The following is a 90,191-nucleotide window of genomic DNA, read 5'->3' on the forward strand; positions in this document are numbered from 1 at the left end:
GCCTCCACACGACGCAACGTCAGCGCTTTGTCGAGACGCCCCCTCACCCGGATTGCTTCGCAATCCGACCTCTCCCCGCAAGCGGGGAGAGGTGACGACACGCCCTCCCCTCAGTTGCAGGCAAAAACGTGCTCGAACTGATCGTCATCTCCACCCTCAATGGCGTTCTGTACGGAATGCTGCTGTTTCTGATGGCGAGCGGGCTCACCGTCATCTTCAGCATGCTCGGCGTGCTGAACTTCGCCCATGCCAGCTTCTATATGCTGGGCGCCTTCTTCGGATTTCAGATCAGCCGCTGGTTCGGCTATTGGCCGGCGCTGCTGATCGCTCCGCTGCTCGCCGGCGCGATCGGCGCCGCGGTCGAACGCTACGGCCTGCGCCGCGTTCACAAGAACGGCCACGTCGCCGAGCTGCTGTTCACCTTCGGCCTCGCCTTCGCGATCGAGGAAATGGTGTCGATCATCTGGGGCAAGGTGCCGGTCGACTACCGCGTCCCCGCGCTGCTTGACTTCCCGGCCTTCACGATCTTCTCGACCAATTACCCGGCCTACAAGATGTTCATGCTGGCGGTGTCGGTGGTGATCTTCGTCGGCCTGCTGGTGGCGCTGAAGAAGACGCGGATCGGCCTGATCGTCCAGGCCGCGCTGACCCACCCGCACATGGTGGCGCATCTCGGCCACAACGTCGAACGCATCTTCATGCTGGTGTTCGGCGTCGGCACCGCCCTCGCCGCAGTCGCCGGCGTCATCGCCGGCCCGTCGCTGGTGACGCAGTCGAACATGGCGGCGCTGCTCGGGCCGATCCTGTTCGTCGTCGTCGTGGTCGGCGGCCTCGGCTCGCTGCCCGGCGCCTTCATCGCCTCACTGCTGATCGGCCTGGTGCAGACTTTCGCCGTGTCGATCAACGGCTCGCTCGCTTCGGTGTTCGGACCGCTCGGTCCCGACCTGGCGCAATCCTGGCTCAGCGACATCTGGAACGTGACGATCGCGCAGATCGCGCCGATCATTCCGTATCTGCTGCTGGTGCTGATCCTGATCTTTCGGCCGATGGGGCTGTTGGGAACTCGCGAAACATGACCGACCTCGCTGCTCGCGTGGCGCCGCCACGGCCGGCCGTGTCCGACCGGCTGAAATTCTACGGGACCTGGATCGGCGCCGCGCTGATCCTGCTGGTGCTGCCGCAGGTGTTCTCCTCGGGCGGCTCGCTGACGACCTTCAGCCTGGTCGGCATCTCGATCATCTTTGCGCTGTCGTACAACATCCTGCTCGGCCAGACCGGCATGCTGTCGTTCGGCCACGCGGTGTATTACGGCCTCGGCGGCTTTCTGGCGATCCACACCATCAACTTCCTCGGCTTCAACAAGTGGGCGATCCCGCTGCCGCTGGTGCCGTTGATCGGCGGCCTCGCCGGGTTGTTCTTCGCCGCCCTGATCGGCTGGGTGATGACCCAGCGCTCCGGCACCGCGTTCGCGATGATCTCGCTCGGCCTCGCCGAGCTGGTCGCCTCCTCGGCCCTGATCCTGCGCACCTTCTTCGGTGGCGAGGCCGGCATCTCGGCCAACCGCGCCAAGCTGTTCAAAGTGTTCGGACTGTCGTTCGGCCCGCAGATCCAGATCTATTACATGATTGCGGCCTGGACCCTGATCGCCATGATCGCGATGTACGCGCTGACCCGGACCCCGCTCGGCCGGATGTGCAACGCGGTGCGCGACAATCCCGAGCGCGTGCAGTTCGTCGGCTACGATCCGCACGTCGTGCGCTATCTGGCTTTCTGCTTCTCCGGCTTCTTCGCCGGCATTGCCGGGGCGCTGGCGGCGATCAATTTCGAGATCGCGAACTCCGCCTATCTCGGCGCGGTGCAGTCCGGCACCGTGCTGTTCGCCGCCTATATCGGTGGCATCGGCTTCTTCATCGGCCCGATCGTCGGCGCGATCTTCGTCACCGTGCTGTCGCTGGTGCTGAGCGATCTGACCCAGGTCTGGCAGCTGTATTTCGGCCTGTTCTTCATCGCCGTGGTGGTGTTCGCGCCCGGCGGCATCACCGGCCTCTTGATGATGCACCGGCCACTGGTCCGCGCCGGCATGCTAACGCGGATGCTGCCGAGCTATCTGATGGCTGCTTTGCCGACGCTTGCGCTGTGCACCGGCCTGATGCTGATGATCGAGACCATCGTGCACTACACCGTCAATCCGCACGAGGATCCCAACCGGGTCGCGTTCGGCGTTCCGTTCAACGCCGCCAGCCCGCTGACCTGGGCCGCCTCGGCCGCGCTGATCATCGTCGGCTTCATTCTGGCGCGGCTGGCGTGGAAGCGCGTTGCCGAGAGCTGGGACACCACGCTCACCGCCGCCCGCGCCAAGGTGCACGCCGCATGACCCCCGCCATCGCACTCACCAACGTCGAAAAGAGCTTCGGCATCACCAAGGTGATCCAGAACGTGACGCTGTCGGTCGCGCAGGGCGAGCGCCACGCGCTGATCGGCCCGAACGGTGCCGGCAAGTCGACCACTTTCAACCTGATCAGCGGCTACATGAAGCCGACCTCGGGCAGCATCCTGCTGCGCGGCGAGGAGATCGCCGGGCTGCGGCCGTTCCAGATCAACCGCCGCGGCCTGTCGCGCTCGTTCCAGGTCACCAACGTGTTCGCCAACATGACGGTGTGGGAAAATCTGCGCTGCGCCGTGCTGTGGGCGACCGGGCACCGCTACGCCTTCTGGAAGAACGTCGACAATCTGCCGGAGGTGCGCGAGCGCACCGCGCAGATCCTCGAGGACATCCACCTGACCTCGCGCCGCGATATCCCGGCCGGCCTCTTGACCTACGCCGAGCAGCGCGCGCTGGAGATCGGCATCACCATCGCGGGCGGCGCCGACGTCATTCTGCTCGACGAGCCGACCGCCGGCATGAGTAACGCCGAGACTGAGCGGGCGGTGGCGCTGATCCGCCGGCTGACGGAGGGCCGCACGCTGCTGATCGTCGAGCACGACATGAGCGTGGTGTTCGGCCTCGCCGATCGCATCTCCGTGCTGGTCTACGGCCAGGTGATCGCCTCCGGCACGCCGGAGGAAATCCGCGGCAATCCCAAGGTCAAGGAAGCCTATCTCGGCGAGGAAGCGGCCTGATGCTCGAGATCAAGGATCTGCACGCGTATTACGGCAAGAGCCACATCCTGCAGGGCGTCGACATGCAGATCGGCGCCGGCGAAGTGGTCAGCCTGCTCGGCCGCAACGGCGTCGGCCGCTCCACCACCGTCAAGGCGGTGATGGGCGAAGTGGCGCCGCACGGCACCATCCTGTTCAAGGGCAAGAACATCGCCGGGCTGCCGAGCTACAAGATCGCGCATCTCGGCCTGGGCTACGTGCCGGAGCATCGCGACATCTTCCCCGGCCTCACCGTGCGCCAGAACCTGATGCTCGGCGTCAAGAACCCGCGCAATCCCGGCAAGTGGCGGCTGGACGACATGCTGGACATGTTCTCCAATCTCAAGGCGCGTGCCGACACCCCGGCTGGCGTGCTGTCCGGCGGCGAGAAGCAGATGCTGACGATCTGCCGGACGCTGATGGGCGATCCCGAACTGGTGATGATCGACGAGCCGACCGAAGGCCTGGCGCCGCTGATCGTGCAGCAGGTCGGCGACCTGATCGCCGAAATCGCCCGTCGCGGCGTCGCCATTCTGCTGGTCGAGCAGAAGCTGTCGATCGCGATGAGAATCTCGCACCGGCTCTACGTGATGGGCCACGGCAAGATCGTGTTCGAGGGCACCCCAGACGACCTCAAGAGCAACGCCGCCGTCCGCAAGGAATGGCTCGAGGTCTGAGCCGCCGACGACAGTCACCACGGCCACGCGCGATCTGCTCGCGAGTTCGCGCTTGACTTCGAGCGCGCTCTAACCTGTAGCAACAGGGCGTCGTGACGGACAGAGCAGGCCATGAAGATCGGAGATCTCGCCAGGCGGACCGGACTGACGGCTCATACGCTGCGTTATTACGAGCGCATCGGGCTGTTGCCGCGCGCCTCGCGCGATTCATCAGGCCAGCGTAACTACGACGCGTCGATCCTGGTCTGGATCGAATTTCTCGGTCGCCTCAAGACCACCGGGATGCCGATCCGGGACATGCTGCGCTACGCCAAACTCCGCGCCCGCGGCGCTGCCACCGAGGATGCCCGCCGCGTCCTGCTGCAGCAGCACCGGGCCAAGGTGCAGGCGCATGTCGCCGAACTGAAGGCCTGTCTGACCGTCCTCGACACCAAGATCGCCGGCTATGCGGCCGGCGCCAGCAAGGTGGAGGTGGACGATGACGCAACAGCTATCCGACCCGCAGGAAAGATTCGAGCGCGGCCTGCGCGCGCTCGCGGCAATTGACGGCGAGGCCGGCCAAAAGGTGGTCGACGCTTTGGCTGATATCGCGCCGGACTTCGCCAGGTACCTGATCGAGTTTCCCTTTGGCGACATCTACAGCCGCCCCGGCCTCGACCTACGCGCCAGAGAGATTGCAACCATCGCCGCGCTGACCGCGATGGGCAACGCCGCGCCACAACTCAAAGTCCACATCGAGGCTGGCCTCAATGTCGGGCTGAGCCGCGATGAGGTCACCGAGATCATCATGCAGATGGCGGTCTATGCCGGCTTTCCGGCAGCGCTGAACGGCCTGTTCGCCGCCAAGGACGTCTTCGCGACCCGCGCGCCCTAAGCCGATCGCGACGCTTCCGTCTGCCGCAAGCGCTCCGTCAGAGTGTTGCCGGTCGGCGCAGTTGCAGGGCGCGGCGGGGAGCTCCCTCCGCTTTCCTGAACCGATCTTTCCGGACTAGGATACGGGGAACGCCAGCCGCGCCTTGCGCCGATCGTGAGCCTGAATGCTGCCAGCACCATTGACGCGAATCACCGACTGGTTTCGCGCCTATGCGGACAATCCCGATCCTCTCGCCGGGACCGGCAATCTCGTTGCCCTCGTGCTCGCCGGCAACGGACCGTTCTATCCCCTGTACGTGGCGTATGTGGCCGGCGTCGGCGGGATGCCGTGGCTGCTGCTGACGCTCCTGTCGGCGCCGTTTTTCTTCGCAGTGCCGGCTCTCGCCCGCATGCATTCGCGCCTCGGGCGCGTGGCGCTGTCGCTGTTCGCCACCGGCAACACCGTGTTCTGCACCTGGCTGCTCGGTGAGGCCTCCGGCATCGAATTGTTTCTGCTGCCCTGCGCGATGCTGGCGAGCGTGCTGTTCCGGCCGAGCGAGCGGCTGCTGATGCTGCCGCTCGCCGGATTGCCTGTCGTGGCCTACCTTTTTCTCCACGGCCGCTACGGTGCGCCGCCGCACCTCTACCAGGCGAGCGAATATGCCGGGCTGCTGTCGATGAATGCCTTCAGCGCCGCCATGATTTCGACCTTCATCGGCATCGTGGTGTCGCGGCTCTACGCCGATCCGGCCAGCCGTTCCTAGGCCGCTCCCTCTTCGGCCGACGCAGAAGCTTCGCGCCACGTTCTGCCTTATCGCTGCCGCGGCCGGCATGCTATCGGGGCGCCGGGTCGATCCGGAATCGTTCGGTCGGCCGCTGCTTCAGGGACATCGATGGCGAGCGCCGAGCGAGACGACGATAAGATGGGCCGGTCCGGATCACCGCACTTTGCCGGAAATGCCAGGCGCAGTGCGGGGCACTGGTTCGACACCCTGGCGGTCCTGATCGTTGTGGCAGTAGCGATCGGCATCGCCGGCATGATGCTGGCAGCCTATTATCGGGCGCCCGATCTGCTGTGGCGCGCGTTCTACCACGACCGCAACTCGCACTACAGTTTCGGCCTCGACCTCGCTCTGGCGATCCGCAATCTCGATCCGGCGTGGTTCTTCAGCGAGCTCGAGAAAGCCAAGGTCTGGCCGCCGTTCCACGGGCTGGTGCTCAGCGCCGTACTGCTGGTCGGCGGGCCCGACCATCGCCTCGCCATCGTGCCGAGCCTGATCGGCTGGGTCGCCACCATCGCGTTTGTCTGGCTGATCGCTCGCCGGCTCGTCACCGACCGGATCGAAGGCGTCTTCGCGGCGGCGATCGCCACCATCCTCACTGCCGCCAGCCCCGCATTCCGGCTGATCAGCGCCGACGTCATGCTCGAAGGACTTGGAGCCGGCCTCTCGGCCGCGGCGCTGTGGGCCTATTTGCGCGCCTTCGCCCAGCCCGCCAACGCCGCGCGGTGGCGGCTGGTCGCGGTGCTGCTGACGGCGCTGTTCTTCCACAAAGGCAACTACTGGGGGCTGCTGCTGGTGGCGATGGCGATCGCCTTCGCCTCCGAGCATCGCGACGGCAGCTTCCGGCTGGCGCGAGCGCTCGGCCGGATCAAGGTCGGCGACCTGATCATCAGCGTCGTGCGCCAACCGCTGCTGATCCTCGCGGCGCTGATCGCTATCCTGATCGGCGCCATCTACGCCCGCGGCCCGACCGCGATGGAGCTGTTCGGCAAATCGGTCTCGCTGTATCCGCCGGAGAACCTGACCACCTTGGCTTATGCGCTGGTGTTCCTGTGGTGGTCTCTGCTGTGGTGGCGCAACAAGGCGGCGATCGACGCGGCGCTCGGCGTGCCGGGACGCGCGCTGCTGTACTGGCACCTGACCCCGATCGCCATCTCGTTCCTGCTGCCGCACCGGCTGTCGCGCTTCCTGTGGTTCGTCGGTCCAGCCAACAATCCCGATCCCAACGCGACGCTGTGGACGAGCGCCCAGTTCTATTGGCAGGTGTTCGCGGACAGCTTCCACCCCACGCCCGCGATGGCAGTGCCGGTCGCGGCATTGGCGCTGATCGGCCTGCTCGGTATTCCACGGCTCGCGCCTGGCGCCCGGGTCGTCTTTCTGTTCGCGATCGTCGCCTGGATCAGCGTGGTGATTCATCCGCAGCATCAGGGACGTTTCATGTCTACCTGGGTGTTTGCGGTGTGGATCTGCGCCGGCATCGGCGCTGCCTTGCTGCTGCGTCGGCTGCGTGGCGCATTGTCGCCTTGGGTGCGGGGCATCGTGGCGGCTGCCGCGGTCGCGTCATTGCTCGCCGTTACCATCGGCCGCCCGATACCAGGCGCCGCTTATGGGGCGGCGATCCATCCAACCGACGGGCCGACCGATCTCGATCTGGTCAGGCCCTATCTGCCGGAGCTCGACGGCGCCCGCGAAGTCGCCGTGTTCGCCACCTTCGGCGCCAGCAAGCTGTTCGCCTGGGTGATCCGCGAGCGCTGCCGCTGCAACCGCCTGGTCGACGATCCCTACATCGACAACCAGCCCTCACGCGAGGACGTCCAAAAGCTGATGGCCGAGCGGATCGCACAATCCACCGCCGACGTCATCGTGATCATCGACGCGCCGGACAGCCGCTATTCGCTACCTTGGGCCGGCTGGGAGTATCCGCGGATGGTCGGCATCGTCGACGCCATGGCAGAGCAGACACGTTATAAGCGAACTGCCACCTATGACCTCCCCGATCAGCAGGGCCGCGCCACGATCTGGCGGCGCTGATAATTATCCTTGCTGCATCGCACCACGGCAAACTGTGACATGCGGCAACAGGTCGCCTCGGCCGGCGTCGCGCGATCACCAGAGGTGGCCGGCTTGCGTCCAGTATCTTTCCCCAGGCTAAAATAGTCGAATATCATCAGCCATTCGGCTGATATAAGGTTCGAAAGGCGGATCAACCGCCGGATAAGGCGCGCAAAGCGCCGGGAGCATGACAGCGCGTTCACGGAAATGCGTGACGCCGATGCTCGGGGAGGAAGCAGGTTTGGAACACGCGTTAGAAGTACGCAATGTGTCCCTGCGTTTCGGCGGCGTCCGCGCGCTGAGCGAGGTGAGCTTCGCCGTCAACGACGGCGAGCTGTTTTCCATCATTGGCCCGAACGGCGCCGGCAAGACCTCGATCGTCAACTGCATCTCCGGCCGCTACCGGCCGACCGAAGGCCAGCTGTTCTATCACGGCCGCGATATCACCGCGCTGAAGCCGAACGCACGCGCCCCGCTCGGCATCGGCCGTACCTTCCAAAATCTCGCGCTGTTCCACCATATGAGCGTGCTCGACAACATCATGGTCGGGCGCCACCACCTGCTCAAAAACAACTTCCTCACCGGCGCGCTGTACTGGCTCGGCGCGCGGCGCGAGGAGCTGGAGCATCGCCGCAAAGTCGAGGAGATCATCGACTTTCTCGATTTGCAGTCGGTGCGCAAGGCGACCGCCGGCACCCTCTCCTACGGCCTGCGCAAGCGCGTCGAACTCGCCCGTGCGATGGCGCTGGAGCCGAAGCTGATCCTGCTCGACGAGCCGATGGCCGGCATGAACTTCGAAGAGAAGGAGGACATGGCCCGCTACATCGTCGATCTCAACGAAGAGTTCGGCATGACCGTGGTGATGATCGAGCACGACATGGGCGTGGTGATGGACATCTCAAACCGCGTCGTGGTGCTGGATTTCGGCCGCAAGATCGCCGAGGGCGAGCCGGCCGCGGTGCTGGCCGATCCGCACGTCAAGCGCGCCTATCTCGGCGAAGAGGATGAGGTGTTGACCGATCCGGACGACGCGCCGGATCATCCCGCTGCGGAGCGCGTCGCATGATGGACTACGCCGGCCGCGCCGCGGCAGCCGACACCTTCCCCAAGCTGCTGCGGCTCAATGCGCGCGAATTCGGCAGCGCCATTGCGTTGCGCGAGAAGGATCTCGGGCTGTGGCGCGAGTTCACATGGGCGGACTATCAGGCCCGCGTGCATGATTTCGCGCTCGGCATGATCGAACTCGGCCTCGGCAAAGGCGACGTCATCGGCATCATCGGCGACAACCGCCCCGACTGGGTGGCGGCCGAGATCGCCGCCCACGCGATCGGCGCGCTGAGCCTCGGGCTCTATCGCGACGTGCTCGACGAGGAAGCCGCGTATCTGCTGACTTACGGCGAGGCCCGGCTGGTATTCGCCGAGGACGAGGAGCAGGTCGATAAATTGCTGGCGCTCGCCGAGCGCGTGCCGAACCTGCAGCACATCGTCTATTCCGACCCGCGCGGGATGCGCAAATACGACGACCCGCGTCTGTTACCGGCCGACACGCTGGCCGCAATGGGGCGCGCCCGCGCGGCGCGCGAAGCCGGGCTGTACGATCGCCTCGTCGATGCGACGCGCGGCGAAGACGTCGCGATCCTGTGCACCACGTCGGGCACCACCTCGCATCCCAAGCTGGCGATGCTGGCGGCCGGCCGTGTGCTGAAACATTGCGCCACTTACTTGTCGTTCGATCCCAAGGGGCCGGACGACGAATACGTCTCGGTGCTGCCGCTGCCGTGGATCATGGAGCAGGTCTACGCGCTGGGAAAAGGGCTGCTGTGCCGGATGAAGGTCAACTTCGTCGAAGAGCCCGACACGCTGATGAACGATTTTCGCGAGATCGCGCCGACCTTCGTGCTGTTCGCGCCGCGGGTGTGGGAAGGCATTGCGGCCGACGTGCGCGCGCGGGTGATGGACGCGTCGCCGCTGAAGCAGCGGCTGTACGACACCGGCATGAAAGCAGGCCTCGCCGCGCTCGAGCAGGGCAAGCATTCGGCCTTCGCCGACGCCGTGCTGTTCCGCGCGCTGCGCGACCGGCTCGGCTTCACGCGGCTGCGCTCGGCCGCGACCGGCGGCTCCGCACTCGGCCCGGACACCTTCCGATTCTTCCGCGCCATGGGCGTGCCGCTGCGCACGCTGTACGGCCAAACCGAACTGCTCGGCGCCTACACGCTGCACCAACCGGACGCCGTCGATCCGGATACGACCGGCGTGCCGATGGGCCAGGAAATCGAGATCAAGGTGCTGAACCCCGACGTGCAGGGCATCGGCGAAATCGTGGTGCGCCACCCCAACATGTATCTCGGTTACTACAAGAACGAGGAAGCCTCCGCCGCCGACATGAAGGACGGCTGGATGCACTCCGGCGACGCCGGCTATTTCAACGCCGCCGGCCAGCTCGTGGTGATCGACCGCATCAAGGACCTCGCCGAGCTGTCGCACGGCGAGCGGTTCTCGCCGCAATATATCGAGAACAAACTGAAATTTTCGCCCTACGTCGCCGAGGCCGTCGTGCTCGGCGCCGGCCGCGACCACCTCGCCGCGATGATCTGCATCCGCTATTCGATCATCTCCAAATGGGCCGAGAAGAAGCGCATCGCCTTCACCACCTATTCGGACCTGTCGTCGCGCCCGGAGGTCTACGAGCTGCTGCGCGGCGAAGTCGAAACGGTGAATTCGACCCTGCCCCCGGCCCAGCGCATCAGCCGCTTCCTGTTGCTCTACAAGGAACTCGACGCCGACGACGGCGAACTCACCCGCACCCGCAAGGTGCGCCGCTCGGTGATCAACGACAAATACGCCGACATCATCGACGGCATCTACGGCGGCAAGGCCGACATCCCGGTCGATACGACGATCAAGTTTCAGGACGGGACCACGCAGCGGATCCGGACGACGTTGAAGGTCGTGGATCTGGGCAGCGGCGCTACGCATGCGGAGGCGGCGGAATGAGCTATTCGCTTGGCTTCAAGCATCATTGGCATTCAGCAAAGCTTGGCCGCGTTGAAGCGCCCCCTCACCCGGATCATCGCGTCGCGATGATCCGACCTCTCCCCGCACGCGGGGAGAGGTGCACGGTGCGCGCGGCGATGTCGAAGCAGACAAGCGAGCGGCACCCTAACCTCTCCCCGCTTGCGGGGAGAGGTCGGATCGCGTCAGCGATCCGGGTGAGGGGGCGCCTCCCCGAGCACAGCGGCAAGACTTTCAAGAACGCCTTCGATGTTCCGCAGAACGTCGTCGTTCCAATACCGCAAAACGCAATAGTTGTGCTCACGCAGCCATTGATCGCGAACCGCATCGGGGAGGCTGTCGGCGTGCTGTCCGCCGTCGACCTCAACAATCAGGCGGCGCTCCCGGCACAGAAAGTCCACCGTGTAGGGGCCGATCGGCTCCTGCCGCACGAACTTGAAGCCGAGCAAGGATCGCGACCGCAGTCGCTGCCACAACTCGTTCTCAGCCTCTGTCGCGTTTCGTCGCAACCGACGGGCTCGATCTGTCTGCTTCTCTCTGGCTTCGCGCATGTCGAGACGCCCCCTCACCCGGCGCTACGCGCCGACCTCTCCCCGCACGCGGGGAGAGGTTATCACGTCGTGGCCGCCACATGAACTCGCATCTCCTGATCCAGCTCCTCGTCAACGGTCTCGTCGTCGGCACGCTGTATGGCGTCGTCGCGATGAGTTTCGTGCTGATCTACAAGGCGACGCAGGTCGTCAATTTTGCGCAGGGCGAATTGTTGCTAATCGGCGCCTGGGTCTGCTGGGCGCTGCTCGCCAAATACCAAATCCCGTTCTATCTGGGCATGCCGATCACACTCGTCTTCATGTTCATCTTCGGCATCGCGATCCAGATCGTGGTGCTGCGGCCGATGATCGGTGAGCCAATCATTTCGGTGATCATGGTGACGATCGCGCTGTCGACCGTGTTTCAGGCGGCGCTGAAGTGGATCTTCGGCGTCAACCCGCAGCCGTTCCCGCAGATTTTCACCACCCAATCGGTGTCGTTCGCCGGCTTCCAGCTGCAGACCGTCTATGTGATGAGCCTCGTCGTGTCGGTGGCGATGATGATCGGCATGGCATGGTTCTTCAAAGTGTCGAAATACGGCTTGGCGATGCGCGCCACCGCGTTCAACCAGCAGGTGGCGCAGTCGCTCGGGATTTCGGTGAAGAGCGTGTTCGCGATGGCCTGGGCGATCTCCGCCACCGTCTCAGCGGTCGCCGGCGTGGTCGTCGCCGTGGTCAACGGCGTGTCGTCCGGGCTATCGGCCTACGGCATCAAGGTGTTTCCGGCGGCGATCCTCGGCGGCCTCGATTCGATCGGCGGCGCCGTGCTCGGCGGCATCATCATCGGCCTTCTCGAAAACATCGCCCAGTATGTCGACAGCGAATATCTGCACTGGGGCAATCTCTACGAAATCGCGCCGTTCTACGTGCTGATCATCATCCTGATGATCAAGCCCTACGGCCTGTTCGGCACCAAGGACATCGAGCGGATCTAGGCATGATCGCGGAAAAGTGGACACCGGTTTTCCGGAACGATCATGCCCAACGAGAGAAATGGCGCATGACGATGACTTCACCCCAGAAAGAGTGTCGATAGCGCCATGGCGAATGCTTCTTTGATTCCGGCCGGCGATTTCCGCTCGTCCTACGCCGCCGACACCACGATCTTCCCGACCAGGACCAGCCGCAATATGGCGATCCTCGGAGTGGTGCTGATCGCTTTCGCGCCGCTGGTGCTGTCGGGCTACTGGCTCAGCATCCTGATCCAGATCGGCATCTTCGGCATTGCGGCGCTCGGGCTGAACATCCTGGTGGGCTTCACCGGCCAGATCTCGATCGGCCATGCCGCCTTCTTCCTACTCGGCGCCTACACCTCGGCCTATCTCAACAACAACCTGCCGATCCCGGTGTTCTTCACCATCCCGCTCGCCGGCGTAGTGGCGGCGCTGGTCGGGCTGGTGTTCGGCCTGCCGGCGGCGCGGCTGAAAGGTCTGTACCTGGTCATTGCCACGCTGGCGGCGCAATATATCCTGATCGACTTTTTCTCGCGCGCCGAGTGGTTCTCCGGTGGCTCGGTGCCGGCGTCGGCCAATCCGTTCTCGCTGTTCGGCTGGGTGCTGCGCGGCGACAAGCAATATTTCTACGTCGTGCTGGCCTATCTGCTGGTCAGCTACATCCTGGTCACCAACCTGATGCGCACCCGCGACGGCCGCGCGCTGGTGGCGGTGCGGGACCATTATCTCTCGGCCGAGATCATGGGCATCAACCTCACCAAATATCGCACGCTGTCGTTCGGCCTCGCGGCGTTCTTCGCAGGCATCGCCGGCGCGCTGTACGCGCACTACCAGCTCGTCGTCTCCAACGAGGGCTTCGGCATCGAGCGCTCGATCCTGTTTCTGGCGATGATCATCATCGGCGGCATCGGCTCGATCTCGGGCACGCTGATGGGCACCGCCTTCGTGGTGCTGCTGCCGGAGGCGATGGAGTGGATCAGCATGGAGCTGAAGGGCAGCGCGATCGACCGCGCGCTGCTGCTCAACAACAACCTCACCTTCCTGCGCGAGATCGCAATCGGCCTGATCATCATCGCCTTTTTGGTGTTCGAGCCGGACGGCCTCGCGCACCGCTGGCGGCAGATCAAGGCCTATTGGAAACTCTACCCGTTCTCGCATTGAGCGGGCCGACGAGGGACGCAACGACTTCAATAACAAGACACTGGAGGAGAACACCGATGACGATGAAATCCCTTCTGAGCACGGCCGCGATAGCGCTGGTGATCGCCGGTGCGTCGGCAACCGCGCAGGCGCAGATCGCGATCGGCCACCTCGCCGATTACTCCGGCGGCACGTCCGACGTCGGCACGCCCTACGGCCAAGCCGTTGCCGACACCTTCGCCTACGTCAACAAAAACGGCGGCGTCGCTGGCAAACAGCTCAACGTCGACACCAACGACTACGGCTATCAGGTGCCGCGCGCGATCGCGCTGTACAAGAAGTGGTCGGGCGGCGACAAGGTCGCGGCGATCATGGGCTGGGGCACCGCCGACACCGAAGCGCTGACCGGCTTCCTCGCCAACGACAAGATCCCCGATCTGTCCGGCTCCTACGCGGCAGCGCTGACCGATCCGGAAGGCACCAGCGGCAAGGCCAAGCCGGCGCCGTACAACTTCTTCTACGGCCCGTCCTATTCCGACGCGCTGCGCGCCGAGCTGATGTGGGCGGCGGAAGACTGGAAGGCCAAGGGCAAGCCCGGCGCGCCGAAATTCGTCCACATGGGCGCCAACCATCCTTATCCCAACGCGCCCAAGGCCGCTGGCGAGGCCATGGCCAAGGAGCTCGGCTTCGAGGTGCTGCCGCCGCTGGTGTTCGCGCTGGCGCCGGGCGACTACTCGGCGCAGTGCCTGTCGCTGAAGAGCTCGGGCGCCAACTACGCGTATCTCGGCAACACCGCGGCGTCGAACATCTCGGTGATGAAGGCCTGCAAGGCGGCCGGCGTCGACGTGCAGTTCATGAGCAACGTCTGGGGCATGGACGAGAACGCCGCCAAGACCGCCGGCGACGCCGCCGACGGCGTGATCTTCCCGCTGCGCACCGCGGTCGCCTGGGGTGGCAGCGCGCCCGGCATGAAGATCGTCGAGGAAGTCTCGAAAGCGTCCGATCCGTCCGGCAACGTCTATCGCCCGGTGCATTACGTCGCCGCGGTGTGCTCGGCGCTGTACATGAAGGAAGCGATCGAATGGGCCGCCAAGAACGGCGGCGCCACCGGCGAGAACGTCCGCAAGGGCTTCTACCAGAAGAAGGACTGGGTGCCGGCCGGCATGGACGGCGTCTGCAATCCGTCGACCTGGACCGACAAGGACCACCGCGGCACCACCAAGGTCGACCTGTATCGCGCCAAAGTCTCCGGCGCGACCGACGGCGACCTCAAGGACCTGATCGCCAAGGGCACCATCAAGCTCGAAAAGGTCAAGACGGTGGATCTGCCGCGCAAGCCGGAATGGCTGGGCTGGTAGCTGACGGCGCGGCAGCGGCTCGCGCCGCAGCTCTGCAACTCTAGGAAATGTGCGCCGCGTCTGATTTGAGCCGCGGCGCCTCAACACAAACAACCGTCATCCCCCGCGAAAGCGGGGGACCCAGTATGCCGCAGCGTCAACGTTGAAGAACGAACGCTCTGCAATACTGGGTCGCCCGCTTTCGCGGGCGATGACGGGAGAAGATGGGGCGACGCTCTGCCTCACGTCAGCGCTAGGACCGACCATGACCGAAGCCGCCGCACTCGATCGACCGAAGCCGGGCGCGGGCGCCCCCGCCCCGCTGCTCAGCGTCCGCAATATCGAAGTCGTCTATGACGACGTCATCCTGGTGCTACGCGGCCTAAGCCTCGAGGTGCCGCAAGGGGCAATCGTCGCGCTGCTCGGGGCCAACGGCGCCGGCAAGTCGACGACACTGAAGGCGATCTCGGGCCTCTTGAAGACCGAAGACGGCGAAGTCACGCGCGGCGAGATCGTATTCGATGGCGAGCGGATCGATGGCACCGATCCGGACAAGATCGTCCGCCGCGGCATCTTCCAGGTGATGGAGGGCCGCCGCATCGTCTCCGACATGACGTCGCTGGAGAATTTGCGGCTCGGTGCCTTCACGCGGAGTGACCGCGAGGTCGGCCGCGACATCGAGATGGTCTACAACTACTTCCCGCGGCTGAAAGAGCGCACCGGCCTCGCCGGCTATCTGTCGGGCGGCGAGCAGCAGATGCTGGCGATCGGCCGCGCGCTGATGGCCCGGCCGAAGATGATCCTGATGGACGAACCGTCGATGGGTCTGTCGCCGCTGCTGGTCAAGGAAGTGTTCGCGATCATCAAGCAGATCAACCGCGACCTCGGCGTCACCATTCTGCTGGTCGAGCAGAACGCCCGAGCGGCGCTGTCGGTCGCGAGCCACGGCTACATCATGGAGCAAGGCAAGGTCGTGCTCGATGGCACCGCCGACGAGCTGCGCGACAACGAGGACGTCAAGGAATTCTACCTCGGCGGCGCCGGCGATCAGCGCAAGAGCTTCAAGAACCTGAAGAGCTTCAAGCGGCGCAAACGGTGGCTGTAGCGGCGCCACGCCGCGGGACGCCGAGACGCGGCTGATCGCGCGCTATCCTCCACCGGCGCGCGTCGCGAGATATTTCTCGATATCCTCGATCAGCAGCGCCGTGGTCTGCGGCTGCACGAGCCGTTGCTTGATACGCTCGACCAGCGCACCGCGCCTGCCATTCGTCAAGGTCTCGGATACCGCGCCGAGCACCGCATCCGGCTCGCACGACGCCACATAGCTGATGTCGTCGCCGAGCAATTCGCGCGACCATGGATGATCGCGCAGTACAAGAGGCGCCCCGGCGAGGCCAGCCTCGATCGCCGAATGCCCGGGAAAATCCTCGCCGAGTTCGAGATATACCGAACAGCTCTGCATCGCCGAACGGATGATGTCGGAGCCGGGCTGCAGATACGGCAGGAAACGAACCTTGTCGGACGCCGCTGCCTTGCATTTCGCGTAGTAAGCCCGGTCGCGATAGCCGCCGATGAAGATCAGCGGCACGTCGAGATCGTGCAGCGCCTCGATCGCCTGCAGCTGCTGCTTGGCCTCGTCGAGCACCCCGACCCAGAGCACGAAGCGGCCGACGCCGTAGGCGGAGCGAAACAGATCGTCCGGCACCGGTCGAGCGAACGCGGCGCTGATGCCCGGCGGCACCACCACGATCTTGTCGTGCGCGACGTGGAACAGGCTCTTGCACAGTTCGGCTTCGGCCTCCGTGCGCAGCACGATCACATCCGCCAGATCGAAATGTTCCTGCACAACGGGCAGCGATCCGGCCGACGGATTGAAGAAGTTGTAGTTCGGAATCAGAATGATCGGCTTGCCCTGCTCCCGTACATTGCGCAGCAGGATCTGCCCGCCGCCGACCGCTGAGAAATGCACGATGGCGTCGTAGTATCGCAACGGTCGCGACGCATGACCGTAAAAATCGGCGCGTACGCCGTTCTCGTTCATGTACTCGGCGAGTTGCAGAAACTCGGTCTCGCCTCCACCCGGAGCCAGGAAGGCATGATGATAGGTGGTCAACAATAACCGCATCTGTTCATTCCGTTGCTGCGCGTGGAGGTTAGCCAGCTTTCCGGCCCACTGCCAAGAGACCGATTGACGATATATGGCAAAAAAGCCTAAGAGTTGCTGCGACTTCAACCTCATCGTCGGCGGCTCGGGCTTGCCCCGTATCCGGTGTTGGGTAGCCCGTGAGTTTCGCTGTCGTCTCCGAGCGCTGCCGGCTCCGGGATCTCCGACGCCGACAAGCGGGTTCTTCGGCGAGTGACGGCGTACGAACCGGACGGAACATGGCGAAACCTAAATACAAGGGTATCATCCTGGCCGGGGGACGGGGAACGCGGCTGTTTCCGGCAACAATCTCGATCAGCAAGCAGCTCATCCCGCTGTACGACAAGCCGATGGTTTACTATCCGTTATCGACGCTGATGCTGGCGGGCATCCGCGAGGTGATGATCATCTCGACGCCGAGCGCGCTGCCGCTGTACCAGGAATTGCTCGGCGACGGTCATCAGATCGGCATGGAATTCGAGTATGCGGTGCAGGCCGAAGCGCGCGGCCTCGCCGAGGCTTTCATCATCGGCGAAAAATTCATCGGCCGTGCCAATGCGGCGCTGGCGCTCGGCGACAACGTGTTCCACGGCTCGGGCGTCGGCGACGGCATCCGCAAGGCCGCGGCCCGCGAGCGCGGAGCATCGGTATTTGCATATTGGGTGCACGATCCAGAGCGCTACGGCGTGGTCGAGTTCGACGACGACGGCAAGTCGATCTCGATCGAGGAGAAGCCCGAGAAACCCAAGAGCAACTACGCCGTCACTGGGCTGTACTTTTATGACAACGATGTGGTCGAGATCGCCAAGGGCGTGAGACCGTCGGAACGTGGCGAGCTCGAAATCACCGCGGTCAACAACATCTATCTCGCCAATGGCGCGCTGAACGTCGAAAAGCTCGGCCGCGGCGATGCCTGGCTCGACACCGGGACTCACGACACGCTGCTCGAGGCGAGCCACTTCGTCCAGACCATCGAGAAGCGGCAGGGCCAGAAGATCGCCTGCATCGAGGAGATCGCCTGGCGGATGGGCTTCATCGACGATGAAGAATTGGAGCAATTGGCGCATCCGCTGATCGCCAGCGGCTACGGCAAATACATTCTGAATCTGCTCCGGCATTGAGAGCGGCCAGCGCTCGCCCGCAGTTCCGCGACGATCCATGCCGCAGACTCACAGGCGCGCGTCCTTGCCCATGCCCGTCACCATGAACGTCCTGCACGCCTACAAGGTCTACCGTCCGGACGTCGATGGCGGCGTTCCCGAGGTGATCGCCAAGCTGACGGGAGCCGACGCCACCGGCGACCGAGCGGAGATCCTGGTTGCGCGCGATCGCGGCCTGCCGCGCCGCTATGTGCTGGGTGGAACTCCGGTCCGCGCGGTCGGCTCATTCGGCCAGATCTCCTCGATGCCGATCGCGCCCGGCTTTCCATTCGCGCTGCGCCAAGCGGCGTCGCGGTTCGACGTCCTGGCGCTGCATCATCCATTTCCACTGAACGACCTCGGGGTCGCGTTCGGGATTCCCGATGACGTCGCGGTCGTGGTGCACTGGCACGCCGACATCGTCGGCCGCGGTGCAGTGATGCCGCTGGTGGCACCGCTGATCCGCCGTACTCTCGATCGCGCCGACCGGATCATTGTCGCGCATCAATCGATCTTCGACGGATCGAGTTTCCTGCAACCCTATGTGTCCAAATGCGTGACCATCCCGTTCGGGGTCGATACCAGCGAATGGACCAATATCGATGACGCCTTGCAACGGCGGATCGCGGACCTGAAACGTGACCATCCGCGCCTGATCGTGGCGATGGGCCGGCTGGTTCCATACAAGGGGTTTTCGGTGCTGCTGCAGGCCTTGCAGCAGATCGATGGCGAAGTGGTGATCATCGGCGAAGGTGCTGAACGCGACAATCTCCAGCGCCTCGCCGAGCAGCTCGGCGTCGCCGATCGGCTGCGGCTTCCCGGCTTCCTGCCGCGCGACGAGGTCAAGGCCTATTTCCATGCCGCCAGGCTGTTCACGCTGCCATCGGTGACGGTCGCGGAAGCGTTCGGCCTGGTCCAGATCGAAGCCATGGCGGTCGGGCTTCCCATCGTGAATACCGCGCTGCCGACCGCTGTGCCGACCATCGCACGCGACGGGCTTGAAGGGCTGACGGTGCCGGTCAACGACGCTCCGCGGCTGGCCGCTGCGATCAACCGTCTGCTCGACGATCCGGTCCTTGCCGGCGCTTTGGGCGACGCCGGGCGGCGGCGCGTCGCGGCCGAATACGAGCAGTCCGTATTCCGGGCGAACGTTCGGCAAGTCTATGAAAATGCGGTGGAATCGAGGCGAAGCCGAGCACCCGGCGGGGAAACTAGGACTTGACTTGAGACAGTCAAAACGGACATTGAGGTCCGACAGGCCTCAGCATGCCGCCGGGCACGGGCCTTTTCGAGCGGCCATGTTCCGGCTCAGCTCCAATCCCTCGCGCGGGCACCGATGACCGATTCCCTTTCCAGCGCCGCAGCGCCGATCCCGAGCGCGCCGAAGCCCTCCAGGCATCTGCAGCGCGGCTTCACGCTGAAGCAATATCTCGATCTGATCGTGACCCTCGCGCACAAAGAGGTGAAGGTCAGGTACAAGAACAACGTGCTCGGCTATCTGTGGTCGATCGCCAACCCGCTCGCCTCGGCGATGGTGTTCTACTTCGCACTGCAAGTGATCATGCGGTCGAATGTCGAGAACTACGTGGTGTTCCTGACGATCGGCCTCTTCGCCTGGCAGTGGTTCAGCAACTATCTGATGGGCGCCTGCGGTATCTTTCTGGCGAACGGCAGCCTGATCAAGAAGTCTGTGTTCCCGCGTTTCGTGCTGCCGATCGCGCTCAACCTGCAGGACACTTTCCACTACGTGATGTCCGTGCCGGTGACGCTCGGGTTCCTGCTCGCCTACAGCCTGCCGGTCGGATGGGATATCATCCCCGGAATGATGCTGATCATTCCGGCGCAGTTTCTGCTGCTGCTGGGGCTCGGGCTGGCGATTTCCTCCGCCAACCTGTTCTTCCGCGACATGGAGCGAATTCTCGCGATCGGACTGAACATGATGTTCTATCTGTCGCCGGTGATTTATCCGATCGACCGCGTGCCCGACCAATATCGGCCGCTGCTGCACCTCAATCCGATGACGCCCCTGATCGAGGGTTGGCGCGCGTTGTTCATGAAGGGCATCATCGACTGGCACAATATCGGACTGGCTTACGTCTACGGTGCGATCGCCATGGTGATCGGCGTGTTCGTTTATCGCCGGCTAGTCCACCGTTTCGCCGAAGTCATCTAGGTCGAACGCCATGAGCATCGCGATCAAGTTCGAGCACGTCAGCAAGAGTTTTTCCGATCATACGTTTCTGACCGGCGGGCTGAAGAACTACATCCTGAACGGATTTCAGGCGTCAAAGTACAATCGTAGCCATCTCGTCCTCGACGACATCTCGTTCGAGATCGAACGCGGCTCGACCACCGGCTTCGTCGGCCGCAACGGCGCCGGCAAGAGCACCCTGCTCGGCCTGATCGCCGGCGTGATGAAACCGAACAGCGGCCAGGTGACCGTCAACGGCCGCGTCTCCTCGCTGCTCGAGCTCGGCGCCGGATTCCATCCCGACCTGTCCGGCCGCGAGAACATCGAGCTGTACGGCGTCGTGCTCGGCTTCTCCCGCCGTGACATCCGCAAGCGGCTCGACAGCATCATCGACTTCGCCGAACTCGCCGAGCACATCGACACGCCGATCCGGTTCTATTCGAGCGGCATGCTGGCCCGGCTCGGCTTCGCCGTGGTGTCGCAGCTCGATCCGGAGATTCTGCTGGTCGACGAAGTGCTCGCGGTCGGTGACTACAAATTTCAGGCCAAGTGCGGCGAGGTGATGAAGCGGTTCCGTGCCGATGGTGGCACCATCGTGCTGGTGTCGCACTCCGCCGGTGACGTCACCACGCTGTGCGATCGGGCGCACTTCATCGAGAACCACCGCATCGTGTTCTCCGGCAAGCCGACCGAGGTGATGGCGAAATATCAGCCCGACGTGCCGCTGCCGACCGCGGTGCCGCCGGCGGCCTGATCGCCGATCACGGCGAGCATCGCGTCGAGCCGGGCATCCCAGGTGTTGGCGCGTAGCGCCGGGTGATCCAGCGGTAGCGGCCGGCGCCCGGCGTCCAGCGCGGCCTGAATTTCCGCCGTAAAGGCCTCGGCACCGGATGCGATCCGGTGCAGGCCGGCACATTCCGCCAGCGCCGGCAGCGGCGTCGCCACCACGCTCAGACCGGCCGCGAGATACTCGAAGAACTTCATCGGAAACATCGCGCGGGTGTAGTCGTTGATGAGTTGCGGCAGCAGCGCGACCTCGCAGCCACGCAAATAGCCGGGCAGTTCCGCATAGGCGCGCCAGCCGATAAAGTGGACGTTCGGCCGCTGCTTCAGTGCAGCGATCTCTTCGCTATGTTGGCCCTCGCGCTCGTCGCCGATGAAGACGAGATGCCAGTCTGGCCGCGCGGCGGCCACCTGGCCGATCAGGCCGAAATCGATTTTGAAATCGGACAACGCCCCCACATAGATCATCCGCGGTGACGGGATCGCGGCAAGATCCGGCGGCAGCGGCCCCGGCTCGCGCGCCCGCGCGAAATGCCCGATATCGGCGACGTTGCCGAAGTAGCGCGTGCGCTCGCCGCTGATCGGTGCGCAGCGGTCATACAGCGCCCGGCTGGTGACGAACACATGGTCGGCGCGGGCCAGCAACTGCGCCTCGGCGCGGTCATAGGCGTCGTGATCGACACCCGGAATTGCGCCGAGATCATCGACGGAGTGATACACCAGCGCGGCGGGATCGAGCGCGGCGACCAGCGGCATCATGTAGGGATGATAGGTCCACAGCAGCGGGCGCGCGCCGCCGCGCCGCCGCAGCCAGCGCAGGATGCGACTCTGCAGCTGCCAGCGATTGAACTCGCCGACCAGCGCGTAGCGATGCCCGAGCGGAATCGTCAGCGGCGACAGCACCCAGACGTTCTCCGCGACCTCGCGGATCGGCGCCAGCCCGCTGCGCAGCCGTGCCGCCATCCGGCCGAGATCGAGCGCGTTGAGGCCCGGCCGGCGAATGCCGACGCTCTCGACATAAAGCACGCGAAAGCCGCGCGCGCCGAGCCGGCTCGCGGTGTGCTGCTTGTTGGTCCAGTAACGGTCCTTCCAGTCCGCGGTGGACAGCATCACCACGTCGCGGGGCGTCATCGCGCGCGTTCCAGGATGTCCGCGATGGCGATCGCGGCGCGGCCGTCGCCATAGGGATTTGCGCCGACCGGCAGCCGGCCGGCCTCGCCGCTCAGCCGGAACGCAGCTCGGGTCACGATCAGGTCTTCGTCGGCGCCGACCAGTTCGGCGACGCCCGCCTCGATCCCTTCCGGCCGCTCGGTGGTTCGCCGCAGCACCAGCACCGGCACGCCGAACGACGGCGCCTCCTCCTGGATGCCGCCGGAATCCGACAGCACCAGCGTGGCGCGCGACAGCAGGTAGATCAGATCGTCATAGGCGACCGGCTCGCACAGCGCGACGTTGCCGAGCCCACTGAGCAGCGGCATCACCTGCGCGCGGACGTTCGGATTGAGGTGCACCGGGAACACGATCAGGCAATCCGGATGCTGCCTGGCGATCCGCGCCACTGCCCGACAAATCGCGGAGAGGTCGTCGCCGAAATTCTCGCGGCGGTGGCAGGTGACGACCACCAGGCGGCGGCCGTCGGCGCCGAACGCCTTCACCGGCGCGGAAATCCGGTCGAGCCCCCCAGGCGCGGCGAGCCGAGCCTGCAGCAGATGCAACGCGTCGACGATCGTATTCCCGGTCAAATGAATAGACGCCTCGGCGATGCCCTCGCGGCGCAGCGCGCCGCGGGCGCGTTCGGTCGGCGCGAAATGCAATTCGGCGAGCGAGCCGACCATGCGGCGGTTGATCTCTTCCGGAAATGGATTGTAGCGGTCGCCGGAGCGCAGGCCGGCCTCGACATGGGCGACGGGAAGCCGCGCGTAGTAGGCTGCCAGCGCCGCCGCAAACGCCGTGGTGGTGTCGCCCTGCACCACCACGCGGTCGGGCCTAGTCCGCACGATCGCTTCCGCCAGCGCCGTCAGCAGCGCGGCGGTCAGGCCCGGCAGCGTCTGATTGGGCTGCATGACTCCGAGGTCGAGGTCGGTGGCGAGGTCGAAACTCGCCAGCGCCTGATCCAGCATCTCGCGGTGTTGCCCGGTCGAGCAGACGATGGTCGAAAACGCGTGCGGCCGCCGGTTCAGTTCTGCAACCACGGGCGCCAGCTTGATGCACTCAGGCCGGGTGCCGAACACCACCATGACGCGCTCAGCCATGGTCGGCCGCCGCCTCGATGCGTCCGCGCCAACCGACCGCCAGCGGCAGGCCGGCCGCATTGCCCTGCGACACCGCGAAGGCATCGCGTGACGCGTCGTAGTCGATCGCCGTAGCCGACTTGGCGCGCATGAAGTCGAGGCAGGTCTCCTCGTTGACAAACAAGGTCGCCTCGCCGGCGCATTCGGCGGCAATGAAGTCGAGAAAGGCGGCATGGACCGCGACGCGGTCGGCCTCGCTGGCCCAGCCATAGGCGTAGCGCGGCGAGAACGGGTGATCGAGATAGCCGAAGAACTGGCCGAACGCCTTGGCCTGCCGGAACGCCTGCTTGTAGATCCGGATCGGATCGTCGCCGGCGAGCAGGCAGTCGCCGTGTAGCATGCAGGCTTGGCTGTGCGAGACGAAGCCGGCGGGGCCGAACGGCGCCGCGCCGCCGCGCGCCATCAGATACTCCGGATCATTGGCGATGATGCCGCCGACGAAGCCGTCATAGCCGGCGCGCGCCAGCGCGGCCGGCACATAGGTCGGGTTCTGGTGAAACGGCGACACCGCGTAGCGCACCGTGAGCCCCCGCACCCGGCTCTCCAGCCAGGCCTTGGAGTCGCGGGCCTCGCGCTCGGCGGCCTCGGCGGAGCCGCCCCAGTTCGGCGCATGCGTCACCGAATGCGACAGGATCGAGCCGCCAGCGAGATCGAGGTCGGCGAGCAGAGCGAGATGCTCGGCGGTGTCCGGCTGATCGGTCTTGATCGCGACCGACAGCGGCAGGCCGCGGTCGCGATACAGTTCGAACAGCGGCCGCGACGAGGCGATATCCTCATCGCAGTCGAGCCGCATCGTCAGCGCGGCCGTGACGCCGTGTGGGATGTCCCGCAGATATGGCCGGCACGGCAGCTCCGCCGCGCGATAATCGGCGACGAAGCGCTCGATGATCGCCCAATCGGCGCCGTCGACCGGACCGACCGGCCGCGCGAACCACAGCACCGATGAATGCGGCAGATCGCGCAGCGTGATCACCGCGCCAGCGGGCGCGTCCGGCCCGATCCGCAGTTCGCCGACCACGCCGGCATCGACCGGGCGCGCGGAGACGGCGATCGACCATGCGTCGTCGCCGATGCCGATCCGGCCGTAGCCGAGATTGTTCCATTCGTTGGTGAAGTCGAACCGGCACAGCGAGCGCTGCCGCAGCGGCGAGCCCGCGCCGAGTCCTTGATCCGCATAGACGATCTGTCCGGCGCTCTCGGAGAGGCCATAGGTCGGTGCAGGCTCGCACGCCGCGGCCACCGCGGCGCGCTGGTCGAGCGTATCGACGGCGACGCCCGCGAGGCTGGCGATGCGCGGGCCGATAGCGCCGAGCAGCACCAGCTTCGCCGGTCGGCGCAGCAGCTTCTCGATCCAGCCCGCGTCCTGCTCGCGCGGCGCGACGACCACGACTACCGCCGGCGGGCGCGATGCGGCGGCGATGTCGTCGAGCAGCCGAACCTGGCCCGGCGTGAACGAACGCTCGAAGGCGCGCAGCACGACCTCGCGCGCACAGGCGTCGTCCGATCGGTCGATGATAGCGATCATGCTCAGGCCGCCGCTATACGGCCGCTTCCGGCACGAAGTGCCGGAACTTGCCGCGCCAGCCTTGCAGCTTCAGCTCGCTCGGCGCGATGAACTCGATACCGGTCGCGTCGCCCCACCAGCCGCTCAGCCGGCCGCGGATGCCTTCGACGTCGGCGCCGTCTTCGGGCACAATGCGGAACACCGGCTTGCCGTCGCGCATCACGATCTGGAACTCCTTGATGCCGCCGACGCGGTCGAGCACGTCCTGGACGTAGTGGGTCGGCAACTGACGGCCAGCGATCTGAATGACGTCGTGCACGCGGCCCATCAGTTCGTGGATGAAGAAGCCGTTTGCGGTCTCGCTCAGCACCGCGAGATCGCCGGTGCGGTAGCGGATCAGCGGCATCAGCCGGTTCTTCAGCGTGGTGATCATCAGTTCGCCGCGGCTGGCGCCGGGCACGTCCTCGAGCTCGGCACCGCCTTCGACCGGCGTCACTTCCGGCCAGCACAAAGGATCGAACACATCGAGCGCCGAACGATCCGGATCGGTCTGGTAGGCGACGACGCCGGCTTCGGCGAGGCCGTAGCGATCGATCACCTTGCAGCGAAGCGCGCGCGCGATGGTCTCGCGCTGCTTCTTCTCCAGCAGTTCGCCCGAGGATTCGAAGATGCTGAACGCCTTGCCGCTGCCGTGCCGCGCCTCGACGTGCAGCGCGAGCTGATAGATCGTCGACGGATGGCCGTGCACCAGATGCGGCCGGATCGACCGGATCTTCTGCCAGATTGTTTCGAGCTCATCCGGCTCAAAGGTCGAGAAGAAGATGTTGTAGCGGTTCATCGCGAAGCACTTGAAGTCTTCGCGCAGCTTCGCCTTCCACGGAATCGCGTCGGGAAACTTGCTGGCGAAATGCAGCTCCGACCGCATGTGGTGATTGCCGATGCGCGCCCGCGCGTAGCGCACCACCGCCGAAGTCCAGTCGGCGCCGTCCTGATCGTAATAGATGTGCGCCGAGGGACCGGTGGAGCCGCCGGTCTTGGCGTCGAACTTCTTGAAATTGGCGTGGTCGCTGCGTAGCAGCCGCTCACCCTCGGCGCGGATGATGTCCTTGGTCAGATGCGGGATATCCATCCAGTATTTCGGATCGCGCACGAGATTCTCGGGATCGAACCGGATGTTGCTGAACAGGTCACGGTAATACGGAACGTTGGCGGCAGCGAACCGCACCATGTCGACCGCGGCGGCCCAGGAATGGGCGCGGCGCTGAGCGAACGGCAGCGCCATCTCGGCGGCGAACAGCCGGCGCTTCGAGCGGATATCGCGGCCTTCGAGACGTTCGGCGATCGGATAGGCCACCAGACCGGCGGCCAGACCCTTCATGCCGTTGACGACTAAACGAAGCATCTCGACCCCATCTCGCATCTTGCGGCCGCAGATCCGGCCGGCGGGGCTGCGCGAGACGCGACGAGCCCGAAACAACGGGAACAGCCGGTCCGGCCGCAGCGGGACTGATTACACCTGATGGCCGAACGAGGCAATCAAGCCTCCGCCTGCGGCCGGAACAGCTAGCCGCCGACGACCCGGCGGTAGACATCGACCAGCGTCGCGGTGACGGCCGACCAGGAAAAATTGTTCAGAATATGGGATTGCAGTTCGCGGCCCCGAGCGGCGGCCAGCGCGGCATCGATCCCGCGACGGATATCCGCCGGATCGTCGTGGCGGACATATTGCGCGAGATCGCCGAAATAATCGCGCGTCGATCCCTCCGAGGTGACCACCAGCGGCGCGCCGGCGGCGGCCGCCTCCAGCGCGGCCAGGCCCGGCGTCTCCAGGGTCGACGGCAGCACGAACGCCGAACATGCCGCATAGGCCGAGGCCAGCAGCGGATCGCCATGATCGAGCGGGCCGAGATAGCGCAACCGGTCGCCGCCTTCGGCCAGCATCTGGCGGCCATAATCCGGTTCCCGGATGTGCCCGATCACCACCACCGGCAAATCGTGGCCCGCCATCGCGCGCAGCAGGCCGAGCTGGTTCTTGCGCGCCTCGACATTGCCGACATTCAGCACGAACGGCCCCTCGATGCCGAAGCGCTCGCGGAACAGCGCCGGATCGTGCGGCCCGGCGAAGCGCGGCTCGACGCCGTTCATCACCGCGGTGAAGCGTTCGCGCGGCAGCGAGAACACCCGCGCGAGCGTTTCCGACTCGGTGTTGGAATTGGTGATGACGAGATCGGCGAGCGACAGCTGCGCGCGGATCTCGTCCATCGGATAGCGATGCGCCGTCTCCTCGGTGATCCACAGCGACGAGGTGATCACCAGCGGCAGGCCACGGCTCTTGGCATAGCCGCAGAACTGGATTGAGCCGCCGAGGCAGCCGAAGAAATGCACCAGCGACACCCGGTCGAAAGCCGGCTTCCAGATGTCGTGCAGCACCACCTCGACGCCGAGCGCCGGCAGATGCTCGGCGTATTTGAGCAGCTGAATCTCGCCGCCGCCCGGCGTGGCGAAGGCCCAGGGATAGGTGTTGAACAGAACCCGCATCGGCCGGCATCTCCCATCGACACATCGCGCGCGGCGGTCGCGCGTGCTAGTCGGCAATTCTCTCGAGACAGACTTGCAGCCGCTCGCGCCACGGCTTCGGCGCGATGCCGAAGGCGCCTTCCAGCCGGCCGCACGACAATTGCGAATTGGCGGGCCGTTTCGCCGGAGTCGGATACTCTGAGGTGGTAATCGGGATAACCGACTGCGGCACACGGCGGCCGGCGCGGGCGGCCTCGGCGAAGATCGCCTGCGCGAAGCCGAACCAGCTCACCGCGCCGCTGCCCGCATAGTGAGACACCCCCGCGTGCCGGGCGCCGGCCTGGACCTGCGCCACGATCGCAAGACACGTCTCGGCGATGTCGGCCGCGTAGGTCGGATTGCCGATCTGATCGTCGACCACGCGCACCTCGTCGCGTTCGCGGCCGAGCCGCAGCATGGTGCGGACGAAATTCTGGCCCTGCTCGTAATACACCCAGGCGGTGCGCAGCACGATCGCTTGCGGATACTGCTGCATTACCAGCCGCTCGCCTTCCGCCTTCGAGGCGCCATAGACGCCGAGCGGCGCCAGGGGATGATCCTCGCGATAGGGCTCGTGCGCGCTGCCGTCGAACACATAGTCGGTGGACAGATGCACGAACGGCAGGCCGCGCTGCGCGCAAATCTTCGCCATCCCCCCCGGCGCCTGGGCGTTCAGTGCGAACGCAGCATCACGTTCGGTCTCGGCCTTGTCGACCGCCGTATAGGCGGCCGCGTTGACGACCGCAGTGGCGCCGATCCTGGTTACGGCATCGACCAGTGCCGCCTCATCGAGCACGTCGACGTCGGCGCGGCCGAGCGCCTGCAGCGCGACGCCGCGCGCGTCCGCCTCGCGCACCAGTGCGGTCGCGACCTGACCGCTACGGCCGAACACCAGCACCGTCATCGCGCGCTTCGCCCGGATGTGACCGACAGCACGCGCGGATCAGGCCGCGCCGTGCAGCAGCGGCTTCCACCACCATTCGTTGGCGAGATACCAATCGACGGTCGCCTCGATGCCGGAGTCGAAATCATGTTCGGCTTTCCACCCCAGTTCGGTTTCGATCTTGGTCGCGTCGATGGCGTAGCGGAAATCGTGGCCGGCGCGATCGACCACGAATTCGATCAGCGACGCGTAGCCGCCAACCGGCGCATCGGCCGTCTTGGCGTCGAGCAGCGCGCAGATCCGCTTGACCAGGTCGATGTTGCGCCGCTCGTTGCGGCCGCCGATGTTGTACTGCTCGCCGAGCCGGCCGCGGCTGACGACGAGCCACAGCGCCTGGGCGTGATCTTCGACATACAGCCAGTCGCGAATATTGAGGCCCTGGCCGAACACCGGCAGCGACTGCCGCGCCAGCGCCCGCGTGATGGTGCGACCTACCAGCTTTTCCGGATATTGATACGGGCCGTAATTGTTCGAGCAGTTCGAGATCAGGGCCGGAAAGCCGTAGGTGTGAAACCACGCCCGGACCAGATGATCCGACGCCGCCTTCGACGCCGAATAGGGCGAGTTCGGCGCATAGGGCGTGGTCTCGACGAAGGCACCGATGTCGCCGAGCGTGCCGTACACCTCGTCGGTGGAGACGTGGAGAAACCGGAACTGATCGCGCGCCTCTCCGCTCAACCCGTCACGATACCCGCGGGCGGCTTCGAGCAGCCGGAAGGTGCCGACGATATTGGTATCGATGAAGTCGCCGGCGCCGCGGATCGAGCGATCGACGTGGGACTCCGCGGCGAGATGCATGATGTGCGTCGGCCTGGTCTGCTGCAGCAGCTCGTCCAAGAGCGCGCGATCGCCGATATCGCCTTGAACGAACCGATAGCGCGGATTGTCCTTAATCGTCTTCAGCGACTGCAGATTGCCGGCATATGTCAGCTTGTCGAGATTGACGATCTGCGCATCGGTGCGCCCGATCAGATATCGGCACACCGCGGACCCGATGAAGCCGGCGCCACCCGTCACTAAGACCGTCGTCATTCAGCGTCCACCCGCACTTGCTTCGCTCTCGCACGCGCCGGCGCGCCCGTCGAAAACGATCTGAAATCAATAGGTTGATTCGAGCAAAGGGAACCTTCCTTCGCCGTTTTCGTCGCTGGCGTTCTAGTTGGAATTCCGGTCCGCTTCAAGCGCGGCAGGCAGGCTGGTGCCGGGCGGCAAATGGTTGCAATGCCGGGTCCGGCGTGTGATCTGTTGCCGATGCCGATCACCCCATCGAACTCCGACGCAACTTCGCCACGCGTATTTGTCATCGCGCGCGACATTCAGCGCAACGACGCGGTTGGAAACTTCTGTGAACAGGTCGGCATGCTGCTGCGGCGCGCCGGCTTCGACGCCGTGCTGGCAGCCGAGAACTGCCATCCCGACGACCGCGCGCGGATCCAGCCGATGCCGGCGGCGCTGGCGGAGATCGCGCCGGAAGATACCATCATCTTCCAGTTCTCGACCGAGGACCCGGCCTTCCCGGCAGTCGCGGCGCTGCCCAATCCGAAGATCGTGTTCTACCAGAACATCACGCCGGAGCGGTTCTTTCGCGGCACCGACGAGCGCACCGCCGATCTGGTCAAGCAGGGGCTGGCGCAGCGCGGGCTGTGCGGCCGGTTCGACGTCATCATGGCCAATTCGCGCGCCACCGCGGCTGCGCTGATCGAGGATCTCCCCGCGGATCAGGCGGCCGGAATCGACGTCGAGCAGATCGTCCCCTGCCCGCCGGTGATCGGCGTCGAGCGCTGGGACAACATCGCAGCACCTGACGCACCGGCCGGATCGGACGGACGGCTGGTGCTGTTCGTCGGCCGGCTGGTGCCACACAAGGGCATCGACGACCTGATCGCCGGCTTCGCGCATCTGGCACGCAGCGACCAGGAGGTGCGTCTCGCCATCGTCGGCGGGCCGTCGCAGTCGGACTACGCGCTCGGGCTCAAGCAACGAGTCGGAGACCTCGATCCCGCCATTGGTAGCCGCATCGCCTTTCATCACGACATCGGCGAAGACGACCTGAAGCGGCTGTATCAGCAGGCGACGGTATGCGCCTCGATGAGCCGGCACGAAGGCTTTGGCGTCCCGCTGCTCGACGCGATGTTCTTCGGCAAGCCACTGGTGATCCGCGCCGAGCCGGGCATGATCGAGACCGCGGGCGATGCGGCGATCGTCGTCACCAATCCGACGCCGCAGGCGACGGCGGCGGCCTTAGACGCGGCGCTGAATGACCGGCAGGTCGGCGCCGATCTGGCAGCCGGGCGCGTGCGGCAGCTCGAGAAGCTAAGGGCGGCTGCGGACGGGCGCAGAATCATCGAGGCGATCGCCAAGGCGCGGACAATCTGGCGTGCCCGGACCAAAGCATAGGCTGGCCGCCGAGCTCACTTGAGCGGCGAGAAAGTCTGCTCCTCACAGCGATCGACGATTGCTGAGAACCGCCACGACACCAGCTTGGCGTCGCGATAGAAAAGCGCGTAGGTCGAACGCGTCGGACCGGGCGTCGCGCTGCGTAGACAGATGATCCAGGGCGCGACGGTCACCGGATTGGCTTCGATCGGGCCGCCGAGTTCGAGCGGCTCGGCAAGCTTGGCCTCGGCGGCGACCTTCCTGATTCCTTCGGCGGCGGCCGTGAGGCTCGGCGCCTGCCCGGCGGTTTCCGGCAGGGCCTCGAGGATCGACGAGCACGACATCAGCAGCACGGCAAGCGTCATCGCCGACGCGCTCCGCGCCATCAGTTCGCCCGCGCGATTAATGGTCGGTTGGTGCCGAATGGTGGATCTCCCTGGCTGTCCCCTAGATCAAATCGCCAACGGGATCAAAGCGGGGCCGGCCAACACCGGCGCTCCCCGAACTCACCCGCAGACGGCGCCGGACAGGCGTTATACGCCGAACCGGCGCAATTCCGTCGCGGCGGGACCAAATATCACTCAGCCGTCGCCGGCTTAGAGACCGAGCACCCGACGCGGCGGGTGCTCGGGCGCACGGCCCCGGCCTATTCGGTCAGATCGTCTGGTTGTAGGCGCCGACCTCCGGATGCTGGCGCAACACTACATTCACGGCCTCGAACATCTCGTGCATCCGGGCTTCCGACACCGGGCTCTCGACCACGACCACGAGCTCCGGCTTGTTCGACGAAGCGCGGACCAGGCCCCAGCTGCCGTCCGCACAGGTAACGCGCACGCCGTTGACGGTGACGAGATCGCGGATCGGTTGGCCGGCGACCTCGTCGCCATTCGCCTGGGCGGCTTCGAAATGCTTCACCACCGCGTCGATCACGCCGTACTTCTTCTCGTCGTCGCAATGCGGCGACATCGTCGGCGACGACCACGTCTTCGGCAACGCGTTCTTCAGGTCCGACATCGATTTGCCGGGCGCGTGGTCGAGCATCTCGCAGATCGCGATCGCCGACACCAGACCGTCGTCATAGCCGCGGCCGGGCGGCGTGTTGAAGAAGAAGTGGCCGGACTTCTCGAAGCCGGCCAGCGCCTTCAGCTCGTTAGTGCGGCGCTTCATGTAGGAGTGGCCGGTCTTCCAATATTCGGTCTTGGCGCCCTGCGCCTGCAGCACCGGATCGGTGTGAAACAGACCGGTCGACTTGACGTCGACGACGAACTGCGCGTCCGGAGTCGTCGCCGACATGTCGCGCGCCAGCATCACGCCGACCTTGTCGGCGAAGATCTCCTCGCCGGTGTCGTCGACGACGCCGCAGCGATCACCGTCGCCGTCGAAGCCGAAACCGAGATCGGCCTTGTGCTGCAGCACCGCGTCGCGGATCGCGTGCAGCATCTCCATGTCTTCCGGATTTGGATTGTATTTCGGGAAGGTGTGATCGAGCTCGGTGTCGAGCGGGATCACTTCGCAGCCGATCGCTTCCATCACCTGGGGCGCAAATGCGCCCGCCGTGCCGTTGCCGCAGGCGACCACGACCTTCAGCTTGCGCTTCAGCCGTACGCGCTCGGTGAGGTCCGCAATATAGCGCGCCGGATAATTCTCGTGAAAGACGTAGGAGCCAGCGCCGCTGGCGAACCGGGCACCGAGTACGATCTCCTTCAGCCGGCTCATCTCGTCGGGGCCGAAGGTCAGCGGCCGGTTGGCGCCCATTTTGACGCCTGTCCAGCCATTGTCGTTGTGCGAGGCGGTCACCATCGCGACGCACGGCACGTCGAGGTCGAACTGAGCGAAATACGCCATCGGCGTGACCGCAAGCCCGATGTCGTGTACCTTGCAGCCCGCCGCCATCAAGCCGCCGATCAGCGCGTATTTGATCGAGGCCGAGTAGCCGCGGAAATCATGGCCGGTGACGATCTCCTGCGGCCGGCCCATCTCCGCGATCAGGGTGCCGAGCCCCATTCCGAGCGCCTGCACGCCCATCAGGTTGATCTCTTTGCCGAACAGCCAGCGCGCGTCGTATTCGCGGAAGCCCGTCGGCTTCACCATCGGTTCGGATTCGTAGGCGTAGGTGTTGGGCTGCAGAAACGGCTTCGGCTTCGGGAACATCGGCGTACTACTCACACACACACACAACTGAAAGACACGATTCGCGTTTGGAAACCCGTGAGGCCGGCCGTCAGGCCCTCTGGTAATCATCCTCGATGCGAATGATGTCATCCTCGCCCAGATAGCTGCCGGTCTGAACCTCGATCAGTTCAAGCGGGATCTTGCCCGGGTTCTCGAGCCGATGGGTCGCGCCGATCGGGATATAGATCGACTCGTTCTCGTGCACGATCTTGACGAGTTCGTTGACGGTGACCAGCGCGGTGCCGCGCACCACGATCCAATGCTCGGAGCGGTGATGATGCTTCTGCAGCGACAGCCTGCCGCCGGCTTTGACGACGATCCGCTTCACCTGGTGGCGATCGCCGGTATTGAGCGACTCGTAGCTGCCCCAAGGGCGATGCACCCGCAGATGCTGCTGGGTCACTTCCGGCGCCACGGCCTTGAGCTTGGCAACCAGCCGCTTCAGGCCATTGGCGTCCTTCTGGCGCGACACCAGGATCGCGTCCATGGTCGCGACGACGACCAGATCGTCGACGCCCTCGAGCGCCACCAGCGCCTTGTCCGACGTCACGTTGCAGTTGCGGCTGTCCTCGAACACAACGGTGCCCTGAGCGGCGTTGCCATGCTCGTCCTTGTCCGACAGCTCCCAGACCGCATGCCACGAGCCGACATCCGACCAGCCGCAATCGACCGGCACGACGGCGGCGCGCGAGGTCTTTTCCATCACCGCATAGTCGACCGAAATCGCCTTGGCCCGGCCGAACGTCTCCGGCGCCAGCGTGAGGAATCCGAGATCGCGACCGGCCTCGGTCACCGCCTCGGTGATGCTGTCGATGCTGTCGGGATCGTGCTCCCGATATTCGTCCAGAAGCGAAGTCGCGCGGAACATGAAGTTGCCGCTGTTCCAGAGGTAGCCCTGCTCAACATAGGCGGCGGCGGTCTGAGCATCCGGCTTTTCGACGAACTTCCCGACCCTGAATACGCCGCCGGTGATCTGCTCGCCCGGACAGATATAACCGTATTCGCTGGCCGGCCGCTCCGGCTTGACGCCGAAGGTCACGATGAACCCTTGGTCGGCCGCAACCTTGCCGGCGCGGCACGCTTCTACAAAGCCGCGCGTGTCCCGGACCACATGATCCGCCGCCAGCGCCAGAACGACCGCATCCGGATCGCGCTGATGGGCGAGGACCGTTCCGGCGGCGATCGCCGGGCCGGAGTCGCGACGGGCCGGCTCCAGCAGAATGTCCGCTTCGATGCCGAGCTCACTGAGCTGCTCCAATACGATGAAGCGATAGCCGGCATTGGTCATCACGATCGGCCGGCCGAACAGCGCCGGATCGGATACGCGCAGCAGCGTCTCCTGGAAGGTGGATCGCTTTCCGAACAGCGGCAAGAACTGCTTCGGACGGACCTCGCGGGAGGCCGGCCACAGCCGCGTCCCGGCGCCGCCGCACATGATCAGGGGAATGATACGGTTGTCCATCGAGTCCTCGTTGATCGACGATAGCCTCGGCAGCGGGACGGTTGCAAGAACGGCAGGACCGCCGATCTCGTCTCCCCGGCCCCGGCCGGCGTGTTCGGCATGGGATTATCCAACGAGCGATTGGTTTGCTCATCGGCAGCAGGGTGTCAATCCTCAAACACCGGACAGGAAGTTTATCGGGGCGAAGACTGCGCCCCAACGGCGCCGGCCCGGGATCGCGCTCGGGGCCGTTCTGCCTCATGGGAGACCAGACGTCGTGACTTTGTCACGTTCGAGTTGCTCAGAAAAATGGCAATGACACGAAGCTCGACCGACGAACGTGCGCTCCCCCGTGACATCGGGGTTGAGTGTAGCACGCGTCACACGCCTCTCTATCAAGAGGTTTGACGCAACTAATACCGTTCAAGTACAGATGATGGGAGCAATATGACATCCCGTTTGGGATACTCGATCTCAGGCGGCCACTCCGCGATAATTGTTTCTCGATCGTTGCGGACCTACCAACCTCGTGTTCGTTCGGACTGTTGCGTATGAAGAACGCCGATTTGTCGAGGCTGCTTCAAACTTTCATCGATAACCATTTCGGTTATGTTTCGGATCGAGCCGAGTACATCTCGACCCTCTCGCAGATCAAGACTCCCCGGGCCGCCCGGCTGGTCGCGCACTACCTTCCGCAGTTCTATCCGATCCCGGAAAACAACGAATGGTGGGGCCACGGCTTCACCGAGTGGACCAACGTCACGCGCGCTGTGCCGCAATTCGTCGGGCATTATCAGCCACGACTGCCGGCCGATCTCGGGTTTTACGATCTGCGGCTCCCCGAAGTGCAGGAGCAGCAGGCCGCAATGGCCAAGCACGCCGGGCTCTCGGCGTTCTGTTTCTATTTCTATTGGTTCAGCGGCAGGACCTTGCTCGAGGCGCCACTCAAGAGCTTCGTCGAGAACGACAACATCGATTTCGAGTTCTGCCTGTGCTGGGCTAACGACGACTGGTCGCGAACCTGGTCCGGCAATGCCAATGAAATTTTGATTGCGCAGGAATACAGCCCGGATGACGACATCGCATTCATTGCGCATATCGCGCAATATCTGCGGCACAAGAAGTACTTCCGTGTCGACGGCAGGCCGCTGATCAATGTCTGGCGGTCGGCGATGCTGCCAGATCCGGCCGCCACCGTGGGCCGATGGCGCGACTGGTGCAGACAAAACGGCATCGGCGAAATCCACGTCTGCCGCAGCGAGAGCTACGAACGCCTCGACCCCGCCGAAGAGGGGTTCGACAGTGCGTTTCAACATTCGCCGAGCGACAGCCGATGGCTCGAGCGAAACCTGGCGCGCTACCCCGGCTCGCCGCCGTTGCTCAATCCGAATTTCGATGGCCAGGTGTTCGATTATCACGACCTGCTGCGCCGCGCGCGGAAGTTCGTCGAGCCGGACTATCCGTTGTTTCGCTCGGTGTGCCCGTCCTGGGACAATCAGGCCCGCCGTCCCGGCGCCGGCCGAACCCTGATGGGCGCCGACCCCGGCAGCTACCGGGACTATCTGGAAACAGTGATCGACCAAACCGCGCAACACCACGCCGACCCGAGCCAGCGGGTCGTTTTCATCAACGCCTGGAATGAATGGGGCGAAGGCGCGTATCTCGAACCCGACCGGCGGTTCGGCTTCGGCAATCTCGAGGCGACCAAGATGGCAGCTCTGCGTGTCGCGCTGAGAACCGGCGCGATGGCGGAGCCGGACCGCATCGCCATCGTGGTCCATGTCTATTACACGGACCTGCTCCCGGAATGCCTGGACTGGATCGAGACACTCCAGTTACCCCATGACCTGTTCGTGACGACGAGCGCCGACAAGCGGACGATCGTCGAATCCTTCATTGCCCAACGCGGGCTGGCCGCGACCCTGGTGTCGACCGAGAACCGCGGACGCGACGTCGCGCCGTTTCTCGAGGTCCTGCGATCGCTGGACGACGAGCGTTACGGCAAGGTGCTGAAGCTTCACAGCAAGGCGACGCAGGGCGGCCCTTATGGCGCAGCGTGGCGGCAGGGGCTTTTCCGACTGCTGGCCGATCCGGAGCACCTGAAGCGCGCCGCCGCCCTGTTGGACGAGCATCCGGAGATCGGCGTGCTCGGGCCAAGAAAATATCTGCTCGCCATGCAGCCCTATCTCGGACGCAATGAGGGCGCCGTTCGTCGGCTTGCGCAACGGATGGGTGCGGAAGTCGACTTGGAGACGGACACATTTTTCGCCGGGACGATGTTCATCGCCCGCACCAAGGCGCTGCTGCCGCTGGGTGCCCTTGGGCTCGCAATGGCCGACTTCGAGCCGGAACTGGGACAGGGCAACGGCACGCTCGCGCACGCCATCGAAAGATCGGTGATCTACAGCGCCAAAGCGGCCGGGCTCAAACTCGCCGCGATCGACGAGGAGGCCGCAGGGGGCGTCGGACTGGTGTCGCAGGGCTGCACCACCTTCCCGTATGTGGTGTAAATCCCAGACCTTCGAGCAGGGCCTCCGCCGGATCCGGTGCTGACTGCCGATCAGTTCGGCCCGGGGGCCTGCCTTCGCCAGTAGTCGAGAACCGAGGCGATGGTGTCCGGCCAGGCGTGAGCAGGCCGCCAATCCAGCCATTCGGCGGCGCGTGCCGCATTGCCGAACGCCACCGGCGTATCGTTCGGACGTAGCCGCTGCGGATCCACCATCACCTCGATCTTCGACGAGGTCAGCGACAGCAACTGGTCGAGCGCGGCCTGCAGCGGCCGCGCCACACCGGAGGCGATATTGATCACTGCGCCATTCGGCAGATCGTCGAACCGCAGCAGCGCCCGGACATAGGCATCCACGACATCGCGGACATCGAGGAAATCGCGTTTGCTCGACAGGTCGCCGACGCGGATCACTGGCTCCTGCTCGCCGCGTTCGATGCTGGCGATCTGCGAGGCGAAGGCCGGAATGGCGAAGTGCGGGGTCTGGCCCGGTCCGGTGTGATTGAACGGGCGAAGCCGCAGCACCCGCAGTCCGCTGCGCGCCATCTGGCCCAGCATGATGTCGGCGGCCGCTTTTGCGGCGCCATAGGGATTGACGGGATCGAGCAAGGCGGTTTCGTCGAGCGGCTGCCCGGACTTGAAGCTGGCGCCGTAAACTTCGGCGCTGCTGCAATAGAGCAAGCGGCACTCCGGCGCGAAAGCGGACACCGCCAGCGCGAGATTCTGCGTGCCGCCGAAATTCACCGTCCAGGCGAGCCGCTGATCGGCGTTCGCGGCGGTGACCGCAGCCAGCGCCGCGAGGTGCACGATATGGGTCGGTTGCTCGGCCCGGATCAGCCGCTCGACCTGATCGGCGTCGCTGACGTCGAGCCGCACGAAACGGCGCCCGGCCTCGCTGCGGCCGGCATCGCTTTGGCGATCGGCGAGCAGAATCTCGCTCTCCGGCAACCGCTCGGCCAGAGCGTCGACCAGATGACGCCCGACGAAGCCCGTGGCCCCGGTGACCAACAGCCGCGCAGGCAGCGAAGAGGTCATGGCGCTACCCGATCTGCTGCCGAACCCGGCGAAGATCGGCTTCCACCATCTCCTGGATCATCTGCTCGAGCGTGATGGTCGGCTCCCAGCCGAGCTTACTGCGCGCCTTGGCCGGATTGCCGAGCAGCACGTCGACCTCCGCGGGCCGGAACAGATCCGGGTCGATCACCAGGTGATCGTCGATATTCAGGCCGACATGGGCGAACGCGATGCGGCACATGTCGCGCACCGTCGTGGTGCGGCCGGTGGCGATGACGTAATCTTCCGGCTTGTCCTGCTGCAGCATCATCCACATCGCGCGGACGTAGTCCTTGGAATGGCCCCAGTCGCGCTTGGCGTCGATATTGCCGAGCCGCAGTTCGGTCTGCTGGCCGAGCTTGATGCGAGCCACGCCGTCGGTGACCTTGCGGGTGACGAATTCGATGCCCCGCACCGGAGACTCGTGATTGAACAGGATGCCGTTGCTGGCGTGCAGGCCGAAGCTCTCGCGATAGTTCACCGTCATGCCGTGGGCATAGACCTTGGCGACCGCATAGGGTGAGCGCGGATAGAACGGTGTCGTCTCGCTCTGCACCGGCTCCTGGATCAGACCATACATTTCCGAGGACGAGGCTTGATAAAACCGCGCCTGCGGCGCATCGAGGCGCACGGCCTCCAGCACATTGACGGCGCCAAGCCCGGTGACCTGGCCGGTCAGGATCGGCTGCGTCCACGATGATTTGACGAACGACTGCGCCGCCAGATTGTAGACCTCGTCCGGCTTGATCTCGCGCATCGCGCGGAGCAGCGACGACAGGTCCAGCAGATTACCGTCGACGAAACGGACGTCATTGTGCACGCCCAGCCAACGCAACTTGGCATCGATCACGTCGGCCGAGCTCGACCGCCGTACCAGGCCGTGGACCTCGTAGCCTTTCTCCAGCAGCAGCGCCGCCAGATACGCGCCATCCTGTCCGGTCACGCCGGTGATCAAAGCCCGCTTCATCGTGTCACTTTCAAACGTTCGAAAAAGCCCGGATTTCAAGCGCCCCGAGCATGGTTAGAAGTCAGACCGGCCGGGAAAGTCAAGGTCGGCCGACCGAGTCGTTACGCCCAGCGCCGGGGCCGCAGCCCCGAAACCAGCGACCACTCCCGGTTGCGGTCACCGGAAGGGAGTCTGGATGTCCTGCAGCCACGGCAGCTTGGCATCCTTGGCGGACAGATGCGGGGCGCCCGGCGGCAGCTTCCAGGGGAACGCGATGGTGGGATCGTCCCAGCGCACGCCGCCGTCGGATTCCGGCGCGTAGAAGCTGGTAACTTTGTAAAGCACCTCGGTGTCCGGCTCGAGCGTCACGAAGGCGTGTGCGAAGCCGACCGGAACGAACAGCTGTTCGCCGTTCTCGGCGGACAGTTCCGCCGCGACCCATTTGGCATAGGTCGGCGATCCGGCGCGCAAATCGACCGCGATGTCGACGATGCTGCCGCGGACGCAGCGGACCAGCTTGTCCTGCGCGTGCGGCGGCGCCTGGAAGTGAAAGCCGCGGATCGTACCGGCGTGCTTCGAATAGGAATGATTATCCTGAACGAACTGCCAGTGAATATCGAACTGGGCGAGCGTTTTCTGATTGTAGCTCTCCGAGAACCAACCGCGATCGTCCGAGAAGCGCTTCGGCGACAGCAATCGCACGCCGGGGATGTCGAGTTCGCGAATTTGCATGATGTCTCCATCTCGGCCGCGGTCGAGGAGGCTGTCACGGGACAGCGCTGGCGCTACGCCCAGCGCAGGTCGGTCGTCAGAGCGCCTTCCTTGCGATGCTTCTGAATCGTCTTCAGCCGCATCATCTCGGACGAACGGAAGTCGGCATCGGAGAAGTTGATCGCCTCGAGTCCCGCCTTCAAACGGCGGATCGATTCTTCGAGCGTCACGATCGGCGTGTAACCCTCGGCGATCTTCTCGAACAGATCGAAGTTGACCCGATAGGAACGCTTGTCCGGCTGGCCATCCTTGTTGATGCTGACCCGCGTCCCCGGAATCTCACGGGCGACCGCCTCGGCGAGATCGCGAACCTGGTAGTTCCAGCTGTTGCTTCCGACATTGACCGTGAGGAACGGGCCACCGACGCTCTGGTCGCGCTTGATCGCCCAATCGATCGCGCGCGCCATGTCGGCGACGTCGATCAGCGGTCGCCACGGCGAGCCGTCGCTGAGCACGGTAATCTCCTTGGTGGCGATGGCGCAGGCGACGAAATCGTTCAGCACCAGGTCGAGCCGCAGACGCGGCGACATTCCACACGCCGTCGCAAACCGCAGCGCGGTGATCGACATGCTGCCGTTCCCAAGCTTGGCCAAGCCCTGCTCGGTTCCAACCTTGGACTTGGCATAGGCGGTCAGCGGATTGAGCGAGTCCCCCTCACGCCGGGGGGGACCTTCGGCAGCGCCGTAGGCAGAACAGCTCGACGCGAATACGAATGACTTGACGCCCAACTCGGCGGCCCTCTGCGCGATGTCGAGCACTGCGACCTGATTGATGTCGAGCGTCGGCCCCTCGTGCTCGTTTCCGATCGGATCGTTGGAGATCGCCGCGAGACAGACGATCGCGTCGGCCTCCTTGATGAGGCTGTCGGGAAGCGTTCGAACGTCACCGTAAACCTGCGCATCGGCGAAGCTTTCCGGTAGGCGGGTGCGAGCTGTCACACAATGTGCAAAATAACCCGTGTCATAACCGACGATCCGCGCGTCCGGATACTGCCGCCGCAAATAAGGCACCAGAACTGCACCGACATACCCAAGGTTTCCGGTCACAAGGATGTTCATAAAAACCTCTCAATCGATCGGTGGCCGTGCTGCGCGAAGGCAGGTCTTAGCAACCCGGGCGGCACGGCGAAAGGCCGTCTCGGGTTGTATTCCCACCGATTTGCTGATCCGGTTGATCGGTGCCCTAACCAATTGACTTGGTTGAAGGCGTGCGGCAAACCAGCCGCTTCACGGGGCTCGAAAAGGCAATGGTTTCAGTGAAGAAGGCGGTGATCCTGGCCGGCGGCATGGGAACACGTATCGCGGAAGAGACCTCGGTGCGCCCCAAGCCGCTGATCGAGATCGGCGGATTGCCGATCCTCTGGCACATTATGAAGATCTTTCACGCGCATGGCGTGAACGAATTCATCGTCTGCCTCGGCTACAAGGGTTACCTGATCAAAGAGTACTTCTCGAATTATTTCCTGCATCAATCCGACGTTACGTTCAATTTTGGTGACAACTCGATTCTGTACCACAACAAGCGCGCGGAGAACTGGACGGTGACCCTGGTTGATACCGGGGCCGAGTCGATGACCGGCGGCCGCGTCAGGAGAGTCCGGGACTACGTCGGCGACGAACCGTTCTGCCTCACTTACGGCGACGGCGTCGGCGATGTCGACATCACCGCGCTGCTGCGCTTCCACGCCTCTCACGGCAAGCTCGCCACCATCACTGCGGTCAGCCCGCCGGGCCGCTTCGGCGCGCTGAATTTCGACGACAAGGACGGCGTCACCAGCTTCCAGGAGAAGCCCGACGGCGAACTCGGCTGGATCAATGGTGGGTTCTTCGTGCTGTCACCCGAAGTGTTCAAATACATTGACGGCGACGCGACGATCTGGGAGCGCGAGCCGCTCGAAGGACTGGCGCGTGACGGCCAGCTCAGCGCCTACAAACATCACGGCTTCTGGCACCCCATGGATACGCTGCGCGACAAGCAATATCTCGAGCAGCTCTGGACCTCGTCCAAGGCGCCGTGGAAGATCTGGTAGCACCCGGCCGAGTTCGATCCGGCGGCAACTCCAAGGTACTTGTTCATGACTGATACGGCAAACCACGTTTGCAGACATTGCGGGACGCCGCTACGGATTCTGGTCGCGGATCTCGGCAGCACGCCGATCGCCAACGACTATTTGAGCGCCGCCAAGGTCGACGGCCCGGAGCCGTTCTATCCGCTGCGCACCTTCGTCTGCGACTCCTGCCGGCTTGTGCAGTTGCAGAACTTCTTCCGCTCCGACGACCTGTTCCGGGAGGACTACGCATATTTCTCGTCGTATTCGACATCGTGGCTCGCCCATGCCCAGCGCTACACCGAGGAGATGCGCCGGCGCTTTGCGATCGGCGCGTCCGATCTCGTGGTCGAGATCGCCAGCAACGACGGCTATCTGCTGCAGTACTTCCACAAATCCGGCATTCCGGTGCTCGGGATCGAACCGAGCGCGTCCGTCGCCAAGGTGGCGCAGGAGGAGCGCGGCATTCCGACGGTGGTGAAGTTCTTCGGCGCGGCGACCGCGCAGGAGCTGGTCGCGAGCGGCAAGCGCGCACGCCTGACTGCCGCTAACAACGTGCTGGCGCATGTTCCGGACATCAACGACTTCGTCAAAGGCTTCGCCATCCTGCTCGCCGACGAGGGCGTCGCCACTTTTGAATTCCCGCACGTCGCCAACATGCTCGAGCTCAATCAGTTCGACACGATCTATCACGAGCACTTCTCGTATCTGTCGCTGCTGGCCTGCGAGCGCATCTTCGCCGCTCAGGGGCTGCGCGTGTTCGACGTCCAGCAGTTGCCGACCCACGGCGGGTCGCTGCGGCTGTTCGCCTGCCGCAAGGACGCCGGCCACACCGACGGGCCCGGCCTTGCGGAAGTCCGCGACCTCGAACGACGGCTGGGCCTCGATACCGACGCGCCGTATCTCGCCTTCGCCGAGAAGGTCCGCGAGACCAAGCGGGCCTTCCTCTCGCTGCTGATCGACCTCAAGCGCCAGGGCAAGTCCATCGCCGCCTACGGCGCGCCGGCGAAGGGCAACACGCTGCTGAACTACTGCGGCGTCGGCGCCGACATGATCGACTTCACCGTGGACATGTCGCCGCACAAGCAGGGCATGTTTCTGCCCGGCACGCGGCTGCCGATCCTGGCGCCGCAGGCGATCACCGAGGCCAAGCCGGACTACCTGGTGATTCTGCCGTGGAATCTGGAGAAGGAGATCACCGCGCAGATGGCGGCGATCGCCGACTGGGGCGGCAAGTTCATCATCCCGATTCCGACACCCAAGATCGTCGACGCGTTCCGCGCATGAAGATCGTCCCGACCCCGCTCGACGGCTGCGTCGTGATAGAGCCCGAGCCGTTTCGTGACGAGCGCGGGTTCTTCATGCGCACCTTCTGCCGGACCACGTTCAGCGAGCGCGGCCTCAATCCCGATATCGACCAGTGCAGCTTCTCGTTCAACCAGCGCCGCCATACGCTGCGCGGGATGCACTTCCAGGCGGCGCCGCGGATGGAGGACAAGCTGGTCCGCGTCGTGCAGGGCGCGATCTACGATGTCGCGGTCGACATCCGCCCGGGCTCGCCGACGTTCGGCCGGTGGTTCAGTCTCGAGCTGACGGCGGAGAATCTTCTGGCGCTATACGTCCCGCAAGGTTTCGCCCACGGCTTCCTGACGCTCAGGGACGAAACCATGGTGGCGTATCAAATCGCGCAGCCCTATCAGGCCGATCTCGCCCGCGGTTTGAACTGGAACGATGGGCAGGTCGGAATCGACTGGCCGCACGCCCCGGACGTGATCAGCGAACGCGACGCGGCCCTGCCCGGCCTGAGCGATCTGGCGCTGACGCCGTAACCGGACGAAGGCTCGACATGCGCGTGATGGTGACGGGAGCACGTGGGTTCATCGGCCGGCATCTGCTGGCCCGTCTCGAGGCCGATACGGCCGTCACCGAAATTCACGGTGTTCATTCCCCAGCCGGCGGCGCGCTGCCCCCCACCACGCGAACGACCTGGCATAGCCTCGACCTCACGGCGCCCGGCGCGGCGGAAACACTGATCGCGGCGGCAAGGCCGACCCACCTGATCCACGCCGCCTGGATCACCGCCCACAACGATTATTGGGAGAGCCCGGCCAATCTGCGTTGGCTGGCGACGAGTTGCGACCTGCTGCAGGCTTTCCTGGCCGCCGGCGGCACGCGCTTCGTGCAGATCGGCACCGCTGCGGAATACGACTGGTCGCACGGATACATGACCGAGGGCGTCACGCCGGAACGGCCGTCGACGCTGTATGGCGTCGCCAAGAAATCGTTTCACGACGTGCTGCAGACCGCAGCCGCCAAAGCGGGCTGCTCGGCTGCCACCGGCCGGGTGTTCTTCGGCTACGGCCCGTTCGAAAATGCCGGCCGCATCATTCCCTATGCGTGCCGTCAGCTCGCCGCCGGCCAGCCCGCCGCATTCTCCTCCGGGGCGGCTTGGCGGGACTTTCTGTATATCGACGATCTCGCCGATGCGGCGATCGCGCTGCTGCGGTCCTCACTCGAAGGCGTAGTGAATCTGTCGTCCGGCGATCCGGTGCGGCTGGCGGAAATCGTTACCCGGCTCGGCGAAATCAGCGGTCGACCCGAGCTAATTCAGCTCGGCGCCCGCCCCGACCGCGCCGGCGATCCGCCAATGCTGGTCGGCGATTCGACCCGCATCCGCTCCACCGGCTGGCGCCCGACGCATGATCTGGCGAGCGGCTTGGCGTCGACATATCGGTGGTGGGCCTCGGCGCGAAACTGACGACAGTCAGGCCGGATTGCCGTCCGGCGGCAGCAGTCGGCTTTGCCAGAATGCCCGGGCGTCCTCGAAGCGGTACCAGGCGTGGCATCCGAACGGAATGCGGCCGCCGGATTGCTGCAGCAGGAAGTTCGGATCGTATTCGAACGAAAACCGGTTCGCGATCTCGACAGGAGCGACCCGAAACGACGGATCGATCAGCGGCGCGAACACGCCCCAATACACGTCCTCGGCCAGCATCTTGTGCTGGACGTAGTTCGAAGGCGTCAGATGCTTGCGATAGCGCCACAGGCGGTTAGCCGCGTCGAAGTTGCCTTCCAGCAGACGATCGAGCGTATGCCTCAGCGTCGGCCGCCGGTTCTCCAGATGATCGATGAAGGCGGAGACGCGGCGCAAGCTGAAGCCGCCATTGCCAGCCGCGATCTTGGCGAAAGGCCACGGCTCGCCGATGTACTTCTCGATCAGATGAGGATACCAGCTGGCACCGATATAGTCGTAATCGCTCTCGCACCATTCGATCAGTTCGTCTCGAAACGCGAGCGCGTCGAGGTGATAAATCAGGATATGGCTGTGCTGAGCAAAGCGACGATAGAACAGCGGTGACAGTTGAAACCGGTTGTAGCGAAGCAGCGAGCCGAAACTGTCGTCTGGAAAGATCTCATCGTCCAATCCGGGAATCGACCAGTCGAGACGTGCCGGCTTGGCCAGGACAAGACGATAGCGACCGAGAAAATGCCGTAGGTGCCGGAGCGAGGCTTCCACCTCCGGCCCGGTCTTGGCTTCGTGAACGGGAACGACGATGACGGGATCGACGGACGGCATTACTGCTGATTCCAAACCGTTTGCATCAGCCAGGCCCGGCCGGTGATGCCGGACGCCTTTTGCGACATCAGAAACGCGACCAGTTCGGCGACTTCTTCGGGGCTGTTGAAGCGCTTCAATTCGAGCGGATCGGCGATCTCGGCCTTGAACGCCGCCGCGTCACGCCCCTGCTCGGCGGCGATGCGATCAATGTCGCTATTGGTCATCTCGGTTTCGACCCAGCCCGGGCAGACGGCGTTCACGGTGATGCCGTCGCGGCCGAGTTCCTTGGCCCAGCATTTGGTCAGGCCGATCAAACCGAATTTCGACGCGCAATAGGCGCCGTAGCCGGCGCGGCCCTCGACTGAGAGCTGCGAGCCGATGGTGACGATCCGCCCGGGACGCGAGATCCGCGGCAGCAGCCCGCGCGTCAGCCGATAGGGCGCCTCCAGATTGACCGCCAGCACCTCGCCCCAAGGGTCGTGATCGGGGTCGGCAATGGCCGCCGTTTCGCAGATGCCGGCGTTGTGGACGACGCCCCATAGCGGCTCCCGCCAATCCGCGACAAACGACGCCAAAGCTGCCGGATCGGCAAGATCGAACGCCACAACGGTGGCGTCCGCGGCCTCGACGAAGCGTTCGGCGCGCAGCTTCTCTGCCGACGCCTCGGTCTTGGTCACCAGCGCAAGCGAAAAGCCGTCCCGGGCCAGCACCTGCGCGATGGCGAATCCGATGCCCCGCCCTGCCCCCGTGATGAGAATCCGTCGGGTCAAGATTTCCCAGCTATCTCAGGTGGATGATGCTGGATTTATATTCGGCAATCGGCCCTGCGGCAATCGCAGATTGTCCCGGCCGAGCTCGTCATTTCAGACGGCGCCAGGCCGCGCACGATCTGCCAGGCAGGCGCGTCAGCGGCTGGCGTGGTGCTGCCAGATCTCCTCGAGCCGGGCGCGAACGGCCCGCGACGTTGTTTCGCGGGAAAACAATGCCTCCGCATGCGCCTTGCCACGCTGGCCCAAGGCGCGCGCGGCGTCGGGAGCGTCGGCAAGCTCGCGCATCGCGCGGCGAATATCCGGAACCGACGGGTCGGCCCAGACACAACCGCGACGGTAAGGTTCGTCCGTCACCTCGATCTCGGTCAAACGGTAAGCCAGCGGCCTCGCAACCCCATCGACGACAAAATCCGCCGCGCCGCCATAGGGCGTGGCGATCACCGGACAGCCGCTCAGCATCGCCTCGATGATCGTCAGTCCGAGCCCTTCGGAACGATGCGGCGAGACATAAGCGAAGGTGTGGTGCAGCAGATCGGCCAGTTCCGGATCGGAAAGGGTGCGCTCCATAAGAAGGATGTTGCTCGCACCATCGGCGGCACTCGCCACCCGGCGCGCGGATATTGGATATCGGTCGGCCAGACCGATCTTCAGGACGAGCTGATAACGCGGATCGTCGCCGAACTCGGCCCGGAAGGCATGGGCGAGCGCTTCCGGGTTCTTGCGGTCGATGCGGCTCGACAGATCACAATTATAGAAGAACACCAGGCTGTCGTCGTTCAATCCGAAATGCGAGCGCGAAAACTGCCCCGGCGCGACCGGCGGAACCACCGCGGGCCGGAGCAGATTGACCGGGCGCGCCGACACGACATCGACCGCGCGCACGTTGAATGACGATGCGCACCAGATCTCGTCGAGCAGCGCCACCCACGGCATCCACTCGTGACGAAAAGCAGCGAGCTCCCAATACCAGATCCCGATATTGTAGCGGTCCGGACTCAGAATCCCGTTCTGCCGCAGACCGTTCGCGACCAGATGGAAGATATCGGCGTTCATATGGATCAGATTGATCGGCTGCAGGCTTTGGACGCCCTTCAGGCCGGTGTCGACCGTCTCCTGGTGTTCGAATCCCTCGGTCCATTCGATCAGATGAACCGGAATCTCGGCGCTCTGCAGGGCATCGACAAAACCTCGCGCGCTGACGCCGAGCCCGGAAATTCGCGACAGCGGCGAAACGAAATTCACCCCCATCGGAACAGAGGCCGGGCGCACCCATTCTCGGAGTGGCGGCTTCACCGGCTCTATACGACGCGGCGGCGTGTAGCGCCGCGTCTGGATTAGACCCGCCGACCCGAAGTTCAGAAAATGCCAGAGCGCCGACACCTTTGCGCGGTCGACGACGGGGAAGAAGTTGCGATAGCGTGTCGGATCGAACTTGGGATGCGGCCTGAACCCGAGCTGTTCGCCTGATTCGATATAATGCAGCAGAGGATTGAAACCGACCGGAAACTGCCCAAACTGGGTGCGATAGTAGTTCGCATCGAACCACGGATTGGGTGACCTCATTTCCCGCGCGCCAAAATCGATGTAGTGGCGCAGCGGATCCATCCCCGCAGCGTCGACATCGGCATAAGTCGCCAAGTAGAACTTGCGATCGAACAGTCCCGACCGCTCGATCACTGCGTAGTCGTCGTCGCCGCTTCGGCAGCCTTCTAGATGACTGCGCCAGCGTTCGCTGACTTCGGTCATCGCGGCTGCGGCGGCGGTGGCGCTGGGAACTTTGGACATCTTGGCTTCGGAATGCTCAGGTGATCAAGGAGAGATTGTCGGACAGCTTATCGTAGTCTCCGACAAAATTCGGATTCATATAGGGATCGCGGTCCAACAGCCCCTTCCACCTCGCAACGAAGTTGGCCGTATCGCTGTCCTCGGGAGCGTTGCGCGAGGAAGAACTCCGCTCGAAATGATACAACTCGGCATGAGGCGTATACACGATGCGGTAGCCCCTTTCGCCCAGCCGAAGACAGAGATCGATGTCGTTGTAGTCGATTCTCATATTCTCGTCGAAACCGCCGACCTCGCGCAGCTTCGACATCGTGGTCGCTAGCACCGCGCCCGTAACGGCCGAATAGTTCCGCACCAAGTGAGTGAAACTGTAATAGCCCGGCGCGCCCGCCGGCCGATTGTAGAAAAGATGCATGCACGGCGAGGTCAATCCGAGCGCGATCCCGGCGTGCTGGATCCGATCGTCGGCGAAGCGCAGACGGCAGCCCACCGCGCCGATCTCGGGCTGGCGTGAGAAGCCGAGCAGCGCCTCGATCCAATCGGGGCTGATCACCTCGAGATCGTCGTTCAGAATGATGACGTCCTCGGTCTCGACCTTGTCGATCGAGAAATTGGGCTTGTTGGAGAAGTTGAACGGCGGCTCGAATGCGTAGGAGTGGACACGTACGCCCAGCTTCTCGAACTTGGCGCGGATATCGGCGGGCAGATTGCCGTTGTCCACCACCACGATCTTGAATGCGCGGAAGGTGGATTTTTCGAAGATGCTGTCGATGAAGTGATCGACCATCAGAATGTCGCCGCGGCCAGGAACGTCGCGACGCCGCGAATCCGTCAGGATCAGCAATGTCACCGGATCGGGTCGGCGTCCCGCGCTCCAGTTGAGACGAAACAGTCCGTGCAGTTGGCCGAGGTCGACGGTGGCTTCGGGATCGCGCTGCCGCGCGTAGTCCAGCAGCGCCGCCCGCGCATTGATCAGCGCGGCCGGCTTGGCGTCAACAGCAGCTGCCGCCGAACCGGGAATCTTGCGCCAATGATACAGAATCTTCGGAATATGCACGATCTTGCGGGCACGGCCGCACACCCGAAGGGCGAGATCGTAGTCCTGCGCACCGGCGAATTCGTGCCGCAACATCCCGACGTCGAAGAACAAACTCTTCCGAACGACGGTGAAATGCAGCACATACATCACCGAGGTCAGATGCTCCGGCGACCAGTCGGGCTTGAAGTAGGGCTCGGTCAGGCTGCCGTCGAGTTCGAGCTTGTCCTCGTCGGTGTAGAGGACGTCGATTTCCGCATCGCGCTGCAGTTCAGCCGCGACGTCCGCGAGCGCATCGGGCTGCAGAACATCGTCATGATCGAGAAAGCCGACGAACTCCCCCGTCGCCATCTCGGCGCAGAGATTGGTCGCGCGGGAAATGTTGAGATTGGTCGGAGCCCGCACGATCTTGATGCGCCGATCGGTGCCCTTGTAGGCGTCGAGCACAGCAAGCGTCTGCGGATCCGTCGAGCAATCGTCGCAGATGCACAGTTCCCAATCCGTGAACGTCTGCGAGAGAACCGACTGGATCGTCGCATCGAGGACGTCCGGCGGCGTGTTGTAAACGGGTACCAGAATGCTGATCAGACAGATGTACGGGTCAGAAGCGTCGTGACGAGCAGTTGTCTTCGCTGGTGGCATTTCCGACCATATCAATGCGGCTGAAGAGCCTGAAGGAAGGAGTAGCGGCGCAAATCGCCTCTGCTACAGGTACCATGGCCGATATCGATGGTCCATTGGTCCTTCAAAAACCGAGATATCGCGCGCCGTAACCGGGATGACGCGATGCTTTCTCAGCGGGCAAGCACGAGACTGCAGCATTTTCCCGAAACCGGACACCTCTGTCCGAAATGGATCAGCACGATCGCAAACCTCGGCGGGCAAGGTTCGAAGCAGATCGTCCGGATCAGTAGCCCGAACGGGTGCCTGCGCGCCGATTGGCTTCGATCGCTTCGAACAGCACCTCGCGCGACACCCAATGCCCGTGCAACCCGTCCTCGCCGCTGTTGCTGGGAACCCCGATGGTGCGCAGCAGCCCCACATAGGCCCGATCGCGGAAGAAGTGCTTGTCGTAGCGGACCTTCTCCCAGATATCACCGAGCGAAAACTCGTAGGGAACCATGGTCGGCAGTCCCAGCATCGCCAGCGAACGATAGTGAATATCGACGGTTTCCTCGTCGGTGACACCCATCAGCCGGCCGATTTCCGCCGACACGCACATCCCGATCGAGATCGCTTCGCCGTGATAAATGTCGCCCCCCGAGAGGTGCTCGACTGCGTGTCCGACCGCGTGGCCGTACTGCTTGACCACCTCTTCGCGGTCGGAATGCAGGCTGGGCGCCATCATCTCGAGCTTGAGATTCACGGAACGAACCACCGTCTCGGTCAGGAAGTCGAGTTCGCCGAGATGATTGTGATGGGACATGATGTAGTTGAGGAAGTCGCTATCCTGGCACAGCGCGTGCTTCATCGATTCCGCGAGCCCGCAGCGGATCAGCCGCGGATTCAACGTGCGTAGCGCGATCGGATCGATCAGCACATTCGACGCGGGATAGAAGCTCCCGATCAGATTCTTGCCATGACTGAAGTTGAGTGCCTGCTTGAAATCGATCGCGGCATCGACCTGGGCTAGCAGGCTCGTCGGTAGATGGATCAGGCCTATGCCGCGATACAAGGTCGAGGCGAGAAAGCCGGCCAGATTGTTGACCAGGCCGCCGCCGAGGCTGAACACCACGGAATATTTGTCGATCCCGTAGTCGAGCGCGGTCTGAACTAGGCGCGCATAGACCTCGAAGCTCTTCGACGATTCTTCCGGCGGCACGACGATCGTCCGCACCAGCCGCCCGCTCCGCTCGATGCTTTCCAGCACCGGCCGCAGATACAGCTTTTCGACGTTCTTGTCCGTGATCAGAAGGTGCTTGGAGTCCTTCCGCACATTGTCGAGAACACCGAGGCTGTCGAGATTCCAGAGGCCGTTCTGAGCCACCACAACCCGCGTGTTCATATGGTTGTCCGCACGGAAGCTCGATGAGAGCGAAACGTCGGATGGAGGATGTTCCATTTTCATTCAAACTCGACGGGTACGGTGTCGGACAAGAGAAGCTTCATCAGGAACGTGACGTCATAGCCGCCGCAGCGCGGGCACGCCCGCAAGAACGCGGCCGAGCGGCTCGAGGCTCTCGGGCAACAGATTGCGCCTGTTGATACGACCCGTTCGCCGCGGTGAAGACTTGTTCTGCAGCAGATCTCCGACCGCTCGCGCGATCGCTCCCTCGGATTTCGGATCGATCGCGATCACCTCGTCGCCGAAATGCTCATTGGTCCAGTCGCCTTCCGAAACCACGATCGGCCGGTTTGCCAGATAGGCCTCCATGGCCGACATCCCGGCGGGCTCGAGCGACGCCTCGAGATAGACGTCACAATTCTGCAATGCTGAGCGCAGCATTTCGGATTTCGGTTGGATGTGCGGGATGAACTTGAAGTGCGGCGGGGCACTGCGCCGGCACGCCTCATAATAGTGCCGGTCGCGATAATCGCCGACCAGCACGAGCGGCACCGCGCTGTCCCTTAGCGCATGAATGGCCGTCAACTGGTTCTTGCGCTCCTCGATGATGCCCAGCCACAGGACATAGCGGTCGAGTTGGTGATGCGACTTGAACAGATCCGGATCGGCGGGCTCGGCATAGCAGCGGTCGACGCCCCACGGACAGAGCACGGCCTTTGAATCCGGAAATCCGGCATATCTGCTGACATTGTCGCGCTCGGCGGTCGATTTGAACACGATCTGGTCGGCCAGCCGGAAGAACTCTTCGGCATTCGCCCGGTCGTGATCGCTGGGCGGCCCGATCCACCACAGATTGGGGACCAGCACGATGCGCTTCGCCGAGGCATTGAGCGCCCGGAACAGGTTCATGCCGGATTCGACCACCGAGAAGTGTAGCACGGTGTCGTAGAACGAGATCGGTTGCGAAGTCGGGCCGTAGAGATCGACCCTGAAGCCCAGCAGGCGGAGATTGTTCGCCAGCTCGACGATTTCGAACTCACCGCCGCCGCGGTGCAGAAACGCCTCGGGATATGTGGTGATCAATACCCGTGGGTCACTCATCCGGGGGTATCCTCGTGGCTCGCTGGCGCTGTGGAGGGCCCGTCATACGGATTTCGCCCTGCGGGAGCAACCGCAATCGGCATATGGAAAGCCCTCTCGGCGTTCCGGTTCTCGGGAAAAGCCTTCTGGTTTCAAACGGATGACACACGCCGAGCGAGAGAATCGCGGGACCTGACCGCAACGCCGCCGAGCCAAAAGCCACGGACCGGCGACTATCGCGCTGAATCCTGCATCGGCGGTTTGCCAAACACGTTGAACGCCATTAGCAATGCAGCGCTGTTCCCTTCGGATCACCCCGATGAATGTCGATCAACTGTCGGAAGAGCTGTCGCACCCCGACGGCGAGTATCCGAACTGTTCTCTAGGATTTGGCCTTCCCAGATCACTGTTGCTGAAGTGGCAATCGGCGGGGCCGGACTTTCATCAAAAAGTGCCGATGCGGTCTGCCGCGGACGCCGACGTCCTGCTGGCCTGGTGGTTCACCAGTACGGACAGCAGTTCCACCGAAGTCGACGCGCTCACGGCGGCCTATCTGCTCGACCGCGGTCCATTCTGCGTCGAGCAGGACGTCGCGAGCGCCGACCGCCTGCCCTACGACTGGCTGGTACAGTTGTTCGTCTGCGAGCGCGAATTCAGCGCCGAACGATTCAGCGTCACCCTGCCCGCCTCGCTGGCGCTGAGCCGACACCGCCCCGAGCATTTCCAGTACTGGATCGCGAATATCGAGCGGATACTGGAAAGTCATCCCGCGCTCGCGCCGGGGCTATTCGAGCGCATCGCCGCCTACGCGACGGCGGTCATTCCAGAGTGGCCGCAGGACAGCGTGCTTCCACCGCTACGGCTATTCGGCCTGATTTACGATGCACGGCCCGAACTACAAGCCGGCTTCGACGTCGGCACGGAGCAGGGATACTTCAACCTGCTCTCGTGGTTCTTCAGGTCAGGCCTGCTGGAATATCGGCTGGCGCTGCGGTTGTTTCTGCACTGGCTGCAGCCGACCGAACTGGGCCTCACGTCGTCCTTTTGTGGCGAGTCCAGGCTGCATCCGGCCATCACCCAGGCGGCCCGCGGCGTTCGGTCAGAATTGGCCTTGATCGCGGCCGACGGCGATCCGCCCGACGACGTCGTATTCGGCTGGTGGCTGCGGGCCGCCCGGCATCTGGTCACGCGTCCGGGTCAGCTCGGCGCCAGGCTCCAGCTCGTGCGGATGGTTCGGGCGTTCTGGTTCGAAGCGAATTTCGGCGCTTTGTCGGGCGCAGTGCCGGCGGACATCCCGGGATATCTCGCCCGGCTGCATCGTACGCTGCCCGGACTGACCCAAACCTACGATCTGGCAACTGCGCAAGGCCGGTCGGCCTACCTGTCATGGTGGAACAACACCGGCCGCTTCGAACATCTCGACTTCGCGATCCTCGAGCAGGAGGATATGTTTGCGCCGACGCTGGCCTATGTCCAGGATGTCGACCTGCCGATCACCACCGCCTTGCTGCGGTTGCGCGACGAACAACCGGCGCTGGCCTGCGATCTTTCATCCGCTGCCGGAAGGATGAATTTCTTCGATAGCCTTACGCATCTTTGGTCGTCGGGGCAACTGACGACGTTCGAGCAGACCCTGCGCAAGCATCGGGGCGAGGTGAAAGTTCTCGCCGAACAGTTCTGCGGCGTCGCCCGGCAAATCCTGTCGGCCGAGCCACTCCCGCAGTCGCTGTCGAACAACGTGGCTTGGTGGCGAACCGAACAGCGACACTACATCTATCGTGTCGGCTACAAGTCGCAAACTCTGCGCGTCCCCCCTGCAATCGTGACCAAGCCCGCAGCCGCCGGGCGCGAGCAGGTCGACATCGAAATCGTCGGCTTTCCGCGCGCGGAAAGCGGCCAAGGCGAGGACGCGCGAACGGTGTTCGAGAGCCTGCAGCAGGAGACCTCGCTGCGCCTCAGCCTGTTTCATACCCGGCGATGGCTTCCGGGTCCGAACAAGGCCGCCGAGAGGTTCGAGCCTTACATCCGCCCCGACCTGCAGGACGCCCGTATCCGAATTTTCGCGTTTTCGGCCTTCGACATGCTGGCCGAGCAACAGTTCGAGGGGCTGCAAGGCTTTGCCGCAGACCACGTGATCGGCTACTGGCCGTGGGAGCTGTCGCGATGGCCGCGGCAGGTCTCGCTGCCGCATCTGATCGCGGACGAGATCTGGTCGTCGACGCGGTTCATCGTCGACAGCCTGTCGCCGGTGACCTCGAAGCCCGTCATTCACATGCCGCTGCCGGTGACCGTGGACACGGCGGCACTGCCTGGCCGCGACGCTGTGCCGGAGCTTCCGCCCGACCGCTTCAACTTCGTCTTCATCTTCGACGGCTTTTCGTATTTCGCCCGCAAGAATCCCTTGGGCACGATCCGGGCTTTTCAGAAGGCCTTTCCAAAGAGCGAACGCCACGACGTCGGCCTGACCATCAAGGCCATGAATGCCGATCGCAATCCGATCCTGCTCGCTCTCAAAATGTTTGCCGAGGAGGATCCGCGGATCACTCTGATCTACGAGACCTGGGATCGCGCACGCGTGATGCAATTGATCGAATCCGCGGACGCGCTGGTCTCGTTGCATCGCTCCGAGGGGTTCGGCCGGATCATGGCCGAGGCGATGCTGCTGCGGACGCCGGTGATCGCCTCGAACTACAGTGGCAACAGGGACTTCTGCACCGACGACACCGCCTTCGTGGTCGATGGGCACGTCACCCCGGTGCTTGAGGATCAGTACATCTTCTGGAACGACCAGGAATGGTTCGAACCATCAACCGACATCGCGGCCGCCCATATGAGGGCTCTGTTCGATAATCCGAACATCGCCGCCGCCAAGATCGAGCGCGCACGGCAGAACATGCTCGACAACTACAGCCTGCAGGCATGCGGTCGCCGCTATGCCAGCCGTATCAACGACATCCTGAGCCGATAGGCTCAGGCGGCGTCTTCCTTCGCCTCTTGGACGGCGTCGGCTTCCACCGCCGGCGAGCGCCGTTCGAGCGGAAACGCCTCGCTGTCATACAGAGAGCGAATGCCCTTCTGATCGAACCGGGCCTCGTCCACCTGCAGATAGGCGCCGTTCAGCGAATCCGCCGGCAATTCCTCGATGGCAAACCGTACGGCATCGGCCGCATTGTCGAACCGGCGGTAGGCGAAACCGGCACGCTTCTTCTTCCGGATCGCTGCAGGAAACAACTCGGCGGCAGTATCGAAGCTGAATGCCATGGCTCAACTAACCTTCTGACAATACGCGTGAATTGAACGCCGCGACGAAGGCTCGCAAGAGCCTTGGGCCGGCGCTGTTCGAATTACCCTCAAGATATAGGGACGAACGCCAAAAAAGCGACCCCAGGGGGCGGGAACTGCCGCGCCTGGACGCTGCCGGTTTCAAAGCTTCCTTAGCAGCACCAGCACCACAAGCACGAGCAACACGACGCCGATCAGGCCGGTCAGTCCCGAGCCCCGCCCATAGCCGTAACCGCCAAAGCGGCGGCTGAGGCCTCCGATCAGCAGCACGATCAGAACGACGATGACGATGCTGGCAATCGACATGGCACCCTCCACAGCCCGTGCACGTTTGACGTGCCGGCCCGGCCGCGGAGAGATGACACGCCCGATCGCAACCGACATGCGCCGTGCCGCGTGTGACGGCGGCGCGGCGCATCAGCGGGTCAGCGCGGCTTCAGCTTCAGCGCGGCCGAGTTGATGCAATAGCGCAGACCGGTCGGCCCCGGGCCGTCCGGAAATACATGGCCGAGATGACCGCTGCAGCGCGAGCACAGCACCTCGGTGCGGATCATGCCGTGACTCACGTCGCGTTCTTCGTCGATCGCCGCGGCCTGCGCCGGGGTGGTGAAGCTCGGCCAGCCGCAGCCGGAATCGAACTTGGCATCGGACTCGAACAGGGTCTGGCCGCATCCCGCGCACACATAGGTGCCGGGCTTGGTCTCGTACTCGTACTCGCCGGTGAATGGCCGCTCGGTCGCCTTCTCGCGCAGCACGGCGTACTGCATCGGCGACAGTTCCTTGCGCCACTCGGCTTCACTCTTGGTGACCTTGCCGGGCGCGGTCTTGGTATTGGTCATGGCAACTCCTGCAGGTGTGGGCGATCCGGCCGTCAGTTCGTCACCTTGGCGCTGCTCACCAGCGTCGGCTTCTCGAGATAATCCTTCGGGAACAGCTTCTTCAGGTTATCGATCTTCGGCAGGTCGTTGTAGACAATATAGGGCTGGCTCGGGTGCAGCGTCAGGTAGTCCTGATGATAGGCCTCCGCCGGATAAAAGCGGTCGAGCGGACCGACCTTGGTGACGATCGGGCCACCGTAGACCTTCGCCCCGTTGAGCTGCGCGATGTAGGCGTCAACCACCTTCTTCTGATCATCGTTGAGAGTGAAGATCGCCGAGCGATATTGCGTGCCGCTGTCGGGACCCTGCCGGTTGAGTTGGGTCGGATCATGCGCAACCGAGAAGAAGATCTGCAACAGCTTGCCGTAGCTGACCTGCTTCGGATCGTATTTGATCTCCACTGCCTCGGCATGGCCGGTGGTGCCGGTCGACACCGTCATGTAGCTCGCCGTCGCCTTGCTGCCGCCTGCGTAGCCTGAAACGGCGTTGACCACGCCGGCCGTGTGCTGAAACACGCCCTGCACACCCCAGAAGCATCCGCCTGCGAAAACTGCGGTCTGCAAACCGTCTCCTGCCTTGGCATCGATCGTCGGCGGCGGGATCACCACGGCCTCTTCGGCGGCACGGCTCGGCGTGAAGCTCGCAGACAGGGCGAGCGCGCTCAGGGCGGCGGCGCAGGCAGCAAGACGGCTGATAAAGCGCATGGGTTTTCCTCGGGTTCGACGTTCGCTCGTTCGGCGCCGCAACCAGTCGGCGCAATCCTCTTCCGGTGACAAGATACGGCGAGACGACAAAAGCGTTACGCCTCGGGGCACACGAATGCGTGAGCCGGCTTGGCACGGCCTATTCCCGGAACCGGGACTTAACGTTAACCCCGGGTCGGGCTGGATTGTCGCACCCGACGGAGCCACAATGCCTGCGGCCCGGTGGCGGAAGATCAACGCGGGAGCGGTGCAACGCTCTTTTTCCTGGTTCAAGTCCAGGCTGGGCCTCCAACACCCCAAATTGCCGGTTGACGGGAGGCGTTAAACTCTTTCGTCGCTGCGGAAACTGGTCTAAGACACGCCCGCGCGCCTGGGAAGCCCGGCGCTGAACAGCAAGGGACGCGCGACGGCGCGCCCTTTTTTTGTGCCCGATTTCCGCCCGCCCGCGTCAGCGAGATTTGATGCCCAAAAGAACCGACATCTCCACGATCCTCATCATCGGCGCCGGTCCCATCGTGATCGGCCAGGCCTGTGAATTCGACTATTCCGGGACCCAGGCGGTCAAAGCCCTGAAGCAGGAGGGCTACCGGATCGTTCTGGTCAATTCCAATCCAGCCACGATCATGACCGACCCGGAACTGGCCGATGCGACCTATATCGAGCCGATCACCCCGGAGATCGTCGCCAAGATCGTCGAGAAGGAACGCCACGTCATCCCCGGCGGCTTCGCCCTGCTCCCGACCATGGGCGGCCAGACCGCGCTGAACTGCGCGCTGTCGCTGCGCAAGCTCGGCACGCTGGAGAAGTTCGACGTCGAGATGATCGGCGCCACCGCCGACGCGATCGACAAGGCCGAGGATCGCGAGCGCTTCCGCGAGGCGATGACCAAGATCGGTCTGGAGACGCCCCGCTCCCGCCAGGTCAAGAATCTGCCCGACGCGCTGCGCGCGCTCGACGAAATCGGCTTCCCGGCGCTGATCCGGCCGTCCTTCACCATGGGCGGCACCGGCGGCGGCATCGCCTACACCAAGGCGGAGTTCATCGAGATCGTCGAGAGCGGCATCGACGCCTCTCCGACCAGCGAAGTCTTGATCGAAGAATCCATCCTCGGATGGAAAGAATACGAGATGGAGGTTGTCCGCGACCGCAAGGACAACTGCATCATCGTCTGCTCGATCGAGAATCTCGATCCGATGGGCGTGCACACCGGCGACTCGATCACGGTGGCACCGGCGCTGACGCTGACCGACAAGGAATACCAGATCATGCGCGACGCCTCGCTGGCGGTGCTGCGCGAGATCGGCGTCGAGACCGGCGGCTCCAACGTGCAGTTCGCCGTCAATCCCGAGGACGGCCGGCTGGTCGTGATCGAGATGAATCCGCGCGTGTCGCGCTCCTCGGCGCTGGCGTCGAAGGCCACCGGCTTCCCGATCGCCAAGGTCGCCGCCAAGCTGGCGGTCGGCTACACGCTCGACGAAATCGCCAACGACATCACCGGCGGTGCCACGCCGGCGTCGTTCGAGCCGACGATCGACTACGTCGTCACCAAGATCCCGCGCTTCGCCTTCGAGAAATTCCCCGGCGCCTCGGCCAACCTGACCACATCGATGAAGTCGGTCGGCGAGGTCATGGCGATCGGCCGCACCTTCCAGGAAAGCCTACAGAAGGCGCTGCGCGGCCTCGAAAGCGGCCTCACGGGTCTGGACGAAATCGAGATCGACGGGCTCGGCCGCGGCGACGACAAGAACGCGATCCGCGCGGCGCTCGGCACCCCGACGCCGAGCCGGCTGCTGCAGGTCGCGCAGGCGATGCGGCTCGGCTGGTCGGACGACGAGATCTTCAACTCCTGCAAGATCGATCCGTGGTTCCTGGCGCAACTGCGCGGCATCGTCGACATGGAAGCGCGCGTGCGCAGCAGCGGCCTGCCGGAGCACGCCTTCGGCATGCGCACCTTGAAGGCGATGGGCTTCTCCGACGCCCGCCTTGCGGTGCTGGCCGGCACCACCGAAGCCGAGGTCAAGGCGAAGCGGCGGGCGCTCGACGTGCGCCCGGTGTTCAAGCGCATCGACACCTGCGCGGCCGAGTTCGCCTCGCCGACCGCCTACATGTACTCGACCTACGAGTCGCCGTTCGCCGGCCCGGTTTCGGACGAAAGCCGGCCGTCGGACAAGAACAAGGTCATCATTCTCGGCGGCGGTCCGAACCGGATCGGCCAGGGCATCGAGTTCGACTATTGCTGCTGCCATGCCTGCTTCGCGCTGCACGACGCCGGCTACGAGTCGATCATGGTGAACTGCAACCCGGAAACCGTGTCGACCGACTACGACACCGCGGACCGGCTGTATTTCGAACCGCTGACTGCCGAAGACGTGCTCGAGATCATCGACACCGAGCGCAGCAAGGGCAGCCTGAAGGGCGTCATCGTGCAGTTCGGCGGCCAGACGCCGCTGAAGCTGGCGCGCGCGCTGGAAGCCGCCGACGTCCCGATCCTCGGCACCTCGCCGGACGCCATCGACCTCGCCGAGGACCGTGACCGCTTCAAGCGCATCCTCGACAAGCTGCGCCTCAAGCAGCCGAAGAACGGCATCGCCTATTCGGTCGAGCAGGCCCGTCTCGTCGCCGCCGAACTCGGCCTGCCGCTGGTGGTGCGCCCGAGCTACGTGCTCGGCGGCCGCGCCATGCAGATCATCCGCGAGGACAATCAGCTCAGCGACTATCTGCTCGGCACCCTGCCCGAGCTGGTGCCGGCGGACGTCAAGGCGCGCTACCCGAACGACAAGACCGGGCAGATCAACACCGTCCTCGGCACCAATCCGCTGCTGTTCGACCGCTATCTGTCGGACGCCATCGAGATCGACGTCGACTGCCTGTCCGACGGCAAGGACACGTTCATCGTCGGCATCATGGAGCACATCGAGGAAGCCGGCATTCACTCCGGCGACTCCGCCTGTTCGCTGCCGCCCTATTCGCTCGACGCGCCGATGATCGCCGAGCTGGAGCGGCAGACTCGCGAGCTGGCGCTCGGCCTCGACGTCGTCGGCTTGATGAACGTGCAGTACGCCATCAAGGATGGCGAGATCTACGTGCTCGAAGTCAATCCGCGCGCCTCGCGCACCGTGCCGTTCGTCGCCAAGGTGATCGGCATGCCGGTCGCCAAGCTGGCGGCACGGATCATGGCCGGCGAGAAGATCGCCGACCTCGGCCTGCAGAAGCGCGAACTCGACCACGTGGGCGTCAAGGAATCGGTGTTCCCGTTCGCGCGCTTCCCCGGCGTCGACACCGTGCTCGGCCCGGAGATGCGCTCGACCGGCGAAGTGATGGGCCTCGACCGCTCGTTCGAGATCGCCTTCGCCAAGAGCCAGCTCGGTGGCGGCACCCGCGTGCCGCGCAAGGGAACGGTGTTCGTCTCCGTCCGCGAGAACGACAAGACGCGGATCATCGACGCCGTGAAGCTGCTGCACGAAGTCGGCTTCAAGGTGATCGCCACCTCTGGCACGCAGCGCTATCTCAGCGACCACGGCGTGCCGGCCGAGAAGATCAACAAGGTGCTGGAAGGCCGGCCGCACATCGTCGACGCCATCATGAACGGCGAGGTGCAACTGGTGTTCAACACCACCGAAGGCCCGCAGGCGCTGGCCGACAGCCGCTCGCTGCGGCGCGCTGCCCTCTTGCATAAAGTGCCGTATTACACCACTCTTTCCGGGGCTGTGGCGGCCGCAAAGGGAATTCGGGCCTATCTGGGCGGGGACCTTGAGGTTCGGACCTTGCAGAGCTACTTTTCCCAATCCTGATCGTCAGCCGGGCTCCGTGCCCGGAAAACCGATCGGCAAGGCCGGGAACCCGCCAGCTTCAGGTGAGTTTTAATGCGCCCTTCATGGCGCCCCTGAGCGACCGGCTGGACGTATCCTGGAAGTTTTCTCGGCGAGCCACTGGCGGCTCGCCCTTACGCAAGCTGACGAGAATGTGGGTGGTCACGCCGTGACCATCCGCAACGAATACTGAGGATGAAGGCAAGATGGTCGAAAAGATACCGATGACGGCGGGTGGCTATACCGCGCTTTCGGACGAACTGAAGAAGCGTCAGTCGGAGGATCGTCCGCGGATCATCGAGCATATCGCCGAGGCGCGCTCTCACGGCGACCTTTCGGAGAACGCCGAGTATCACGCCGCCAAGGAAGAGCAGTCGCACAACGAGGGCCGCATCGCGGAGCTCGAGGACAAGCTCGCCCGTGCCGACATCATCGACATCAGCAAGCTCTCCGGCGACACCATCAAGTTCGGAGCGACCGTGACGCTGATCGACGAAGACACCGAGAAGAAGGCGGTGTGGCAGATCGTCGGCGAGGCCGAGGCCGACGCCAAGAAGGGCAAGATCTCGATCACTTCACCGCTGGCCCGGGCGCTGATCGGCAAGAAGATGGGAACCTCCGTCGAGGTCGTCGCGCCCGGTGGCGCTAAGGCCTACGAGATCGCCAAGGTGGAGTGGCGCTGACCTTTCGACCATGAATGATGATGCAAAGGCCGCCGCGAGGCGGCCTTTTTGCTATCTGGAGCCCCGCAGCGCTCAGACCGGAGTGATCACAAGCAGGAAGCTCGAATTCACTTGTCCGTGTTGCGCTGAGCAGCCGATGGACAAGGACGCGGAACCCCAAGTATCCACCTGCGATACATCATCAACAAAGGACGCGCACCGCACATGGATAGCTTCGCCGCCAAGTGGCAGCCCACGGTCCTGAGCTTGTTTCGCTTCATCACCGGCCTGCTACTGTTTCAGTACGGCGTGGCCAAGCTCTTCAAGTTTCCGGTCGTCCCCTACTTCGCCAAGGTCGAGCTGTTTTCGCTGATCGGCTTCGCCGGCGCTCTCGAACTGGTGCTCGGCGCGATGCTGATGCTCGGCCTGTTCACCCGCCTGGTGGCGTTCATCCTGTCCGGCGAGATGGCGTTCGCCTACTTCATCGGCCACGTGTTCAAGGGTGATAGTCCGGTGTGGTTTCCGCTGCTGAACAACGGCACGGCCGCTATCCTGTTCTGCTTCGCCTGCTTGTATCTGTCGACGGCCGGCGGCGGGCCGATCAGTCTCGACGCTGCGCTGCGTCGCAAGATCTGAGTCTCGCGACGAATCCGGAATGCCGGGCTACGGCCCGGCTTTCAGGTGGCGGCCGCCTTCAGTTCCAGCGGCACGGCAGCGGCATATTTCGAGTTGCGCAGCACCAGCGAGGTGCGGACGTTACGGACATGCGGGGCGGCGGTCAGATGCGCGACGAAGTTCTGGAAAGTCGCCATATCCGGCGCGACGCATTTCAGGATGAAATCCACCTCGCCAGACAGCATCCAGCATTCCCGGACCAGCGGCTCGTTGCGCACGAACTCCTCGAAGCCACGCAGATCGGCCTCGGCCTGGCTGGACAGATGGACCGAGGCGAAAACCGTCACATCGAAGCCGAGCTGGGCCGGATCGAGCAGCCCGCGATAACCCTGGATGTAGCCCTCTTCTTCCAGGGTCCGGACTCGGCGCAGACACGGCGGGGGCGAGATGCCGACCCGCTTCGCCAATTCGACATTGGTGATTCGCCCGTCATCCTGGATTTCTTGCAGAATTTTCAGGTCGATCTGGTCGAGGCTCTTGGACACGCGGCGAAATCCCGTGTTGCGGACAGGCTGGCAGCCGCCCCCCTCTTAGCCCAGAAGACCAAACTTGAGCAATTTTATTTCGCGATGATCACAACTCGTTTGCCAAAGCCGGTGGGAAATCCTGCACAGACGGATTGCAAAACTTGCATGGCTCACCAGATGACATAAAGTTGCGTCTAAACCTTCCGCCCGTTGGCGATGCCCCTGCCAGGCCATTCCTGCTTCGCGCCGCCCTATATTTGGGGAGCTGAAACATGCCCAGTCCAGTCCACGCCAAAGTCGTGATCATCGGCTCCGGACCGGCCGGCTACACCGCAGCAATCTACGCCGCACGCGCGATGCTCGAGCCGATCCTGCTGCAGGGCATGCAGCCCGGCGGGCAGCTCACGATCACCACCGATGTCGAGAACTATCCCGGCTTTGCGGACGTCATCCAGGGCCCTTGGCTGATGGAGCAGATGGAAAAGCAGGCGGTGCACGTCGGAACCAAGATCATCACCGACCTGGTGGTGAATCTCGATTTGAGCCAGCGCCCGTTCCGGCTGACCTGCGACAGCGGCGACGTCTACATTGCCGAAACGGTAATCCTCGCAACCGGCGCGCAGGCGCGGTGGCTCGGCATCCGCTCCGAACAGACCTACAAGGGCTTCGGCGTCTCGGCCTGCGCGACCTGCGACGGCTTCTTCTATCGCGGCAAGGAAGTCGTGGTGGTCGGCGGCGGCAACACCGCGGTCGAGGAAGCGCTGTTCCTGACCAACTTCGCCTCCAAGGTCACGATCGTGCACCGCCGCGATCATTTCCGCGCGGAGCGCATCCTGCAGGACCGGCTGTTCAAAAATCCGAAGATCAACGTGGTCTGGGACAGCGCCGTCGATGAAATCTGCGGCAGCGACAACCCGACCAAGGTCACGCATGTCCGGCTGAAGAACGTCAAGACCGGCGCGCTGACGGAGCTGCCCGCCGACGGCGTCTTCATCGCGATCGGCCACGCGCCCGCGACCGAACTGGTCAAGGATCAGCTCAAGCTGAAGCCATCCGGCTACGTCCATGTAGCGCCGAACTCGACGGCCACGTCGGTGCCCGGCGTGTTCGCCGCCGGCGACGTCGCCGATGAAACTTATCGCCAGGCCGTCACCGCGGCTGGCCTCGGCTGCATGGCCGCGCTGGAAGCGGAGCGCTTCCTCGCGGTCCAGGCCAGTGAACGTGAGGCAGCGGAATAACCGTGCCTCGAAACCGCGACGGGTTCACCGATATGGATTGGGATAAGCTCAAGGTCTTTCACGCCGCAGCCGAAGCGGGCAGCTTCACTCATGCGGGCGAACAGCTCGGGCTGTCACAATCAGCCGTCTCGCGTCAGGTCAGTGCGCTGGAACAGGAGCTGTCGGTTTCGCTGTTCCACCGCCACGCCCGCGGTCTGATCCTGACCGAACAGGGCGACCTGCTGTTCCGAACCGCGCACGACGTGTTCATGCAGCTTCAGGCGGCGCGCGCCAAGCTCACCGACAGCCGCGAGCGGCCAAGCGGCGACCTGAAGATCACCACCACGCCCGGCCTTGGCATCCACTGGCTGGTGCCGCGGCTCGGCGAGTTCACCGCGCTGTATCCTGAGATCCGGATTTCGCTGATCGTCACCGACGAGGAGCTGGATCTGTCGATGCGCGAGGCCGATGTCGCGATCCGGACCCGGAAGCCGACCCAGCCCGACCTGATCCAGCGCAAGCTGTTCTCGATCGGATTTCACGCCTATTGCTCGCCCGAATACATCAAGCATTTCGGCACGCCGCGGACGCTCGAGGATCTCGACAACCACCGGCTGATCATGCTGAGCGACAACCAGGTGCCGCAGCATCTGCAGAACCGGAGCTGGCTGGTCGACGCCGGCCGCAACGGTGCCGGGCCGCGCGAGCCCTATTTCAAGGTCAACAACATCCTCGGACTGGTGCGGGCCTGCCAGCAGGGTCTCGGCATCGCCGCGCTGCCCGACTATCTGGTCGAGGACCCGAACCGGCTGGTGCAGCTGTTCGACGAACAGGATTCGATCCAGCTCGACACCTACTTCGTGTACCCGGAAGAGCTCAAAACGGTCGCCCGCGTCCAGGTGTTCCGCGATTTCGTGGTCAACAAGGCGCAACGCTGGCCGAGCTAGTCGGGCGCAACCGAGCATACGGAGAGCGCGGCCAAGTTGCTGGCCTGAACGGTCACCGCCTCACATTCGCAACAAGCCGCTACCGCCGCATGACTGACATGCGGCGTCCCCGGTTGCTGCGAACGGCTTTCGCAGATGAAATGTCTGCACGCTGAGGGTTTGCACTACACATGTCCCCCTCCTCCAGTAGTGTGGAGCTTCAGTTTATCCCTCTTGGAAGGTGATTGTGTCGGCCTCTCGAGGCCAAGACCTCAGCCGGGCTCCTCAGCGAGCCCGGTTTTTTTTTGCGCAAACGAAAGACCGCGGCGCCCGGGGGCCCGCGGTCCGACACAAAAACGCGCGGCCACCCGCGCGCTCAATTCAACAGCAAATGCGTCAAGCGGCCTGCTTGTGCATGGTGCCCGACGAGGCGCCGGCGCCGCGGATCGCCTTGACGGACCGCTCGATCGCCGCCCACAGCCGGCTGATCTCGTAGGCGGCGCGTCCTTCCGCCGCATATTCGCGAGCGCCCTGCCCCTCTCCCAATGCCATCAGCAGGTCGGCCCGGTTGGTGATCTGTCCGCCCCACACCGGCGCCTTGAACTTGGCCAGTCCTTCGCGCGCAATGGTCACGATCCGGCTCTCGACCTCGTCCCGCAGCGCGGGCGCGCCGTTCAGCACCACCGCGTAAGGCTTGCGGCTGGAGCGGCAGCTTTGGATCGTCTCCTGCACGGCATTGACGTCGAACACACCCGGGCGCGCCGGGATGATCACCATCGTGGCATGGCGGATCGCATCGTCGACCACCGCTGACAGATTCGGCGGCGTGTCGATGAACACCCACTCGACGCCGTCGCGCTTGGCCGACGCGACAATCTCACCGACGGAACGGGTCGCCGTACGCAGCGGCGGCTCGTTGGTACCACGCAACTTATGCCAAAGAGTCAGCGAGCCCTGCGGATCCGCATCGACCAGCAAGCAGCGCTTCGAAGCTTTGGTGACGTGCGCAGCCAGGTGAGCAGTCAGCGTGCTCTTGCCTGCGCCGCCTTTACGCGATGCAAAGACGATTACGTTCATACGACGGGCCTCCCGATTGACCTATGGTTGACAAAGGTGAATCAGGACGCTGATTCGTGGAAGATAAAATTGCGACAGGAACGATTCAACCTTCCCATTTTGCTTCGAAAGGCTGTCTTTTGAGTCACACTAACAAGTGGTTCGGTCGCTGGTCGCGCAGTGAACCTATTCATCAAGCGCTGCAGCACGGCCGTGCGTGTTGCGTTCAGCCGGATGAGGCGCGACCTCAACGCCCTTGCTGCGCTGCCGCTCCAACCATTTGCGCTCGAGCCATCCGAGGCTCCGTGCAGTCGGTTTCTCGAGTGCCGGTACGTCCTGCGCTATCAGGACAAGCCCGAGCGGCAGCATCCACAGACCAAGCACAGGCAGAAAGCTGAGCAGCCCGCCACCGACCAGCAATGCCCCGATCGGAAGTCGGACATATTTAGACGAGGGCTTCCGTAACCATCCGACGAAGTGGGCGGGCTTGGGCGGCAGCTTCGACTCGAACCACGTCAAATGCCGATCGAGCTCAGCGCGATGATCGATGTCGCTCACGGGCTTCTCCATCGAACAGAGATATGTACTCCACCGATCCGTTCCAGAGTGTCATCGCGCGATGAACAAAGGCGTTATCAGATGCGGCCGCGCTAAGCTTCGTTGGCTCCGACGCCGCGCTCATCGAGCAGCCGCTGGCCTTCATCGGTGACTGCGTAGCTCCGCCGTCCCTGATCAGTCTCCGCGACGGCGACGAGTCCCTGCGAGATCAGATGATCCAGTTCCAGACGCTGTCCCGCATTCAGGTCGCGGCCAGCGGTGCGGATGATATCAACCAGCACCGCAATCGCTTCGTCACTTACTTTGGGGTCGGCCATGATCCTCTCCCGCGCATTGCTGAAGGGAACGTGCCCGGCAGACCCTCGTTCCATAGGCGCCAACGCTCACTAAGTGACGCCGCGGCATCGTGGCTGCGCGGGCCTGCGCTGTAGCAGTGCGCGGCGATCGAGTCGCAGTCGCGTTGTGCGTCTGAGCCGAGAAGTGCACCCGCTCGACCATGGGCCTGATGCAGCCACTGCGATCAGGCTGCCCTTGGCAAGGCGTGTCCATCAGGTCGGACAATGCAGAAGCGGCATAGGGCGTAGCGGACCAACAGACGCCCGCCTGTTCAGATGGCCGCGTGCAAACGCGCCTGGCGGACAACCAATCCAACCCTGGACTTCGACCGCGAATTATCGGGAGGCGTGGTACAGTTGGGTGGGCTCGAACCACCGACCTCCTGTTCCACAGACAGGCGCTCTAACCAACTGAGCTACAACTGCATCCGGCACGGCCAGCGGCCGCGAACGGGCGGAAACTAGGTGCAACGCCGCGCTTTGGCAAGGCCGGTATCGGCTCTCCGACCAATGTCGAGGGCCCTATCGACAAAAAAGCCCGGGACGGGTCCCGGGCTTTAAATCAACCGAACGCGCGCAGCCTCAGCTGGCGGCGGTGAAGATCTTCGAGGCGTTCGCCTTGATCGGCTCGACCGTCTCGGCCGCGACCTTTTGCGACAGCTCGGTGAGCTCTTTGGTCTGGGAGGTCAGAACCTCGACCTGCTTCTTGGCGTGGGAGGTCCACATCTCCAGCACTTCCGGCAGGGTCTTGGCGCCGATCAGGCTGTGCGCGAAGTCGAAGCTGGCGCTGGTGTTGGCCTTCACGAAGTCGAAAACCTTGGTCGAATAGTCGGTCGCGCCCTTGCTGGCCGAAGAGAACACGGCTTCGATGGTGCCGTTGTTGCTCTCAGCCACGTCCCGAAGCTTGCTGTAGCTTTCGCGAGCCTGCGACACGCCCTTCTCGGCGAACGCACGAACCTGCTCGGGAAGCTGGAACGGGATGACGGTGGAGAACGGATCGCTCGAATCGGCCATGTGACGTCCTTCCTGGGAAGAGAAAATTGGTAATGCCCGTACGCGGGTCCAAAACGAAAAATGGGCCGACTTACAGGGCCTCACGGAATGACCGCTTTCGGTCATCCTTTAGTGCATATCGTAACACAGAATTTGTGCATTGCAACATAAACTTGCACTGCACTGCCACATTGTGCGTCAATTGGGTCGCCACCGTGGCAGGCCGTTACCGTCGGCCCGCAAATTATACCCGCGAGAGCGAGCTCCCGCGGCCTTATCCTTCTCAGCGCCTTTGCACCGATAGTTCTGGCGAAGCGGTCGCCTGACCGAGGTAGGCGACGCCTGATCAGCCTGAATGCCCCTGGAGATCAAACCTTGGGCTTGGCAGCGTCCTGGGCGGCCTTTGTGACGGCCTGACCGAGTTCGGTGGCCTGCTCGGCGAGAGCCTTCATCTGCGCCTGGACGTATTCGCTATGGAGCTTCAGCACGTCGCTGAGATCCTTGGCGTGCACGAGTTGCTGCGCGTAATCCAGCGCCGCGGTGACGTTACGCTCGGCGAAGCCGACCGCTTTGGTGGTGATGTCCTTGGCATTGGCACGTACGGTCGCGCCACGGTCCTCGATCGTCGTCGCAGTCTGCTGGGCGCTGGCGAGCATGTGCTCGAACGCCTTGCGGGCCTGGTCGAAACTGGCCTCTGCGATGGAGCGCACCTCTTTGGGAATTTCGAACCGGTCCCGCCCATCCTGATCCATGGTCCACTCCTGTTGCGCAGGGTCCGCTCCGCGGCCCTGTCCGAGCCTGTCGTCACCCTAGCGCCCTCTCGCATCAGCCGTGTGACCGGCTCGCGACGGGCGTCATCGTGACCGAACGAAGAATTTTTGCAACCTTACAACGCCAAGCACCCTTTCAACGCGTATGACGGCCACAAAGTTCTGCCGCCGCAATGGCCGAATTAAGGTTATCGGCGCTTAGCTTGGGACAGCGCGCCGGCAAGCGTGGACCTGACGGCGGCCGAAAGCGATAATGAATTGTTAAGGTTCTTTGCCGACCGCAGTTGCCTTGCTGCGTCACGCGCGAACCGACCAGAACTGCCGCGCACGGGCACCGATGACCAGTTGGGATTTTCAGTTGCGAGGGGTCGACGATCCCCGGCTTGCGGCTCACGCCATCCGTGCGCTTCCCGTCTGGCTGTGGTCGGCCGATGGCACCCGTGTGCTCTGGGCCAATCCGGTCGCAGCCCGGCTGTTCGGTGCCGAGAACGGCAAGGCTCTCGCAGCGCGGCGCTTTGGGCCGGCTGATCCGCACCGCCGCCTGGTGGCGCAACTCGCCGGCCGCCTTCCACGAAACGGCGCGACGAGGCTCGAGCGACTGCGCGGCTTCGGCGCCCGTCTCGGCGCATTGGTCACCTGCGGCTGCGCCCGCTTCGAATGTGCCGACGGGACGCCCGGCGTGCTGATCGCCGCCGTTGACCCGGTCGGGCCCCCGATGCCTCTCGTCGACCGCCTGCGCGGTCTGGTCGAAGGCATTGAAACGCCGATCGCGGCGTTCGGCCGTGACGGGCTGTTCGTCGGCGCCAGCGAGTCCGCCCGAACGCTGCTGGGCTTCCGCAATCTCAGCGAGGCCGGGCTCGATCAGGCGCGCGCCGAGGCATTGCAGAATGGCCGCGCCGAGACGCCGGTGGGAGTCGGTCGCATGGTCCTGCAGCGGGTCGGCAGCGGCCGCGATATCGGACTGGTCGCCCTGCTCGAACCAAATCCGCCGCCGGTGGTGGAGCACGAACCGGACGCGGCCGAACCACCAAAAGCACCGATCCTGCTCGCCTTGCCGCCCCCGGCTGAGCCACCGCCGGCCAGCAGCGCCGACGTCGGCGACGCCGCCGTCCCGCCGAGACGCGACGTTGCAGCCGAGGATCTGATCGCCGACTACGAGCCACTCGAGACGCTCACGGAGGCGCCGGCGGAATTCAGCCTGCTCGGAGAGATCACCGCCGCGGAGCTGGCAGAGACCTCGTCCTCCCCCATGCTGGCGGATGAGACATCGCCGCTCCGGGCGAGCGATGCTGACGTCGCAGCAGCCGGCGGCCAGCCCTCGCACGCTGAACTTGCCTCCGCCGAATCGGCCTCTGCGGTCGCCCCGACGCCTTCCGATCCGCCACTGTCCGAACCGAAGGCCGATGCGGCCGAGGGGGGCGTTGCCGAGCCGCCGCAGACGGAGACATCCGAATTCAACACGACCGGGCCGGAGACGACCGCCGCCGAGTCGGCGGAATTCGAAGCGGTCCCTCAGCCTCCAGTCGCGGACGCATCGTCCGCCGCATCGGAGCCGCCGACGGCAGAGCCAGAACCTGTTCTGCCGGCGCCCCGCCGACATCCGTTGCGGTTCGTCTGGCAACTCGACCAGGCCGACGAACGTTTCACCATCACGTCCGACGAGTTCCTCGACCTGCTCGGTCCTCACACCGCGGCAAGCTTCGGACAGCCCTGGCCAGAAATCCGCGCGGCGCTCGATCTCGATCCCGACGATCAATTCGCGCAGGCCGTCGCACGGCGACACACCTGGAGCGGCATCACGCTGCACTGGCCCGCCGATGACACCAGCCTGCGCCTGCCGGTCGAAATGTCCGGCCTTCCGGTCCAGGACCGCGACGGCAACCTGGTCGGCTATCGGGGCTTCGGCGTCTGCCGCGACCACGACGGGCTAGACCGGCTCGCGATGCTGCGCCGCCACGGCGGCGCGGACGAACACCCGCCGCGGTCGCTGTCAGCCGACTTCACGCCGCGTACATCTCCTTCCGGCCCCGCGGGCGATCAACCCGCCGCGCCGGCCACCAGTCACTATCAAGACACGGATCACATCGTGGAACCTCCGAGAAACGTCCTTCCCTTCCGGCCCGTCCACGATGCCCGTTCGCCGGCCCTGACACCGGTTGAGAACAACGCCTTCAACGAACTCGCACGTCAGCTGGCCGAGCGGCTCGAAGCAGAAGCCGCCGCAGCCGAGCGGTCGCTGACGCAGGCGTCGAATGACGACGTGCCGGAAACATCCTCGGATGAAGCAGCGCCCGCCGACGCTCGCACCGCAGAGGCAGCGAGCGATACGCCAGAGCAGCCTTCTCCCACCGCGCCGCAGGTCGACTGGCTGACGCCGCCGGCGCCCCCGGCAGTGGGTGACGGCACGCGCGACCGCGTGCTGATGGATCTGATCCCGGTCGGCGTGATGATCTATCGGCTGGATCGCCTGCTCTATGCCAACGCCGCGTTCCTACAGCGGACCGGCTTCGCCAGCCTCGCCGCGCTTGAAGAGGCCGGTGGGCTCGACGCACTGTATGTCGAGGAAGGCGCGAGCGGCCCCAGCAGCACGTCCGAAACCGGCGCGCCGATCACGGTATCGAGCGAGCACTCCGCCCCCGCAACCGCCCGGCTGCACACCATCACCTGGGACGGCGAGCAGGCGCTGGCCCTGATCTTCTCCGCCGACGTTTCCGACGCCGCACCGACCGCCCCCGACACATTCGTATCCGACCTTCCCTCGGACGCCGGACAGGCCGACGCCGAAGAACTCGGCGCTATTCTCGATACCACCGCCGAAGGCATCCTGATGTTCGATGCGGACGGCCGGATCAGCGCCTGCAACCGCAGCGCCGAGGCGCTGTTCGGCTATGACGGCGCAGAATTGGTGCAGCAGCCGCTCGTCGATCTGTTCGCTCCGGAGAGCAGCAACGCCGTCCGCGATTACTTCGCCAGCGTGCGGTCCGGCAGTGTCGAGAGCCTGCTCGACCATGGCCTCGAAGCGCTCGGACGGGTTCGCGAAGGCGGGTTGTTTCCGCTCACCATGACGATCGGACGCACGCGCCCCGAGGGCCCGAACTTCTTCGCCGTGTTCCGCGACCTGTCGCAAGCGCGCCGGATCGAGACCGAGCTCAATCAGGTACGCAAACTCGCCGAGCGCGCGGCCGGCGCCAAGGCCGACGTACTCGCCCGCCTCAGCCACGAAATCCGCACGCCCCTCAACGCCATCATCGGCTTCGCCGAAGTGATGATCGAGGAGCGCTTCGGTCCGCTCGGCAACGAGCGTTACGGTGACTATCTGAAGGATATCCGCGCCTCCGGCGAGCGCGTGATCGGCATCGTCGGCGACCTGCTCGATCTCTCGCAGATCGAAACCGGCAAACTCGAACTCGACTTCACCAGCCAGAGCCTCAACGAACTCGTCGAGCAATGCGTCGCGGTGATGCAGCCGCGCGCCAATCGCGAGCGCATCATCATCCGCACCTCACTGGCGCACGCGTTGCCGCCGGTGGTGGCCGACGCGCAGGCGCTGCGGCAGATTCTGATGCACCTGATCGGCACCTCGATCCATCTCGCCAATCCGGGCGGCCAAGTGATCGTCTCCACCGCGCTGAGCGACTTCGGCGAGGTGGTGCTGCGCGTGCGCGACACCGGCCATCGCCTCAACGACGACGAGCTCGCCGCCGCGCTGCAGCCGTTCAGCACCCCTGCCCCGAGCGACCGTTCCGAAGCCGCCGGCGTCAGCCTGTCGCTGACCAAGGCGCTGGTCGAAGCCAACCGCGCCCAATTCCACATCAAGAGCGCGCCGCAGTCGGGCACGCTGATCGAGGTGGTGTTCGCCCATGCGCCGGCGGGGGTGTGAGCGACGACGCGAACTGGCCGTTCTGGGCGGATGAAGCCGGACGGCGCCAAGCGATGAGACGCAGTCAGCGCTCCCGCTGCGCAGGCGGACCTCCGGACATCCCCGCTCTTGCCCAGATCCCGCAATCGCGATTTAGGTAGCTCCCGGTCCATCACTCCGAGAGATCGCATGGCGACGATCGACACATCCCTGGTCGCGAAGCTGCCGCTGTTTGCCGGGTTCGCGACGGAAGAGCTCGACGCCATTCTGCAGGAGGCGCGCTCGATCCGGGTTCCCAAGAACGCCAAGGTGTTCGAACAGGGCGAGGACGCGCATTCGTTCTTCGTGCTGCTGCACGGCCATGTCCGCGCCAGCAAGGTGACGCCGGCCGGCGAACAGGTGGTGGTGCGCTACGTGTCGCCCGGCGAAACGCTCGGCGTGGCAATGGCGATCGGGCTGCAACGCTATCCGGCGACGGCAACCGCCGTGGACGACAGCATCGTGCTGGCGTGGCCGACCACGGCCTGGCCGCGGCTGGTGGAGCGCTATCCATCGCTCGCCACCAACACGCTGCGCACGGTCGGCGGCCGGCTGCAGGAAACTCATTCGCGCGTCATCGAAATGTCGACCCAGCAGGTCGAGCAGCGCGTCGCTCACGCGCTGCTGCGGCTCGCCAAGCAGAGCGGCCGCAAAGTCGATAACGGCGTGCAGATCGACTTCCCGATCAGCAGGCAGGACATCGCGCAGATGACCGGCACCACGCTGCATACCGTGAGCCGGCTGCTGTCCGGCTGGGAGCAGCGCGGACTGATCGAGAGCGGCCGGCAGAAGATCGTGCTGCGCGAACCGCATCAGCTCGTGATGCTGGCCGAACAGGCGCCCGACGGCAAAGAGCCTTGATCGACCGCGCCCCCCGCCACGGCGCGTAGAGCCATGAGGAATGCGGCCTCCTCGATGCCGTGCTCCTGGCAGGAATCCGCGACGGTGTGAAACGTCGCGATCGGGCAGCCGACGCAGGCCAGCTTGAAATCCAGGAACGTTCGGATCGTCGCCGGCCAATCGCGCATCACGTCTTCGACTACGCTGGTGCGGTGAATGAGCATGGTCCTCTCCATCCCGCCATCATGAGAGTCTCGCGCGCATGATCGTTGTGCCGCGACAACGTTCCGACGGATCGCACAGGGACCTCGCACTCCTCCCATCCGACGAAGTACGGATGCGGTGCTTCCCCGAGTTGACCCGTAATCACCGCCGAGCTTGTGCTGGAACAAACAGCCGCGCCGCAGCGAGCGCATCCTCCGGCGCGTCGAATTCAAGTCCACATGCAAGGATCACGATCATGATGACCCGCAGAGATACCCTGCTGGGAGCCGCTGTCGCCACGTTGGTGCTGAGCGCACCGGCGGTGTCGTTCGCCGCCGACGAAGTCTCGAAATTGCCGCGCCAGAGCGTCGAGCTGGTCGCCCCGCCTTTCGTTCACGCGCACCAGCAGGCCACCAAGGACGGCCCGAAGGTGATCGAGTTCAAGCTGGTGGTGCAGGAAAAGGAGATGGTGATCGACGAGGACGGCACCAAATTCCAGGCGATGACGTTCAACGGGTCGATGCCGGGGCCGCTGATGGTGGTGCACCAGGGCGACTACGTCGAGCTGACGCTGGTGAATCCCGCTAATAACACCATGCCGCACAACATCGACTTCCACGCGGCGACCGGCGCGCTCGGCGGCGGCGCGCTGACGCTAATCAATCCCGGCGAACAGGTAGTGCTGCGCTTCAAGGCCGACCGCACCGGCGTATTCGTCTATCACTGCGCACCCGGGGGCGCGATGATCCCCTGGCACGTCGTCTCCGGCATGAACGGCGCCATCATGGTGCTGCCGCGCGACGGGCTGAAGGATGGCGCCGGCAAGCCGCTGCACTACGACCGCATCTACTATATCGGCGAGCAAGACCTGTATGTGCCGCAGGACGAAAAGGGCAAATACAAGACCTACGGTTCGCCCGCCGAAGCCTATGTCGACACCCGCGAGGTGATGCGCAAGCTGACGCCGACCCATGTGGTGTTCAACGGCAAGGTCGGCGCCCTGACCGGCAAGGACGCGATGACCGCCAAGGTCGGCGAGACCGTGCTGATCGTGCATTCGCAGGCCAATCGCGACACCCGCCCGCACCTGATCGGCGGCCATGGCGACTACGTCTGGGAGACCGGCAAATTCTCCAACGCGCCGGAGACCAATCTGGAGACGTGGTTTATCCGCGGCGGCTCTGCCGGCGCTGCGCTCTACACCTTCAAGCAGCCGGGCGTGTACGCCTACCTCAACCACAATCTGATCGAAGGTGTCGAACTCGGCGCCACGGCCCACTTCAAGGTCGAGGGTAAGTGGAACGACGACCTGATGACCCAGGTCAAGGCGCCCGCGCCGATCCCGAGCAACTGACCACCTCCGCGCCAACGAGGTCCGCGTCCGCGCGGACCTCACTCCTTCCCCGCCCACTTGCCCTCGCGTCATTGCGAGGAGCGAAGCGACGAAGCAATCCAGCGCCGTGCCCTGAGCTTCTGGATTGCTTCGCTTCGCTCGCAATGACGGAGGGAAGCTTCGACACACCCCGCAGATCAGCTTCGAGTCGCCGCCATGCTGCTCGCCTTCAAACTCAAGATCGCCATCGCTGCCGCTGCCGGCTTCGTCACCCCGCTGGCGATGACGCCGTTCCTGTTGGAGCCCGCTCATCTCGACCGCGCGCAAGAGTCGCGGCAAGCGATTGTCGAGGTCGCCCCCGGGACGATGTCGTATCGTTTGCCCGGCGAATTCACCCGCGCCGGCAAGCAGATCGAGGCGCCGCGGGTCGAGCTGCGCATCGATCGGCCGCTGGCGATGATGCTGCATCAGGTCAGCGCGGCGGACTATCAGCTCTGCGTCGACGCCGGCGCCTGCCATGCGATGCCGGCCGGGCTCAATGCGCGCGCGGATCGGCCCGCCGTGCAGGTGTCGTGGCAGGACGCCAATGACTACGCGGCCTGGCTGTCCGCCCGGACCGGCGCGCAGTATCGCCTGCCGACCGACGCCGAATGGGCCTACGCGGCCGCAAGCCGCTTCCAGGACGACGGCCTCGCCGCCGACAGCGACGATCCGTCGGTGCGCTGGATCGCCCGCTACGAGCGCGAAGCGCAGATCGACAAATCGGCGATTGCGCTGCGCAATTTCGGCGGCTTCGGCGTCAATGAGCGCGGGCTGCTCGATCTCGCTGGCAATGTCTGGGAATGGACCTCGACCTGTTTCGTCCGCACCGCGCTCGACGGCGCCGGCCGGACGCTCACGCAGACCTCGAATTGCGGCGTGCGCATCGCCGAGGGCCAGCATCGCGCCTATGTGTCGGACTTCGTCCGCGACGCCAAAGGGGGCGGCTGCTCGGCCGGCCTGCCCCCGACCCATCTCGGCTTTCGCCTGGTGCGCGAGCCGTACGACGTCCTCGCCGGGTTGCGCGCGCGGCTGAAATCAACGCTGGCTCGCACCACGCTGTGAGCTGCGTCGGCGCGCCGCAGCGGACATTGACCACGGTCAATCTGCTTCGGTGCCCGAGCTTCTAGCCTCCTCGGCGCGTCGGCCGTGGCTCCCGCCTGCGCAGCATGACGCCTGAACCGGCCGCCCGGCCGGCTGCGGAGTTGCGCCGTGAACGCTCCCGATCTGACCCGTCCGCCGCTGACGATCCGGCGGATCAGCCTCGACACCGGCCGTGAGAATGTCGCGGTGATCTCCCGCCGCTCGCGCGCGCTGCATGCCGACGTGTTTCGCGGCTTCAGCCGCGTCGAACTGCGGATCGGCAGCAAGGTGTTGCTGGCGACGCTAATGATCACCGACGACGACGGGGTGATCGGTCCCGGCGAACTCGGCCTGTCGGAGCCGGCGTTTCGACGCTTCAACGAGCCGGTCGGACAAGCCGTATCGGTCGCGCCGGCGCCGCCGCCAGCCAGCATGGATGCGGTGCGCGGCAAGATCCAGGGCCGCAAGCTGAGCGAGGCCGAGATCACCGCGATCATCGACGACATCGCGCACTTCCGCTACTCCGACATGGAGATCGCCGCATTCCTCATTAGCGCCGCACGCTTCACCTCGACGGACGAATTGCTGTCGCTAGTCAAGGCGATGGCCTCGGTCGGCACCAGGCTGCGCTGGCAACAACCGATCGTCGCCGACAAGCATTGCATCGGCGGCATTCCCGGCAATCGCACCACGATGATCGTGGTGCCGATCGTCGCCGCGCACGGGCTGCTGGTGCCGAAGACCTCGTCGCGCGCCATCACCTCGCCGGCCGGCACCGCCGACACGATGGAAGTGCTCGCCCGCGTCGATCTCGACGTCGAACAGATGACGCGCGTGGTCAACACCTGCGGCGGATGTCTGGTCTGGGGCGGCCATGTCAATCTGTCGCCGGCCGACGATATCCTGATCTCGGTCGAGCGGCCGCTCAGCCTCGACACGCCGGAACAGATGGTCGCCTCGATCATGTCGAAGAAGCTGGCGGCCGGCTCGACGCATCTCTTGATCGATTTTCCCGTCGGCCCCAGCGCCAAGGTGGCGAGCGCCAACGAGGCGATGCGGCTGCGCAAACTGTTCGAATTCGTCGGCGATCAGTTCGGCATCGCGGTGGAAGTGGTGACCACCGATGGTCGGCAGCCGATCGGCCGCGGCATTGGGCCGGTGCTCGAAGCGCGCGACGTGATGGCGGTGCTCGGCAACGAGCCGGGCGCGCCGGCGGACCTGCGCGAAAAGTCGCTGCGGCTCGCCGCGCATCTGCTCGAATACGATCCGCGACTACGCGGCGGAGGCGGCTACGCGCGTGCGCGCGAACTGCTCGATAGCGGCGCGGCGCTGAAGAAGATGCAGCAGATCATCGACGCGCAGGGTCCCTCGACCTGCCGCGCCGAACTCGGCACGCACGCTGCCGACGTGCTGGTGCCGAACGACGGCATCGTCAGCGCGATCGACTGCTTGCGGATCAACCGTCTCGCCCGCACCGCCGGCGCGCCGCTCGCCAAGGGCGCCGGCATCGACCTGTTCAAGAAGATCGGCGACCGCGCCACGAAGGGCGAGGCGATCTACCGGATCTACGCGTCCGAGCGCTCCGAATTCGACCTCGCGGTCGCAGCCGCGCAAACGGAGTCCGGCTTCACCATCAATCATCATACGCCGTCGGCGGTGGAGCTGGTGTCGTGAGCACCGCGGCGATCCAATGCCTCGCCGGCGCGCGGGACGATGCGCAGCGTCTCGGCGCCCGGCTCGGCATCCCGGTTCACACCATCGCACAGCACCGCTTTCCCGATGGCGAGATCGCCGTCACGGTCGGCCCCAGCGCCGCGACCACGATCCTGTACGTGCCGCTCGACCAGCCGAACGACAAGCTGATCACCATCCTGTTCGCCGCCGAGGCGCTGCGCAGGGGAGGTTGTCAGCGTCTGGTGCTGCTCGCGCCTTATCTTTGCTACATGCGCCAGGACATCGCGTTTCATCCCGGCGAGGCAATCAGTCAGAGGGCCATGGGCAAACTGCTGGCCTCGCTGGTCGATCGGGTCATCACTGTCGATGCGCATCTGCATCGCACCGCCAGCCTCGGCGACGTGTTTCCGGGCATCGAGGCCGACAACCTGTCGGCGATCCCGGCGATTGCCGCCTCGCTGCGCGCGCACCCGCTTGATCCCGACACCACAGTGGTCGGTCCCGATGCCGAGGCGCAGCAATGGGTGGATGCGCTGGCCAAGCTGATCGACCGCCCCTCAACCGTGGCCCGCAAGATCCGCCGCGGCGATCGCTCGGTCGACATCACATTCGATGATCCGTCACTGATTAAAGGCCGCACGGCTCTGCTGGTCGACGACATCGTCTCGTCCGGCGGCACGCTGATCGCCTGCAGCAAAGCGCTGCACGCCGCGGGCGCGGCCTGGGTCGACGCGGTGATCACCCACGCGCTGTTTCCGACCACCATGTTGCGCGAGTTGGCGCTCGCCGGTCTGCGCAGCATCCGCTCGACCCATACGGTGCCGCATTTCTCCAACAGCATCGTGCTGGACGATCTGTTCGCCGAAGCGCTCGCCCGCGAAATCAGCCGAGGTAAGGAGACCCGCGCATGAGCGTCACGATTCGGATCTGTGGCGCTGCGCGCACCGTCACCGGCTCCTGCTATCTGATCGAGGCCAAGGGCAAGCGCCTGCTGATCGACTGCGGCCTGTTCCAGGGTCAGAAGACGCTGAAGGAACTGAACTACGGCGACTTTCCATTCCGCCCGTCGGCGATCGACGCGGTGCTGCTGACGCATGCGCATATCGACCATTGCGGTCTGCTGCCCAAGCTGGTGCGCGGCGGCTTCGACGGCCCGATCTTCGCCACCCGCGGCACCATCGACCTGTGCTCCTACATGCTGCCCGACGCCGGCAGCATCCAGGAATCCGAAGTGATGATGCTGAATCGCCGCAACGCCGCGCGTGGCAAGCCGGAGGTGGCGCCGATCTACACCCAGGCCGACGCGATCGCGACGCTGTCCTCGTTCCGTCCGGTCGACTACGAGACCTGGACCAACATCGTGCCCGGCGTGTGCGCGCGCTATTGGAACGCCGGACATCTGCTCGGCTCGGCCTCGATCGAAGTCGAGATCGCCGGCGAAGGCCGCTCGTCCTCGGCGCTGCGGCTGCTGTTCTCCGGCGACATCGGACCCGACGGCAAGCTGCTGCAGCCGGATCCGGAAGCGCCGTCGCATTTCGACTACGTGTTCTGCGAGTCGACCTATGGGGCGCGGGTGCGCGAGCCGACCTCGCCGCAGCTTCGGCACCAGCGGCTGGCCACAGAGGTCAACGCCGCCGCCGCGGCGCGCGGCGCGTTGGTGATCCCGGCCTTCGCGGTGGAGCGGACGCAGGAACTGATCGTCGATCTGATCGACCTGATGGAGCAAGGCACGATCCCCTCCGCGCCGGTCTTCCTGGACTCGCCGCTGGCGATCCGGGCCACCGAAGTATTCCGTCGTCACGCTGCCGATCTCGACGAGGACATCGATGTCGAACGCCTGCTCAGTTCGCCGCATCTGCGCTTCACCGAGACCGTCGACGAAAGCAAGGCGATTGCCAAGCTCACCGGCTTTCACATCATCATCGCCGCCAGCGGCATGTGCGACGCCGGGCGCATTCGCCATCATCTCAAGCGATGGCTGTGCCGCGACAGCGGCACGGTGCTGCTCGTCGGCTATCAGGCGCAAGGCACGCTCGGCCGCTTCCTCGAAGACGGCGCGCATTCGGTGCGGATCATGGGCGACGAGATCAGCGTCAAGGCGAAGATCCGCCGCATCGATGATTATTCCGGTCATGCCGATGCCGGCGAATTAGTCCGCTGGATCACCGAACGCCGACCGATCGACCGTGGCCTGTTTCTCACGCACGGCGAAGAAGCCTCGATGACGGCGCTGGCCGAGCGACTCGGCGGCATTGTCCCGCCTGCGAAGATTTTCCAGCCTGTGCTCGACGACGTCTACGAACTCACCAGCGCTGTGCCGACGCCGCTCGACGGTACGCATCGTCGCCGGCTCGAGCCGGAGTCCGTCGTGCAGCTCGATTGGCACAACGACATGTCCAAGCTGCTGCTCGATATCAACGAGCGGATCGAAGCCGCTGCGGATGCCCGCGCGCGCGGCGTGATTATCCGGCGTCTGCGTCGTGCGCTCGAAGAGAACGGTCGCGCCGTGCAATCCGGTCGATAGCGGTAGCCGGAAACGGGGTTAACGAAATTTGGCGGGAAGGCACGCGATTCGCTTGCAACAATCGCATTTGCGTTTCCCCGTAGACTGTGTGCTAGACTATTTCGCAGACGCGAGATGCGGGGGACGCTATGGTCGCGAACTATCATGTCGCTGTCGGCGATCAGAATGCGCTTGGGCAATATCTGGTCGACCGCACGGTCAGCACCGACAAGCGTCCGCACCTGCGGATCGCCTGCATTCATTGCGGGGAAGAATATCTGGCCGCCGACGTCAATTTCCACCATTGCAAATGCCCGTCCTGCCAGAGCGGCGAAGGCACCCGCCTGTTCTGAGCAGTTCCAGCCGGATCCCTGCCTCCGGTCGGCCCTCCAACTCCCTCAATCCTTTGCTGGAATCGCTCTAATCGCGACACTCCGTCGCTGCTCGCTCCGGTGCCCCTGAGCTACTGAATTGGGTCTCAGCAGACCCCTTCAGGAGCCCGCCGCATGAGCCGCTTTCGCGCCGCTGCCGTCGTCCTTGCCGCAGTCCTTCTGCCGTTGCCGGCCGGCGCCGCCGAACAGGTCAACGTCTATACCTATCGCGAGACCAAGCTGGTGCAGCCGCTGTTCGAGGCCTTCACCAAGGACACCGGCATCGCCGTCAACGTGATCTCGGCAAGTTCCGGGCTGGAACAACGGATCAAGGCGGAGGGCGACAAGAGCCCGGCCGACGTGCTGCTGACTGTGGATATCGGACGGATCGACGAGGCCGTGCAGGCCGGCATCACCCAGCCGATCGGCTCCGCGGTGATCGACGAGACCGTGCCGGCGCGCTACCGCGATCCGAACGGTCATTGGGCCGGCATCTCGATGCGCGCCCGCGTGATCTACGCCTCGAAAGACCGCGTCAAGCAGAACGCGATCACGTACGAGGAGCTGGCCGACCCGAAGTGGAAAGGCAAGATCTGCATCCGCTCCGGCCAGCACATCTACAACAACGCGCTGTTCGCCGCCTACGTCGCCAAGCACGGCGAAGCCAAGGCCGAGGAATGGCTGCGCGGCCTCAAGGCCAATCTGGCGCAGAAGCCGTCGGGGGGCGACCGCGAAACCGCGCGCGACGTCGCCGCCGGCAAATGCGACATCGGCATCGGCAACACCTACTATTGGGCGCTGATGATGAACAACGATCCCGACAAGAAGCCGTGGGCGGAAGCCACCAAGGTGATCCTGCCGACGTTCGAAGGCGGCGGCACCCACGTCAATCTGTCCGGCGTGTTGCTCGCCAAGCACGCGCCCAACAAGGCCAACGGTCTGAAGCTGATCGAATGGCTCGCCGGCGAAAAGGCGCAACAGATCTACGCCGACGCCAACTACGAATACCCGATCCGCCCCGGCGTGCCGCTCAATCCGACCATCGCCGGCTACGGCAAGCTGACCGCGGATTCGCTTCCGATCGCCAAGATCGCCGCGGAGCGCAAGACCGCCTCGACGCTGGTCGACAAGGTTGGATTCGACAACTGAACGTCGTCACGCCTCCGCCACGCGCGCGGCCTCCTCATCGTGAGGAGCCCTGCGAAGCCCGCAGGGCGGAGCTGGGCGTCTCGAAGGATGAGGCCACGGCGCACGTCCTCATGGTTCGAGACGGCGCTACGCGCCTCCTCACTATGAGGACTACGCCGAGCGAAAACCTCGCCCTCGCCATCGCGCTGCTCACCGCGCTGATCGTCGCCGCACCGGTGATCAGCCTCGCCATCACCGCGCTGCAGCCGGCGGCCGACATCTGGCCGCATCTGATCGCTTATGTGCTACCGCAGACGCTGCGCGACACCGCGGCGCTGTTGCTGGGCGTCGGCATGCTGACGCTGCTGATCGGCACCGGCACCGCGTGGCTGGTGTCGTCGTACGAGTTCATCGGCCGCTCGCTGCTGCTATGGCTGCTGCCGCTGCCGCTGGCGGTGCCGACCTATCTGTCGGCCTATGTGTATGTCGATCTGTTCGAGCCGCTCGGCCTCGCGCATCGCATGCTGACGCTGATCATGCCGGCGACGGACGCGGTGCGCTGGCTGCCGCAGTTACGCTCGCTGCCCGGCGCGATGCTGCTGCTGTCGGCCGTGCTGTACCCTTATGTGTACTTGTCCGCGCGCGCGGTGTTTGCGGCGCAGAGCGCCGATCCGATCGAGGCGGCGCGTACGCTCGGCGCGTCACGCATCACCATTCTGCGCCGCGTGGTGCTGCCGATGGCGCGGCCGGCGCTGGCGGTCGGCGTAGCGCTCGCCGCGCTGGAGACGCTGAACGACATCGGAGCCTCCGAATATCTCGGCGTCCGCACGCTCACCGTCTCGGTGTTCACCACCTGGCTCAACCGCGGCAGCCTCGCCGGTGCCGCGCAGCTGTCGCTGGTGCTGCTCGGCTTCGCCGCACTCCTCATCGCCATCGAGCGCCTCGGGCGCCGCAGCGTCAGCACTGAACTGTCCGCCGAAAATCCGCGGCTGCGACCGCGCAGGTCGCTGCACGGCGCCAACGCAGTGCTCGCCGGCGCAGCCTGCTTCGTGCCGGTGCTGCTCGGATTCCTGATCCCGGCCGGCTATCTGCTCGGCGAGAGCCTGCGCCGCGCGCTCGCGGGCCGGATCGAGGATGCGCTATGGCGTGACGCGCTGCATACGGTGACACTGGCCTTCATCGCGACGTTGCTGGCGCTCGGCCTGGCCCTGATCGTAATTATCGCCACACGATGGCGGCCGGGCCGCACCGCCAGCACGGCCGCTTCGGTCGTGCAGCTCGGCTACGCGCTGCCGGGCCTGGTGCTGGCGCTCGGCCTGCTGGCGCCGCTGCTGGCGCTCGACGGCGCGATAGCCTCGGCCGCCCAGGCGCTCGGCCTTGCATCGCCCGGCCTGTTGCTGATGGGCTCCGGCGGCGCGGTGGTTACCGCCTATGTGATCCGCTTTCTCGCGGTGCCGACCGGGCTGCTGAAGGCCGGCTTCGACCGCATTCCGCGCGACTACGACGACTCGGCGCGCGCCGCCGGCGCGTCGCGGCTGGTGACGCTGGCGAAAGTCGACCTGCCGCTGCTGCGGCCGGCGCTGGTCGGCGCTGCGATCCTGGTGTTCGTCGATTGCCTCAAGGAACTGCCGGCGACGCTGCTGCTGCGGCCGCTGAATGTCGACACGCTGGCGACCTCGATCTACCAATATGCCAGCCGCGGCAGCTTCGAAGACGGCGCCCTCGCCGCCCTGATCATCGTCGCCGCCAGCATCCCGCCAGTGATCTGGCTGACGCGGTTCTCGGACCGGGCGGAGTAGCGCCCTCGCTTCGTCATTGCGAGCCGACGGGTCGGCGCAGAGCGCCGCCCGATGGCAGGCTCCGCGAAGCAATCCAGGAGTCCACTGCACGGGGCTGGATTGCTTCGTCGGCTTCGCCTCCTCGCAATGACGGAAAGGCTTTGCCCGACAAGCGCTTCGCCATGCTGCCGCCGTCATCCCATCGAAAATGGAACCGATCGGCCGATGCGGCGATGCGCAGCACCGGCTGGTTTCGGCCATCTCTCGCGCCTATAATTCGCTCGCCATGATGGAAACTTGGATGTCTCGCCCCCCGATCAGATTGAGCCTCGCCGTGGCCCTGCTCTGCCTCGGGACGCAGGCGGCTTCGGCGCAGTCGGCGCCGATTCGTTATTGGGTGCCGGGCGGTCCGTTCGGCTTCGGCGGCGGAGCGACGGAAAGCTGGCAGCCGCTGAACTGGAGCGATGTGCCCGGTTTCACCGCCTCGGAGCCGGATGAAGACGGCTTCCGCACCGGCTTCGTCGCCCGCGCCTACAGCGCGCCGGTGAACGCGTTCAGCAGCGGGCTCAATTGGCGCGGTGTCGGCGGGATCGGCGGCGCCGGTGCGTTCGGCAATTTCGGCTCGCTCGCGCTTGAAGGCGCGCAGTACGGCTACAACTTCAAGGGCGTCGGCGATACGCCGATGACCCTGTTCGGCGGCGTCGACCAGCTCAAATATCAGCCCGACGTGTTCACCTCGCTGACTTCCCCCGGCTTCTCCAGCAGCAACACCGCGGCGACCGCCGTGCACGCCGGCGTCGAGATCCGCCCGACCTCCAATCTCAGCCTGTCGTTCTCGGCCGGCTATGTGCAGCCAAATGGCGCCGTCGACAGCGACATTCGCTCCAATCTGCTGCCGGGCGAGGCGCCGATGTTCTCAGGCGGACGGCGGTAGCGACAGCTTCACGCGCGCCGGCACGCGCGCGTCACAGATCGACTGTTCTGGCCGAGATCACGTCGACACGCATCAGGGCTTCAAGCACGTGGATGCGTGGCTCCGATCCATAGCGCGAGCGGATCATGCTTCGGTAGTCGTTGCCGTGCCAGCGCGCTGCGGCTTCGCGCGAAGGCCAGAAATAGATTCCGCCTCCCAGCCCTTCCGCCTCGTCGAAGAAGTAGAACTTCTCGATCAGTTCGTGATTCCCGAGCCAGACCGCGGCAGACTGCCGATACAACTCCAGCACCGCCGCGCGGTCGATGCCGCGCGGCAGATCGAACATGACGATCTCGGCGATCATGCCGCGACCGCACTTGCGCGAAACCGATGCTCCTCCTGCGTCACCCCGGCGTAGCCATAAGCGGACGCCCGGCAATCGATGACGTGAATGTTGGAGTGCGGATGCAGATTGCCGATCAGGCGCGACAGCAGCGCAAACGCCTCGGCATGATACGTGGCCTTCTCGGCCTTGGTGTTGGTCTCGTCGGTGATGGTCACTTCGAGCTTGAACGCGTGACGCCCGTCCTCGGCGAGTGCACGCCCGGCGATGAACCACTGCTCCGGAGGCTGGTAGCGGACCAGCACCGAGGTGCGCGACAGCTCCTTCTTCAGCACCTTGCAGGTGAGATCCGCGATGTCCGCAGCGAGGCGGTTGGTGAGTGCGGCGTCCGGCTTTCCAGAAACCGTCAGAACGATGCCCGGCATGTCTGCTCCTTGTCGATCGGGGGTAACGAGGCGACCATGCGCGGCTTCTTGAGATAAGGAAAACGGGAAGATATGATACGATCCATCGGATAAACCGGTAGATGCGGCACCATGGCGCGACTGTTCGATCTCGATCTGCTCAATGCCCTCGTCGTTGTCGCCGAGACCGGCAGCATCTCCGCCGCCGCGCCGCGGCTGTTCCGGTCGCAGTCAGCCGTCAGCGAACAGATTCGCAAGCTCGAAGAGATGTGCGGTCTGCCGCTGCTCTCGCGCGGCAAGACCGGCGCAAGCCTCACCCCGGCCGGCGAACGGCTCAGCCGCTACGCCCACGAGATGCTGACGCTCAGCGATGCCGCGTTTCGCGATATCCAGGGCACCCAACTCACTGGCGATCTGCGCCTCGCCATCACCGATTACTTCCGGCCAGGCGCGCTGCCCGAGATCCTGCGCCGGGTACGCGACCAGTTTCCACGGCTGCGGCTGCACGTGCTGATACGCAAGAGCGCGCTGATCGAGGAAGAGATCGCGGCGGGCGACTACGACATCGGCCTCTCGATGCGCATCCTCGAGGGCCAGCCGCCGCGCTCCAAGGGCGACGCTCGCATCCGGCTGCGGCGCGAGCCGCTGCTGTGGGTTTCGGACCGTTCCTTCGTGATGCCGCAGGACGGCGTGCTGCCGCTGGTGGTGCTGCCCGACACCTGTTCGCTGCAGCGGTTCGTCGTCCGCAAGCTGAAAGCGCACCGCATCCGCCACGCGGTGATGCACTCGGCGTCCGGCGTCGGCGGACTGCATCTGGCGCTGGCGGCTGCGCTCGGCGTGACCTGCCTCAACGCCTCCGCCGTGCCGGAGGGGGCCGTCAAGGTCGGCACAAGCCTTGGCCTGCCGACATTGCCCGAGGTCGAGTTCAGCCTGATGCCCCCGCGCGCCGGCGAATCGCGTTTCGTCGCCGACGTACGCACGATGTTGGCGGAACAGTTGCGGTGATCAGGCCCGATCGGAAGACGTAGCGCGCGTCGGGCACTGCGGATGACTTAGCGCCAGAAGGGTGAGCCCGAAGCGCGTCCAACCTTCCTGCAGTCATTCGGCGGATCGATGCCGCGTGGGCACGGCGCTCTCGCGCTTTTGCCCACCGACGCCCGAACTACGCGTTCTTCAGTGCCACCCGAAAATCGGCTTCGGTCTTGGACTTGACCCCGTCGAGGGTGACGCCGTCGGCGAGTTCGATCAGCGCCATGCCGTCGTTGCCGTGCTTGTCGATGGTGAACACCGCCAGATCGGTGACGACCATGTCGACGACGCGCTCGCCGGTCAACGGCAGGTTGCACGACTTGAGCAGCTTCGGGCCGTCCTTGGCGGAATGCTCCATCACCACGATGACGCGTTTGACGCCGGCGACGAGGTCCATCGCGCCGCCCATGCCCTTGACCATCTTGCCGGGGATCATCCAGTTGGCGAGATCGCCGTTCTGGGCGACCTGCATGGCGCCGAGGATGGAGAGGTCGATGTGGCCGCCGCGGACCATCGCGAAGGAGTCGGCCGACGAGAAGTAGCTGGTCGACGGCAGCTCGGTGACGGTCTGCTTGCCGGCGTTGATCAGGTCCGGGTCTTCCTCGCCCTCATACGGAAACGGGCCCATGCCGAGCATGCCGTTCTCGCTCTGCAGCACCACGTCGACGCCGTCCGGGATGTAGTTCGACACCAGCGTCGGGATGCCGATGCCGAGATTGACGTAGAAACCGTCGCGCAGTTCCTTGGCGGCGCGCGCCGCCATTTGTTCGCGGGTCCAGGCCATCGGGATTCTCCTCAGCTCGCCGCGGTTTCGGGGCGCTTGCGCGTGGTGCGCTGCTCGATGTGTTTCTTGGCGGTGCCGACTTCGATGATGCGCTGGACGAAGATGCCCGGCGTGTGGATGTGATCGGGATCGATCTCGCCGGCCGGCACCAGATGCTCGACCTCGGCGATGGTGATCTTCGCCGCGGTGGCCATCATCGGATTGAAGTTGCGCGCGGTCTTTCGGTACACGAGATTGCCGGCGGTATCGCCCTTCCAGGCGTGCACGATCGCGATGTCGCCGAACAGGCCGCGCTCCATCACGTACTTCTCGCCGTCGAACTCGCGCACTTCCTTGCCTTCGGCCACCAGCGTGCCGACGCCGGTCTTGGTGAAGAACGCCGGGATGCCGGCGCCGCCGGCGCGGATGCGCTCGGCCAGCGTGCCCTGCGGGCAGAATTCGAGCTCCAGTTCACCGGCGAGGTACTGCTGCGCGAACAACTTGTTCTCGCCCACATAGGACGAAATCATCTTCTTGATCTGCCGCGTTTCCAGCAGCCGGCTGAGGCCGATGCCGTCGACGCCGGCATTGTTCGACACGACGGTGAGATCCTTGACGCCAGAGTCGCGCAGCGCGTCCGACAGCGTCTCGGCGATGCCGCACAGCCCGAAACCGCCGGACATCACCATCATGCCGTCCCGCAGGATTCCGGCGAGTGCCGTTTCGGCGTCGGGGTAAACCTTGTTCATGGAGCAGGGACCTGATGAGAGGGGCTGTTCTGCGAGTGGGTCTATTCAGCAAAAACCGTGCAAGCCGTCAATTGCGCCCACATGCTGCGACCCGGAAGGCCTTGAAACAGACAAGAAAACCGATCAAGTTGCCGGCCGAACAGGGGCCGGCGGGCCCTGCCTCCTCCTTGCCCACAGATCGATCCGGATAGTCTTGGCGATGGCCCAAGGAATCAAGCGCCTCGGGATATCGGTTGCGGCGCTCATCGCCATAATCGTGATCGGTGCGCTGGTGCTGTCGTTGCTGATCGACCGCGGGGCGATGCGCCAGGCGGTCGAGTCGCAATTGCGGGCCGCGACCGGGCTCGATCTGGCGGTCGATGGCGATATCGATGTCTCGGTGTTTCCGCGCAGCTACGTGACCTTCAAGTCGGTGCGGCTGAAGGGCAATGGCGACGGCGGCCCGGACAGTGCGCTCAGCGTCGATACGCTCACCGCCAATCTGCGGCTGCTGCCGCTGCTGCTGCGCCGTTTCGAGATCGCCGACATCGCGCTGATCCAGCCGACCATCCGCGTCGTCCGCGACGCCGACGGCGGCAGCAACTGGACGCCCTTCATCAAGAGCCTGACGCGAACGATGAAACCCGGGCTCGACGATCAGGTGTCGTTCTCCGAGATCCGGCTGCAGGACGGCGTGCTCAGCTATCGCGACGATAGCAGCCACGTCCTGGAAAACATCAGCGACATCGACATGTCGCTGGCATGGCCGTCGATCTCGCGCACCTTCGCGGCCGCCGGCCAGTTCGACTGGCGCGGTGAACGCATCGACGGCAGCATCAGCGTCAACGATTTCATTTCCGCATTGGCGGGTGAACGCTCCGGGCTCAAGCTGCGGCTCGCCGGCGCGCCGATGAAGATCGCGTTCGACGGCGTGATCGGCAACAAGTCCAGCCTTGTGCTCGAAGGCACCCTGTCGGCCGACAGCGCCTCGCTGCGCAACGCGCTGCGCTGGGCCGGGCAGGAGCCACCCGGCGCCGGCGGGTTCGGACGCTTCGCGCTGAAAGCGCGCGCCAATCTCGTCGGTCCCTCGGTCGCGCTCACCAACGTCAATATCGAGCTCGACAAGAACGTCGCCGAGGGCGTGATGACCTACACGGTCGCGGGCGGTCATCAGGGCCTGCAGGCGACGCTCGCCGCCGGCTCGATCGACGCCACGCCGTATATTTCGACGATCCGGCTGCTGGCCAGCGGCGCCCGTGACTGGAACCGGCAGCTGTTCGATCTCGGCTCCGCCAACCCGATCGATCTCGACGTGCGGCTGTCGGCCGCCAAGGTCGTGCTCGGCTCCTCTACACTCGGCCGCACCGCGCTCAGCGCCAATCTGCGCGGCGGCGCGCTGGCGCTCAGCGTTGGCGAGGCGCAGGTCTATGGCGGCATCGTTCAGGGCACACTCGGCGTGTCGCGGCGCGACAACGTCGCCAATATCAAGACCCAGTTCCAGTTCAGGGACGTCGATCTCGAAGCCTGCGCGTCCGACCTGCTCGGCGTGCGCAATCTGTCCGGACGCGGCAATCTCAGCATCGCGCTGGAAGCGTCCGGCTCGAGCCCGTTCGGCCTCGCTCAGTCGCTCGACGGCTCGGCGCTACTGACCGGCCACGACGGCGCCATCACCGGCTTCAACGTCGAACAATTGCTGAAGCGACTCGAGCGGCGGCCGCTGTCGGGCGGCGGCAATTTCCGCAACGGCAAGACGCCGTTCACCACCCTCAACGTCGCAGTGCGGTTCAGCGACGGCGTCGCCACCGCGGACGACATCCGGATCGACGGCCCGACCGCGAAGATTTCGCTGACCGGCACCGCCTCGGTGCCGTCGCGCGAATACGACCTCAAGGGCGTCGCCAGCCTCGCCAATACGCCCGGCGCGCCGGGCTTCAATCTGCCATTCATCGTCGAAGGGCCGTGGGACGATCCGCTGATCTTCCCGGATCCGGAGAGCCTGATCCGCCGCTCCCCCGCCTCCGCGCCGCTGCTCGACGCCGTCAAGGACAAGAAGACCCGCGACGCCGTCCGCTCGGTGCTGGAGCGCATCACCGGCGGCGGACGGAAGCCTGAGCCGGAGGCCGGCGCCGAACCGTCAGCGGATGCCCCCGCCACGGCAACGCCGGATGCCGCGCCGAAGGCGAACTGATTAGTCAATCACGCTCACCTTCGTCATTGCGAGCCAACGGGTCGGCGCAAAGCGCCGCCCGATGACAGGCTCCGCGAAGCAATCCAGAACGCAGTGCACGGCGGTGGATTGCTCCTCGCAATGACGGGAGTCACATCGGCGCGGCGTTGTCGGCCTGGGCTTTGGATAGCTTCGACGCCAGCGATGCGATCACGATGGCGATCGTCACCACTGCGACGATCAGCGTGCAGATCGCGTTGATCTGCGGCTTCACGCCGAGGCGCACTTCCGAATAGATCCGGATCGGCAGCGTCGCCGAGCCGGGGCCGGTGGTGAAACTGGCGATCACCAGATCGTCGAGCGACAGCGCGAAGGCCAGCATCCAGCCGGCCGCGATCGCCGGCCAGATCAGCGGCACGGTCGCGCGCAGGAAAGCTTCGACCGGGCCGCAGCCGAGATCCATCGCGGCTTCCTCGACGCTGCGGTCGAGCGCGTGCAGGCGCGACTGCACCACCACCGCGACGAAGCACATCGTCAGCGTGGTGTGGGCGATCATCACCGTCCAGAACCCGCGCTCGGCATTGAGCGCGACGAACAACAGCAGCAGCGACAGGCCGGTGATCACTTCGGGCATCACCAGCGGCGCATACAGCATGCCAGAGAACAGCGTGCGGCCACGGAAATGCCCCGCCCGCGACAGCGCCACCGCCGCCAGCGTGCCGAGCACCGCGGCCGCCGTCGCCGAGGCGAGCGCGACGCGCAGGCTCATCCACGCCGCCGCCAGCATCGCCTCGTCCTGAAACAGCTCGCGATACCAACGCAGCGACCACCCGCCCCACACCGTCACCAGACGCGAGTCGTTGAACGAGTAGATCACCATGATGACGATCGGCAGATATAGGAATGCCATCCCGAGCGTCAGCGAGACCAGGTTGAAGCGGGTGAGTTTCATGAGCGCCCCCCTCTGCTCCCCTCCCCCTTGCGGGGAGGGGTCGGGGGTGGGGGTCCACAACGGAAGCCTCGCTTCGTGGCTA

Annotated in this window: 81 protein-coding genes and 2 tRNA genes; 44 read left to right on the forward strand and 39 right to left on the reverse strand. The window is 64.7% G+C overall.

Annotation, left to right across the window (positions count from 1 at the left end):
- Positions 1-128: 128 nt before the first annotated feature.
- The 10 genes from IP86_RS03495 (at position 129) to IP86_RS03540 (ending at position 10,495) form a co-directional block, all read left to right on the forward strand.
- Positions 129-1,076 carry a branched-chain amino acid ABC transporter permease gene (locus tag IP86_RS03495; protein ID WP_054161130.1) on the forward strand — a complete coding sequence of 316 codons (948 nt, stop codon included), beginning with the start codon at positions 129-131 and terminating at the stop codon, positions 1,074-1,076.
- On the forward strand, positions 1,073-2,374 hold the full coding sequence (locus IP86_RS03500) for a branched-chain amino acid ABC transporter permease (protein WP_054161131.1): 1,302 nt from the start codon (positions 1,073-1,075) through the stop codon (positions 2,372-2,374). Before IP86_RS03495 ends, IP86_RS03500 begins: the two co-directional genes overlap by 4 nt.
- A complete protein-coding gene (locus tag IP86_RS03505) occupies positions 2,371-3,120 on the forward strand; it encodes an ABC transporter ATP-binding protein (RefSeq protein ID WP_054161132.1) in 750 nt (249 codons plus the stop codon). Before IP86_RS03500 ends, IP86_RS03505 begins: the two co-directional genes overlap by 4 nt.
- Positions 3,120-3,815, forward strand: coding sequence for an ABC transporter ATP-binding protein (locus tag IP86_RS03510; protein WP_054161133.1), 696 nt, complete (start codon positions 3,120-3,122; stop codon positions 3,813-3,815). The genes IP86_RS03505 and IP86_RS03510 overlap by 1 nt, the downstream gene beginning before the upstream one ends.
- Before the next feature lie 111 nt (positions 3,816-3,926).
- Positions 3,927-4,361 carry a MerR family transcriptional regulator gene (locus IP86_RS03515; RefSeq protein WP_054161134.1) on the forward strand — a complete coding sequence of 145 codons (435 nt, stop codon included), beginning with the start codon at positions 3,927-3,929 and terminating at the stop codon, positions 4,359-4,361.
- The gene (locus IP86_RS03520; RefSeq protein WP_054161135.1) at positions 4,294-4,689 is read left to right on the forward strand and encodes a carboxymuconolactone decarboxylase family protein; all 396 of its coding nucleotides are present in this window, start codon (positions 4,294-4,296) and stop codon (positions 4,687-4,689) included. Before IP86_RS03515 ends, IP86_RS03520 begins: the two co-directional genes overlap by 68 nt.
- Positions 4,690-4,852: 163 nt before the next feature.
- A complete protein-coding gene (locus tag IP86_RS03525) occupies positions 4,853-5,431 on the forward strand; it encodes a hypothetical protein (RefSeq protein WP_054161136.1) in 579 nt (192 codons plus the stop codon).
- A gap of 246 nt (positions 5,432-5,677) precedes the next feature.
- A complete protein-coding gene (locus IP86_RS03530) occupies positions 5,678-7,480 on the forward strand; it encodes a glycosyltransferase family 39 protein (protein WP_245290521.1) in 1,803 nt (600 codons plus the stop codon).
- Positions 7,481-7,742: 262 nt separating this feature from the next.
- Positions 7,743-8,567, forward strand: a complete 825-nt coding sequence (locus IP86_RS03535; RefSeq protein WP_054161201.1) for an ABC transporter ATP-binding protein — start codon at positions 7,743-7,745, stop codon at positions 8,565-8,567.
- On the forward strand, positions 8,564-10,495 hold the full coding sequence (locus IP86_RS03540) for a long-chain fatty acid--CoA ligase (RefSeq protein WP_054161138.1): 1,932 nt from the start codon (positions 8,564-8,566) through the stop codon (positions 10,493-10,495). The genes IP86_RS03535 and IP86_RS03540 overlap by 4 nt, the downstream gene beginning before the upstream one ends.
- 203 nt (positions 10,496-10,698) lie before the next feature.
- Here IP86_RS03540 and IP86_RS03545 read toward each other — a convergent pair whose 3' ends face one another.
- Positions 10,699-11,064, reverse strand: a complete 366-nt coding sequence (locus IP86_RS03545) for an endonuclease domain-containing protein (RefSeq protein WP_054161139.1) — start codon at positions 11,062-11,064, stop codon at positions 10,699-10,701.
- Positions 11,065-11,144: 80 nt separating this feature from the next.
- Here IP86_RS03545 and IP86_RS03550 point away from each other — a divergent pair, with 80 nt between their 5' ends.
- The 4 genes from IP86_RS03550 (at position 11,145) to IP86_RS03565 (ending at position 15,638) form a co-directional block, all read left to right on the forward strand.
- Positions 11,145-12,038: a branched-chain amino acid ABC transporter permease gene (locus tag IP86_RS03550; RefSeq protein WP_054161140.1), complete on the forward strand. Its 894-nt coding sequence runs from the start codon at positions 11,145-11,147 to the stop codon at positions 12,036-12,038.
- A 105-nt stretch (positions 12,039-12,143) separates the two neighbouring features.
- Positions 12,144-13,217: a branched-chain amino acid ABC transporter permease gene (locus IP86_RS03555; protein ID WP_054161141.1), complete on the forward strand. Its 1,074-nt coding sequence runs from the start codon at positions 12,144-12,146 to the stop codon at positions 13,215-13,217.
- A gap of 56 nt (positions 13,218-13,273) precedes the next feature.
- Complete coding sequence (locus IP86_RS03560; protein WP_054161142.1) at positions 13,274-14,554, forward strand: ABC transporter substrate-binding protein; 1,281 nt, start codon at positions 13,274-13,276, stop codon at positions 14,552-14,554.
- Between the two features lie 244 nt (positions 14,555-14,798).
- Positions 14,799-15,638 carry an ABC transporter ATP-binding protein gene (locus tag IP86_RS03565; protein ID WP_054161143.1) on the forward strand — a complete coding sequence of 280 codons (840 nt, stop codon included), beginning with the start codon at positions 14,799-14,801 and terminating at the stop codon, positions 15,636-15,638.
- Between the two features lie 42 nt (positions 15,639-15,680).
- On the opposite strand, the gene IP86_RS03570 is transcribed toward IP86_RS03565, so the two are convergent.
- The gene (locus IP86_RS03570) at positions 15,681-16,658 is read right to left on the reverse strand and encodes a glycosyltransferase (protein ID WP_054161144.1); all 978 of its coding nucleotides are present in this window, start codon (positions 16,656-16,658) and stop codon (positions 15,681-15,683) included.
- Positions 16,659-16,915: 257 nt separating this feature from the next.
- Between IP86_RS03570 and rfbA the strand changes: the two genes are divergently transcribed.
- The 4 genes from rfbA (at position 16,916) to IP86_RS03590 (ending at position 20,760) form a co-directional block, all read left to right on the forward strand.
- Entirely contained in the window at positions 16,916-17,797 is an 882-nt protein-coding gene (gene rfbA, locus IP86_RS03575; RefSeq protein WP_054161145.1) for a glucose-1-phosphate thymidylyltransferase RfbA, read from the forward strand.
- An 82-nt stretch (positions 17,798-17,879) separates the two neighbouring features.
- Complete coding sequence (locus IP86_RS03580; RefSeq protein ID WP_054161202.1) at positions 17,880-19,037, forward strand: glycosyltransferase; 1,158 nt, start codon at positions 17,880-17,882, stop codon at positions 19,035-19,037.
- Positions 19,038-19,151: 114 nt separating this feature from the next.
- A complete protein-coding gene (locus IP86_RS03585) occupies positions 19,152-19,988 on the forward strand; it encodes an ABC transporter permease (protein ID WP_054161146.1) in 837 nt (278 codons plus the stop codon).
- 10 nt (positions 19,989-19,998) lie between these two features.
- On the forward strand, positions 19,999-20,760 hold the full coding sequence (locus IP86_RS03590) for an ABC transporter ATP-binding protein (protein WP_054161147.1): 762 nt from the start codon (positions 19,999-20,001) through the stop codon (positions 20,758-20,760).
- Here IP86_RS03590 and IP86_RS03595 read toward each other — a convergent pair.
- The 7 genes from IP86_RS03595 to rfbB all read right to left on the reverse strand — a co-directional run bounded on the left by IP86_RS03595 (position 20,715) and on the right by rfbB (position 29,115).
- Positions 20,715-21,920 (reverse strand): glycosyltransferase, encoded by a 1,206-nt coding sequence (locus IP86_RS03595; protein WP_054161148.1) that lies wholly within the window; start codon positions 21,918-21,920, stop codon positions 20,715-20,717. The genes IP86_RS03590 and IP86_RS03595 overlap by 46 nt on opposite strands.
- On the reverse strand, positions 21,917-23,041 hold the full coding sequence (gene wecB, locus IP86_RS03600) for a non-hydrolyzing UDP-N-acetylglucosamine 2-epimerase (RefSeq protein WP_156332385.1): 1,125 nt from the start codon (positions 23,039-23,041) through the stop codon (positions 21,917-21,919). Before wecB ends, IP86_RS03595 begins: the two co-directional genes overlap by 4 nt.
- A complete protein-coding gene (locus IP86_RS03605) occupies positions 23,034-24,605 on the reverse strand; it encodes a polysaccharide deacetylase family protein (protein WP_054161149.1) in 1,572 nt (523 codons plus the stop codon). Before IP86_RS03605 ends, wecB begins: the two co-directional genes overlap by 8 nt.
- Positions 24,606-24,618: 13 nt before the next feature.
- Positions 24,619-25,986, reverse strand: coding sequence for a phenylacetate--CoA ligase family protein (locus tag IP86_RS03610; RefSeq protein ID WP_054161150.1), 1,368 nt, complete (start codon positions 25,984-25,986; stop codon positions 24,619-24,621).
- A 161-nt stretch (positions 25,987-26,147) separates the two neighbouring features.
- Positions 26,148-27,122, reverse strand: coding sequence for a glycosyltransferase (locus tag IP86_RS03615; protein ID WP_054161151.1), 975 nt, complete (start codon positions 27,120-27,122; stop codon positions 26,148-26,150).
- 46 nt (positions 27,123-27,168) lie between these two features.
- Positions 27,169-28,044 (reverse strand): dTDP-4-dehydrorhamnose reductase, encoded by an 876-nt coding sequence (gene rfbD / locus IP86_RS03620; RefSeq protein ID WP_054161152.1) that lies wholly within the window; start codon positions 28,042-28,044, stop codon positions 27,169-27,171.
- A gap of 39 nt (positions 28,045-28,083) precedes the next feature.
- Positions 28,084-29,115, reverse strand: coding sequence for a dTDP-glucose 4,6-dehydratase (gene rfbB, locus IP86_RS03625; RefSeq protein ID WP_054161153.1), 1,032 nt, complete (start codon positions 29,113-29,115; stop codon positions 28,084-28,086).
- A gap of 219 nt (positions 29,116-29,334) precedes the next feature.
- On the opposite strand from rfbB, the gene IP86_RS03630 reads away from it, so the two are divergent.
- Entirely contained in the window at positions 29,335-30,480 is a 1,146-nt protein-coding gene (locus tag IP86_RS03630) for a glycosyltransferase family 4 protein (protein ID WP_245290522.1), read from the forward strand.
- A gap of 14 nt (positions 30,481-30,494) precedes the next feature.
- Here the strand turns inward: IP86_RS03630 and IP86_RS03635 are convergent, their stop codons facing one another.
- The 3 genes from IP86_RS03635 to IP86_RS03645 form a co-directional block, all read right to left on the reverse strand.
- A complete protein-coding gene (locus tag IP86_RS03635; RefSeq protein ID WP_054161154.1) occupies positions 30,495-30,845 on the reverse strand; it encodes a hypothetical protein in 351 nt (116 codons plus the stop codon).
- 268 nt (positions 30,846-31,113) lie between these two features.
- Positions 31,114-32,610, reverse strand: coding sequence for a phosphomannomutase/phosphoglucomutase (locus tag IP86_RS03640; RefSeq protein WP_054161155.1), 1,497 nt, complete (start codon positions 32,608-32,610; stop codon positions 31,114-31,116).
- Positions 32,611-32,680: 70 nt separating this feature from the next.
- Positions 32,681-34,093: a mannose-1-phosphate guanylyltransferase/mannose-6-phosphate isomerase gene (locus IP86_RS03645; protein WP_054161156.1), complete on the reverse strand. Its 1,413-nt coding sequence runs from the start codon at positions 34,091-34,093 to the stop codon at positions 32,681-32,683.
- Positions 34,094-34,623: 530 nt separating this feature from the next.
- Between IP86_RS03645 and IP86_RS03650 the strand changes: the two genes are divergently transcribed.
- Positions 34,624-36,582, forward strand: a complete 1,959-nt coding sequence (locus IP86_RS03650; RefSeq protein ID WP_054161157.1) for a glycoside hydrolase family 99-like domain-containing protein — start codon at positions 34,624-34,626, stop codon at positions 36,580-36,582.
- 50 nt (positions 36,583-36,632) lie between these two features.
- Here the strand turns inward: IP86_RS03650 and IP86_RS03655 are convergent, their stop codons facing one another.
- The 4 genes from IP86_RS03655 to IP86_RS03670 form a co-directional block, all read right to left on the reverse strand.
- The gene (locus IP86_RS03655) at positions 36,633-37,613 is read right to left on the reverse strand and encodes an NAD-dependent epimerase/dehydratase family protein (protein WP_054161158.1); all 981 of its coding nucleotides are present in this window, start codon (positions 37,611-37,613) and stop codon (positions 36,633-36,635) included.
- A 4-nt stretch (positions 37,614-37,617) separates the two neighbouring features.
- On the reverse strand, positions 37,618-38,598 hold the full coding sequence (gene gmd / locus IP86_RS03660) for a GDP-mannose 4,6-dehydratase (protein ID WP_054161159.1): 981 nt from the start codon (positions 38,596-38,598) through the stop codon (positions 37,618-37,620).
- A 156-nt stretch (positions 38,599-38,754) separates the two neighbouring features.
- The gene (gene rfbC / locus IP86_RS03665) at positions 38,755-39,309 is read right to left on the reverse strand and encodes a dTDP-4-dehydrorhamnose 3,5-epimerase (RefSeq protein ID WP_197279616.1); all 555 of its coding nucleotides are present in this window, start codon (positions 39,307-39,309) and stop codon (positions 38,755-38,757) included.
- Between the two features lie 53 nt (positions 39,310-39,362).
- Positions 39,363-40,406, reverse strand: a complete 1,044-nt coding sequence (locus IP86_RS03670) for an NAD-dependent epimerase/dehydratase family protein (RefSeq protein WP_054161160.1) — start codon at positions 40,404-40,406, stop codon at positions 39,363-39,365.
- A 188-nt stretch (positions 40,407-40,594) separates the two neighbouring features.
- Between IP86_RS03670 and rfbF the strand changes: the two genes are divergently transcribed.
- From rfbF to IP86_RS03690, 4 genes are read left to right on the forward strand one after another with little or no spacing between them, the layout of a single operon-like run.
- Positions 40,595-41,377 (forward strand): glucose-1-phosphate cytidylyltransferase, encoded by a 783-nt coding sequence (gene rfbF / locus IP86_RS03675; RefSeq protein WP_054161206.1) that lies wholly within the window; start codon positions 40,595-40,597, stop codon positions 41,375-41,377.
- Between the two features lie 45 nt (positions 41,378-41,422).
- Positions 41,423-42,682, forward strand: a complete 1,260-nt coding sequence (locus tag IP86_RS03680; protein WP_054161161.1) for a class I SAM-dependent methyltransferase — start codon at positions 41,423-41,425, stop codon at positions 42,680-42,682.
- Positions 42,679-43,224, forward strand: coding sequence for a dTDP-4-dehydrorhamnose 3,5-epimerase (gene rfbC, locus IP86_RS03685; RefSeq protein WP_054161162.1), 546 nt, complete (start codon positions 42,679-42,681; stop codon positions 43,222-43,224). Before IP86_RS03680 ends, rfbC (IP86_RS03685) begins: the two co-directional genes overlap by 4 nt.
- 17 nt (positions 43,225-43,241) lie before the next feature.
- Entirely contained in the window at positions 43,242-44,153 is a 912-nt protein-coding gene (locus IP86_RS03690) for an NAD-dependent epimerase/dehydratase family protein (RefSeq protein WP_054161163.1), read from the forward strand.
- 6 nt (positions 44,154-44,159) lie between these two features.
- On the opposite strand, the gene IP86_RS03695 is transcribed toward IP86_RS03690, so the two are convergent.
- The 6 genes from IP86_RS03695 to IP86_RS03720 all read right to left on the reverse strand — a co-directional run bounded on the left by IP86_RS03695 (position 44,160) and on the right by IP86_RS03720 (position 51,648).
- Positions 44,160-44,972, reverse strand: coding sequence for a DUF5672 family protein (locus IP86_RS03695; protein ID WP_054161164.1), 813 nt, complete (start codon positions 44,970-44,972; stop codon positions 44,160-44,162).
- Positions 44,972-45,724, reverse strand: coding sequence for an SDR family NAD(P)-dependent oxidoreductase (locus tag IP86_RS03700; RefSeq protein WP_054161165.1), 753 nt, complete (start codon positions 45,722-45,724; stop codon positions 44,972-44,974). The genes IP86_RS03695 and IP86_RS03700 overlap by 1 nt, the downstream gene beginning before the upstream one ends.
- A 135-nt stretch (positions 45,725-45,859) precedes the next feature.
- Positions 45,860-47,470: a glycosyltransferase family 4 protein gene (locus IP86_RS03705; protein ID WP_197279617.1), complete on the reverse strand. Its 1,611-nt coding sequence runs from the start codon at positions 47,468-47,470 to the stop codon at positions 45,860-45,862.
- Positions 47,471-47,525: 55 nt separating this feature from the next.
- Positions 47,526-49,184 carry a glycosyltransferase family 2 protein gene (locus IP86_RS03710; protein WP_054161167.1) on the reverse strand — a complete coding sequence of 553 codons (1,659 nt, stop codon included), beginning with the start codon at positions 49,182-49,184 and terminating at the stop codon, positions 47,526-47,528.
- Positions 49,185-49,449: 265 nt separating this feature from the next.
- Complete coding sequence (locus IP86_RS03715) at positions 49,450-50,547, reverse strand: 2-deoxy-scyllo-inosose synthase (RefSeq protein WP_245290523.1); 1,098 nt, start codon at positions 50,545-50,547, stop codon at positions 49,450-49,452.
- 117 nt (positions 50,548-50,664) lie between these two features.
- Positions 50,665-51,648 carry a glycosyltransferase family 4 protein gene (locus IP86_RS03720; protein WP_054161169.1) on the reverse strand — a complete coding sequence of 328 codons (984 nt, stop codon included), beginning with the start codon at positions 51,646-51,648 and terminating at the stop codon, positions 50,665-50,667.
- A gap of 436 nt (positions 51,649-52,084) precedes the next feature.
- On the opposite strand from IP86_RS03720, the gene IP86_RS03725 reads away from it, so the two are divergent.
- On the forward strand, positions 52,085-54,595 hold the full coding sequence (locus IP86_RS03725) for a glycosyltransferase (RefSeq protein ID WP_197279619.1): 2,511 nt from the start codon (positions 52,085-52,087) through the stop codon (positions 54,593-54,595).
- Positions 54,596-54,597: 2 nt separating this feature from the next.
- Here IP86_RS03725 and IP86_RS03730 read toward each other — a convergent pair whose 3' ends face one another.
- From IP86_RS03730 to msrA, 4 genes are all read right to left on the reverse strand, one after another.
- Complete coding sequence (locus tag IP86_RS03730; protein WP_054161171.1) at positions 54,598-54,888, reverse strand: hypothetical protein; 291 nt, start codon at positions 54,886-54,888, stop codon at positions 54,598-54,600.
- Positions 54,889-55,050: 162 nt separating this feature from the next.
- Positions 55,051-55,215 carry a DUF3309 family protein gene (locus tag IP86_RS27935; protein WP_082363819.1) on the reverse strand — a complete coding sequence of 55 codons (165 nt, stop codon included), beginning with the start codon at positions 55,213-55,215 and terminating at the stop codon, positions 55,051-55,053.
- Positions 55,216-55,334: 119 nt separating this feature from the next.
- Positions 55,335-55,748: a peptide-methionine (R)-S-oxide reductase MsrB gene (msrB, locus tag IP86_RS03735; protein WP_054161172.1), complete on the reverse strand. Its 414-nt coding sequence runs from the start codon at positions 55,746-55,748 to the stop codon at positions 55,335-55,337.
- Positions 55,749-55,780: 32 nt separating this feature from the next.
- Positions 55,781-56,491 carry a peptide-methionine (S)-S-oxide reductase MsrA gene (gene msrA, locus IP86_RS03740; protein WP_054161173.1) on the reverse strand — a complete coding sequence of 237 codons (711 nt, stop codon included), beginning with the start codon at positions 56,489-56,491 and terminating at the stop codon, positions 55,781-55,783.
- A 216-nt stretch (positions 56,492-56,707) separates the two neighbouring features.
- On the opposite strand from msrA, the gene IP86_RS03745 reads away from it, so the two are divergent.
- The 4 genes from IP86_RS03745 (at position 56,708) to IP86_RS03760 (ending at position 61,598) form a co-directional block, all read left to right on the forward strand.
- Positions 56,708-56,782 (forward strand) — tRNA-OTHER (locus IP86_RS03745).
- A 170-nt stretch (positions 56,783-56,952) separates the two neighbouring features.
- Positions 56,953-60,282 carry a carbamoyl-phosphate synthase large subunit gene (carB, locus tag IP86_RS03750; protein ID WP_054161174.1) on the forward strand — a complete coding sequence of 1,110 codons (3,330 nt, stop codon included), beginning with the start codon at positions 56,953-56,955 and terminating at the stop codon, positions 60,280-60,282.
- A 224-nt stretch (positions 60,283-60,506) separates the two neighbouring features.
- Positions 60,507-60,983, forward strand: a complete 477-nt coding sequence (gene greA / locus IP86_RS03755; RefSeq protein ID WP_054161175.1) for a transcription elongation factor GreA — start codon at positions 60,507-60,509, stop codon at positions 60,981-60,983.
- A 204-nt stretch (positions 60,984-61,187) separates the two neighbouring features.
- Positions 61,188-61,598 (forward strand): DoxX family protein, encoded by a 411-nt coding sequence (locus tag IP86_RS03760; RefSeq protein WP_054161176.1) that lies wholly within the window; start codon positions 61,188-61,190, stop codon positions 61,596-61,598.
- Between the two features lie 41 nt (positions 61,599-61,639).
- Here IP86_RS03760 and IP86_RS03765 read toward each other — a convergent pair whose 3' ends face one another.
- On the reverse strand, positions 61,640-62,122 hold the full coding sequence (locus tag IP86_RS03765; protein ID WP_054161177.1) for an Lrp/AsnC family transcriptional regulator: 483 nt from the start codon (positions 62,120-62,122) through the stop codon (positions 61,640-61,642).
- Positions 62,123-62,376: 254 nt separating this feature from the next.
- Between IP86_RS03765 and trxB the strand changes: the two genes are divergently transcribed.
- Positions 62,377-63,342: a thioredoxin-disulfide reductase gene (trxB, locus tag IP86_RS03770; RefSeq protein ID WP_054161178.1), complete on the forward strand. Its 966-nt coding sequence runs from the start codon at positions 62,377-62,379 to the stop codon at positions 63,340-63,342.
- A gap of 32 nt (positions 63,343-63,374) precedes the next feature.
- The gene (locus IP86_RS03775; RefSeq protein ID WP_054161179.1) at positions 63,375-64,268 is read left to right on the forward strand and encodes a LysR family transcriptional regulator; all 894 of its coding nucleotides are present in this window, start codon (positions 63,375-63,377) and stop codon (positions 64,266-64,268) included.
- Positions 64,269-64,643: 375 nt separating this feature from the next.
- On the opposite strand, the gene IP86_RS03780 is transcribed toward IP86_RS03775, so the two are convergent.
- The 6 genes from IP86_RS03780 to IP86_RS03805 form a co-directional block, all read right to left on the reverse strand.
- Positions 64,644-65,324 carry an AAA family ATPase gene (locus IP86_RS03780; RefSeq protein WP_054161180.1) on the reverse strand — a complete coding sequence of 227 codons (681 nt, stop codon included), beginning with the start codon at positions 65,322-65,324 and terminating at the stop codon, positions 64,644-64,646.
- 165 nt (positions 65,325-65,489) lie between these two features.
- The gene (locus tag IP86_RS03785; RefSeq protein ID WP_245290524.1) at positions 65,490-65,861 is read right to left on the reverse strand and encodes a hypothetical protein; all 372 of its coding nucleotides are present in this window, start codon (positions 65,859-65,861) and stop codon (positions 65,490-65,492) included.
- 92 nt (positions 65,862-65,953) lie between these two features.
- A complete protein-coding gene (locus tag IP86_RS03790) occupies positions 65,954-66,178 on the reverse strand; it encodes a hypothetical protein (RefSeq protein WP_054161182.1) in 225 nt (74 codons plus the stop codon).
- A gap of 367 nt (positions 66,179-66,545) precedes the next feature.
- Positions 66,546-66,622 (reverse strand) — tRNA-His (locus IP86_RS03795).
- Between the two features lie 156 nt (positions 66,623-66,778).
- Entirely contained in the window at positions 66,779-67,210 is a 432-nt protein-coding gene (locus IP86_RS03800; protein ID WP_054161183.1) for a phasin, read from the reverse strand.
- A 347-nt stretch (positions 67,211-67,557) separates the two neighbouring features.
- Positions 67,558-67,941 carry a phasin gene (locus tag IP86_RS03805; protein WP_054161184.1) on the reverse strand — a complete coding sequence of 128 codons (384 nt, stop codon included), beginning with the start codon at positions 67,939-67,941 and terminating at the stop codon, positions 67,558-67,560.
- A gap of 355 nt (positions 67,942-68,296) precedes the next feature.
- Here IP86_RS03805 and IP86_RS03810 point away from each other — a divergent pair, with 355 nt between their 5' ends.
- Both IP86_RS03810 and IP86_RS03815 read left to right on the forward strand, forming a co-directional pair.
- Complete coding sequence (locus IP86_RS03810; protein ID WP_054161185.1) at positions 68,297-71,839, forward strand: PAS domain-containing protein; 3,543 nt, start codon at positions 68,297-68,299, stop codon at positions 71,837-71,839.
- A 168-nt stretch (positions 71,840-72,007) separates the two neighbouring features.
- Positions 72,008-72,718 (forward strand): Crp/Fnr family transcriptional regulator, encoded by a 711-nt coding sequence (locus IP86_RS03815; protein ID WP_054161186.1) that lies wholly within the window; start codon positions 72,008-72,010, stop codon positions 72,716-72,718.
- On the opposite strand, the gene IP86_RS03820 is transcribed toward IP86_RS03815, so the two are convergent.
- Positions 72,670-72,921, reverse strand: coding sequence for a DUF1858 domain-containing protein (locus IP86_RS03820; RefSeq protein ID WP_054161207.1), 252 nt, complete (start codon positions 72,919-72,921; stop codon positions 72,670-72,672). The two genes, IP86_RS03815 and IP86_RS03820, sit on opposite strands and share 49 nt — an antisense overlap.
- A gap of 236 nt (positions 72,922-73,157) precedes the next feature.
- On the opposite strand from IP86_RS03820, the gene nirK reads away from it, so the two are divergent.
- The 9 genes from nirK (at position 73,158) to IP86_RS03865 (ending at position 83,744) form a co-directional block, all read left to right on the forward strand.
- Positions 73,158-74,255, forward strand: a complete 1,098-nt coding sequence (gene nirK, locus IP86_RS03825; protein ID WP_054161187.1) for a copper-containing nitrite reductase — start codon at positions 73,158-73,160, stop codon at positions 74,253-74,255.
- A gap of 195 nt (positions 74,256-74,450) precedes the next feature.
- Positions 74,451-75,338 (forward strand): formylglycine-generating enzyme family protein, encoded by an 888-nt coding sequence (locus tag IP86_RS03830; protein ID WP_054161188.1) that lies wholly within the window; start codon positions 74,451-74,453, stop codon positions 75,336-75,338.
- A gap of 147 nt (positions 75,339-75,485) precedes the next feature.
- Positions 75,486-77,030 carry a thymidine phosphorylase family protein gene (locus IP86_RS03835; protein WP_054161189.1) on the forward strand — a complete coding sequence of 515 codons (1,545 nt, stop codon included), beginning with the start codon at positions 75,486-75,488 and terminating at the stop codon, positions 77,028-77,030.
- On the forward strand, positions 77,027-77,941 hold the full coding sequence (locus tag IP86_RS03840; RefSeq protein WP_054161190.1) for a ribose-phosphate pyrophosphokinase: 915 nt from the start codon (positions 77,027-77,029) through the stop codon (positions 77,939-77,941). The genes IP86_RS03835 and IP86_RS03840 overlap by 4 nt, the downstream gene beginning before the upstream one ends.
- Positions 77,938-79,554, forward strand: a complete 1,617-nt coding sequence (locus tag IP86_RS03845; protein ID WP_054161191.1) for an MBL fold metallo-hydrolase — start codon at positions 77,938-77,940, stop codon at positions 79,552-79,554. Before IP86_RS03840 ends, IP86_RS03845 begins: the two co-directional genes overlap by 4 nt.
- A gap of 128 nt (positions 79,555-79,682) precedes the next feature.
- The gene (locus tag IP86_RS03850; protein ID WP_054161192.1) at positions 79,683-79,886 is read left to right on the forward strand and encodes a hypothetical protein; all 204 of its coding nucleotides are present in this window, start codon (positions 79,683-79,685) and stop codon (positions 79,884-79,886) included.
- Between the two features lie 153 nt (positions 79,887-80,039).
- The gene (locus IP86_RS03855; RefSeq protein WP_054161193.1) at positions 80,040-81,053 is read left to right on the forward strand and encodes a Fe(3+) ABC transporter substrate-binding protein; all 1,014 of its coding nucleotides are present in this window, start codon (positions 80,040-80,042) and stop codon (positions 81,051-81,053) included.
- Positions 81,054-81,196: 143 nt separating this feature from the next.
- Complete coding sequence (locus tag IP86_RS03860) at positions 81,197-82,831, forward strand: ABC transporter permease (protein ID WP_054161194.1); 1,635 nt, start codon at positions 81,197-81,199, stop codon at positions 82,829-82,831.
- 280 nt (positions 82,832-83,111) lie between these two features.
- Positions 83,112-83,744: a hypothetical protein gene (locus IP86_RS03865; protein WP_245290525.1), complete on the forward strand. Its 633-nt coding sequence runs from the start codon at positions 83,112-83,114 to the stop codon at positions 83,742-83,744.
- 31 nt (positions 83,745-83,775) lie between these two features.
- Here the strand turns inward: IP86_RS03865 and IP86_RS03870 are convergent, their stop codons facing one another.
- Together IP86_RS03870 and IP86_RS03875 are read right to left on the reverse strand one after the other, a co-directional pair.
- A complete protein-coding gene (locus tag IP86_RS03870) occupies positions 83,776-84,087 on the reverse strand; it encodes a hypothetical protein (protein ID WP_054161195.1) in 312 nt (103 codons plus the stop codon).
- A complete protein-coding gene (locus IP86_RS03875) occupies positions 84,084-84,491 on the reverse strand; it encodes a tautomerase family protein (RefSeq protein WP_054161196.1) in 408 nt (135 codons plus the stop codon). The genes IP86_RS03870 and IP86_RS03875 overlap by 4 nt, the downstream gene beginning before the upstream one ends.
- 111 nt (positions 84,492-84,602) lie before the next feature.
- On the opposite strand from IP86_RS03875, the gene IP86_RS03880 reads away from it, so the two are divergent.
- Positions 84,603-85,475, forward strand: a complete 873-nt coding sequence (locus tag IP86_RS03880) for a LysR family transcriptional regulator (protein ID WP_054161197.1) — start codon at positions 84,603-84,605, stop codon at positions 85,473-85,475.
- Between the two features lie 157 nt (positions 85,476-85,632).
- Here IP86_RS03880 and IP86_RS03885 read toward each other — a convergent pair whose 3' ends face one another.
- Together IP86_RS03885 and IP86_RS03890 are read right to left on the reverse strand one after the other, a co-directional pair.
- On the reverse strand, positions 85,633-86,283 hold the full coding sequence (locus IP86_RS03885; RefSeq protein ID WP_054161198.1) for a CoA transferase subunit B: 651 nt from the start codon (positions 86,281-86,283) through the stop codon (positions 85,633-85,635).
- An 11-nt stretch (positions 86,284-86,294) separates the two neighbouring features.
- Positions 86,295-87,011: a CoA transferase subunit A gene (locus IP86_RS03890; RefSeq protein ID WP_054161199.1), complete on the reverse strand. Its 717-nt coding sequence runs from the start codon at positions 87,009-87,011 to the stop codon at positions 86,295-86,297.
- A 199-nt stretch (positions 87,012-87,210) separates the two neighbouring features.
- Between IP86_RS03890 and IP86_RS03895 the strand changes: the two genes are divergently transcribed.
- Positions 87,211-89,178 (forward strand): AsmA family protein, encoded by a 1,968-nt coding sequence (locus IP86_RS03895; protein WP_082363821.1) that lies wholly within the window; start codon positions 87,211-87,213, stop codon positions 89,176-89,178.
- A 130-nt stretch (positions 89,179-89,308) separates the two neighbouring features.
- On the opposite strand, the gene IP86_RS03900 is transcribed toward IP86_RS03895, so the two are convergent.
- Positions 89,309-90,109 carry an ABC transporter permease gene (locus IP86_RS03900; RefSeq protein ID WP_054161200.1) on the reverse strand — a complete coding sequence of 267 codons (801 nt, stop codon included), beginning with the start codon at positions 90,107-90,109 and terminating at the stop codon, positions 89,309-89,311.
- Positions 90,110-90,191: the final 82 nt, after the last annotated feature.

The organism is Rhodopseudomonas sp. AAP120, from assembly GCF_001295845.1.
In the GTDB taxonomy this organism is placed as follows: Bacteria; Pseudomonadota; Alphaproteobacteria; order Rhizobiales; family Xanthobacteraceae; genus Rhodopseudomonas.

Excerpts from the sequence above, each read along its gene's own strand:
- IP86_RS03860 (WP_054161194.1), top strand. The coding sequence starts at position 81,197 with ATGAGGACTACGCCGAGCGAAAACCTCGCCCTCGCCATCGCGCTGCTC.
- rfbB (WP_054161153.1), bottom strand. The coding sequence starts at position 29,115 with ATGACGACGGTCTTAGTGACGGGTGGCGCCGGCTTCATCGGGTCCGCG.
- carB (WP_054161174.1), top strand. The coding sequence starts at position 56,953 with ATGCCCAAAAGAACCGACATCTCCACGATCCTCATCATCGGCGCCGGT.
- IP86_RS03500 (WP_054161131.1), top strand. The coding sequence starts at position 1,073 with ATGACCGACCTCGCTGCTCGCGTGGCGCCGCCACGGCCGGCCGTGTCC.
- IP86_RS27935 (WP_082363819.1), bottom strand. The coding sequence starts at position 55,215 with ATGTCGATTGCCAGCATCGTCATCGTCGTTCTGATCGTGCTGCTGATC.
- IP86_RS03800 (WP_054161183.1), bottom strand. The coding sequence starts at position 67,210 with ATGGCCGATTCGAGCGATCCGTTCTCCACCGTCATCCCGTTCCAGCTT.
- rfbF (WP_054161206.1), top strand. The coding sequence starts at position 40,595 with ATGGTTTCAGTGAAGAAGGCGGTGATCCTGGCCGGCGGCATGGGAACA.
- IP86_RS03830 (WP_054161188.1), top strand. The coding sequence starts at position 74,451 with ATGCTGCTCGCCTTCAAACTCAAGATCGCCATCGCTGCCGCTGCCGGC.
- IP86_RS03690 (WP_054161163.1), top strand. The coding sequence starts at position 43,242 with ATGCGCGTGATGGTGACGGGAGCACGTGGGTTCATCGGCCGGCATCTG.
- IP86_RS03525 (WP_054161136.1), top strand. The coding sequence starts at position 4,853 with ATGCTGCCAGCACCATTGACGCGAATCACCGACTGGTTTCGCGCCTAT.
- IP86_RS03790 (WP_054161182.1), bottom strand. The coding sequence starts at position 66,178 with ATGGCCGACCCCAAAGTAAGTGACGAAGCGATTGCGGTGCTGGTTGAT.
- IP86_RS03510 (WP_054161133.1), top strand. The coding sequence starts at position 3,120 with ATGCTCGAGATCAAGGATCTGCACGCGTATTACGGCAAGAGCCACATC.
- IP86_RS03810 (WP_054161185.1), top strand. The coding sequence starts at position 68,297 with ATGACCAGTTGGGATTTTCAGTTGCGAGGGGTCGACGATCCCCGGCTT.
- IP86_RS03730 (WP_054161171.1), bottom strand. The coding sequence starts at position 54,888 with ATGGCATTCAGCTTCGATACTGCCGCCGAGTTGTTTCCTGCAGCGATC.
- msrA (WP_054161173.1), bottom strand. The coding sequence starts at position 56,491 with ATGCGCTTTATCAGCCGTCTTGCTGCCTGCGCCGCCGCCCTGAGCGCG.
- IP86_RS03555 (WP_054161141.1), top strand. The coding sequence starts at position 12,144 with ATGGCGAATGCTTCTTTGATTCCGGCCGGCGATTTCCGCTCGTCCTAC.
- IP86_RS03720 (WP_054161169.1), bottom strand. The coding sequence starts at position 51,648 with ATGAGTGACCCACGGGTATTGATCACCACATATCCCGAGGCGTTTCTG.
- IP86_RS03550 (WP_054161140.1), top strand. The coding sequence starts at position 11,145 with ATGAACTCGCATCTCCTGATCCAGCTCCTCGTCAACGGTCTCGTCGTC.
- greA (WP_054161175.1), top strand. The coding sequence starts at position 60,507 with ATGGTCGAAAAGATACCGATGACGGCGGGTGGCTATACCGCGCTTTCG.
- IP86_RS03515 (WP_054161134.1), top strand. The coding sequence starts at position 3,927 with ATGAAGATCGGAGATCTCGCCAGGCGGACCGGACTGACGGCTCATACG.
- IP86_RS03610 (WP_054161150.1), bottom strand. The coding sequence starts at position 25,986 with ATGCTTCGTTTAGTCGTCAACGGCATGAAGGGTCTGGCCGCCGGTCTG.
- IP86_RS03725 (WP_197279619.1), top strand. The coding sequence starts at position 52,085 with ATGCGGTCTGCCGCGGACGCCGACGTCCTGCTGGCCTGGTGGTTCACC.
- IP86_RS03695 (WP_054161164.1), bottom strand. The coding sequence starts at position 44,972 with ATGCCGTCCGTCGATCCCGTCATCGTCGTTCCCGTTCACGAAGCCAAG.
- wecB (WP_156332385.1), bottom strand. The coding sequence starts at position 23,041 with ATGGCTGAGCGCGTCATGGTGGTGTTCGGCACCCGGCCTGAGTGCATC.
- IP86_RS03870 (WP_054161195.1), bottom strand. The coding sequence starts at position 84,087 with ATGATCGCCGAGATCGTCATGTTCGATCTGCCGCGCGGCATCGACCGC.
- IP86_RS03585 (WP_054161146.1), top strand. The coding sequence starts at position 19,152 with ATGACCGATTCCCTTTCCAGCGCCGCAGCGCCGATCCCGAGCGCGCCG.
- IP86_RS03655 (WP_054161158.1), bottom strand. The coding sequence starts at position 37,613 with ATGACCTCTTCGCTGCCTGCGCGGCTGTTGGTCACCGGGGCCACGGGC.
- IP86_RS03895 (WP_082363821.1), top strand. The coding sequence starts at position 87,211 with ATGGCCCAAGGAATCAAGCGCCTCGGGATATCGGTTGCGGCGCTCATC.
- rfbC (WP_054161162.1), top strand. The coding sequence starts at position 42,679 with ATGAAGATCGTCCCGACCCCGCTCGACGGCTGCGTCGTGATAGAGCCC.
- IP86_RS03855 (WP_054161193.1), top strand. The coding sequence starts at position 80,040 with ATGAGCCGCTTTCGCGCCGCTGCCGTCGTCCTTGCCGCAGTCCTTCTG.
- IP86_RS03540 (WP_054161138.1), top strand. The coding sequence starts at position 8,564 with ATGATGGACTACGCCGGCCGCGCCGCGGCAGCCGACACCTTCCCCAAG.
- IP86_RS03775 (WP_054161179.1), top strand. The coding sequence starts at position 63,375 with ATGGATTGGGATAAGCTCAAGGTCTTTCACGCCGCAGCCGAAGCGGGC.
- IP86_RS03780 (WP_054161180.1), bottom strand. The coding sequence starts at position 65,324 with ATGAACGTAATCGTCTTTGCATCGCGTAAAGGCGGCGCAGGCAAGAGC.
- gmd (WP_054161159.1), bottom strand. The coding sequence starts at position 38,598 with ATGAAGCGGGCTTTGATCACCGGCGTGACCGGACAGGATGGCGCGTAT.
- IP86_RS03850 (WP_054161192.1), top strand. The coding sequence starts at position 79,683 with ATGGTCGCGAACTATCATGTCGCTGTCGGCGATCAGAATGCGCTTGGG.
- IP86_RS03565 (WP_054161143.1), top strand. The coding sequence starts at position 14,799 with ATGACCGAAGCCGCCGCACTCGATCGACCGAAGCCGGGCGCGGGCGCC.
- IP86_RS03520 (WP_054161135.1), top strand. The coding sequence starts at position 4,294 with ATGACGCAACAGCTATCCGACCCGCAGGAAAGATTCGAGCGCGGCCTG.
- IP86_RS03645 (WP_054161156.1), bottom strand. The coding sequence starts at position 34,093 with ATGGACAACCGTATCATTCCCCTGATCATGTGCGGCGGCGCCGGGACG.
- IP86_RS03595 (WP_054161148.1), bottom strand. The coding sequence starts at position 21,920 with ATGACGCCCCGCGACGTGGTGATGCTGTCCACCGCGGACTGGAAGGAC.
- IP86_RS03890 (WP_054161199.1), bottom strand. The coding sequence starts at position 87,011 with ATGAACAAGGTTTACCCCGACGCCGAAACGGCACTCGCCGGAATCCTG.
- IP86_RS03580 (WP_054161202.1), top strand. The coding sequence starts at position 17,880 with ATGAACGTCCTGCACGCCTACAAGGTCTACCGTCCGGACGTCGATGGC.
- trxB (WP_054161178.1), top strand. The coding sequence starts at position 62,377 with ATGCCCAGTCCAGTCCACGCCAAAGTCGTGATCATCGGCTCCGGACCG.
- IP86_RS03885 (WP_054161198.1), bottom strand. The coding sequence starts at position 86,283 with ATGGCCTGGACCCGCGAACAAATGGCGGCGCGCGCCGCCAAGGAACTG.
- IP86_RS03845 (WP_054161191.1), top strand. The coding sequence starts at position 77,938 with ATGAGCGTCACGATTCGGATCTGTGGCGCTGCGCGCACCGTCACCGGC.
- IP86_RS03680 (WP_054161161.1), top strand. The coding sequence starts at position 41,423 with ATGACTGATACGGCAAACCACGTTTGCAGACATTGCGGGACGCCGCTA.
- IP86_RS03505 (WP_054161132.1), top strand. The coding sequence starts at position 2,371 with ATGACCCCCGCCATCGCACTCACCAACGTCGAAAAGAGCTTCGGCATC.
- IP86_RS03900 (WP_054161200.1), bottom strand. The coding sequence starts at position 90,109 with ATGAAACTCACCCGCTTCAACCTGGTCTCGCTGACGCTCGGGATGGCA.
- IP86_RS03615 (WP_054161151.1), bottom strand. The coding sequence starts at position 27,122 with ATGCGGGTTCTGTTCAACACCTATCCCTGGGCCTTCGCCACGCCGGGC.
- IP86_RS03820 (WP_054161207.1), bottom strand. The coding sequence starts at position 72,921 with ATGCTCATTCACCGCACCAGCGTAGTCGAAGACGTGATGCGCGATTGG.
- IP86_RS03570 (WP_054161144.1), bottom strand. The coding sequence starts at position 16,658 with ATGCGGTTATTGTTGACCACCTATCATCATGCCTTCCTGGCTCCGGGT.
- IP86_RS03715 (WP_245290523.1), bottom strand. The coding sequence starts at position 50,547 with ATGAACACGCGGGTTGTGGTGGCTCAGAACGGCCTCTGGAATCTCGAC.
- IP86_RS03865 (WP_245290525.1), top strand. The coding sequence starts at position 83,112 with ATGTCTCGCCCCCCGATCAGATTGAGCCTCGCCGTGGCCCTGCTCTGC.
- IP86_RS03640 (WP_054161155.1), bottom strand. The coding sequence starts at position 32,610 with ATGTTCCCGAAGCCGAAGCCGTTTCTGCAGCCCAACACCTACGCCTAC.
- IP86_RS03605 (WP_054161149.1), bottom strand. The coding sequence starts at position 24,605 with ATGATCGCTATCATCGACCGATCGGACGACGCCTGTGCGCGCGAGGTC.
- IP86_RS03635 (WP_054161154.1), bottom strand. The coding sequence starts at position 30,845 with ATGGCGCGGAGCGCGTCGGCGATGACGCTTGCCGTGCTGCTGATGTCG.
- rfbD (WP_054161152.1), bottom strand. The coding sequence starts at position 28,044 with ATGACGGTGCTGGTGTTCGGCCGTAGCGGTCAGGTCGCGACCGCACTG.
- IP86_RS03560 (WP_054161142.1), top strand. The coding sequence starts at position 13,274 with ATGACGATGAAATCCCTTCTGAGCACGGCCGCGATAGCGCTGGTGATC.
- rfbA (WP_054161145.1), top strand. The coding sequence starts at position 16,916 with ATGGCGAAACCTAAATACAAGGGTATCATCCTGGCCGGGGGACGGGGA.
- IP86_RS03630 (WP_245290522.1), top strand. The coding sequence starts at position 29,335 with ATGCCGATCACCCCATCGAACTCCGACGCAACTTCGCCACGCGTATTT.
- IP86_RS03880 (WP_054161197.1), top strand. The coding sequence starts at position 84,603 with ATGGCGCGACTGTTCGATCTCGATCTGCTCAATGCCCTCGTCGTTGTC.
- IP86_RS03805 (WP_054161184.1), bottom strand. The coding sequence starts at position 67,941 with ATGGATCAGGATGGGCGGGACCGGTTCGAAATTCCCAAAGAGGTGCGC.
- IP86_RS03650 (WP_054161157.1), top strand. The coding sequence starts at position 34,624 with ATGAAGAACGCCGATTTGTCGAGGCTGCTTCAAACTTTCATCGATAAC.
- msrB (WP_054161172.1), bottom strand. The coding sequence starts at position 55,748 with ATGACCAATACCAAGACCGCGCCCGGCAAGGTCACCAAGAGTGAAGCC.
- IP86_RS03875 (WP_054161196.1), bottom strand. The coding sequence starts at position 84,491 with ATGCCGGGCATCGTTCTGACGGTTTCTGGAAAGCCGGACGCCGCACTC.
- IP86_RS03670 (WP_054161160.1), bottom strand. The coding sequence starts at position 40,406 with ATGAACATCCTTGTGACCGGAAACCTTGGGTATGTCGGTGCAGTTCTG.
- IP86_RS03545 (WP_054161139.1), bottom strand. The coding sequence starts at position 11,064 with ATGCGCGAAGCCAGAGAGAAGCAGACAGATCGAGCCCGTCGGTTGCGA.
- IP86_RS03760 (WP_054161176.1), top strand. The coding sequence starts at position 61,188 with ATGGATAGCTTCGCCGCCAAGTGGCAGCCCACGGTCCTGAGCTTGTTT.
- IP86_RS03590 (WP_054161147.1), top strand. The coding sequence starts at position 19,999 with ATGAGCATCGCGATCAAGTTCGAGCACGTCAGCAAGAGTTTTTCCGAT.
- rfbC (WP_197279616.1), bottom strand. The coding sequence starts at position 39,309 with ATGCAAATTCGCGAACTCGACATCCCCGGCGTGCGATTGCTGTCGCCG.
- IP86_RS03710 (WP_054161167.1), bottom strand. The coding sequence starts at position 49,184 with ATGCCACCAGCGAAGACAACTGCTCGTCACGACGCTTCTGACCCGTAC.
- nirK (WP_054161187.1), top strand. The coding sequence starts at position 73,158 with ATGATGACCCGCAGAGATACCCTGCTGGGAGCCGCTGTCGCCACGTTG.
- IP86_RS03705 (WP_197279617.1), bottom strand. The coding sequence starts at position 47,470 with ATGACCGAAGTCAGCGAACGCTGGCGCAGTCATCTAGAAGGCTGCCGA.
- IP86_RS03815 (WP_054161186.1), top strand. The coding sequence starts at position 72,008 with ATGGCGACGATCGACACATCCCTGGTCGCGAAGCTGCCGCTGTTTGCC.